Source organism: Lysinibacillus sp. NPDC058147, assembly GCF_042884205.1.
In the GTDB taxonomy this organism is placed as follows: domain Bacteria; phylum Bacillota; class Bacilli; order Bacillales_A; family Planococcaceae; genus Lysinibacillus.
Map to the genome: position 1 here is coordinate 438383 of NZ_JBHVUJ010000002.1, position 115343 is coordinate 553725.

A 115343-nucleotide genomic window follows, 5' to 3' on the forward strand; every position below is an offset into this window, starting at 1 on the left:
ACACCCATTACGTTCTTTTGCTTCTGCCAATAATTTCGGAAACTCCTTGTGTAAAAAACGACGATTTGGTAGTTGCGTTAACGTATCGTGATAAGCTAAATATAATAGGTCATTCTCACGTTCCTTACGATGCGTTATTTCACGAGATACCATCATAATTTGTGAAACTTTTTCGCGCTCTGGATCATGAACGACCGTTACGTTTCCTTCAGTCCAAACAGGCGTACCGTCCTTTGCCCTTAGCAGTAGCTCAAACTGTGTTTCCGTTTGACCTGAATAATTATTTAAAAACGTTTGCCAAGCATCCTTACTTTGTACATCCACGATGTTGCTGTAAAACTGACCTTGTAATTCTACATTTTCGTAACCTAAGAAAATCTTATAGGAAGGTGAAGCATAAATAATGATGCCATCTTCGTTTGTTATGACAATTAAATCATTTGTATTTTCTGTAATGAGACGGAATGTACGTTCAATATTTTTCAATTCTGTTAACATTCTTTTCTTGTCCGTAATATCATAGTTAATGGATAAATATTGTTCTGTCTCGCCAAATTCATTTTTTAATGGAACTAAAGATGCTTCTACCCAAAAATCAGCATGGAATTTTGTGCGATAGCACAACTCCCCTCGCCAAATTTTCCCCGCTTTAAGTGTTTTATTATTTAATTGTATTAAGTCCGTAGTATTGTTACGAGGCTCTATTAATTTATATGGTTGATCTATTAGCTCTTCCTCCGTAAAGCCAGTTGCATTTAAAAACAAATTATTAATCTCTAGAATTTTAGCATTACTATCCAATACTGCAATGTACGCTGCAGAATTTAGAGCAGCCTTAAAAACCTCTAAACCATGTGATTTTGAACGTAACTCTGCTTTTTGTTCAGTGAATTGTGTGCAATCCTGCATGAGAAGAAAAATAGCAAAAGAGTTATCCCCCTGCATAACAGGAGATAATGATACTAAATACGTGCGCTCTTTTTTATCCAGTGTATGAAGCTTGATGAGTTTTTCACCAATATTTTCGCCCATAGCTGCTCTTTGTAAATAATTTTGTATGTTTTCTACTTCATCTTCAGGAACAATTGGTAGATCGACGAATAATTGCTGTTTAACCGTTTCTGTATCTAATTCAAAGTCTTCCGTGAAGCTGGAGTTCACCTCATAAATAGACCCTTCAGCTGATAAGATGACCGTTGAGAAAAAAGCATGATCAAACATTGAGCGCAGAAATAAAAACTTATCTTCGATGCTACGATCATAGAGAATCTCTTTTGTTATAGCTAAAATATAGTCTTCTTTATTATATTTAATCGGCCGAACAGAAGTCTCATATTTACGAACTTCCGATTTATAATAGGCATAATCCACATAGTCAACTTGACCATGCTTCGTAATTGCTTGATTGTAATTTTCTTGAATTATAAAAAAATTGCGACTAGAGGTAATGGTAGAAAGCATTTTCCCAATCGCCTCATGCGATAACAGAGCTCGAGCTGCTTGATTTAAGCGAATATATTGAAAATCGTCTCCTACTTTTTTCATTAAAAAGACAAAATCTTTTCCTATAAACAAGTCATCAAATAAGTCTTCGCTTAAAAGATATTCCATGCTGTCACCCCCATAAGTCGTTATTGTTACTATTAAATAGAATTTTTATATAGTTTATGTTTATACAAAAAAATCAATACTACTATTATAACATAATTTCAATGAATCACTCTTCTCGATTCAGAAAAAATATATCCTTTATAGGATATATTTTGTTAATTTACCTCTTTTGAAGAAATAACATAATTCTAAAGAAACACTATCCAAATAATTTTACTTAAAAAATTGATATTTTAGACTTAAAGCTCCTAAATAAATTTACAAACAAAATTTAACTATCTATGCAATTATTTATTTTTCAGAATTTACTGACAAATAAATTTAATTTTTGTTTTAGCGAGTAAAATGATTGCATAAAGCAGTATGATTGTTATATTATATTAAAAAAACTAGCCTTTTTTCGGTATGGTCGAAAAATCAGTAAGACAGCGGGCGATTATGGATATCATAGTTTTAACGTCTAGTTCTTTGGGTTTTAATTCCAGTACGAATTTTAGTTTTCTTCTTTATGTTTTAAAGGAATTGTTTTAACTACCCTAGTAAAGGAGGCGTTTCGTATGCTTAAACATCGAGACCTACATGAATGTACAGAGCTTTATGAGCTATTATCACACCCTTCTGTCTTCCCATTTGTCCGTCAAAAAGCCACATCAGCTGATGAATATTGGTTTATGACAAAACAACTGATTGAAGAAGAAGCGAAGGGACTCGCTATTTCAAGGACAATTACTGATGATTGGGGTCAACCAATCGGCACCATAAGCATTCATGATGTGGAGGATGGTGCAGGCTTTTTAGGAACGTGGATTGGACTCCCTTATCAAGGGCAAGGTTATAACCAAAAGGCGAAAATGCTTTTTTTGAATGAACTTTTTTTTGACTATAACTTCCATACGGTATTTCTCCGTATTCGTGTTGAAAATATAAAATCACAGCGTGCAGCCTTAAAGCTACCCTATGTTATGAGTGCGAATGAAAGTCACCCAACATTATTAACACAGGTTAACAGCGGCGTGGCGCAATTTAATTTATATAAAATTCCAAAAGACTTGTTCTATCTTACAACAGCCAATCAAATGGCAGAAGGCGAAGAACAAGCAATGTAATCTAAAAAAAGCTATGTGTTCTGTCATGACAGGCACATAGCTTTTTTTCTAGCTTGGCTACATATTATTACTTGTGATTTAGTAAAAACATTCAGAAGGAAAAGCCTACTTCTTATATTGTAAAATCAATTTCGCCATTTCATCTGGCGTTTTCGGTCTTTGAGTTTTCTCCATAGTCGAAATCATTTCTGCTTTACGCTCTGTTAACACATGAACCGATTTTTTAAAGGATTCCTTCGTTAACTCTTCCTCTTGTAATACTTCCGCGTAACCCTGTCTTTTAAACAGGTTGGCATTTAATATTTGGTCACCACGACTTTTTTGTGCAGATAACGGCACTAATAACATAGGTTTGTGCAATGCTAAAAATTCAAAAATCGAGTTAGAGCCTGCACGTGAGACGATAAAGTCTGCCGCATGTAATAAATCCGGTAACTCTGTTGTCACGTATTCAAATTGCTTGTAACCAGGTGTAGATTCAAATGATTTGTCGTAATTTCCTTTACCGCACAAATGAATTATCTGAAACTGTTTGACAAGCTCTGGTAAATTTTGACGAAGCGCATCATTCAATACTACTGAACCTAGACTCCCCCCCATAACAAGAAGAACTGGTTTTAATGTTGTAAAGCTACATAATGATAACCCTTTCGCCCGATCTCCCATAAATAACTCTTGGCGAATAATGGAGCCGGTGCATGTTGCCTTTTCTTTTGGTAAGTGCTGCAATGTTTCTTCAAAAATTGTAAAGATGTGTGAAGCAAATGGTAGCGCAAGTTTATTGGCCAAGCCAGGCGTTACATCGGATTCATGAATGACTACTGGAACACCAGCAAGTTTTGCAGCCATGACAACAGGTACAGAAACAAAGCCACCCTTTGAAAAAATTACTTGGGGCTTTACTTTTTTGATAATACGAAAAGCCTGCATAATTCCAGCAAGCACTTTAAAAGGATCTGTAAAATTTTTCATTGAGAAATAACGACGCAATTTCCCACTTGAAATACCGTAAAACGGAACACTAGGAAACGCCTCGCCTATTAATTCTTTTTCAATGCCCTGTTCTGAGCCAATATAGTGGACATCATAACCTAGTTCTTGTAAAGACGGGAGTATCGCTTGATTGAGCGATACGTGACCAGCTGTCCCTCCACCGGTTAAAATGATTGTTTGTTGTTTCACATAAATTCTCCTATTCCTTAAAAGCATAGCCATCACTACTTTTTGTTTACAGTCTTTTATTTTACTATATGCGAACGAAAAGATATAGATGAAGCTTTTAATTTCTTTCAGCAGATGTTTTATGTAGCGAAAGCGAAGCGTCAGCTACAATTGTTTTATGTACCTAAAGCATGGCGACATGTACAGATGTCCGAACTCTTACTGAAAGAAATTAAACTTCCAACTTACCTCTTTTTTTATGCTATACTCATTATTTAAATATGTTAATGAAGGAAGATATACACTATGCATCAGACAACTACGTTAAAAGAAAAATATGCATTACTTTTAAAAATTATCGTACCCATTTTAGTTACACAAGTAGCGATTTATTTTATTTCTTTCTTCGATATTTTAATGTCGAGTCGATACGGTACTGCTGACCTAGCTGGCGTGTCAATCGGCTCCTCTATTTGGATGCCTATTTACACAGGTTTATCTGGCATTCTCCTTGCGATCACACCCATTGTCTCACAGAATGTTGGAGCTAAAAAAGAGTTGGCAGCAAAGAAGACTGTTCAACAAGGAATCTATGTGGCCATCTTACTATCGGCACTTATTTTCATTGTATTATTTGTCGGTATTGATTGGATTCTTGGCAATATGAATTTAGAAGCTTCTGTACATACTATTGCTAAATCTTATATCCATGCAATGTGTGCTGGTCTTATACCACTCTTTTTATTTTTTGTCATGCGCTGTTTTATTGATGCGCTTGGGCAAACTCGCGTCACTATGATTATCACATTACTTACAACGCCCATTAATATTGTATTGAATTATATTTTTATTTTTGGCAAGTTTGGAGCACCCGAGCTTGGCGGAATCGGTGCAGGCGTTGCAACAGCGATTACATACTGGCTTGTTTTCTTGATTACAGTTTGGATTATTGCAAAACGCGTACCCTTTGAACGCTTCCGTATGTTCCATGACTGGCCAAAATTAGAATGGCTTCGTTGGAAGGAAATTTTAATCATTGGTGTACCGATTGGAATATCTTTATTTGCAGAAACGAGTATCTTTTCTGCTGTCACGATGATGATGAGTAGCTTTAGTACAGAAATTATCGCAGCTCATCAAATAGCTATAAATTTCACCTCCCTGCTTTATATGGTGCCTCTTAGCATTTCTATGGGTGTTACGATATTAGTAGGTTTTGAAATAGGCGCTGGCCGTTTGCACGATGCCAAATTATATAGCTATTTATGTGTTGGAACCGCGATATTATTTAGCTTTATTTCAGCTTGTATCCTTTTTATCCTTCGAGAGCCGGTTGCCAATATGTATACGACTGATGGCAAAGTGCTGGAATATGCCAGTCATTTTTTAATATTCGCAGCTATATTCCAGCTATCTGATTCTATTCAAGCGCCTGTACAAGGAGCTTTGAGAGGTTACAAGGATGTTACCATGAGCTTTATTATGGCCATCATTTCATATTGGATTATCGGCTTACCTGTCGGATACGTACTGGCCATTTACACAGACTTCGGGCCATCTGGTTATTGGATTGGATTAGTGGCAGGTCTGACTACAGGTGCTATTACATTATTAATACGTTTAATTCTTGTTCAAAAAAGATATGCAAGAACGGCTAAAACAGCATTAGCAAACTAGACTTTGTTCTAGTTTGCTATTTTTCTTTTAATGAAGTAGCTATCCTCCAAACTGTATGAAGGGAAATTTTCTTTCTCCTAACATTCCCCCCTTTACTTACCTGTTTATAAATAAAACTGTCGACTCTGTAATATTGATGATAAATAATGTTATTGAGTGTTTGATTTTAATCATACTTGTTTAATATGTTGCACATATAATGTGAAATCAGATATTAATTAAACAAAGAACAAAACAAAATTTATATCATACCTAAAGTAAAAAATGTTGTTGACAAAAAATATAATTAGTATTACTATTATCTCAGATTCGAGATAATTAAATTCGAGATATATTTAATTTAGTGAAGCTGGTAGTTTTGTTGAAAATACCTAAATTAGTGTACAAATAGGATGCATAATTTAAACGGTAAAGTAGCTATTGTAACAGGTAGAGCAAGTGGATTAGGGTTAACTTTTATAAAAGTCTATTAACAAATGGAGCTAAAGTCGGCATTGCGGGTTATTCAGAAAAACGGCAGGATGTAGCTAACACATTAGGAGATGAAAGTAACATACATTTCATTAAAGTGGATGTTTCTAATAAACAACAAGTAAAAAGAGCTTTTGCACAAAAAGTTATTTGGTTCGGACAAGTAGATATTGTTGTGATTCCTAGCGACACGCCTATTCATTAGAAACAGCAAAGCGAAAACAAGGAAAAGGCGGATCTATTGTTAATACTCCCTCTATTCTTGCTTTAGATGGTGATTCTGATTCAATTTCTGATTCTACGGCAAAAGGTGGAGTTGGTAATTTAATACGCTCACTAAGGAGTAGCGTATTATATAGAAGGAATTCGTGTCAACGCTATAGCACCAGGGTATATTCATACGCCGCTTTTAGCTCAAATATATGTAGATAAAGTAAAAGCAAAGGAAGAAGTTCATCCAATCAGACGTCTTGATCACCAGATAAGATTGCCATCGTTGTATCATTTTTAGCGAGTGATGAAGCATCTTAATCATTGGGGCAACAATTCCAGTTGACGGTGGCTATACTGCAAAATAAAATTATGCGTCAACAAAGTCTAGTTTCAAGCTTCTACTATGAAATATAAAAAAAAGATGACCAATAAGCCTTTTACGACTTATTGGTCATCCCCCAATTCAATCAATCTATTATTATTTTTGAATAAATTGTTGTGTCCAGTAGTTACCTGATTTCACATAGCCAACACCAATATGCGTAAATTTATCATTTAAAATATTCGCACGGTGACCTGGTGAATCCATCCAAGCTTTTACTACTTCTTGAGGTGTACGTTGACCTTGTGCAATATTTTCTCCTGCACTCTTATACGTAATACCTAAAGCTTTCATACGATCAAATGGTGAACCGAATGTTGGGCTTGTATGTGAAAAATAGTTTTTAGATTGCATATCTTGTGATTTTTCACGAGCAGCTGCCATCAGCTTATCATCCGTTTTAAATGGTGCTAAGCCAGCTTTTGTACGTTCAGCATTCGTTAATTTTACTACCTCTTGTTCAAAAGCACTCACATCTGACGTAGTTGTTGATGGTGTAGACTGAGATGGTGCAGATGCTGTGTTATCTTTTTGAGTTGTTTGTGTTTTGTTATTTGTTGCTGGTGTATTGTTGTTAGTTTCTTGTGTATTGTTGTTTGCTGTTTGATTATTTTCTGGTACTTGTACTTCTTTTGATGGTGCTTGTGTTTGTGGTACATTTACATGCCACTTAATATTTGACCATTGGTTTGACCATTGATTATTTGACCATTTATGATAAGAAACTTTATTACAGTCTGAAGTTGTATTCCCCTCTGTAGTATTTGCTGCAGCGGAAGCCATTTGAATTGGAGCTGCTAATAAAAATGTTGCACAAATTGCAGTTAGTGTTTTTTTCATTTTTGCAATTCCTCCTTCTCTGCAACCAATCGTAAAGTACGATTTTAATAAATTTCTTACCAGCATCTGCTAACAGCACCATGAGCGAAACGGATTCGCATCAAACAGAGGGTTTTTTGCATTAATTTTTAGCAAGTTTCGCCAGCCTATGAAATACTTACGTTTTAAATAGGGTTGACACCTCTAAAAAACTATTAAATATTTTCAATATTCAAACAGATAGACACGCGAAATAATGTCTTAAATATCGAAATAAGATTCCTTCATTTTTACGAATCCATAAAAAAATCTGCCATGATATCTACTTTAAGTAAGACAATCGAAACAGAACTTTCGTGTTTTACTAGTAGGAATAGGCAGATTTTATATGTCTGTAGAGAAGCGTGAAATTTTTTATTTAAGGCCGATAACGTTTATGTTACTCACATCTTCACCAATAATAACGAGTTTTGCGGGCATTTTTACGTACTCTGGAAGCCATTGAACCATGCCATATGCATATTGAAACAGCATAGGGTTTTTCACACCTTCAATTGGCACATAGCCTTTCATTCGATACACAGTTTCAGGTAATGTACGTACCCAATCCTCAAATTGCTCCTGTGTAAAGTCAACGTCCTTAAATTCAACTAATCGGGAGCCTAGATGCATTGAAGCAATCGGTGCTTTCACAACATCTTGTTTATCCACCTGAGCTGTTGCCTTTAAATCTTCTAACAAACGTAACGGCACTCGCCCATTTGTAGTTTGCAAAATAAAAGCATGAGGATTAAAGCCTTGCAGTTCATAAACAACCTTTGCTTGCTCTGCCTCTGTTAATAAATCCGTTTTGTTAGCCAATAATAAATGTGCGTGACGGATTTGTTCCATAAATAAGGAACGCACTTGCGGAGTTAATGTTTCTCGATTTAGCCACAGCTTTGAGTCAGCAACCGTGACAATCCCTTTGACATTTAACTGTTCCGCAAATAACGGTGAATAAACAGCATCTAATGCTTCAACAGGATGTGCAGCACCGGTTGTTTCAATAATTAGGACGTCAAAGTCACTATCTAATAGAAGAGATTGAATTTGCGCCTCTGTTTTTTCGGCGCCGGAGCAGCAAATACAGCCCTCTAGCATTTCCTTTAGCGGGATATCCTTTTCCACAGCCTGTGAGTCAAACGGTAGCTTTCCAAGCTCATTCATAATGACAGCAGGCTTTAATTTTTTTTCCTTTAGTTGTCGAATAACATCTGTTAACATAGATGTTTTTCCGCTACCTAAAAACCCACTAAATAAGTATACGTCCTTCATAATTATTCCCTCCATAAAAAAAGCAGTCGCAAAAGGCCATTAAGACGCCTCCTGCGACAGCTACTTTGTTAGTTTGTAGTTTACTCAGTTTTTGCTGGTGTACCAGTAAGCAGTTCTTTTGCTTTTAACAATTGAGGATCTTCTGCTTTTAATTTAGCACGTATTGCTTCCATTAAAGCATACGTTGTATCGCCAGTTAAAACTCCGGTTTCTTCAAGATCATTTGCTGCTTGCAGTTTTTTCACTGCACGTTCTGTATATTGATCAAAAATACCGTTTGCTTTACCAGGCTCATATCCAAGAACCTCTAACATCTCTTGTGCCGCTTTTACTGAGTTAGACTGCACGCCATTTTTCATTTCCACAGATGGATCTAAGTATGGTAATGATGCATAAGGTGGGTATGACACTTTAACATCTGGAACAATCCCTTTTTCATGAATCCAGTTACCATCTGGTGTTAACCATTTACCTGTTGTGAATTTAAGGTTAGAGCCATCTTTTAATGATGTGACATTTTGAACTGTACCTTTACCAAACGATGTTTCTCCAACAATTTTAGCACCAACAGATTCTTTTAATGCACCAGCTAATATTTCAGAAGCTGAAGCACTGCCGCTATCGACTAGCACTGTCACTGGAACATTATATTTTTTACCAGCAATAGCTTTAGTAATTTTTGGCTCTTCATTTTTTTGTTGCACTTGTACAATCGCTTTACCTTCTGGAACAAATAAATTCGAAATTTCTACTGCAGCATCTAGGTAGCCACCAGGATTTTGACGAACATCAATTACGATGCCTTTCATGTTTTTACCTTCGTAATCTGCAAGAATCTTTTCGAATTCTTTTGCTGTATTTTCACTAAATGACGTTATTTGAATATGGGCAATATCCCCTTCAAGCATTTCACCGTAAACCGTTTCAACCGGAATTTCATCACGGACAATCGTCATATTAAGAGGTTCAGCATTTCCTCCTCGTTTCACGGTTAATTTTACAGACGTTCCCTTTTCACCGCGAATAAGCGCTACTGCTTCAGAAGCACTTAACCCTTGAATGCTTTTTCCATCCACAGTTAAGATAATATCTTTCGGTAATAGCCCTGCCTTTTCAGCAGGTGAGTTTTTAATAGGTGACACAACTGTAATAAAGCCGTTACGCTCTTGAATTTCCGCACCAATTCCTTGGAAGCTAGAAGACAATCCAGAGTTAAATTGATCTGCTTCTTCTTTCACCATAAAATCAGAATACGGATCACCTAAAGCGTCGAACATGCCGTTAATTGCGCCATCTACAACTTTTGCTTCATCGATATCTTTGTAATAGTTGTTTTTAAGCAAATCATAGGCTTCGTATAATTTTGAAAATTCCGTTCGTCCTGTCGGTACTTTCACTTCAACTGCTTTCTTATCTCCGAATGTTAAGGCAAATATCGTTAAGCCTGCAGTAATTAGGATTGTAAAGAACATCAGCATGATAAATTTAAACGGTTTCATTTGTATAAATTTACCTGCCGGTTTTACTTCAGCAGGGGGTGTTTGTTCTGGCTGCTGTTCTATACCGTCTTTCTTCTGTTCATCCATCTTGATTGTCACCACTCTCATATACACTAACTTGTTGTCACACTATTACCATCTTAACAGGTTATAGAGAAGACGAAAAGAAAAGACTGTTAAAATTTCTCGACAAATCTTGTCCTACAACAATCTTCATAAAATCCAGCATTTCTTAATCACTATGTTGTTAAACACATTATTCTATGTAGAATTTATTGCTTTAGATTTTGTAAAAGTAAAGGTGCCCTTGGAAGCACTTTCTAAAGGCACCTCTATTATCTGCTAAGTTGAAGGTATATAATGGTACTGCTTTTCTATTTTACTCGTTTCCTCGAAGCAGTCAACTAATATCCTCATAGAATATTAAAATTACATATTCTCTTATGCATCTTTAATATACGTAACTTGCGCCAATTTAGCATTTTTTATTTTCATCTCTGCATTTTTTGCTGCAATGATCCCTGTAAAAGTCCCTGTTTTAATACGATAATTAGCACCATCCTGTTCAATGTAAACAAGCCAGCCGAATGTTGTCTTCATCACCTGTGCTGCACTTTCTGCTGCATTAAAGGTACTATATGTTCCCGTTAAAATTCGATATTTTTGCGTTTCTACTGGAGGTACTTGGATATCCCCTGCCTTTTTTACCATGTCGATAAATTGTAACCAAGGTACTTTCCCAGCCCGAATATTACGAGGGCAATTTTTCCCACTAAAATAATTGTGTTGAACAATATTTTGAATTGTTATATTTTCATCTTTCATAATTTTTGCGATAAGACTCGCCGCATTTTGCACAGCTTTTAAATAATCTCCATCACTATTAACGCAAATTTCAACTTGAATCCCTTGACTATTACCAACATACGTCCCTGTTCCCCAGCACTCCCAAAAATGTTCAAATGATTGTACAGCTTCCTTATCATCTACTTCCCAATGCCAGCTAGCTTCCCTGCTGTTGCCATTGATCTGTAAACGGGCATGGGCGTCAGCATCAGCACCAATGTTCGTATTGTCGGTTTCATGAACGACAATATACTTTTTGGCATTATTTTTACCATTTGTTATATTGATTGCTTGTGCGGTTGATACTAGTTTTTGGCGAATTGTTACCATAGGTTTCCCCCCTTTCTTTTTGTCTTAATGTAAAAAGCGGGATGATTGAACTTTAATCATTCTATCTTAACTTTTGTAGTTCAAAGATAGATAATAAGTTCACTCTATATTATGAACCTTTTGTAACTTCTACTATGTTTTTATAAGCATTAATAACCACATATTCGCACTTGAAATTCACAAATATTTTTGAGTTAAAGCTGAGCAGTTTTTTAATTAAGTTCACTTAATTTTTTTATAACAGAATGTACTGTTAGCCTATGAAAAGTAAGAAACTGTCCCTTATAAATGACAGAAAAAACACCGTACGGAGTTGGTGACATTGCCATCAACTCTTCTCTACCTTTAAGATTAATAATTTCAACTGGTATATTTAATTTATTTGCACCAGCTATAATATTTTCTGTTGCAATATCAACATATGGACATTGGAACGAACGTAAAATCGTTAAAGTGTTAAATTTTTTTAATCTGTCGTCCCAATCATTCGGAAAATATGGATGTTCTTCTTCGTTGCTCAATTGATAGACAATCATATGGGGCAGTGTCGATAAGTTGAAAATCGTTTTTCAAAAAAATTTCTTTACTTGGCGCCCAAGACGTTTTTGAATTAGAAACAACAACGACATCTTTTTTGGCTTGCTTTTTGGCATCTTCTATACATTTATTGATTTATCTAGTACCGTAACCTTTCCCAACTTCACTCACCCATAAACAATGAATCACTAAATAACCATCAGCATGAACAACTCTCGAGGAATATTCCGCTTCTGTATATTCAATAAATCCTACTTGTTTTTTATTGTCGATTACTTGCACATATTTCAAGCCTTCTTCAAATCTATTGTTCAGTCATTTATTCTTATTTAAATATCCGTTTGATTTCTTCTTACTCCTAAGACAAAAGCCCCCAATAGTTCATTTTTCATTTCAACCATTTCAACTTTACACAATGCCAATCCCCCCTGTTTTATTATTATTGATTCTGAACGTAACGAATAGCTCCAAATGAAATACATTATAGAAAATAAAAAACCAGGCTATTTGCATATTAGCCTGGTCTTCACATAGAAAATATTTTTTTGTTATTCTTTAACTTCTGAGTTACACCACAAAGAATTAAAAAAACATTACGGATTATTATTTTTTTTGCCTTTTTCACTCTGCACTTCGAGTAATTCAGAAACTGTGACAAATCGATATCCTTGACTTTGAAGTTCAGGTATTATTTTTTCCATTGCTTGCACAGTTTGATGACGATTTCCGCCTCCATCATGAAAAAGAACGATATTTCCTTCTTTGACACCGTTTAACACAGTGTTAACAATTCTATTCGTACCTGGGCTTTTCCAATCTAATGTATCTAAATGCCATGACCACATAACAACTTTATACCCTTCTTTAGCAATCGCTTCAATCATTGCATCTGAATACTGTCCTTCAACAGGGCGAAATAAATTAGGCTTAAATCCTGTGATATTCTGAATGGTATCGTTTGTTTGATTGATCTCCTTTAGCAAATTCGGAACATTCGTCCTTAGGGGATGAGTAAATGTATGGTTTGCTAATTCATGGCCTTCCTTATACATTCTCGCTATTACCTCAGGATTTTTTTGTGCATTTTGACCAACAATAAAGAAAGTTGCTTTTGCATTATATTTGTCTAAAAGATCTAAAATCTGAGACGTGTACTTTTTATGTGGACCGTCATCAAAGGTAATAGCAACAATTTTTTCATCCGTTTTAATCTCCCAAACGATTTGTCCTGCTTCTTCATAATACTTTCTTCCTTTATGTTCATATTTTTCTGCGCCGACTTTTACATAAAAAAAGGAGACAGTTAATAGGCAAATGGGCAATAAAAACAGGAACTTTTTCAAATCTTCACTTCCTCAAATAAAATATTTAGTACCTTATTATTTGAGGAATGTTAAAAAAAATGCTCTTTTTTGATTTTTTGTTGCAGAATGTACTTTAGTGATAGCAACTAAGGTTTACAGTTATTTCGGGATTACTTTTATCACCGATTGATTTACGATTCATGTTACTTACTATTCAAAATTGCTTATTCTTTTATCAATTATGCCTCTGATAATTGCGTCACTGAGTTCCTCTATTTCAACGAATGTCTTTTGTAATGTTCGGACACTCACTGATAAGAAGTTAAAATCTGCTTTTTCAAATGATGTTCCATATGTTCAAGGTAGTCTTGGATAAGCCACTGTAAAGTCATTAGTTGATTATTTTCAAAGCCACATTGAATAACAAGCTTTTCATTGGGGATATTTTTAATAACATATATAATTTTATTTTTTTATTTAAGCTCACCCATAGATTCATGACTTCATCAAAAGGTAATTCTTGATACCCTTGAATTTTCACCCAATGCACTTAGTCATACGGAGTTAATACTAACGGTTCCTTTTCGTATTGTATTTTAATAAACCTTTCCAGATTATTAATGGCGGAGTCACATAAATGGCCTAATATCTCTTTTTTTGACCATTTTTGAGGCGCTGGTCGTTGTGAAATCTCTATTTCAGACATTTGACGAAACTCATCTGGTACTTTATTTATCCAAAAATGTAATTGATCTATAATACTTTGCACATTTTTCACATCCTAGGGGGATATTTGAAATTTGTTATTTATAAAAACTTAAATAATAGTCAATTAATTTAATGACTTCGTAAATTTTTTTATATTCTTTTTCTATTTTATAGGAAATAAACAATATAGCTACATTAAAACTTAAAACAGCAAGAGCAACTATTTGGACAAGTGAGATCCCAATCATCAGCTTAGTATTGATGGCTGCGGCAATTATTGTAATCAATGATAAGATTACACCACACAATGTAATATAAATTGGCTTAGATCTAATGATTTCATTTGCCTGCAATTTCAAAACATCTAATAAATATCGAATTTCTTTCAATTTATATTGTTGATCAAAAATCACAAAATATGACATATAAACATCGTTAGTTATATTTTCATTCAATATATTTTTATGAATTTTTCTCACTAAACGATCACAAAAATCTTTATCTAATGCTTTTTCAGGTATGAATAGTTCCTCTTTATTTTCAAAAACATTTGCGCCGGGATGCTTCAAACCCCTCATCCTCTCATACTTGTTTACCTGATTTAATGACCTTATTAAGAGTAGAAAACTCGTTTATAGTCAAAACATAGTCACCCAAATTTTTCAGATATTTTAATTATATGAAGGGATGGAAAGGTTGTATGTTATTTTAGGCAAAAATTTTATTGTAAGTTTAGTAACAGCGGGAAACATACATAAAGTTCCTTAGTAAAGTTGTCGATACACAGCTACTGCATCTGTAATATTGAATTGCTCTGTTCGTGAGTCACCTTTAGCACCTACTGTTACTAAAATATACTCCTCGCCATTAATCGTTGCTAGACTTGCTAAACATAAGCCTGCTTGCTCTGTGTAGCCAGTTTTGCCTCCAATTATTTCACTTCTCGATTTTTCACTAGCATTCAAACTCTTAAACATTCTACTCGTCATCGTCATCCCCTCTGGATGGAGATTCGTAGACTTTATTGAATATCTTTCAGCCGTATAAATATCCCTAAAGGTGTTATTTGTTAAAGCATATTGTAAAAGTATCGAAATATCTTTCACAGTCGTATAATGATCAGGATGATGGAGTCCAGTTGCATTCATAAAATGTGTGTTTTTCATCCCTAGCTGTTTAGCTTTTTCGTTCATTAACTTCACAAATTTACTCTCTGACCCAGTAATATAATCAGCTAAGCCAATAGAAGCATCCGCACCTGAAGGTAGCATTGAACCATAAAGTAAATCCTCTGCTGTTACCTCCTCATTAGGAAGAAAGCCTGCCATAGAAGCATTTTCTTCATATAAATTCTTGAATATACTTTTAGGAAGTAAAATCTTTTCCTGTAAACTTGGGATATTTTCAATTGCAACTAAAACCGTCATGATTTTCGTCAAAGAAGCAGGATAAATAATTTCATCGCTTCCTTTGTCTAATAAGATCTTATTTGTGTCTAAATTCACTAATATAGCATTTGAGCTATGTAAATTCACATCAAGATTTTCATCACTTTTCTTTGGCATTTCTAGCTGAGGATCATCAACTATTTCTAGCTTCGAATGAACTGGATCTTTTATATACATGTACGCCAGGAAAACAATAATCAGTAATATAAGGCTATAAAACCCTTTTCTTTTAAACATAAAAACAACTCCTTCTCTCTATGCCTCTATTGAAACATAAAAGAAGGAGCCTTTTTTTAATAATCTATTATAGAATTCTTAAGGTTTCTTAAGAAAGTGTTGGAAGCATAACAGTGAAAACTGTTTTTTCATCATTACTTGAAGCTGTTATCGTTCCTCCATGAGCATGGACTATTTCATTGGCAATTGCAAGACCAAGTCCCGCCCCACCTGATTGGGTCGATCTGGCAGAGTCTAAACGATAGAATTTTTCAAAAATCATCTTTAATTTTTGTGGCGGAATTGTTTTCCCTTTATTTGTAAACGAAATGAATATCTGGTCATTTTGATGGTGTGCGCTAATATGAATTATACTGTTTTCATCACTATATGCTATGGCATTTTTCAAAATATTATTAAAGACCCTCGCTAATTTGTTGGCATCTGCAAAAACTTTTATTTCTCCCTCGATATTCACATTTGCCTGTTGTCCTTTAAGGTCCAATAAGGGATAAAATTCATCTGCTAATTGCATTAACATATAATTTAAATTAATGGATTCTTTATCTAAAATAATGGACTGTAAGTTAAATCTAGTGATTTCAAAAAATTCATTAATCAACTGTTCTAGCCTATTTGATTTTTCCAGTGAAATCTTCACATATTTTTCTTTTTGTTCAACAGGCATATCCTTTGCCTCATCCAACAGACTTAAGTAACCAATCATAGAAGTCAGCGGTGTTTTAATATCATGGGCTAAGTAAACAACGAGATCATTTTTGCGCTGCTCAGCCTCCTGAGCATCCTTTGCCCGTTTTTCTAATTTATTTTTTGCATCATTTAATTTTTTCTCCATAAAATCTAATTCAGAAGGAAGACTTATTTCCTGATCTGATTCCTCTGAAAGCATATTAACACCTATGGCAATTTGGTTAAAATACTTCGTAAACTGAGAAAGTGCAAAATAAAAAATTACTAATAGCAAAATAATTAAGCCTACCGCTAACCAGAGTGACTTATTTTGTTGAAATAAAATTCCATAGGCTCTCTGTGCCGAATAATAGTCAAGCTGTAGCACGTTTTCACAAAACCGAATAAACCAATCAGCGAAAGGGGCTTGTAAGACGCCATCAATAAACACATAGCTTATGAAATAGCCAACCAACAATGCTATTACTAAAATCAGCAAAATTCGAAGCATTATAGTTCTTTTTAGTTTTCCAAAATCATTTTTCAATAGTATACCCCACTCCCCAGACAGTTTTTATGAATCTCGGGTTCTCTGCGGAATCTTTCATCTTTTCTCGTAAATGCCTAATGTGAACCATTACCGTATTGTTATTGCTATAATATTTCTCGCCCCATACTTCTTGAAATAATTCTTCAGAAGAAACGACACGCCCTCGATTTACACATAAAAACCACAAAATGGAGAACTCTGTAGGAGTAAGAAACAGTTGTTTTTCGTTTAACATACATTTTCGGGTCTTTTGCTCTAAAATTAAGCCTGAAAAATCAATAATCGGATCATTTTGTAATGTCCCCTGATGATTGTACTTTGTAGATCTGCGAATTTGAGCCTTAACCCTTGCAATAACCTCCAATGGACGGAATGGCTTTGTTATGTAGTCATCAGCCCCTAATGTAAGCCCCGTTATTTTATCTATTTCTTCTTCTTTCGCTGTTAACATAATTACCGGAAAATGATACTGTTCCCGAATTCTTCGGCAAATTTCAAAGCCATCGATATCAGGCATCATTACATCAAGAATAGCAAGATCCAATTTGATCGAGTGTATACACGTTAATGCTTCCTGAGCATCATAAAATTTATAAACATTAAAATTTTCATTTTTTAAATAAAGCTCTATTAAATCCGCAATTTCCTTTTCGTCATCTACTACTAGTATATTTATTTCCATGCTCATAACCACCCTTGTTCAAAACCTTGATTTAACAATATTTTTACAGGTTCTACTAATCACCCAACATCATATCATTCCGTTAAACTTACTGTCATGCAAAGTCTTATTATTTAAGAAAATCTAAATAATTACCCATAAAAAAACCACTCGTTTTTACAACGAAGTGGTCTAAAGAATTATTATGCCTAAAATACACCATTAGGTAGTTTCATTATCTTGCTTGATCATCATAATAGGCTTCATTAGCAGCCTTTTCATTAGTGCCCTTTAAATAAGCTAAAATCACATCTGGTCGTTTCAGTAACATCCAGTCTCCATAATGGTCAAATCGTCTACACGAAGTAATCATTCCATTTTTAATCGTGCCGTATTTTTTACCATGCTTCTTGCCCCATTGTTTTAAACGCTTAGCAAAATCAGCATCTTCTGCCATTAGCATCTTCTCGTTAAAACCGTTTATCGCCTGAAAGTCCTTTTTATAGCACCAAAAGATCCCTACAGAGATAAAACCATACTTAAACAGTATGGGAACAATTAGTAACATGGTAGAAACTACTATACCAAAGGACATTCTTTCAAAATTACCGTTCACGCCTCCTCCAATGAATTGATTGGAAGCTAAATGCTTTTCAACCTCTGATAGCATGTGTTCTGTCATTCGAGTATCAGCATCAATTGTAACGAGAATATCGCCTTTCGCTAACGCAGCTCCAGCATTTCTAATTTTGGATAAATTTTTATCGTTATTTTCCAATGTCACACAATTGTAGGACTGTGCAATTTCTTTCGTTTTATCCGTACAACGATTTAGCACAACAATAACTTCTACTTGATCTTTATAAGGTTGTGCAGACTTTGCAATTGACTCTAGACACCCACCAATATAATTTTCTTCGTTATGAGCAGGTATTATAATAGAAAATTTCACATCTCCATCAGGAACATCTTTTATAAATGGTGTGCTTTCCGACATATAAAATCTCCCCTTAATAAGTAGTCTCGTTATTTTAATTTAAGTATACATGTAAACGCTTACCTTAATTATTTTATTTTTGGATTTTTATGTCTATTCTGTAACAACATTTACACTGTAGTAAGATGAATTAAGTCCCACTATTCACATTTAAATTTTTGGACAAAAAAATAGAGTTGATTTGTGATTATCAACTCTTTCATCTTATTTGATTTAGGATTTTTATTCATTAGAACTTCTTTTATTTAATCTGCTTGAAATGAAAACCGCCGTTGAGAAAATAAATATTCCTGTACATAACCACATCGTAATTCCATTCCATTGACCGTTGAATATTGTAATATTTGTAAGGATAATAAATTGCATGACACAAGTTGCTATATAGTGCTAAGGGATAGTTCACGAAATCGCCTCCATTTCGAAGTCATCCATTTATTATATTATTCAACAAATACTTTAAAAATCCTATACACAAAGAACAAGAGTACTACAATGTTTTTTTGCAGTACTCTTAAATCAAATGGTCTTAGCTTCCAAATGCAAAAATAAGCTCTGTCTCACAAGCTATTTCTCCGTCAACTGTTGCTATACCACGGCCTTTACCAATGGCACCCTTTAAGCGTGTAATTTCCACTTCAAGACGCAGTTGATCACCAGGTTTAACTTGTTTTTTAAAGCGACAATTATCAATACCTGCCAGCAATCCAAGTCTCCCTTGATTACCTTCTTTTGTGAGCATAATAATTGCGCTTACTTGAGCTAATGCTTCAACGATTAACACACCTGGCATCACTGGATAATTAGGAAAATGTCCATTAAAAAATTCTTCGTTTATCGTTACATTTTTAATAGCAACCGCTCTTTTCCCCTCTTCTAATTCCAATACTCTATCCACTAATAGAAAAGGATAACGATGTAGTAAAACTTCTTGTATTTGTTGAATATCTAGCATTTAAATAACCTCCAAAAATATTATAACCTAATTCTATCATTAATTATTAGTAGTTGGTACTATTTTTATGTTTGAATTACGAAACCACATCCCCTTAGATGTGGATTGAATTAATATTGGAGTTTATTACTATAATTTAATAATATATATCGTTATACAAATATCACCGAAATATTTTCTGATTTTTAGAAATAGTTATTTTCACTCCTTTTCAGTATTTCATTATCGACAGGCATATAGGAGATAGCATATAATATTTTTTGCATTCATTAAGTGAATTTTATTATTCTCTTAAATGAATGTTTAGTTTATTAGAATAGGATGGGTAAATATGTTATCTTTTATTGCAATAGTTCTTCTTTTATTTTTAATTCCTGGTCCTGCTGTTATCATTACCATTACACAAACGCTGAAAGGTGGTAAAAAAAATGGTATTTTTACTGCACTAGGCATTGGACTTGGCGACTTAGTTCATACTTCAGCAGCTGTCTTAGGTTTATCAGCAATTTTAATGAAATCAGCCACTGCGTTTGAAGTAGTAAAATATATTGGTGTTGCATACCTTGTCTATTTAGGTATTCAAATGCTATTAACAAAACCGCAAAAAATAGAAAAACCAACTGTAGAACAAAGTCCAGCAAGTACTTCGTTCCGACAAGGTTTTTTAGCGGAAATTTTAAATCCAAAAACAGCATTATTTTTCTTGGCGTTTTTACCACAGTTTGTTCAACATAATGGCCAATCAATCACTGTTCAATTATTGATTTTAGGCATTACTTTTGTTGTGATGAGTGCTTTATATACTATTTTATTAGCTATTATTACAAGTTTTATTGGCGAAAAAATCTTTACGAAGACTTCAAACAATGGTTCACGTTTACTTGAAAAGGCTGTTGGTTTCGTTTATATCGGTCTAGGCGTTAAATTAGCACTTCAAACTCAAAGTAAATAATATATAATTTCTTAGGAGAACACGATAAAAACGTGTTCTCCTTTTATATTTCAAGAACAAGTCCCATTTCTACTCTTACTTCCCTTCTTTCAATATCTTTATTTGAATAACTCAATAGGTCACATCCAATAAGTTGAAACCCATGCTTTTTGTAAAATTGAATGGCAGGATAATTAGAAGTTTGTGTTTCTAAAACGATCGCCCTCACCCCTATTTCCGCCGCTCGCTTTTTGACCAAAGCCATGAATTTACTTCCAATTCCTTTATGTTGATGAGATTGATCAATATGAATATCATTAATTCTTAACACATTATGCCACTTTTCATGGCTGAAGCTAACAATGCCCGCTTCTTTGCCATTTAACTCTGCTATATAGCATTCAATATCCTCTATATGATCTTCGAAAATTTCTCCTTCTAAATACTTGTGAAACGGGGTGTCGAGATGTTTTAACGTAAATTCAATTGCCCATCCATTTTCTTGTTCTTTATAGGAAACATCATAATAATTATCAGAGCTGTATTGATAGATTATTTTTTTACCGTTAGGAAAGTGTTCTTTGTATATCCTTTTTATTTGAAACAATTTTAATCATCCTTTTCATAGTTCTTTAGATAATCTTAATGAACTTGGATATAACTGTAAACAAGTAAGAACTTATACGCCTAAAAAATTTTTTAGTTTTGTATAGACAATCCCCATATTATAAAATACTCTTATTATTCATTAATTAAAGAAGGTGTAACTAGATGTATGATATTACAATTATCGGTTCAGGTGTAAGTAGTGTTTTTTTAGCATATACCTTATCTCAAAGTAATCAGAAAATATTAATTCTTGAAAAGGGAAAATCAATAGAAGAGAGAAATTGTCCTTTAGATCGAGGAGAAACATGCAATTGTAATACATGTGAGAAATATTTTGGTTTTGCTGGTTTGGGTAAATCAGAAGGAAAGTTTAATTATTCAACTGAATTTGGCGGTGAGTTGGAGCAAAAAGTAGGCAGAGAGAATCTTCAACAATTAATGGATGAAGTTGACGAAATATTATGCCGTTTCGGTGGAGACTCTGTTATCAAATATTCCACAACTAATACAGAACTCTCAAAAAGAGCCCAATTATGTAACTTACATATGTTAACTACTGAGGTGAGACACCTAGGTACGTCACTTTCAACGGAAATTTTCCAACAAATTTATAAAGTTTTATCAAGCCAGATAGATATTCAATTTGAGGTAGATGTACAAGATATAATAAAAGATAATGATTCTTTTACTTTAATTACGAATAAAGGTACTATCCGGTCTCAGCAAGTAGTGTTCGCAACAGGCCGATCAGGAACAGATTGGTTAAATAATCAATGTGCTAGTCTTGGAGTTAAGCAAGGCAAAACTCGTTTAGATTTGGGTATTAGAGTTGAAATGGCAGAACAACAGTTACGTTCAATTTTGGAGGATACCTTTGAAACAAAACTTGCTTATGCACATGAAGATATCATTTCAACGACTTATTGCATGAACCCTAAAGGAAGAATCATTCGTAAATATCAAGAAGGTTTAGTTATGCCAGATGGTCAAAACTTTCGAGAGCAAGAGAATGGAACTTCTAACTTGAATTTTACTTTGTTCACTCCAACGTATTTTTCTACTCTTGAAGAGGCAAATACGTATGCGCATAAGGTTATCGGCGAAATAAATAAAGGGACAGATCGTATAGTAGTACAACGTTATGGAGATTTAAGGAAGGGACAGTCTACAACAAAAGAAAATATGTATAATAATAGAATTCAGCCTTCGTTAAAAGCTGACTTTGGGGATTTAACTAAAGAAATTCCATTACTATATATTCAAATCTTGCAGGGATTTTTAAACCATTTGGAAAAATTTATTGGTGAAGCCATTGATGAGGATACATTGCTTTATGGTATGGACGGAAAGTTTTATTCACCAACAATAGAAACTGATGAAAATTTCCAAACAAATATTCAAGGATTGTATGCAATTGGAGATTGTTCAGGAGTTACACATTCTTTATCACAAGCAGCAGCTAGTGGTATTTCCGTAGGTAAATATTTAGTTAGAAGTTGTTAGTTTTAAGGAATTTATTGCTTTTTGCAAATCAAAAAATTTGTTAAATACGATTTCAAATATTCAAAAACCCTTCAGATAAAACAATTCTGAAGGGTTTTATATTATTAAGGTTTTAGTTTATTTTACTCGTTGAAACATAGGATGACCTTCTTCAAATTGAATTAAATCCCATAAGTTTCCGTATAAATCTTTGAATACAGCAACAATACCATATGATTGTTCTTTTGGTTCTCTAACGAATTCAATTCCTTTTTCTATCATTTCATTATAGTCTCTCCAAAAGTCATCTGTCCCAAGGAATAGAAAAACTCTTCCTCCAGCTTGATTCCCAATAAAAGATGTTTGTTCTGGTTTTGAAGCCCTTGCAAGTAATATTGTAGTTCCAGACGAACCAGGTGGGGATACTACTACCCATCGTTTATCTTGTTCTGGTTGATACGTATCTTCAATTAACGTAAAATGAAGTTTTTTTGTGTAAAACTCAATAGCTTCATCATAATCTTGAACAACCAAAGCAATATGTACAACAGATTGTATCATTTTATTAACCCTTCTTTCTTTGATAAGCAAAAAGCCTTATACCCTATTTATTATGATGTTTATCTTTGTAAATCATTTCCGATATATCAACAATATCAGAAATGATTTGTTTTATAAATTTATTATTGTTTTTTATTGCACTAAACTCCCCTGTTAAAAAAAGGAGATGTAACAGCCTAATGATCTTCAAGTCACCCTAAGACCATTTTCTAATCATAAATAATTTTAATTATAACTATCACTAATCTATATTTCACTTAATGATTGAACTAATATAAAGTAAAGCAAAAGAGAAATACTGTGAAATACAAGGAGATGTAGTAGTTTGTCGCAACATTTATTTAAAATTATCATTCTTGCAATTGCTTCTGCAATTCAAGGAGTAGCTATGTCTATTTTCTTATTCCCTCATTACATCCCATCCGGTGGTGCTGCCGGAATAGGTGTTTTATTAAATTACGTGTGGGATGTGCCATATGCAACGAGCATTTGGATATTAAATGCAGTGATGGTAATCGCAGCCTTCAAGTGGCTCGGAACAAGCAACGCAGTGTGGACGATGTTTTGTGTCGGCTCAGCTGCATTCACTATCCATTTAATTTCTCCTCACATTCATCATCCTATTGGAAATGTATGGATCGATTTACTAATTGGAGCCTTTTTATTCGGTTTTAGCGTGGGTATATTATTTAAAATGGGGGCTTCTTCAGGAGGAATGGATATTTTAGCTCTTATTATATCATCTTTTATAAAGCGACCTCCCGGAGGCATATTATTTTGGATTAATAGTTTGATATTACTTGTTGCAGGTGTCGTGATCGATTGGAAAGTTATCATGTATGCCCTGATTTGCCAATGGTTTGGAACAAGGCTGATTGATATCATTGGAAAGGGAAACTTTTCTATACCTGTACTAAAGAAATATTCTGGTGCAAAAACTTTGAGATAATTGGCAAGTAATCTCTAAATCTTGGACATACTTATACTATTATAAAAACTGATACCCAGTTGGATAGTTAATGGCGTAGCTCTGGAATAAAGTTTGATTAAATTAACTTAATAAACCTTAATAAAAGAGCAAATAGATAAGCGTGTTTTGAAAAAAATTTGATCAAAACACGCTTTTTTACTGAATTGAAAACTGACTGTCTATTCCTCTAAACTGCTCTGTTAGCAGCATAAAAAAGCTGACTTAATGACAGCCATTAATCTTAGTATTACATAATCCATTATTTTGAATATCTTCATACCATTCCAGTGCTTTTAGTTCTCTATCTTTAACAAAATAATCTTTACCTTTTATGTACGATTGTTCCCCTATTTGTGCGGTTTTTATGTACAAGCTCATAGACCATTAGCCAAACAAAAGTCTATAAGCTTGATGATACCTATTTTATTTATTGTTTTGGTGTATTTGCGGTAAGTGGATTACTGTTTGCTACTAATTGTACTGGTGTCGTACCTTGCTGAGCAGACTGTGTCACTTGTTGTGCATCGTTCATCCCAAAGCGTTTCATTACACCAAAGAGTGCTGCTGCACCTATAATTCCCCATGCTAAAAATCTCACTGATGAAAGCCTCCTTTCTCTATATATTTTAAAACAGATTTAGTATTGGGAATCCCATACGGTTTATACTGTGTTAGCAAAGCGAGTTTTTATTAAATTTACATATTATTTATAAAATCACCAAAATATAGTAAAATGAAATGGTATGAAATTCGAATGGAGGTAGAGCATGAAAATAAAAATTGCAACTTTCGAAGAAATCCCACAAATAGAAATATTATATGAAGATCTGTTTTTAGAGATGTCAAAACTACAACCTACATACATTGCACCAGCAAGACAGGATGTAGCGTTTCTTCAAAACATAATTTCTGAAGAAAAATCAGACATTTTTGTTGCTGAATTAGATAACAACATCGCCGGTTTTTTACTAATTCAAGAATTAGCTACTCCCCCATATTCTTGTATCGTTCAACATAATTATGCATATATTATGGATGTAATTGTTGGAGGCCAATACCAGAGTAAAGGCATTGGCTCACTATTGCTACGAGAGGCAAAGAAATGGGCAGAGGAACGTAATTTAGATTACTTGGAGTTAAGTGTCTTAGCAGAAAATATTGGCGCTATTAACTTGTATGACAGACATGGATTTAATGAAACGAGCCGTACTATGCGATTAGAACTTTAAAGTATGTATGATATTAGAGCCTGCATTAAAAAAAGCAGGCTCTTTTTAATAGGTCGAATGTATAACCGCTAAACTCAATTAATAAAATCTTTCCACGTAAAATCAATACTTAAAATACCAATTGGAAGCTCGTTAGCTATATAGTTTTTTCCAACGGACACTGTTGGCTTGCGGAAACACACAAGATTTTTATAATGACCGAAGGCTCGGCAAATAGACGGACGTGCCGAATGAATTCCACACCGATCATTTATTTCGTCATAAAAAATACAGGTTCCATAAAGACTTTGTTGATTTTTTAAATCTAGGCTCATTTTTTTAGGCATTGCTTTGATTTTCTTTTTTATTTTCTTTAACTCTTGTTCTGTAATTGGAACTGGCCCACAACACATTCCTCTGCAACCTTTACAAGGTAAATCTTCCATCAAACAATCATCTCCTAGAAAAAGCAAGTGTATAATTCGTTTTTTGATTTTGATTCTCTAGTTCAATACCTCAATTAAGGCAAAAAAAAATAGAACTCTCCTGGCCAGGAGAATCCTATTTTACACTCAAAAATAATATTTGTAAATTATAGCATAAATAAATTATTTTGTCAATTAAAACACTTAAACAAAATCACCATTGTAAAAAATGACTTATATCATTTCTATTTTAATAAATGTATTCTTCACCATCTTCCGGCACGAATACTTGAGTTGTGATTCCTCTTTCATTAATAAAGTTTCTTAATTCTTCTCTTGATAACGTCCAATGATTGATCGCTTCCATATGACTCACGATAATTTTTGCGTTAGGAGCAGCTTTGTGAACTTCATAAATATCATCTCTCCCCATTATGAGAGAGCCTCCTTCTAAAAATTGATTGTCTCCCCCATTAACGACAATAATTTCAGGATGATTTTTTTCGAGTACTTCTTGAACCTCTTCATACCATACAGTATCGCCAGCGATATATAATTTTTCCTCATTCGGATGGTAAAAGACAACACCACATACTTGACCAGTTAATTTTAAAATTTCTCCCCTGCCGTGTTGTCCTTTTGTTTTGATGAGCTTTCTAAAAATAGCCGTATTACGATGAAGGAATTGGGTGAGAAGGTTCATTTGACAGACCAAGCTGCGTCATCGAGGGTGGCGAGACTTGAAGATAATGGGATTATTGAAAGCTATACTATTCATGTGAATCATAGAAAATTAGGAAGCAACATCCATGCTTTTATTAATATTTATACAAAAAGTCCGCACCATGAACCTTTTCTATCATTTATAAAAACGCAGCAACAATATATTGTTAATAACTTCAAAATCAGTGGAGATAGTTGTTATCTTCTTGAATGCAGATTCCCATCAAACGAAGTATTAGATCAATTTTTAGTCGATTTAAATAAACATGCAAACTATAAACTGTCTATTGTCATTAGTAAATAGTGAGATATCAGGCACTCTCCATGAATTGCCTGGTATCCTTCAAGTTCTTTCAATTTTCCACTTTTACTTAAAAGCTACCAAATAAATAACTTCCAATTTTTCATTCTTTGTTACAAAAGCAAAATTTAATTTCCGTTATATTCTACGTGTAATTGCGCAATCTAAACTGTAACTAAACAATAACGGAGGTTATAGCAATGAAGAAATTCTTATATATCGGAGCAATGGCAGCATTCCTACTAACTGCTTGTTCTTCTCATGACGAAGCTCCAGCTAGTGAACAAGCAGAAGCAAAAGAACAAACCGTTAATGCTGAGACAAAAGAAAATCTTGAGAAAAGTTTTCTTTATGAATCGGAAGAATCGTCTGCAAAGTGATTAAAGAGAACAGATAACTAATTTTGGTTATCTGTTCTTTATAGTGTAATTTCCAAATATCGTTTATAACCGCGATACGTCATGGTTAAACGTTTTTAGCCTTCTAAATCAGTCTTATCATGTGAAATTTGATCAATCATATGCGTAACTTATGCTCATTTGATGACTGTTCTAAACTTTATAACTGTAATAATGCTTCAGTAACTGCCCAGCTTTGGTGTACGTGGAACAAGCATTCAATTGCTTGCTTTGGTTCCATCCATTTTAAAAAGTGGTCAACTTCAGTTGGTTTACTTATTTGTAATATTTATATTCTTTTGTAGAATAAAAACATCTCTGGGCACACCCTATAAAATGACCTATTTCAACATCCATTCGCATTTCTTCAAGGGCTTCTCTTTTTAAACACTCTTCGTGTGTTTCATTTTTTTCAATTCCACCACCAGGAAGAAAAAATTTTCCATCATTTGTTTGAATAATCGCTATTTTTTCTTTCTAACTATTGAACATTACACAATAAACAGCAGGTCTCCATTTGTAATTTTTGCCTTCTACTTTTTCACCGAATGTGATAATTATTAATCCACCTCTGTCTCTTATTCGCTTAATTTGTTTTATCTTTCCTTATTAAACTAAATTGCTTCGATAATTAAAGAAAAAAATCCTGCAAAAACAGGACTTTAATCAAACAAACTTTTCCTTAATTTAGAAACGGCACCCCTTTTTTAAATAGAGGTGCCGCTGAATATGAATGTTCTTATTTTTCCATCAATTTTTTTCTTTCTTTTTAAGAACAACAAACGATATTGCTGTTCCTTGGTTTGGCATACTTGTGATGCGAAGTCCTTCACCGTAATGTTGTTTTAAGCGAAGATCTGTATTTAGCAATCCAATTCCAGTAGATGTTTTCGATTTTCTTTCAAGTAAACGTTCCATTGTCGCGTCATCGATTCCATTACCATCATCCGACACAATAATCTCAATGTATGTGTCGTAATCTACAATGCGAAGATGAATATTCCCGCCATTTTCACGAGGCAAAATACCATGTTTTAATGCATTTTCAATTAATGGCTGGATGGTCAGTGATGGTATCATGACATCTGTAGATACTTCCACATCCCACGTTACATTGATCCGCTCCCCAAAACGCTCTTTATGAATATATAAATAGGATCGAACAAGATTTAACTCGTCCTCAATTGGAACAAGTTCATCAATATTTTGGAATTTAAATGATTCCCTTAAAAAATCACTTAGAGCTTCAAGTAGCTTACTAGTACGCTCGATATCAATTTCACTTAGCGTGATAATGGCATTTAATGTATTGAATAGAAAATGTGGCTGTATTTGAGCCTGCAGCCAAGCCGCCTCCATTCGAAGCCTTTCTTGTGCAGATTGTTTAACATCGGTTAGTGCTTTTACTCTTGATCTTAACTCTAGAGCGTCCACAGGTTTTGTGACGTAATCATTAGCACCAGATAAAAATCCATTATTAATGTCTTGAGGCTGACTTCTTGCAGTAAGAAGTAACACGGGAAGTTCTGTTATTGAAAATTGCTGACGAATTGTACGTACTAATTCGTAGCCAGACATATTTGGCATCATGACGTCTGAAATGATCAAATCCCACTCTTGGGACATTAGTATTTCGAGTGCTTTACTACCACTTGTAACCGTTACTAAGTCGTACTTTTCTGTTGAAAGTAATGTTTCGATAACTCTTAAGTTAATTGGATCATCATCGACAACTAAAACTCGAGGGCGATTTGCTTCAAAAATCGAATGATTTTCTCCCTGATCATCGAAAGGGTTTATAGAAGTCTCTACTGTTGATCCTTCCTTCTCACTTGATAGCATTGCTACATTTTCTGTATCCTTTTCTTCATCATCTAAAGTAGATATTGGTAAGGTAAAAGTAAATTCAGAACCTTTCCCTACAATTGAATTTGCCTGTAATGTTCCCCCATGTAGTTCAACTAATCGTTTACAAATACTAAGTCCTAGCCCAAATCCGCCTTCAATCATTGCCTTACTAAGGGTACCCTGCTCATAAGGTTCAAATATACGTTGAATGGTGTCCGCATCTATACCAATACCAGTATCCGAAATGACTATTTCCGCCATACCATTTTTCACATGACCTGATATTGTCACTTCGCCTTCGTTCGTGTATTTCACCGCATTATGAAGAAGATTAAAAACAATTTGAATAACTCTATTTTCATCCGCAACTACTTTTGGAAAATTTTCTGGGATTTGATTAATTAGCTGAATTTGCTTTCCTTCTTTCATAACGTAGAGCATATCTAATACACCCGATACAATTGAGTGAATCGAAAAAGTATTAAGGTTTAATTTGGAGTTATTATCTTTTAAGCTCATAACATCTAATAAATCATTTAACATTAATGACATACGACGTCCTACAGAGAGTACTGTTTCTAAATCCTTAACACTTTTGTCACTAAGTACACGTTCTTCTCTTTCCAAAACAGCTTTTGAAATGTTAAGGATCCCATGAAGTGGATTTCTTAATTCATGAGACGTATTGGCGAGGAATTCATCCTTTAACTTATCAGTCTTTTGGAGCTTACTAGCAAGTTCTTTCGTTTCCGAATGGACTTTAGCATATCCTTTAAACCATAAGATAGCTAAACTAGCCACTGTTATAACAAGATCAAATGGATACATGATTACTTTGATTCCAAAAATGAGAAGTAGGCCATCCCAAATAAGATTATTACCAAATGCTAAAATGGCAAAAAGTAAAAAAATATTACTTTTAATCTCTTTAATAGATTTTCGTATTACTGTTAGATTCGTTATAACAATCGAGATCCCTAAAATCAAAATGTAAATGCCTTGATTGATTACTATATAGCGAGTAGGCAGTACAATGGTCAACAATAATGCTATACCACAGAAAATACTAAACAAGCAAATATATTTTCTCACATGTTGAGGTAACCAATATTTTATGCATTGAAGCAGCGAAAAGCCTATGCCGACCATAGAAAGATGAACTAATTTAAATGCCCAATCATAGTTAATCGGGAACCAATATGATAATAATTTGTCATCGCTTCCTAAAAGGTAATATATCATAGTGCTAAACGATAAAAGAGAAAAGTAAAGTAATCTTCTTTCTTCCATGTTTCCAACGAAAAATAAAATAATGGAATAGATAGCATGTAATAAAAAAACCACTGCTACTAGTTGTTGCATATTGATCGACAACTGAGTTTCCCGATTTAATATATCTTCTTTTCCAAATTTAATGGAGCGAACAATTCCACCGTCACGAGGGTCCTTATAGTTAGAAGCTTGAACAATAATTTCGATTTCTTTGTGACCATTTGCTTCAAAAGAAGCGGTATATGGAACATTCTTGGCAACTGTTTTTTCTTCTTTCTCTCCTATTACACCGGATTTTGCTAACCGCCTACCATTTACATATACTTCTGAGGAACTTCGAACACTCGGAACTCGAATACTGTAAGTTATATTGTCCTCTGGATTGACGAGTAATTTTAAGCGATACGAACCGTAACCATAAGGGCTTTTCTCTTCCTCTTGTAAAGATGAACTCCACCCTTTAGGAACCTGTATGTATTTAGCACTCTTCGTGGATTCTAAATGCTTTTCTTCACTAATCAACCAATTATAAGGATAGAACTCCCATTCTCCATCTAAGGTAATAGCATGACCATCATTAAAATCCCAATTTCTTAAATCAATTTGACCTTTTACGGCATGCGGTTGATCTGTATTATTAAATACCGCCAGCCATAAAATTCGTGAGCCTGTCAAAAAGATAATAAACAAGCTAATGATGAGAACAATTTTTCTCTTTTTCATTAAAAATAATTGTCAAAAGGTAGTTTGTGTTTTCTGTTTTTAACACAAGTTCCTTAGGCCAAACTACACCTCCTACGATATAATATCCTATCATGGTTACAATTACTTTTAAATCTAATTTTTAATCTAAAACCCAAATTTTACAATATTGCAATATTTAAGTTTTTAAAGGTATACTTTTAAAAATTTGAAATTTGGCTCATCATCAAAAGTTAAATTACTTGAAATACTTAACTTAGTATTTGTTGTACTAGCAAATGTAAAGATATTTTATACTTTTACTTCCTTATTTCGGGGTCGCTACTATCAGAGAGTTCTTTTCATTTTTATTGCAATATTTATTTTATAAGTTAGATGATTACCTTTCTCCTTTTAACAGCTTTACATATTATAGATTGTAGAAAGGAGGGAAGTAGTATGAGTTATTCAGGTAATGGTTACGGCTCAGGGTCAGCTTTTGCCCTAATTGTAGTACTATTCATTCTTTTGATTATTGTCGGAGCTACTTTCATTAGGTACTAAAAAACGTCACCGCTAACATCTCTGTGCTCATATTTTCACTAGAGTATTACTAACTTACCCCCCATACCTTCTAAATTAATACGTAAGGGTCACTTTCCTCCAGTGACCCTTTTTATTTTTGTTTTCTAATATATGATTTCCAGCTAGACAACTAAAAGAACATTTGATCAAAAAAGGCCAGGTTCTCAATTATTTGAGACCTGGACCTGCTGTGTTTATTTAACTCTGAATAAATCTTTAGCGTTTAATTAGTGAAAAAATATTAGTATCATACGGAACACCGCTTTGATGCATATAATTTTTTAATACACCTTCTTTTTCAAAACCTAACTTTGTTAATAGCTTGTTTGAAGCTTCATTTTCGGTAAAAACAATTGCTCCTATACGCATTAAATCCATCTCTTGAAAGCCAAATGAAATTACTCTATTAACGGCCTCTTTTGCATATCCTTTTCCCCAGTTCTCAGGGAAAAGCGCGTAGCTAATGTCCGCTCTTTTATGCTCAGTGGACCACTCTTGAAAACCAATAGTACCGATAATACATTCTTGCTCTTTTAAGGCGATTCCCCATTTTATACCACGTTTTTCATCATAATTCTTAGAAAAATTTTTAATTATTTGTTTAACCTGCTCTATACTTGTTAATGGATTTTGCCCATAATGGCGTAATACATCAGCATTTGAAAAGCAATTTAAAATATCTTGGGCGTCATGTTCAGTAAGTTCTCTTAACACTAATCGTTCAGTATCTAAAATAGGAAACATCTTCTTCACTCCACATCCAAATAATTGATATGTTTGATTCTATCTTAAAAGAATAAGATTTGCATTACTAATTTTTATATTCGGTGGCTGAAGCTTCATTATCATGATTTCATTTCTCTTTTGGCAATTTAAATTATAAGAAGTCATTTTTTAGAAATTGAAAAAGAACTTGCACTCATTTAAGTGAGTTCGGCGTTTAGACGGTATATTGGGAATGTAATGGTCTTTTCCAATCCACTTTTAACGAATTGTCATGACCAACTTACCGCTGAATCAATTTATTAATAATTCAGGGTTAAATCCCCATTCTTAAGGTAATTGCCCTAAATTCTTTATCTTTACAACATAATATAAAGATAAAACCGAAGTATCATGTGTTTGTGGTTATACTTTGTGTCAACTAGATAGTACCATATTCTCTGTTTTATCATTGTGTGCTAGTGCGCCCCTGAAGGCACCTCTTAAAATCGTAGCTTATCAGTCTCCAGTTTTTTAAAAAATCATACTACCTTTTCTTTCTATCTAATCAGAAAGGAGGAAAACTGTTTTGAGTTATCCTGCTTATGGAACAGGTACAAGTTTTGCCTTTGCTATTGTTTTATTCGTTCTTTTGATTATTGCCGGTCTTGGCTTGTTTTATTTATTAAGAACTTTAGTATGGAGCGGTGTGTAGTAATCTCCACATGCTCAAGATATAGTACTTGTCCTCATTTTGTAGTATATATGTTTGAATTTTTTTATTTTCACAGAGCATTGAAATGGGCCAACTGATCCTAGATAATATGTTTAGGCTCCATTCTAGGGCTTGCGTATACTAACGGAAGTCCTTTTTCATGTTTATATTTCGATTTCAATATTCAAGATACTTCATTAAATATTTAATTTCATTTTTCTGTTTACGCTTTTCATATTAAAATGTTTATAGAAATCAATTGCTTTCGTATTAAATTCCCAAACATTTAATTCGACTGAGTTAACTTTCTTTTCTTTTGCCCAAGTTATACAAGCATTGAATAACAACTTTCCAATTCCTTTTCTTTGTAGGTCTGCTCTTATACCAAAATCATGTACATAAGCATATTTTCGTTGAACAAGCGACTCAAAAGGAGGAGAAGCTTCAACACTTATGACTGCGAAACCCGCTACAATTCCATCTTCCTTCGCTATAAGAATGTCACTCTCTTCGTCGTCCAATAATTCTTGATAATAGGATTCGGGCATTACGGAATCGACACTTTTAAAAATACTTGGTTCCATCATTACATGCTCTTCATGTCCTTCTTTTACAATCTCATTTACTGCAAAATAATCTTCCTTTGTTGCGATAAAAATTTCGATTGGCACCATTTTAACCTCCTCATATAAATCGCCTATTTTTTACATTTTTTAAATATTAGAATATTCCCACCTTTATTATACAGACAAACAACAGGCTGTGGCATAATACAGCAATTTTGCATCATTTTCAAAGAACCTTAATATTCAAGAATTAACAAAAAGTAGGACAAATAAAGGTTATAAATTTTCGATAGTAAAATTCAATATGATTGTACAAGGGGATATGAAATTTTTAGCGAATTAATGTTATATTCACTATTCATAATTGGAGGTAGAATTTATGAATCCCATATTAAATCAAGTCGGAACAATTTTTATCCCTGTGAGTAATATTGAAAAATCACGTAATTGGTACAGTGACCTATTCGGGTTACAAGCAGATGGTGAGATATTATTTAGTCATTTATATATAATACCTATGAACGGAACGGGAATTGTATTAGATAGCAAGATTTATTCAGAGGAAAATATATTCAAAACCCCACCTTTTCATTTAAATACTACGAATATAGAGCAAGCATATGACTATATGAAGGGGAAGAATGTCGAATTAACAACAGATATTGAACATAATCAATGGTTTAATTTCAAAGATCCTGATGGAAACCATTTAATGGTTTGCAAATGTTAATCTTGTTATATGAATAAGTTATCTTATTTTAGTAAAGTGTTTAATTCTCTAGTCCCAATCATTCTGATTGGGACTTTTTCTCTGGCAAGTATTTATACTTCAATATTAATAATGTAACTCTGTATCATCAATTGTCATTTTCTACATATCGATCTGTAATCCATAAATGCATTTAACTTATTCCACCCTATTCTTGCATCAGGTACTTCCTAAAAGATAAACTTGCTACAACACAGTCAAACAGTCATTTTCAAATCCCCTTTCAACCATTATTACAAATATCCATACTTGAATGAATAACCAAAACTGAACAATTAATAATTTTAAACACAAAATTAACATTATTAATTTTTGTATTAAAGAAATTCAATTTTTGTTATTTACATTTTAAATTACTCGTTATATAATCAATTCAACAAAAAGGAAGGGATCTCATTATGGCTTATCAAGTAATCACAAATTGTCCTGTCTGCAGTAAAACATTAAAAATTACTAAGCTGCAGTGTTCTCATTGTCACACGACGATTGAAAATGAGTTCGAATTATCTAAACTTGCATCCTTATCAAAGGATCAGCTTCATTTTGTGGAAGTATTTTTAACATGCCGAGGTAATATCAAAGAAGTTGAAAAGGAACTAGGGATTTCGTATCCAACAGTTCGAGGCAAACTAACAGACATCATTTCAGCCCTTGGATATGTGCAGAAGAAGAAAAATGAAGTAGACGAGAAAAATGTTGTCACTATGTTGGAAAATGGCGAAATCACACCAGAAGAAGCGATTAAGCTCTTAAAAGAGGAATAAGGAGGAACTTATCATGAAAGAAGAAATTTCAAGAGTTTTAACAATGGTTCAAGAAGGAAAGATTGATGCAGATAAGGCTTCAGAACTGATTCAAGTATTAAAAGAGAAAGAAGAAGCAGGTAATAAGCTTACTGAAGAACCAACTAAATATTTAGATAAAACTTTAAAAATTCGTGTTGTATCAGCCGAAAATGATAACGTCACAGTCAATTTGCCTTTAAAACTTGTCAAGGTAGTATTAATGGCTGGACACAGCATTGCAGCGGGTATTCCTCAATCGGAGAAATACGTTAAAGATATAGACATTAACCTTATTATTGAAGCCATCGAAAACGAATTAGATGGTCAGATTGTTGATATTAAATCGGCAAACGGGGATACCGTTTCGGTTATCATTGAATAGTGATTAGCTTATGATGCATGTAAAAGTGAAAGCAAAAGACGTTCGGTTTACAATCCCAATTCCATATGCTTTTTTAAACATTGCTATTTCAATTTTGTCTTCGAAATTTTTACAACAACAGGTAAACAAATGGACAAAAGAGCAGTTCGAAAGAAAAAAACTGGACTTTACTTTTCCGCTAATAGACAAGAAAACGCTAAAGCCTATTGTCAAAGAACTAAGAAATTATAAGGGCATCGTGCTAGTAGATGTCAAAGCTAAGGACGGTACTGAAGTTAAGGTTAGATTATAGATTACGCCGACCACTGGACTGGCACCGAAGCTCAAATAAGCATAACCCCGTTCTATTTTTAGGACGGGGTTATGCTTATTTTTAAACATTTAAATTAACACCTTTACTTACCCACGACCAGCTTGGAATTCAGGATATAAAGTCATCCCGCCATCCGCAAATAGAGTCGTTCCTGTTACATAACTTGCCTGTGATGAAGCAAGCCATACTGCGACAGCGGCAATTTCTTCTGGCTTTCCGATATACCCCATCGGAACCATGCTTTCCACATCTGCACGTTTGGCTGGATCTGCAAATTTTTCAGCATTAATAGGTGTATTGATCGCTCCAGGTCCGATATTATTGACACGAATTCCCTTTGGAGCATATTCTAACGCTAATGTTTCTGTCATTAACTTAATGCCCCCTTTACTTGCAGCATAGTGCACGAATAAAGGCCAAGGAATTTTTTCATGAACACTAGACATATTTATAACTGTACCTTTAATATCATTTTCTACGTAATATTTAATGGCTTCTCGACTTCCTAAAAACGCACCCGTTAAATTTGTATTGATTACTCTATTCCAATCACTTAGCGGCATTTCATGTGAAGCTACTGGATTTTCTATCCCTGCATTATTAATCATGACATCAAGGGTCCCAAACTCTTTTACAGCTGTCTGAACGAGATTGATGACATCCGCTTCAACTGTAACATCACCTTGTACAGCTATGGCTTCCCCACCGGCTTTCTTAATTTCTTCCACTACAGCTTTTACATCTGCTTCATTTGAACGATAATTAATCACTACTTTCGCTTTTTCTGCTCCGAAGCGAATGCCCATTGCTTTACCTAGTCCCGTTGCAGCACCTGTAATCACAACAACTTTTCCTTCTAAATCTGGATACATACAAGACCCTCCTTTTTATCTTTTCGCAATTCCCAACATAATTCCAGCAGCTACGATAAAAACAATCCCAATGATAATTGCTATGAGTTGCTTTTTTGTTTTTTTCTCACCTAATATAAAAATTCCGCCTAAAGTGGAGATGATAATCCCCATTTGGGAAAGAGAGAAACTAGTTGCAACACCAACACGTGGCTGAGATATGAATAAAAACATGTTTCCGGCCGCCCAGATTAAACCTGGGATAATATTACGAAACGCATATTTATTAAACGGTTTATGCTTAAAGGTTAATAAAACCCCACCTATTACCATCCCGATTGCTTGTGGCAATAAAGCAGACCATCCACTAACATTGAATAAACGTATTACCACCACATATACTAAATAACCAAATGTTGAAACAAGTAAAATTAAAATTCCCTTTTTCAAATTGCTTCCGTGCTCTTCTTTTTTCTCTTCTGGATTTGGAAGAGATGTAAGAACGATACCAACAATGATACTAATTAGTGCAAGAATACCTAATATAACCGACATTGTTGTCGACCATTCATGGAACACAATTACGCCAAATAAAGTTGTGGATACTAATTGTAGCCCTGTCGAAATGGGCATCGTTTTGGAAACACCCATTAAATCAATACTTTTCAATTGGTTTACTTGTCCTAATGCCCAAAAGAGACCTGATACAATTCCGACTCCAATCACTATAGGTGATAACTCAGGCTTTACAAAAAAATAAATACCTATTGAGAAAATAAGTGCACCAAATGTTGTCCCAAGTACTTGACTATAGGGCCCGCCACCGAGCTTGACGTTAAATAATACTATACTTCCCCAAAAGAGAGCTGGTAATAATGCTAGGATAATGTCCATTACTTTAAACTTTTCACCTCTCTAAATACTTTATTTGATTCTGACTACTGTCACTCAATACAAAATATCCACAATACATTTTTATGATGCACCCAGGGAAATTTTTTATACTTTTAGGTTAAAAACATTTTTTGATTTTTTTATGTAGAACTTCACTTTCTTAATACAAAAAATAACCAAGACGGCAATTAAGCTATCTTGGTCTTTCATATTTTAAATCACCGATTGAAGGTGAACTATTTTTTATTTATAAATTCTTTTCTAAGACATTCCACTCTATAAAAAGAGTGATCTTATCATAATATATATTAAGCTAAATTTTTAGCTACACCGCCTTGAATTGTTACTAGGGTCACTTCTATATGGTGGCCCTTTTTTATTTCTAACAGTACGTTAAAATATTAATCATTTCCCAAAATTTCTATTTAGGTAATATTTGTTGGATAAATACCTTTCCCACTTTCTATAACGATACATATTATAGATGTAGAAAGGAGGAATTCTTTATGGGATGCTTCGGAAACTATAGCAATTACAACAATTGTTACTACGGAGGTTATAGCTATGGAGGTGGCAATAACGGATCAACATTTGTTCTAATTGTTGTTCTGTTCATTCTTTTAATTATTGTCGGCGCTACTTTCATAAATTAATCTTTATAAGAAAAACTCATTGGAGCTATTAGATTTTACACCAGTTCATTCAAGGTCACTTCGACAGAGTGACCTTTTTTAAGTAATGAGATAGTACACGCCCTTTAGAATATGGCCTTGCCCAGCCTCTTCAAACATCAAATGATCTTACCATAAACTAGTACCAACAATAATTTTTTCTTAATATCTTATTGTTTTTATTCATAAGTATTGTCGGCACTAGCTTCATGCTATTAATAAATAATACCAATACTACGCTTTGATGCTCATATCTAGGGAAAATTAAGATATCCCTACCTCCAAAAATTATAAGTTAAGGATCACTTTCCTCCAATGACCCTTTCTATTTAAGACTTTATAAACAATAGTCGCTTTTGGATATTGTAAATTTAATTAGTCATCTTTTTACACTTTTATTAGGTAAAGTACGCCATTTATTCCCAACTAAAATAATTATTTGTATGAACTGGAACGACCAACTTTTATTAAGTTATTGTCGTTTCTTTTTTAATAGGTATTTTAGTAATAGCGTGGGTTCGTTTGTTGGTGATGGTGGTGGTGCGGATGGCGATGATGGGTTGGATATGTTGTATGTGTTGGGTAGTAATGCATTGGGTAGTAATGGTGGTGGGTTGGATAATGATGGGTTGGATAGTGTTGAGTCGGATAAAAATGGGCTGGTGCAGTAACCGGGTAATATGGATGTCTCCCACCATGTTGTCCCCCATAACCATCATGCCCGTAATCGTATCGCATAATTTTTCCTCCTTTCGATTTCGATATAGGTTATGCTATAAAAGCATTGACAGTCTACGCAAATGCCTAGAGGCTAGTCATATTGCCCCCTCTTCACACCTACAAACCAAAGAACAATCACCATCCCAACTATTTTTCCTTTAGTCAATCTAAAACTTATAAATTGAGCAGGTTAATTACATTTTTTAAGTTTTTATAGTTCCTGGAATCGGAAATAAAGGAATTTAACATAACAACTTCGAATATTGAAGATGTACAAGTCATTGTAAAGAACATTTAGCAAACAAATCCAACTGACAAAATTGGGTATTTGATTTAGTAAAGGGGAGATTTTAATGAATATAGTGATCAAAAGAACCAATGAAATTGAGGCTCCTATTCTTTTAGAAATACAAAAAGAAGCATTTGAAGATGATTTAAGAAAGTATGAAGACCACGATACAAGTCCAGTAAATGAACCGGTTGAACGATTACTTCGAAAAATTGAGCTTTTTAAACATTATACCATATGGCACAATAATGAGATTATCGGGGGTATAGATGTGCGTGATTTAAAAGATAACAAATATCGATTAAACAGGATATTTATATCAAAAAAATATCAAAACAAAGGACTTGGTAGTCAGATAATGAAATTGGTAGAGGAAGAATTCCCTTCAGCAGTTGAATGGGTTTTAGATACACCACATTTAAACATTAGAAATCATCACTTCTACGAAAAAATGGGCTATAAGAAAATCGGTCAACATCAAATAAACGAAAAGCTTATTTTAATTGATTATACAAAGAAGATAAAGTAATAGATTGTTGCTGTTAAAACATAAAAACAGAGTTAATCTACAAAATGTGTAGAATCAGCTCTGTTTTTATATTGGATATTTCGTAATTCAAATATTTAAACTAAAGCACCCGTTCATACAATAAGAAAAAAGAATTGTCTAAAAAAGCTCAAGCCCTGTTAGTTTAAGAGAAGTTTTTCACAATCTTCACTATACTATTTGTTTAAATCTTTGATATCTCTAAAAACCTTACATACGTTACACCCAAAATTACTTACCAATGTTATAAGAGAATCTTGTTGTTTATCCTATGAACTATAAAACTTATCCCAGGATCGCAGCCTTCAAAGTGGTAATCAAACATGCCCTCTTCTTTTTGTCATGCCTTCCCCCCTACGGATAAAAGATTTGTAGAGTCACTGTATTTTTATAATTTGGGTATAATTCAAATAATTCAACCAATAACGGGAAATAGTTTGAAAGGAGGTATAAGGCAGTGGATAAAGTACGTTTACACTCTTCAAAATAAAATTTTGAGGAGGAAGTAAAATGACAATTGTATTTAAAGAAGAAAAGTATATTAATAAGAACGATTTAAAAGCACTATATGGGGATGTAGAATGGTACGCATATACAAAAGATTTAGACCAGTTACAGCAAGCATTGTTAAACTCTATCTATGTATTATCTACATTGGAAAATGATCAATTAATTGGTTTAACAAGAGTTGTAGGTGATGGTCTTACAATCCTTTATATACAGGATATTTTAGTATTGAATAGCCATCAAAATCGAGGCATCGCGACTGATATGATGAATCATATTTTAGAAAAATATAAAGATGTTCGTCAAAAAGTTCTTTTAACAGAAGAAGCCCCTGATGTCCGTCATTTTTATGAAAAGAATGGTTTTCAATCTTGTGACAAAGGAACACTTGTAGCTTTCGCAAAAATGAATTAATAGTGTGCAAATGTAAAACATTTCATCCAACGAAACAATAAACGAATTTTTGATATATCCTCTATTTTAGGACTTGAGTGTATGGATTCAACTCATACATCCAAGTCCTTTTTTTGCTTTTTCAGGATAGCCCCCATACTATTGTACATGGCTTTGTCATCAGTATTCATATTTTCTTACATCAAATATGTTGTCCTCAATGTCTGGATTCACGTTTGTTTAATTTTTCGGGGAATTTTAAATCCTAAAGCTATAGCTGCGCCTATACAGCTAGATAGACATCCAATTATTAAATAAATTGAAAGAGGTGATTCACCAATTAAAACAGAGGCTATACCTCCAATTACTGGAAATAAAGCTACCATGTACCCGCTTTTGGCAGCACCTATTCTTTCTACAAGCTTTAAATAAAATAGCCATGCTAGGAAAGATGCTATTAATGTTAAGTACAATAAAGCAGAGATATATGTAATTGATGTAGGAATGATGATCTTTTGTCCTTGTAACAACACAATGATTGACATTAAAATACTTCCTACTGCAAAACCAATAGCATTCGAATAGATAGGATCAATCTTTACTCTAGCATTCCTTGCAGAACTTACATCACCAATTGCTGTAAGTACTGTACCTAAAAGAGCAATCATTATGCCTTTTATAACAGCTATGCTAGAAAAATTACTTAAAGAAGGATAAATGAGAACACACACACCAAACACCCCTAGAAGTCCGCCTAATAAAACACGAGGATGTAGTTGTTCTTTTAAGAAAATACGAAGAGCTAGCGGCGTCAATATCACTTTTAATGAAAAGATTAATGTTACAATTGCTGCTGAGCTTAATATTGTTGCGTAATACAGGCATAAATAACTTAAAGCAAAGTTACATATACCAAACACAACGATAAATGGTATATCCTTCCTTGCAGGTGCCCCTTTTGGCTTAAGAAACAATACTAGAGCAATAAATAAAAATGCAGTAATAACTAGCCGATAAGTCAAGGATAATTCTAAGCTTACTGGCGTCCCTTGAATTTTCACTGCAATAAAATTAAGCCCCCACACTATTAAACAAAACACATACATTAGATTAGTCACTATATTTACTACCTTCTGTCGTTCTTTAATTAACGAAAAATCTAAGGAGAATAACCCGTAGTCAGGAAAGCATTCTCTCCTCTTGAAATCATCGCCTAATATATACTATCATTGCATATTAAATTTGTAAAAAAGTTTTTCCATTTCCTGCATCTAAAAGCCCTCGCTGGTCATTGTCTTTTTTGTTTAAATAAGCAAGACTACTTTTATAACTGTAATTTCATACTTATTGTTCTTAAACTAAATCCCAATTTTTCGTATAGCTTAAGAATTTTATGGCTTTAAATTTAATGAACGACATCGTTACCGGAAAGCGGTCCTTAGAAGAGGCTCGTCGTGCTGCAACTGAAATCGAAAAAGCTTTCCGTTTAAAAGGTAAATTTTCAGCATACACCACTGGATTTCTATTCCCCAAACAATATCATACCGCTGATCCCGATGTCAGCTCTTTTTAAGCAAGCCTAACAGCCCGGTGTTTACGTTATTACATTAGTATTGTTTATCTAGACTACCATTTCATTTCAGATTATTTTTATCTTTAAGCACAGCACATTATAGATTTTTTAAAAGCATCTACAGAATTATATATAATTCCGCTTTATTTTAAATAATTAAGACCACCCATCACGGAGTAATCTTTTTATAGTTTATTCAGGTAAGCTCAAGACATCGACAAATATCCTATCCGCATTTCAAACAACCATATAAAAAGCCCACTTATCAAATAAACGCACTGACCTAGAAAAGTGAGACAAATAAAAACACCTTTCGTTGAAAAATGGGTATAAGCATACCAAACAATCAACGGAGGTGTTTTTTCTATGGGAACAAGAGTAAGCTATCCAATAGAAATAAAAATGAAAGCAATTGAAATGAGATTAGCAGGAGTCCCGGTCAAACAGGTATTAGAAGAATTAAAGATTAAAAATAAAACACAATTGAAAACATGGATGTGTTGGTATCGCAAGGGAGAAATACATCGATTACACCAACCTGTGGGGAAACAGTACGCTTATGAAAAAGGGCCTGAACATGCATCAGAAGAAGCTCGTTTACAAGCTGAAAATCGTTATTTAAAACAACAAATTGAAGTGCTAAAAAAGTACGAAGAATTGGAAAGGAAGTGGTTGGACAAGTACTTGTAGAGGCTGTTGAAGAATTGAAGGGACAGATGCCTATTCAGACAATTTGTGAATTCCTAGGGGTTTCACGCGCTACCTATTATCGTTGGAAAAAAGAACAGGGGAAAATCTCTAAAAAAGAGTTGCGTGATCAAGCAATCGGAAAAGTTTGTGCAGCCCATCAATTTCGTTATGGTTATCGCAAAATCGCTACGTTTTTCTCAGGTATTAGCGAAAAGACAATCCAACGTGTGATGCAAAAATATAATTGGTCATGTCGTGTAAAAGTGAAGAAACAAAAACGTACAGGGCAGCCTGCACAAATAGCTGATAATAAATTGGCTCGAGATTTTCACGCAGACCAGCCCTTACAGAAGCTCGTAACAGATATTACTTACTTGCCTTTTGGACAATCTGTGTTGTATCTTTCAAGCATTATGGATTTGTTTAACGGTGAAATTATTGCGTATACAATTGGTCCTGTTCAAGATACGAACTTTGTCTTAGATACGCTTCATCAACTCCACCATCTTCCAGAAAGGGTTACCTTGCATAGCGATCAAGGCTCTGTATATACATCGTATGACTATCAAAAAGCAGTAAAAGAAAAAGAAATTACCATGAGCATGTCTCGTAAAGGCACGCCCGCAGATAATTCCCCAATCGAAACGTTTCACTCCTCGCTAAAGTCAGAAACGTTCTACCTTGACGGCATACACAGCACAACGAATGCATGTGTAAAACAAATCGTCGAAGATTATATTACTTATTATAACAATATCCGTATTCAAACGAAACTAAACAACCAGTCGCCCGTTAAATACCGGCAACTGGCTGTTTAAAAGGTGTTTTCTTACTGTCTCAAAAACGACAGTCAGTGCCTAAATAAGAAGGCTTTTTATAATGCATAGTCTATCACTTATCTCCAATTGACTTTAATAGATTTACTGGAAAATAGCTAACTTTCGAATCCGTTTCATTCTTTACATATTGATTAGTACCTAGCGATGAAAAAGCGCTTTCCTTTGAATACATCCTGTCATCATCAGCTAGAACGTATCCTTCTATTAGACTAAGTTGCACTCGTATATCCTCTGTTAACTCAGAACGCAAGTACAATTTCTTTTTTAAGGTTTGATTCCTAGTTCCTTACTTGCCATTCACCGGTTTCAGTAGATTTGCTGGAATGTAATTGAAATAATATCTATCGAGACCCACCTCTACATAGCCATCGATCTCAATCCCCGATAACTGGAAGATAGTTCCCTTCACCATTCTTGTATAACTTGGAGCCCCCTTCATCGGAGCACTTAAAAGTTCTGTATCTTCTGTTAATACATAAGAACCTTTATTTATCTTTTCGAAAATACGAACATCAGTGCCATCAATAATGGCGGTTTTAATTACAGGTCCTCCTTCAATATCTCCAGCACAATAATGGTAATTTAATTTGCCTTTCTCCATAGAAACTAAACTTGATTTCGGACCAGTACAAACCTCTTCTCGTTTTCCGACTATTAAAGGTTGACCATATGCGATGTCTTGATATTGGTAAGGAATTTTCACGCCCTGATGATTAATCATGACGTAGACTGGATTGTTATAAATAGATGTACGAATATCGATTGGTACTTCTTTGAACACTACCAAATCAGTCGCTTGTACGCGATATTGCCCCATCTGGTAGAATGTTTTACCATCATACTTTTCAATATCATACGTTCTAAAGAAGTTATTTCGCTTAACCACTAGCGAATCAAACGTTCCATCTGGATTTTTTTTATATACCTTGATGTCTTTTTTAAAAGTCATTTTTCCTGTTTGCCCTTTTACAACTTCTGCTCCATCATACATCACTTTCGCTTCTGATTTTGTTGGATATGCTACCGCTATTACTAATGTGGCTAGTAACATAATAAAAATAAACTTTTTCATTATTCTTCCCCTACTCAGCTTTATTTTAGAAAACATAATCACCTAGTATTATATACTGAAAATCCAATATTCTACCAATAAAAATATAATGATAAAAAAATCCAACAAAAGTAGAGAGTTTTTCCATAAAATAAATTCACTCATCAACCATTTAACCATTTAGAATGGTACAGGAAGTTCACTGTGCATTTTGTCATCTACAGTTAATGCAATCTAATGATTTTAAAAAAACGAACTTTTTAATTGGTAAATCGTCCAATTATTAGCAATAAAAATTTAAAAATAAAAGGAGAAATACATATGAAAAAACCTATAAAAAAAACTTGGATGATTGCTTCTGCACTTACAATAGGTATGGCTGTTCTGACACCACTTCAAGCAGGAGCTGCATCAGTAGATACAAAAGATAATAGTATTATTACTGTTCAACTTGAACAAAAAATTACAGGAACTATTAAAAACATCTACGATGATGGAATGAAACTCAAAGGAAAGGATGGTAAAAATTACTTTATCAGTTTCCACAAATTTTCTGATGAACAAATAGAAAAAATGAAATTAGTAGAAGGACAAGAGGTCTCTATAGAAGGTTATACTGCTGAGAGCTATTCCGACTTCTTCACTTTTGAAGTATTTAAAAAAGGCATACCTGAAGGGATAACAAAAGAAGATCTAACAAAATTAGAAAAATTGTTTAATGAAATGAAACACGTACAAAATGAAATTAAAAAAGGAGTGGAAAAACTAACAGATGAAGAGATAGAAAAGAAACGTGAGGAACTACAAAAAATTCACGAAGAAATATATACTATCACAAAGCCATATATATTAGCTAATTGGCAACCTCAAACATTTGAAGAATATATGGGAGATTACGGATTTAATAAAAAAAATATTATAATTAAAGAAAGCGATAACGCACAACTTAAACCTATTTATGAAGAATGGATAAAGCTTAAAAAAAGTGGTGACGAGGAAAAAGCTAACAAAATAATTGAAGAGTTTGATAAAATCCTTGAGCCTTATTTAGATGCGTTAAATCCACCGGAAACATTTGAAGAATTAATGGATAGCTTAAAGAAAGTCACAGAATTTTTTGATATCCCCACTGAAACTTTAGCCAAACTAAAAACTCTTCATGGGGATTTACAAAAAGCATTAAAAGAAAAAAATGATGAGTTGTATGATAAGTTACACGAAGAATTCTATGGACTCCTTAATCAGTTTGAAAAACCTCAAACATTTGAAGAATTCATGGCTGACTTTGAATTCAAAGTTAGTGAAACAGATAGCAAGAAATTAAAACAACTTTATGAAGAATACGAAGCACTTGATAAAAAGAGAGAACAAGAAAAAAGCGAAGAAACATGGGAAGCTTTTTACAATATTTTAGCCCCATATATTAAAGCAAATGAAGAAATTCTTATCTCTGCTTCTAAAATAACGATAAACGACCAAGACTATCTTCCACAACATTAACCAGTTTAAAATCGGGGTTATCCTAAAAGTTATTAGGGATTAACCCCTTTTTTATCTCCGGACAATATACCCTACTACACGAGGCACGACTACGGCGTTCTTCTTATCAACAGTTTTATTAACATCTTTGGAAGGTTGTTTAATTGGTTGTTCTATAAAATCATACATAGTCATTTGTTTTTGTTCTTCCATACCTTATATTCCCCTCTCTACCATTCCAACCAATTTTCTAAGTTTGGTCTGTTATTTATTTGTGTACGATCCTCACGTTCATTAAGCCAGTTATAAAACGGTATAGGTAGTTCTCTACTCACTGTTTCTTCTCTTTTATATATGATGATTTAATCGATTTATTACTCAAACCTCCACAGCCTTACTATATACTCATACAAATACAGCTCTTAATTTACTTGTAGCTGTTAGTACGCCATCTATCCATTGCAATTTTGAATAGTTAGTTTAGAGAAATTAACTTTGAACAATTTACTGAACGTTGGATGAATATGTATGTTATCATTTATCTTCCAACTATAACTTTGCTATATTATGATTCTTTACAGATAAAATTTTTCATTTAAAAGAATTGAAATACGGTTAAATGTAGGAGGAAACATGAATTATATAAAATCTTTACGCAAATATGTTGGAACAAATCCTATTATTGCACCAGGTTCGGCAATCATTGTTTTAAACAGAAAGAATGAAATACTATTGCAATTACGTTCAGATACAGATGATTAGGGGCTTCCAGGCGGTGGAGTGGAAATAGGAGATAGTTTTGAAGAAACTGCTCAAAAGGAGTTGTATGAGGAGACAGGATTAATTGCTCAAGAATTGAAATTAGTTGGATTAGCTTCAGGGAAAGAATTATATTACAAATTTCCACAGGGGGATGAAATTTATAACGCGACGGCAATTTTTAAAGCAACTGCTGTTAAAGGCATTATTAAGCAAAATGAGGAGAGTAAAGATTTGAAGTATTTCCCTTTAGAAAAACTTCCAAATTTAAATTATACAACATTGAAAATACTAGAAAAAGTTGGATATATTTCAATTGATTAGATACGACGGGCTATTATCAACATTTCGTTACAAAACAAAAAGCTAAACTACAATCTAGTGCTTGTGTATAAAATTACATACAGGCCCCTTTGTTATGCTTCCTCAATCACTTTTAAGCCCTCATGCATCACTCTGATGACTAATAGATTCAAGTAAGTGTATTATTAGATGATTCTGTATTAAATTAAAAAGCCCATTAGGCTCTGAGTTATTCAGTCACCTAACAGGCAATTTATATACAACTTTAAATGTTAGTCCCTTTGAAATTTATTCCAAACTTCAAATCCTTGATAAGACTATTCTTGAATTGCTGCTTCTAAAGCTACAACGATCATATCGTTGAATGTAGTTTGACGTTCTTCTGAAGTTGTTACTTCACCAGTTAGAATGTGGTCACTTACTGTTAAGATAGAAAGTGCTTTACGACCGTGTTTTGCAGCTAATGTGTAAAGTGCTGCTGATTCCATTTCTACAGCAAGTACGCCATATTGAGCTAATTTTTCGTTTTGATTTTCATCAGAATAGAACATATCCGCTGTAAAGATATTACCCACTTGTAAGTTTAAGCCAGCTTCTTTACCTGCATTGTATGCTTTTAATAGTAAATCAAAGTCTGAAATCGGTGCGAAATCGATAGCTCCGTTCCAAATGATTTGGTTCATACGTGTATCAGATGTTGCTGCTTGCGCTAAAATTACGTCACGAACTTTTACATCTTTTTGAATTGCACCACAAGTACCTACGCGGATTAATTTTTGAACATCATATTCTTGCATTAATTCTGTAGCGTAAATCGAGATTGAAGGCACACCCATACCAGTACCTTGTACAGAAATACGTTTACCTTTATACGTACCTGTATAACCAAACATATTACGAACTTCGTTATAGCAAGTAACATCTTCTAAAAACGTTTCAGCGATATACTTTGCGCGTAATGGATCTCCTGGAAGTAAAATTGTGTCAGCGATTTCGCCTTTTTTTGCATTAATATGAATACTCATACTGCAATCCCTCTTTTCTGTCAGTCTTCACTATAAATAATACTGTGTTTCTCATCTTTTCGCAATGCTAGACGTCTAGCAACTTTAAATAAATTATATTGTTTCAACTTATATCATGCTTGATCTACATATAATGCCCACAACTCATCAAAAACATCTATTTTTAAGTTGTCTGTGGCGTAAGATTCAACGTATGAAGAAAGCTCATCAAAGTCTGTGCTCTGCTTAGGAAAATTATGTTCATGGAACATTTCCTCTGCAAATCGCACCTTCGAGTCTGACCAATCCCCGCCTCTGAACATTAGTACATACAAATAAAAGCTCTTTTTCATTCTAGAAATCCCCTCTTTACTCTTCTGCTTTCCGCTAGTTTATCAAAAAATACCTTCCTCGTCACAAAAATATCTACTAAGTATTTTATCCTACTAATATCAACGGGACTATTTTGCGAATCCCTTAGACTTTCGTCATAGAAAAATAATATGCTATTTTATCTGAAAAATGAAAATTATTAGAAAAAATGATAGAAATGCCTAGAAAAATAAGGTAAAATTTAAATCGACTATTCAAAATAGGAAGGTGATGGCGATGAAAAACTCTCATAAATCCAAGAACTCTGTACAAAAACGCCGGTCTCTCTTTAAAACTAGCATTTCAAAAAAGAAAGCAAATGATTTAGAGATAGATAGGCATAATATCCCTCCTACTAAAGAAAAACGACAACGTTTTTACCATTTAATTCGAGGCAAAGTACTTATTATTTTCTCTCTCATTATTATTATTAATGGCACAATGGGTTTATTATCGTATAACAATATACAAAATCTGCAAAAACAAATGAAGGATTTTACTGAGAAAAACGTTCAGGAACAATTAACTGTCAACCAACTTGCGTACGATATTGCTAAGCTCACTAATTTAGAACAAGCCTATTTAATTACCGGGAATGGGAGCTTTGCTACTTCATATAATATGAAAATTGATTCCATCGATAAAAAAATAAATACCTTAGTAGCGCAGTTTACAAATAGAGAACTAGAATTAAGTCATATACAGGCGATCGATCAATATTATAAAAATTACCTTGAATACTCTAAGAAGGTCATGACAATGCGTGATGAACTTGGTCTCGAACAAGCTCGCAAACTCGTCATTGGTGGTACTGGAGAAACAATGAAAGTCTATATTGATAAAAATATTGAGTCCATTAATTCGGTGATGGATGATGCTAATAAAGCAAAATTAGATAAACTTAACAAGCAAGTTACACTATCAATTACTTCTTTCTTCTTCATTTCACTACTTGGATTTATTGCAATTATCATTTTTGGTTATATGTTATTTAAATCATTAAGAAACAATACTCAGGCTATTAACCATTCCATTCTCGACATAGCACAGGCTGGTGGCGATTTGACACGACGTGTTCAAGTTCGTAATCGTGATGAATTCTCAACTATTGCCGCTTCAACTAATACGCTTATTGATTCTATATCAAATCTGATTAAACGTGTCAGTAATCTGGCGGACCACGTTTCTAGCAGTAGCCAGGAGCTTATGTCATTAGCCGATGAAAATGCTCGGACAATACAAAATATTGCAGATGCTACAGCTGATATTGCGAGTGATAGCGAGAATACGATTTCTAGTATGACTAGCGCCCAACAAAAAATGAGTGATCTTGAGCATTCTGTACACCAGCTGAATGAGCAAGCAAATGCTGTTCAGCGTGCATCATTTGCTATGCAGCAAGCAGCCGATGAAGGTAGTCGCTCAGTTCAACAATCTTCATTAGTCATACAATCTATAGAAGAAACGATGGCCTCCACTACTAGTACAGTCGAAGCACTCGGTCGAAAATCCGCCGACATCACATCTATTATCGGCACGATTACTGCTATTTCAGAACAAACAAATTTACTTGCCTTAAATGCTGCGATTGAGGCAGCACGCGCTGGTGAGCATGGACGAGGCTTTGCCGTTGTCGCTGATGAAGTTCGAAAGCTAGCAGTACAATCGCAAACTGCCGCAAAAGAAGTAACATCCATTGTAACGTCCATTCAAGACGAAGTAACATCCATCATCTCTCAAAACTACGAGGGTGTATCGTCTGTTATTCGTGGCGTTGAAGTAACGAATGAAACAAACCAATCTTTAACCAATATTTTAACGCATACGAAAGAAACGACGACAATTATCGCGACTATGGTGGAGAAAATTGCTTTAACACTTGATTATAGCAATGCTGTAGCGAATGATTTTGTCCATGTTAATGCCTATGCTGAACAATCAGCTACCAACACAGTCACTTCTGCTGCTGCGGCAACTCAAGGATCTGCATCCATGCAGGAAATTAATGCTGCTGCCACAGAGCTTGCTCAACAAGCCGATAGTCTACGAAATCTTGTCAGTGAATTTAAAGTTTAAAGTGGCTCAAAATCGCTACTATTGTAGTTTATAAAATCGGTAAAAGGATGTTCATTAATAATGAAGCAAATACATGATTTAGCACCAAATGTTAATGGAAAAACAATAGATTAAGATTTGGAGAGGTCAATGTTAACTAATTTAAATCATTACTTAAAAGAATTAATGGTGCATATTCCTGAAGGAGAAATTCGTTTACGAGATTTTCGAAACGAGCAAAAATGGATTAGTTCAAACTATAAACTTGGCATGCCTGGTAAAAGAAATAATTTAAAGGAAGTTAAGTGGAATGTTGAAATACAGCCATTTTATCTTGCCAAATATACTGTGACAGAAGAACTTTTTGCGATGATTATGGGGAAGGATTTTCAAACAATAAACGATCAAAAACCAATTGTTAATGTTTCATGGATAGATGCAGTAAACTTTTGTAATTCATTGTCTGACGTTCTAGGCTATGACAAGTTTTATGATTGTGATCAGAAAAGTAAATCCGTTGTCTGCAATCATCGTTCTAAAGGTTTTCGATTACCGACAGATGCTGAATGGCAATATGCATGTAAAGCAAAATCAAATGGATATCGGTATGGCGAAATTGATGAAATTGCTTGGTATAAAGATAACTCCAACGAACGTGTACACAAAGTTGGAGAAAAAATGCCTAATGACTGGGGCTTATACGACATGATAGGAAATGTTTGGGAGTGGTGCTGGGACATATACGATGAAGAGCTATTTGGCAATTACCGAATAATTCGAGGAGGAAGTTGGGCTGAGGAAGAACGTAGATGTGGAGCTACCTGTCGCCGTAAGAGTATGCCCGATTTCTTTATTGATGATATCGGATTTAGAATTGCTCGTTCAATCATTTAATATTTCTATACAATTATGACGTTCTATCTAGCGAATTGATGGGGCTGTCGCTTTAATAGTCTTATCCTTCGCTTCGCCTGATCTTTCCGTCACTCGATTGTTCATCCGTCGTTTCGATAGCTCTTTCCATCTCTTCGACGTTTCTTTCCGTCGCTTTGATGGTCTTATCCGTCGCTTCGACTGATTTTTCCGTCACTTGATTGTTCATCCGTCGTTTCGATGGCTCTTTCCATCTCTTCGACGTTTCTTTCCGTCGCTTTGATGGTCTTATCCGTCGCTTCGACTGATTTTTCCGTCACTTGACTGTTCATCCGTCACTTCGTTAGCTCTTTCCGTCGCTCGATTCTTCATCCGTCGTTTCAAATGGTCTATCCGTCGCTACTTATACAATTAAATACCTTAAACCATAAAAAACTCCTAGCACGATCTATCCTGCTAGGAGTTGTTGTTATTTAAATAATGAAAGGTATTCTGCATAGCCTTCTTTTTCTAAATCTTCTTTTGGTACAAAGCGGAGTGCTGCGGAGTTAATACAATAGCGTAATCCTCCGAGTTCATTTGGTCCATCTGGGAAGACATGTCCTAAATGGGAATCAGCTTCTTTGCTTCGAACCTCTACGCGACGCATCCCGTGAGATGTATCGAAATGCTCTGCTACTTCTTCCTTTTCAATTGGCTTTGCAAATGCAGGCCAACCACAGCCTGAATCGAATTTATCTAATGAGCTAAATAACGGCTTCCCTGAAACGATATCTACATAAATACCCTCTTCAAAGTGCTTATCGAATTCATTGCGGAACGGTGGCTCTGTTCCATTTTCCTGTGTCACGTAATACTGCATTTCCGTTAACTCTTTTAAACGTTGTTCTTTATTCATTTTTCAGCCCCCAGTTTGTCTCCTGAAATGCTTTACGACCAGACCCGACTGCATAGCGCTCGTAGTGCATTGGATTTTTCTTATAATAATATTGATGGTAGTCTTCAGCTGGATAAAACGTACTCGCCGGTAAAATTTTCACTGCGATTGGTTTATCGAATTTACCTGATGCCTGTAAATCTGCCTTAGAACGTTCAGCCAAATCACGCTGCTCATCATTGTGGTAAAAAATCGCGGTTGTGTAGGACTCTCCACGATCAAAAAATTGTCCCCCAGCGTCAGTTGGATCAATTAATGTCCAAAATGTCGCGAGTAATTGCTCATAAGAATATAACTCATCATCAAACGTAATCTGTACCGCTTCAACATGCCCTGTCGTTTCAGAGCATACTTGTTCATATGTTGGATTGACAACATGGCCACCCGTATAGCCAGAAATTACTGATTCAATGCCAGGTGTTTCGTCAAAAGGCTTGACCATACACCAAAAACAACCACCTGCAAATGTTGCAAATTGTTTTGCCATTTATCTCACTCCTTATTCACCAGGAACAATAATTTCCAATAAAATCTTATCCTTTGGCAAGTCTAATTCCTTTGCTTTAACACGTGATCCTGAAGCAATGTTAATGCGCGATAAGTCAATATAGATTTCTGCCTTATTTGGATTGATGGAAATCCAAGAAGGGAAATCCACCGTGTCTCGCATAATTTTCATCGTTGTCTCAGGTGGAATATTTAACAGCCCAACATTCATCCCTGTCTGTTTTAATATAATATTCCCTTTCTCATCCACTATCGGATCGAAGTTCATTGAAATCTGGATTTCAGTGTAAAACACCTTTAATGTACTTGTTAATTGAATATCATCACCAATTGTAAAGTCCAACGGTAATGGTGATCCCGCATCCTTTAAATACTTCTTCGATATAGATTCCAATTCCTTCGTTGTTGTTTGGACAACGAGGACATTTCCTTTTACTTCATTTTCATCTTTTGAACTCTCCGCAAAATTTACTCCATCTACTGGTCTAGTTGCTAAAAAAACGACGAGGAGGATTGCAAAAAGCACTGTGCCCGCTAAGGCAAAAAATGCAAATTTCCATTTATTCATTTCGTCACTCCTCGAAGCCTATTTCCGTGTTAATCTTTTGTTCCATGTTACACTTCTCCATTGCTTTTAAAATTCGCTCTGTCATTTTATCATAGCCTTTTGCATTTGGATGGAAGAAATCCGTATGATAAACGAGCTCTTTATTTGAATCAAACAGGTCTTCCACTGATACATAGCATGCATTTGGATCTTTCTTGGCTATGTCCTCAATGACTTTATTCCACTCCGTAATAATCGTATCAAATTCATTCGCTTCATTTGTCACGATTGAGAATGGGTTATAAAAACCGATAAGTAATAAAGGCACTTCTGGATTTTTTGCACGTATGCCTTCAACAATTTTACTATAGCGTTTCTTATATGCCTTCAATTCCTTATCAAAAGCGTCACGTTTCAAATTAAACAGATCGTGTTTGACAACCTTCATGACATCATTTCCACCCATAGTAATTGAAATGAGCTGTGCTTTTTGCAACTCTTCATCATAATGCCCTTTTTCCACTAATTTTAATAGTTGATCACTACGTCTTCCTCTTTTTCCTCGATTATCGACTTCAACATCTGAGATCGAGGGCCAAGGAAGCAATGAATCTGCTAATCTTCCAACAAAACCGTCTTTACTATACTCATCACCAACACCGGCTGTTAAAGAATCTCCGAGTGCTAAGTATTGTAGTTGCTTTGCGTTTTTATCATCAATTTCCCGTAAATCCTCTGGTGATGGCTCAAAAAAATGTTCAAAAATTTGCGTCAATACATTCTTTGAGGTTTTTTCCTCATTTTCTGTTTGTTGCTCATCCTGTTTCAAATCTTGCTCCGTCCCTGCGTGCTCCCCATCTGGTTCTGCTTGCGGATTCGGTTCATCTATTGATATTGCACAACCACTTAGTACTAAGACGGTCAAACATGACAAAACTATCATGCGCCAAATACTCATTTGACCACCTTCCATCATTTGCTTACTTCTATTATAGAATAGTTCGTACTGCAATGAAAAGTGACTATACCTAGGTATTCCATAAAAAGTGTGAGCTAACCCTGATTATATATAAATAGGCATGCACTTTTCCACAATAAAAAAGCCACTACAATTATTTATGTAGTAGCTCTCATATATTATTCTGCAAAATAAATAAAACCGATTGCACCTGGACCAGTATGTGTTGAGATAATTGGTGAAGTAAAGGCAATTTCTACTTCATTAAAACCTGTTCCCTCGATTAATTCTTTTAAAGGTCCACCCATCGTTGTTAAACCCTCGGCGTGAGAAATCCCTACAGACTTGACTGTTTTTCCAGCAGTATCAGCTTGGAATTGCTTAAATAAGTAGTTCACAACCTGTTTATGGCTACGTACTTTGGATACGGGATTGTATGCGCCACCTTCTAAGTTTGCAATGACTTTTATGTTCAGCAAAGAACCGATAAAGCCAGTACCTTTCCCAATTCGTCCGCCTTTAATTAAATTTTCAAGTGTGTCGACAATAACATATAAATAAGTATTTTCGCGCACTTTCTCTAAACGCTCCACAATTTCCTCGACAGTAGCGCCTGTATCACGCATTTTAATGGCCTCACGTATTTGAATAGCTAAACCGATTGCAATAAAACGTGAATCGATCACAGTTACATCAGAGTCTGACATTTGCGCTGCCTGACGAGCTGATTCTACTGTTCCACTCATACTACCTGTCATATGAATTGAAATAATTTGATCTCCGTCTTTACCTAGCTCATCGTATAATTCTTTAAATTTCCCCGGTGCAGGCTGAGAGCTTTTCGGTAAATTTTTAGCATTTTTCATTAAACTTAAAAAAGGTTGTGGCTCTAAATCAATACCATCTATATAAGTTTTATCATCAATTTGAATTGTTAGAGGCACAATATGTATACCATGCTGTGCTACTTCTTCTTTTGTTAAATCACAAGTTGAGTCCGTTACTATATGAATTCGTCCCACTTCGACACATCCTTTTACTTCATTAAAATTTATTATATAGACTAATGAATCATTATGTAAACATGACATTTGTCATTAGGTTTCATATGTTTCAGTCCATTTTGTAACCGCTACCTTGGATACTATAGCGTTTTGTCGAATCCTTGTCTATTAAAGTCCTCAAAGCATTTCAACATTTATATGACACTTTTGATGTTGAAAACATGACAAATGTAAATACCAGGATGAAAATTATTGAGGTATAGTAAATATATGCACGAAAGGAGTGTTCGATATGATAGATTCTTTTGACTACAAAACATGGAAGGAAGAATTGTGGAATGCCGTTACACATGGCATTGGATTTATCGCAAGTATTCCCGCACTAGTTGTTCTTATTTTAGCAGCTGTACAAACCGGAAGTGCGCTCCAAATTACAACGTTTACTATTTTTGGTGCCTCTGTGATTATTTTATTTTTAATGTCGACGCTGTTACATAGTATGCCGGAAAAATATAAGCACTTTTTCGCCATTCTTGACCATTCTTCTATATATATTTTAATTGCAGGAACGTATACACCTTTCCTTTTAATTGCAATCGGTGGGACGCTAGGAATTACTTTATTATGTATTATTTGGTCACTTGCCATACTAGGCGTTATTTTTAAATGTTTTTTTATTAATCGATTTGAGAAACTTTCTTTAATTTTTTACATCGGTATGGGCTGGCTAATTATTTTTGCCATTAAGCCTGTCTATCTTTTCTTAGGTTTTCATGGGTTTGCCTTACTGTTAGCAGGTGGGCTTTTCTATACGATTGGAGCTCTCTTTTACGCCTGGCGTTCACTTCCCTACAATCATGCAATATGGCATCTATTTGTGTTAGCTGGTTGTGGATCGATGTATGTTTGTGTTTATTTTTACTTATAAAAATCAACAAAAAAATCGCTCTCTTAACAAAGGAGCGATTTTTTGTTATAGTGCCCTAACTTTTAATTGCCTCGTTAATGCTTTTATAGCACGCAACACTTCCTGTTTATTTTCTTCATTATTCATTTTATTTCTCGCATGAAGTAGAACGGGCCTAATCGATTCTACGGAACGTCCAAATTCGTACATCCATTCATAACGAGGTACCATCCACGTATGAAAATGATGTGTCGTATCTTCATTATAAAAATAATAAACGTACTCTATACCTAATACATCCCTTTGAGCCTTTCTGATTTTTGATAAAAGGTTTACATAATCTATTTTTTCCTCATCGTTAAGTTCGTCAAAGCATTTAATATGGCGCTTAGAAGCTAAGATGATTAATCCCTTTATCGGATAAGCAACATCTTGATGGGCATGAAAATAATCCGTTTCAATGACTACTCCACCATCTGGTCTAATGAGCCCACTCGTAATTGCACAGCTCAAACATTCAACTTCTACAGTTTCTCCATTTGATAAGGTTATTTTTCTCACAGATGTTCCCCTTTTGTTTGAATTTTGGAATTAAAAAAGCGTCCATTATAAGGTCAATTGTACAAATTCTTCAAAAGCTTCTTCTTCCTCGATAAACGGGTTATGATTAGAGTGTTCAAAAATCGTTAATGTTGCATTAGGAATAAAATCGGCAATTTCGATACCGAATTCAACAGGACATTGTGCGTCATGTCTACCTGAAAAGACGTAGGCTGGTATATGTATTGATTTCAATCGTTCGCGAATATCAAAGCTATTTACTTCTACTTTTCTAAAATAATCAAGATTTTTTCCTATTGTGCGACCACTATTCGGACGAGTTATTGCTACTTTTAGTTTTTCCTCAGAATGATAAGACATTAAAGCCCATTCATAACTTAACTTCTGACGTTCTTCTCGAACTGTATCCGGATTATTCAGTAAATCCATTATTTCAACTATGCGATTGAAATGTTTATTTTTAGCGCAATAAATACTATTTGGGTGACTTCCGTATTCTTTGCTTGCTGCTGTAGAACCAGCTACTATTTTTGTTAAAGATTGTGGTGATTCCACTGCGTATTGAAGTGCAAGCATCCCACCCGTTGAATGACCTGCAAAAGCCCATTTTTTAAGCTGTAATGCTTCTCGAATCGCTTCTAAATCTTTCACAATTTCTTTGAAGCTTAATTGCTCATCACTTTCTATATCTGCTGAATTCCCAGCACCTCTAACATTGATTAAGTACACTTTGTAATATTCGGTAAATGGATTCGCAAATAAATGACCTCGCTCATCAAAGCCCATGTAAAGATGTGTAATAGCTAATGGTTCACCTTCTCCACTTACAAAGTACTCAAATTGTCCTCTGCTTGTTTCAATAAAGTATTGTTTCCACATTGTTAATGACACTATTCAATCACTCCATTTCTAACTGAATACTGTTTTCTTACATTAAATATTCTACAATTATTTCCAAATACCTTTCATTACACAGAAAAAGCACGGTTATTCAATACCGTACTTTTTAGTTCTTATTTACTTTGTATTTTCCACGGTGTTACTTGTGTCTTCTTCTTTTGAGCAGGACATGCCCCAACAATTGTAAAGAACAAACCCGCAAAAAAACTGAGTGTGCGTGACACTATCAGTGAGGCGAAAAGATGACAATACTAGTATTCAAAGATTACAAAAAAACGTTAAAAAACCCTCTCCCATGCAAACAAATAAGAAAGGGCCTGGAATGATTAAACGTTTATTACTGTTTTTATCGTATTTTTTGTATCCTTTACATTCGCAAAGACTCACTATAGATAATCTATAGTGTAAAATATTAATATCACTCCAACTATACACATAATCCAGGATAAGGCAGAACTTGAACTGCTTGATATTTTATTCCGAAGATTAACTAAGGTAGGTTTTATCAACTTACCAAACAATTTATATCCTAAAAATATAAGCAGAGCGGGTAGAACCATAATAATATTGTATACTGCTATAATTGGAAGCCACTGATAATAAGGTATATCTATTGTAGTTAATAAACCAATAGCCGTAAAATAAGGAAAAGCCGTGCCTGCCTCAATGATAAAAGTCGTAATACCAATAATAATAATTGAGAATATGCTTTGAGTTTTAGGCTTTGGAATATTACTTTTCTTATTTGCGGGGATAAAGAAGCTAGTAATAAATAATATCACCCCTATTATGAAGATTCCCCAGCTAAATATTTTATTTTGAAAAATATTTGAGAATGATTCCATAATAAAATTTAGTCCTAACATCATGATGATACCTAATGAAAAATATAAAAGGACAACCGTAAATAGATATGTCAATAATCTAGATGTTAAATTTTTATTGTCTGTTAAAACCAGAAATAAAGTAACACCAATAATTGTAGGGCTTAATGTATCTAGAAGAGCTAAGCCACCCAAATAAATTAATATATCTGTTCCCATCTTTCCCTCCACATGAACAATTGTGTTCAAATACCTATGATTTATTACCGAGATAGTGTATATATGCCTTTTCCATAAAGTTAAGGACTTCTTGATCAATTGGATATAGGTTATATTTTTTTGATTCCTCAGGTGACATTCTAATGTCCCAAAGTTTATCTAAAAATGCATCTTCGTCATTAAAGTCTTCGCCTTTTTTTACATCCATTCTCTTAATGATATTTTGTATTCGTGTATTACTATAACTAAGGTGCATATATTTTTTTAATTGTCCTACTAAAGCAACCCACTCTAGAGAGTCTGGATCGCTACTAGCCATTTTTGGAAGTTTTCCTAGTACTTCTGTGTTTTTAATATTTAATTCATTTTGATTATATTTTAATACTTCTTTAGAATCCTTATTACTATATAGTTCCATAATTTTTTTAATCCTAAATTCTTCTCCATCAATAGCTATACCGTTTATTAGTTCCCTTAAACTATTATCTATCTTTGAAAAACGGTCCTTCTCACTTATAACATAAGATATTTGTTTCATTAGACTATTGGACCAATCCCATTCTTCGGACTCTAACATCATTTTGATCTCGCTTAATTGAAATCCTATAGTTTTTAAGAATTGTATTTGCTGAAGTTTTTTCAACTCATTGTTTGAGTATAATCGATGACCCCCTTCAGTTTTTGATACAGGTTTAAGAAGTCCTATTTTGTCATAATATCTCAAGGTTCTAACTGATACACCGCTCAGCTTTTTAAATTCGTTAATATGAAACAAGCTATTACCCTACTTTCTTATTCATTTGTATTATTAAAAAACATTGTTTTTAATACGTAACCAATTCCTAAGCCAATTAGCACCCCTGGAAAAGCATTATCAAAAAATAAACCTACTCCTGCTCCAATAATGACGCAAGCATAAATAATAATATCGTCTTTCTTCATTACAAGATTCTCCTTTAATTAGTTTTAAAGTAAAAGCTCTAATAACAGTATAAAAGATGACGTAAGGTCACTTTCAACTAATTTAAATATCTCACTGCATAAAATTTGGAATTGACCTTATTGACTCTTACTAAACTAAAGAGAATGGCTATATTTTCGGCTTTGGCAGTTTTAAACAATCTGAACAATTAGCTGTAGGTATTGAATAAGTTAAACATCAAATAACTACTTTTTACGTTTTGAGAGATACTTACGCATCATTTTTGTTTGCTCATGATTTAGATATTGCATTCTGGATTTAATACCAAAAAAAAAGCACCAGCAAGATGCCGATGCTTTAAATCTGTCAAATACTCTGTAATATTTATTATTGATTTGAACCAAAAACCTTTGTAAACGTTGGTAAATCAACAATCCTTTTAACGTTTTGAGAAATGATGTGTACACATTTACCGTCTAGACTTGATTATTTGCGTTCAAAAATCTCATATTGGAATGTGTAACCCTCTGGTGCTGTTTCTGGCTCCACTGAGGATACTTGTACAAAATCCTGCTCATAATTTGGGAAGTATGTATCCCCATTAAACGTATGATTGATTTTTGTAATATATAAACGATCCGCGATATCCATGGATAAACGGAAAATTTGCTCGCCACCAATAATCATAATTTCTGGGACATCTCCAGCAAGAGCGAGGGCACCCTCCAAACTTGTCACCACTTCAATCCCATCCGCCTGATAGTTTTCATCACGCGTAATTACAATATTGCGTCGACCAGGAAGCGGTCTACCGATAGATTCGAATGTTTTACGACCCATAATCATTGGTTTCCCCATCGTTTTCTCCTTAAAATATTTTAAATCCCCAGGCAAATGCCACGGCATGCCATTTTCATAGCCAATCACATAATTATTATCATGTGCCACAATTAAAGAAATCATATTGTCACGTACCTCCAAATACTTTCGTCCATTATATTATAAACATAATTTTACTTTACAATCAGATTATTTCTGCTTAGAAATTAATTTATTTTCTTTTTCGATATTAAATCCTAGTAATTTTATAAGAATAGTTTATAATAAATGTTATCAAAAGAAATTTAAAGGATTGATGTTGATGACAAAATTAAGAGATGAAGCGATCCGTTATATAAAAGCAAGTGAATCTTCTAAACAGTACTATGATTTAACACCACAAGAAGCGAGAGCCGTTCGAATAGTGCCAAAGTGGAAATCACCGAATAGCCCTCAACTTGCGGCAATTGAAAATAGAAAAATAACAGTTCGAGATGGTGCCCAAATTAATGTGCGCATTTATAGACCTGTTTTAGACGATAAACTTCCAGTCATTGTTTATTATCATGGAGGCGGTTGGGTTTTTGGAGATTGCGACTCTACGGATGCAGGCTGTCAGCTATTAGCAACAAAAGCCCAAGCAATCGTTGTTTCAGTTGATTATCGACTAGCGCCAGAATATCCATTCCCTACACCGCTCTACGATGCTTATGACAGTTTCGTGTGGGTTTACGAAAACATCGAAAATTTCGGTGGAGATGCAGCAAATCTTACTGTCGCTGGTGATAGCGCAGGCGGAAACTTAGCAACAGTTGTCGCCTACTTAGCTGCGACATTAAATGGACCAGCAATTAAAGCGCAGGCACTTATTTATCCTGTAGTCAATGTAGATTTTACAACGGCTTCTTACAATGCTTACGGCGAACACTACGGCTTAGACAAACAAGGAATGCAGTGGTTTGCAGGGCATTATACAGATAAAGAAAACTATATGAATCCACTTGTATCCCCACTTCAAATTGACGACTTAAGTGTTTTACCGAAAACGATCATTATAGCTGCAGAGGCAGATGTCCTTTACGACGAAGGTATTGCATATGCACAAAAGCTTACTGATGCCGGAGTGACTGTTGAGCATGTAAATATGACTGGTTTAATCCATAGTTACTTTAGTAAAATGAATTTTTTCGAACAAGCAACGATTGAAACAACTGAAAAAATTGCTAATTTCGTAAAATAAGTTTGTCTATCAGCATAAAATAGTGCGATAATAGAGCAAAATGTTTTTTTAAAGGATGACAACATGACACAAACTATTGCTTTACAAATTAACAATCCCTTTTCTAATCAATTAAAAAAAGGCTATCCGCTCATTTCAAAAGATGCAGTTGATGCACGCCACCTTCCTAAAGAAGAAGGTGCACTTCTAAGACTAACGGATAATCATAACCGTTTTATTGGCACCGGATACTATGGCTTACAAAACAAAGGTATTGGTTGGGTATTAACAAACGATGCGAACGAAAAAATAGACAAAGCCTTTTTTATGAAAAAATTTAAAAAGGCCATTCAAAATCGAGAAGCTTTTTTCAACGATCCCCATACAACAGCCTTTCGAATCTTTAATGGTGAAGGTGATGGCATCGGCGGTTTAACAATTGACTTTTTTGACGCTTACTATATGGTGAGCTGGTATAGCGCAGGCATTTATTCATTTAAAGAAATGGTCTATGAAGCACTAGCAGAGACAGTAGATTACAAAGCCGTTTATGAGAAAAAACGTTTCGATACTAAAGGACAGTATATGGAACAAGATGATTTCGTCATGGGAACACCTGGCGAATTTCCGATTATCGTAATGGAAAATAGTATGAAATACGCCGTCAATTTAAATGATGGAGCCATGACGGGAATTTTCCTCGATCAACGAGAAGTAAGACTTGCCATTCGTGAACGTTATGCAGAGGGTAAAAATATGCTAAATACGTTCTCCTACACGGGGGCATTTTCTGTCGCGGCGGCACTTGGTGGAGCAATAAAAACAACTAGTGTAGATGTTGCGAAGCGTAGTTTAGCTAAAACAATTGAGCAATTTAGCGTTAATAGCATCGACTATGAATCACAGGATATTAAAGTAATGGATGTCTTTAATTATTTTAAATATGCTCAGCGCCATAATTTAAAATTTGACCTTGTCGTTTTAGATCCACCAAGCTTTGCACGTACGAAAGAAAGAACATTCTCAACTGCGAAAGACTATCCTAAATTACTCGTAGATACAATCGCCATTACGGAGAAAAACGGTGTTATTGTTGCTTCAACGAACAATGCAAGCTTTGGGATGAAAAAGTTCAAAAGCTTTATTGACCAAGCATTTAAAGAAACTAAAACAGCCTATAAAATTGTTGAAGAATACAGCTTACCAAAGGATTTCCGTGCCCCACGCGAATATCCAGAATTCAATTACTTAAAAGTTGTTTTTATTAAAAAACTCAACTAAATGAACCGAGACAGAATCACCTCCAAGTGATTCTGTCTTTTTGTTTGGGAGAAATATTTAGATCCCCTCAATATATTGTTAGAATTTTCCGTTTACTATATAATATATTCATCTCATTCCTAAAATTTGGGATGTTTTTTAAAATTTTTTTACCATGTAAATTAGTTGATTGGAGCGCAGTGGCTCATCGGACTCCTCAAAGAAAGCGCACAGTCGGAACGGAATCAACCCTACGCTATGGTGAGTGTCATTTTAAAAAATATTGATAAATGGAGATGATTAAATGGGATATGTACGTGAAAAGTTAATGATTACTACAGAAAGACTCGTTCTTAGATTATTTCAAACATCTGATGCAGAAACGGTTACAAAGCTTTGCAATAACTATAATATTTTTAAAAGCACTATGAATCTACCTTATCCATATAGTTTAAATGACGCATTATCATGGATGGAACATCATTACGATCATTTTACGCAGGATATTTCGTACGAGTTTGCTGTTACTGATAAGGAAACTGGCGAATTATATGGAGCCATTGCATTATCGAATAATAAACATTTTAATCAAGGTGAAATAGCTTATTGGATTGGCGAGGAATATTGGGGAAAAGGCTATGCCACAGAGGCAGCACAATCGATTGTACAATTTGCTTTTGAAGAAAAGAAACTGCACAAAGTGTTTGCCCGATATTTTTCAACGAACCCTGCTTCAGGAAAAGTAATGGAGAAGATTGGCATGAAACAAGAAGGAATTTTAAAGGATCATATAATTAAAGACAGTAAATATGAAGATTTGGTATATTATGGAGTAATCAATGGATAGGCAAGTGTTTCCGACGATTTAGTTCATTCACCTTAATTAAAAGATTGTTGTTGTTAAAACATAAAACAGAGTTACTCTACAAAATGTGTAGAATCAACTCTGTTTTTTGGTTTGATATTTTGTATTTCGAATATGTAACTAAAGCACATGTTAGCAATTGAGAAATTAACTGAATATGTTACGTATGATTAAATTTCTTCATAAAAAATGACTATTTTATCAGGACATTCAAACGGATTCTCATGTATTTCACACTTGAAACTTGCATGAAAAGTCATATCCTCACAACAATGTTTTTTCATAATTTCATTTCCCCTTATTTAAAACATCACAAACGGTATCATTTACTATTAATTATATCGTCTTGGCATCCATCTAACGGGTCATCAATAAATAGCCAACCCTCATTATTAATACCTAATTTTCCACAGAATTCTTCCGCTTCTTCTAAAACTTCAAAACACATATCAGCAAAACAACTAGTATCTTGTATTGTATTATATAAAAACACGAATGTTTCATCGGGCGATTCATAAATCATTACTTTACATATGTCATCAATCTTTTCCTCAAGAACAGCATATTTCCTCATTATTTCACCTCTTTACTATTAATCCACTGATTCAACCTTATACAGTTAATTCTCTGCATTCCCTTAATACACTATCCTACTCCGTTAGCTCAATAAAAAAAAGAGTTGCCTATGCAACTTAATGATCTTCAAGTAAAGCACCCGTTAATTGAATAAGGAAAAATTAATTTATGTTATGGTATGCCCTTTCCCTGACTTTATATATTTTATTTGGTCTGAGTTAATAGCGGAAGTATCTCTTTAATAAAAGAACCGTTTTTAAACCCTTAATTCTTATACCAAACCCATTGTCAGACTCATAACCTCTTATATGGTATTTAATTCTTATTGGTGTGTTTTTTTGTAATACAATAGCTGAGAAATCCCACGGAAATACCTTTAATGTTTTTCTAATATCCATAGTTGTAGCTGGACTATGTAATATTGATATTTTATTTTCCTGTTCTTTATACACGACGGCATTATCCAAGATTTTAAAACGATAGTTATTAATTAAAGCGGCCACATCTTCTTCATAATATAGTTCTAAAAAAACAAGTTTATTTCCTTTATCTTTACAAAATTTATTGAGAACCTTAGCCTCATCTTCAATGTTTTCGATATAGATGTATGATAAATCATATCTTATGTCCAAATAAAACACTCACTTTTTTCTGTTATTTAACAAAAATATTACCATAATCTTAAGTAATTAACCTGCACCGTTAGTTCAATAAAGAAAAAAAGAGCTGCATATGCAACTCAATGATCTTCAAGTAAAGCACATCGTTAGTTTAAGTGTAATACTTCACAATTCCCTTCAGAGTGAACCCTTGCTACTTTATCAAGAAACTCTCCCCTATTTCATTAAATGTATGCTTAAAATCAAATGCAAAAGGAGTTGGACCATGCTGAATATAATAGTTGTATCTCTTAAATGCTTCCTCCCATGAGACATCCTTGACATTTTTTGTCCACCAAACTACATAAGAAAGGTGTTTCTCTGGATATTCCTCCATCCATTTGCTTCTATCTCGTAATGCTTGTATATGCTGTCCCGAATAGGTAAAGCGATATAAGGATTGAAGATTTCTCCATACTGTAAGAGTAAGAATAGGAGGACCATTTCCCTTTACGGTTTTTTCAGGGAAAGGGACTCCTTCAGGTGAAAATGCCTCTACAAGTCCTGATTTAGTTGCCTGACGATATACTTCATTTCCCACTTGATAAAATTCACGAGAGCTAGGGTGGTCATAGGGGTGGTTTAACCTACCAACAGTAAAGATTGAAACTAATGCCATAATCAGCCCTCCATCTATAGTCTTTTTATAGATATATTTCTAGTAAAAGTGTGAAATTCCTTCTTCAACTATCCTGCTCAGTTAGCTCATTAAGAAAAAAGAGCTGCACATGCAGCTCAATGATCTTCAAGAAAAACGTCTGTTAATTTAAGTGGAATTATTTACAAACTAATATCTTTGTTCATTATTGATTCTAGAAAAGAAAACTATTGATCTTCTTCATATTTTTCAAAAACCAAATCAATTGCTTTAATCTGGCCATATGACCCACTACTTTTAGGAATAGCAGCAACAAATCTCCAGCCTTCTTTACTATACTTATCAATTATTTCCCTATGACTATCCATTGTAAAAAAACCAGCAATCTTTGCTTCTACATACATATATTTATACATTTTTATACACCTCATATATTATTTGATTTCGCAAAATCAATAATGTTAATAAATAGTTATACGAACCTACAGAGTAAAAGTTTCTAACTGGTTCGTCCATTAACTTGCCCTTTGAATAAAGGACCATAATAAGAGTGTTTTTATACGTATTTATACTCAACTAAGTGGAAAGCTCCGAAAGGATTTTAATCAGAAGTATTTTATATTGCGCCCATTTATTAAAGTATAATCCTTCACAAACATTCTATTGTCAATTGGGGGACAGTTCATTTTAGCTAGCTGTTTCAATTAATATATTATATATCAATTCCTATGTTTTTACTCAGGTTTGCAATTGTAGAGTTCTCCTTATTCAACACATCACTCGTAATAATATTTATCGTATTAATTTCACTAAATGGACCTTCTAAGTAGGGAATAAGAATATACCTCTCATCGACTACTTTATTTATAAAGGTTTGCGAATCTGATGATTGATAAACAAAATCCTTCGATTTAATTTGAGTTTTATTATTAATTGTAAGTGTATCAACAGGGTAGAAAACTATATCTTTATCGGTTGTATTTTCAACTTTATAATATATTTCAATTAAATTTAATTCATCATTGAGATCTTTACCATGTTTCTCTTTGATTATTTTTACAGTTCTCTCAGGTAAATTTGTCCATTGTACAAATTTGATGGATTTAATAGTAAATTTAATAGCACCCATATCATAGGTTTTGTCTATCTGTTTAATATTAACTAATGTAGATTTAATATCATTAAGTATAGTATGCCACTGACCTACTTCTGTAAGTGGACCGTTTGTTGGTTCGCTATTTTTGACACTTAATTGAACCACCTCTGTTTTCCCTTTTTCTTCATTTAATTCCGTTTTTTCATTCATCGGGTTAGTCGGTTTATCTTCACGTGCATTTACTAAAGATATAGATGAGATAGCGATTAAAGTAGCAACGCCAAACGCAGACCAACGATAAGAGTTTTTGAATTTTTTTATCATAAGGATCCTCCTTTTCAAAGTTTTTTTATTTCTACTTAAGTTTGCTAAACTTGGTATTTGATAAAAATTTGAGTAGTGTTCTAAAAGACTAATAATAGTATGACCGTATGCAAGTTGCTCCTCTGAATTTATATATGTAAGAGCTAATGAATCACAGGCTAATTCCTGATCTTCTCTCATACATGAGTAGGCATACCAAAGAATAGGATTAAACCAATTTAGAATGAGTAAGCCATACATAAGCCAATTCACCCCAACATCTCTTCGTTTGATGTGGGCTAATTCGTGATGAAAAATGTATCGTAGCTGTTGCTCATTTAATACTTCCGAGTGAACACCTGACAATAACACCTTTGGCTTAATAAATCCGACCACAGTTGGACTTGAAATATTTCCAGCAAAAAGAAGCGGGATTTCCCGTTGAATAGACATAGAGTTTTTACAATTCTCAAAGATTGTGACAATCCTCTGATCTGTAATCAAAGGCTGTTTTTTTATTAAATGAAGTAAACGCCTATTTATAATGATAGTAGTAAAGCCCAAAATGATAACCCCAGTAAGCCAAATGTATATAAGAATTGTATAAAAAGAAAAAGTCTCATCATTTTGGTTTGCATTATTGCGACTTTGTTTTTTATTTTCCTCAGCTACTTGACTTGAACCAGTTGCAAAGGAATCTTCTTTAATAGCTAACTTTGAATTGTCTATATCTGTCGATTCTTTCATATGTTCTTTTGAAGAAGAAACAGTTGTATCAGCAGTCCCATTACTGTATGAAAAGATAGAGTAGATACTGTAGGTACTACTCAAAGACCATGGCAATAAAAGCCTTACAATTAATATCATCCAAAGTAGATATTGCCATCTTGGATTTAACTGATTTCTAAACAAAATTTTTACACATAAGATTAGAACAACTAGAATACTTGCCATAATTGAGGTTTCTATCACCCAATTAAAAAAGTGAGGTAGATAGACGTTTATAAACATATCCATCATTATTAGCTTTCCTTCCTCTGATTTTCCTCAGTTTTCTCATCCAGAATGCGCTTGAGTTCGTTAATATCTTCTGAAGACAACTTTTCTTCTTTTAAGAAGTTCACAAGAAGAGGTTTAAATGCTGCGCCATAGAAACGTTTAAGTAATGATTCTGTTTCTACTTGAAGATATTTATCTTGTGACACTAAAGGAAAATATGCATATATACGCCCTGTATCTTGATGGTAAGAAATGGCTTCTTTTTGAACTAATCGATTAATAAGTGTTCGAATTGTCTTCGGTTTCCAATCCGTTGTTGACTCTAATACTTTAATTACTTCATTTGCTGTTTGAGGGGATTTTGACCAAAGTACTTTCATAACTTCCAATTCAGCTTCGGATATCTTAGGTAATTCTTTCATAATATACAACTCACCTCCTGTATTACAAATGTAATCCATATACAAATATTACGTTTGTAATCAATAATTGTCAATGTTATTTTAATTTTTAAATAGATACTCACTATACGCTTTTGCATTAAAAGAACATAGCATTACACAAAGTATGTATCACAAAGGAAACTGTCGCGATATCGCAATAATGGAGAATTTCTATATCTTAAAATCAGAATTACAATGGAAGAGTTTTAAATGGAGCACTTCAAGCAAGAGATTGGACGTATATAGAATACTCACAAACAAATAAAGGCAAAATTAAAAGGTGTCTTATTATGAGCACACTTCACACTGAGCGACTGGAATATTACCATAAGTATTAAAAAATTAAAAAAATGTTCAAAAAGGAGAGCCTTTTTGAACATCTTTACTTTATTTCAATGGAATATCTAGTTCAATATTTTTTCCAATAGGATTGAAGAAATAGCTAATGTATAATTTTGCTTTGCCATCATAATTTTCAAAGTTCTCAGTCTCAAATAGGTACTGCTCATCATCTGAGAACGTGCTACCTTTATATTTTAACGTCGTGCCATCTGCTTTTACAGCATTATTTAAAAACGAATGTGCCCGTCTATCATCCCATTTTTTTGCAGCAAATGACACACTTTGCTGCGTTACAGAAATATCCCAATCCAAATATTCAGGCTTCGTGAGTACTTCTTTTTTGCCAAAATCAACTTCGATAAAATCCTCGCCCTTTGGAACGGCATGAACAGCTCCAATTAATATTTTGAGTGAATCTGAATCATGGAAATAATTACTTTGTAAATTAAACGTGAATTTGCCGTCGCGATTATCACCACCTAATGACAAGCCATATTTAATGCCTTCTCTTCGCTCCCCATTTTCCGTCTCGACCGCAATATCATCAAGCGCTAAAATTTGCATCGTATTCGCTTCATCTAATTCAATATCGATTGACGTTCTTAGTGGAGAACGGCGAATTTGTGTAATCGTAAATTTCTGACCACCGACGTCAACAATACGATTCGCAGTAATAATTTTTTCCTTTGCGATTTCGTTTTGTAGTGAAAACGGTATCGTAATTTCAATGTTCCCCTTATCTTTTTCATAAAAACGAAAAACCACTTTAAAATCCTTTGAAGTATAAGCGAAAGGCTCTGAAAAACTATAGTCTACTGAAGAAGAGAAGCGTGTTGGACTTGATTGATGATTTGTAAATGAAGCTCCGCCTTCAATTTCTTTGTCCCCTTGGAACAACTTAACTTCCTCCAAGTATAATTCCGACATATTAAATGTTGCATCGGCGTCATAGTAAAGTACTAATCCAGAATTATCTGCAATCACGCCTTGCACTGTAAGTGATAGACCATTTTTAGACTGCGTCGTATTAATTTCTTCATAGTATCCATTGTCCACAATATCTTTTATCCCTTTATCTCTTACAACCGCTAATACAATTTGTTGAAAGCCAGGAATTTTTGCAACATAGCTAGCAATCGTAGGAGAAATACGAATTGAAAATAAAAGGCTTAAGCAAAGCAAAAAGGCTATTGCAACCGGGACAATGCGCTTCTTTGCTCTTTTTTCTCGTTGAACTTTACGAAACATATCCATCCTAACTTGTTGAAGTTTCTCCTTTGGAACGTCAATCGGTAGTTTACTCATAGCCAGTCCTCCTTTTCTCCAGCGAAGTTTTTAAGCTTCTTTAATATGTGATGAAGCTTAGACTTTACAGTACCCTCCGGAATTTGATTTAGCTCGGCAATTTCTTTGTTTTTTAGTTGCTGAAAATATTTCATATAGACGAGTTGCTGCTCCGATAAGGATAAATGTTCCAATAAGCGCTCCATATCAGAGTAGATAACCCATTCAACTTGGTGATGTTCTTGTATTGAAATAGTTGGTTGACGTTTTCGCAAATGGTCTTTACAACAATTGATTAAGACGCGCACGAGCCATGTTCTGGCATATTCGTGTTGTTTGACGGTATGCATTTTTTTTAGTGCCTTGTAAACTAGGTCCTGCATCACGTCTAAAGCGTCTTGCTCATTTTTCAGATATGTAAAAGCCATGCGATATAAAATATCTTCATCCATTTCAATAAGTGAAAGTATCGCTTGATGATCCCCTCGAATAGCACGCTGCACGATTTCAAATTCCATCCTTTTCGCCTCCTTCCTCCATTAGACGGAGCGATGCTTCATTTCGTTCAAAAATTTTAAAATTATTTAGAAAACTATTTATGGAATTGCCTTTACTCTTTGCGTCAACGATGTTCCTTTGAAGATATAAGTTTTAATTCATTCCTCAACGAACATGCGCCGTTAATTGAAGGGCAACAATCTTTACAAAACAGCCTTTGTTAAACAAGGTATGTAAAAATAATAGGTGGCCAAAGCAGTATTTTCACTTCTTTGGCCACCTATATTTATTTTATAGATATTTCACAAACCAATCCCTAATATATTCTAGTCTATTGATTCTTAACGTTGGTTTTCCACTTCTAGAAAGTTCGTGATTGGATTCAGGGAAGCGAACAAATTTAGTTTCTTTTTTACGATGTTTTAAGGCAATAAATAATTGCTCTGCTTGTTCAATCGGACAGCGATAATCTTTTTCGCTGTGTAAAATTAACAGTGGCGTCTCCACATTGTCTACATATTTAAGTGGAGAATGATTCCATAGCTTCTCTATATCGTCAAGTCCCGCTTGGATTTGCCAGTCATTGAAGTAATAGCCGATATCACTTACTCCGTAAAAGCTAATCCAGTTCGAAATGCAACGTTGCGTAACAGCAGCTTTAAAGCGATTTGTATGACCGACAATCCAGTTTGTCATGAAGCCCCCATAGCTCCCACCTGTCACCCCGAGACGATTTTTGTCAATGAAATCATAATGCTCCAATGCATAATCAACAGCAGCCATTAGATCATTATAATCATTGCCTCCATAATCACCACGAACCGCATCAACAAATTTTTGACCGTAGCCATGACTTCCACGAGGATTCGTAAAGAGTACCGCATAACCTTGTGCAGCAAGGATTTGGAATTCGTTAAAATATGAGTTGGCATACATAGCGTGCGGTCCACCATGGATTTCAAGAATAAGTGGATACTTTTTCCCTTCCTCATAGCCAATAGGCTTCATCATCCAGCCGCTTACTTTCCAGCCATCTGCTCCTTCATATTCAATTGCTTCTGGAACTGATAATTCTCTAGACTTTAAAAATTCTTCGTTAACTTTCGTAAGTTGTTCCTTTTCACCAGTATTTAAATTTACGTAAAATAGATCGCCTGGATTTGTAGTCGTACTAATCGCGACTACTGCTTTATCATTTTTCTGATCAAGTGAAAAACCATAGACATACTGATCATCATTAATCGCTGGATATAATTCTCCAGATAGATTGCCAAAATAAATAGCTGTATTTCCGTGATCTGTCACTTGAAAGTAAAAGCTTTTATTATCCTCCAACCATTGCACACGCGGAGCAACGACACCTTGCAGGAAATCACCAACAACCAAATCACCGACAGGCGCGTCAAATTCACTCGTTACACATGTTGTATTGTTATTTTCTAAATCATGAATCCATAATTTTGCTTGTGTCGCATTTTCAAATTCTCGTTCGCTACCAACATAAGCTACGTATCGGCTATTCGGAGACCATGAAATTTGATGAAACATCCCTGTACCTTCTGTTAGCTTGCGACCATGTTTCGTCTCTAAATCCAATAAGTAAATATCATTTAAGAATGAAAAATCTAGATCCTCTGATAAGTCAGCTGTGTAAGAAAGATATTTTCCGTTTGGAGACCATGTACCAAGTTGTAAATTATGTTTACCTTCCGTAACTAGCTCTAATTCTCCAGATTCCAGATTGACGATTGCAATTTGAGAAAATTTCTCCATATCAATAAAACCGGCTGAATCTGATTTATATTTCATCTTTTCTATTTCAAGTGGTTTTAGTTCTTTGTCATCTTTCTTATCATTATCAGCTTTATCATAAATGCTTTCATTTTTACCTAACTTTACTGAGAATGCTATGTTCTTTCCACAAGGAGACCAAGTAGGCGATGTCGCCCCGTTTTTACAATTAGTGAGTTGTTTCGCTTCCCCACCTGCTTTAGAAAGCATAAAAATTTGTGGCTTGCCATGTCTCGTTGATACAAATGCGATTTTACTACCATCAGGAGACCATGCAGGTGCATTCGTTTTATCTTCACCAAATGTCCATTGCTGAGGCTTTTTTTCATGCAAGTTTATGTAAAATAAATTAGATACGTAGTCCTTTTTCTTCTCATCAATATGCGTCTCCACATACACAACTTCTGTTCCGTCAGGTGATATTTGTGGATCTGCCACTGATTTTAATAGATATAGATCTTCTGGTTTTATCCCTTGTTTCAATGTCATATTTTATTTCCCCTTTGTGTTGAAATTTCATTACTTAGTACAATATTTCGACGCCCTAAGTATTATTCCTTCTTTTAAGGAGAATTTGTTTTTTTATCCCAGAGAAGATTTTACAATAGCGAGAATACATCTTAAAAAACGTAGCTACTTCGCAATAATTACAAAGAGCTACGGATACGGATATAATTATTCCAAGAATGAATCTGGGATAAATGGTTGTGCGCCCATTTGAGTAACTACAAAAGCTGCAACTTTCGTAGCAAAAACGATCGAATTTCGAAGTGACTCTCTCCTGCAAAGCGCAACTGCCAAAGCTCCATTAAATGCATCTCCCGCACCAGTAGTATCTATCGCATCAACACTTAACGCTTGAACCCAGCCACTTTCTCCATGGTTCATATAAAAAGAACCTCTAGATCCAAGTGTAACGACTATCGTTCCGACTCCTTTATCTAACAATAACCTACATGCGGAGCGAATATCTTCTTTCGTTGTTGTTTCAATACCTGTCAACTGCGCAAGTTCTGTTTCATTCGGTGTTAAAAAAGTAATATTCTTCAATAAAGAATCTGGTAATTCATGAGATGGTGCTGGATTAAGGATGATGATTTTTCCATGTTGAGATGCGATATCTACTGCCTTTTCAACTGCATCAAGTGGTATTTCAAGCTGAAGAAGGAGTACATCGCTTGAAGTAATGATATCTGCTTCCTGTTCAATTTGTTTAGGAGTAACTAAAAAGTTTGCACCAGAAAACAAAATGATCGCATTATCACCGTCATCTGTCACTTGGATAATCGCTTGCCCAGTAGCTCCTTCCTTCCGAATCGAATCAACATTAACGCCTTTATTTTTTAAATTATTTATCGCTTGTTCCCCAAAATCATCTTTTCCTATTTTTCCAATTAAATAAACATTTGCTCCTAGCTGGCTTGCTGTTGCTGCCTGATTAGCACCTTTTCCACCGAAATGAACACTATTAGACGCACTGTGAAGTGTTTCACCTTTATTTACAATGTATGGAACACGGTAGACAAGATCTATATTAATGCTTCCGACTAATGAAATATCCATGCCAGCTATCACCCTTTCATCAATTATGCCTCGGCGTAATTGCGTCCGGAATCGGCTTTGCGCTTAGGCCTGCAAATGTTTTTTGTGCGTAAGCGTAGTGCTAACGAAGCGACAGCAACGTCTCTTTGTCTGTGCGAAAGCGACGCGACAGCAACACACTACCAATGCAGGTCAGTTAGCCGTTGCGATGATTTTAGGCTAACATCCTTAATAAACTCCTTTCCGATTCCGTGACATCCTCCTGAGGCTTTGGGCCAACAAGATGTTGGTCACTCAGTCGTTGCCACAGGACGTGGCGTTCTTAGACTGAGTTCCTCTATTTCAGCGGATGTTTGGACACCCGCCGAAAAGTAGCTTAAATCCGCTTTCATCTCATCACCTATCGAGGTGGGAGACTTCTGCTAAAAGAAGTTAAAATCTCTTTTCTTTAATACGGATAATAATTGGCCTTTTGTTAAAATACCTTTCTCCAAGCCCAATAAGTTGGCCATTCTAGCTACTGCAGGCGGTTTCAGCATACTTTCTTCTAATATCGCATGATTATAAAAAATATGTTCTGACACATCATCTGCAATAATTTTACGATTTGCCATTACAACAATTCGAGAGAAATAATCAGTTACAAATTCCATATCGTGCGTAATTGCTATAACAGTCTTTCCTTTTCCCTCCAATTCGTCTAACAACTTACTTAATAATTCTAATCCAATCCGATCCTGTCCAGCTGTCGGCTCATCTAAAATAATTACATCTGAATCCATTGCCAAAACGGAAGCAATAGTAACGAATTTACGTACAGAATATGGGAGGTTATAAGGATTTTCGTGAGAAACATTACTAATTCCGCATAATTCAATAGCCCAATCTGTTAGCATGGATACACGTTCTGAATCAAAACCCATATTTTTAGGTCCAAACTGTACTTCCAATTCCACATTATTATGGAAAATTTGATCGTCCGGGTTTTGAAATACATAGCCAACCTTTCGAGATACTTGAGCTGTCGTATAGTCTTTTGTATGCCAATTCCCAACATATACCTCACCTTCTGTTGGCTTTAAAAGACCGTTCATTAATTTTACTGCTGTGGTTTTTCCAGCACCATTTTGTCCAATAATAGCTAAGCGTTGGCCAGCAGGAACAGTAAGTGTCAAATTTTCTAATGCTTTTGTTCCATCGGGATAAGCGAAACTAACGTTTTTCAATTGTAGTTCAGTCATAAGCACGCTCCTCTACGCTTGCCCAACTTATGCTTTCCGACAATTCCTCATCGCGAATTGGAACATATTTTAATGTAACACCGTTTTTTTGTAAATTTAGAGCGACCTCGGTTACATGAGGATATTGAATGTTATATTCTCCATAGCGCGGGTCAGCAAAAACTTCTCGCGTTGGACCTTGTAATACAATTTCTCCATTGTTGAGGACTATTAGATTGTCTGCATATTCAGCAATTAAGTCCATTTTATGTTCGACTAGGATAATTGTTTTTCCCTGTTCTTTCATGAAACGAATGATATCAAATACATGCTCCGTTCCAATTGGATCTAACTGAGATGTTGGCTCGTCAATGACAAGAATATCGGGATTCATTACGATGATTGAAGCAAGTGCAACACGTTGACGTTGACCACCCGAAAGCCCCATCGGATGTTTTTCTCGTAAATGCTCGATTTGAATAAGCTTTAAAATTTCATTTACTCTATCTATAATTTCATCTTCTTCTACACCTAAATTTTCTAGCCCATACGCTACCTCATCAAAGACAGTATCTTTTACACCAGATACTTGGATGAAAGGATTTTGAAAGACATATCCAATTTTGGCACCTAATTGTCCTAATTGGTATTCTACTATTCTTTTATCATCGACCATAACGTCACCTTCAAGGTCTCCCTTATAAAAGTGCGGAATGAAACCTCGTATGATATTACAAAGGGTCGTTTTACCAGAACCATTATTGCCAATAATGGCTGTAAATTTCCCCTTTTCAATTGTAAAAGACACATTTTTTATATTCCAAACATCACTAACTGGATATCGATATGAGACATTTTTCATTTCAATGATAGAATTCATATGAGGACCCTCCATAACACCAATCCTATTAAAACAATAATGTAGACGAATGGTAGAATTCGATCAGCTGTACTTTTTGTCAGCTTATGCAAACTAGTCTTCTTTGTTGGAGCAGAAAACGCTCTCGATTCTAAAGTAATTGCTCGTTCTTCAGTACTTGATATTGACGATAATATAAGAGGAGTTAAGGTTGGGATAAATGCTTTCGCTCTCGTTAACAACGACCCTTCCGTTTCAACCCCACGTGTTTTTTGGGCATCCATAATTGTGTTCGCATGGCGTCGCATTTCTGGAATAATTTGCAATGTTGATAGAACAACATACGCTCCCATTGGTGGGAGACCTACGTCTTCTAGCGATTTTACAAAATCACGAACCTCTGTTAAACGGAAAAATAATATGAAAGCAGATCCCATCGTCAGAATACGAGAAGTAAGCGTTAATCCGTAATTCAAACCCTCTTCAGTCCACTTGAATATTCCCCATTGTCCCATCACATGATCACCTGGATAGAACAAGAGCTGCATGAAGAAAACGATGATTAATAAAAATAACAAAGCCTTCACGACAGTTCCCAAAAACTCTTTCGCAATGCCTGCAGCGATAGCTATGAGAAGTAAAATTGGAAAAACTAAAAATGAGAATTTAAACCCGGGAATAATAAGAACGGCAGTAGCTATAAGCAATGCAAAGAAGAATTTAGTCATTGGATGTAGCTGCTGAATGAATTTTTTCTGCAAGTCGAACCCTCCTCAGAAAAAGTAGATCTTTCCGCTCAGGCAGAACGGAAAGAGTTCAATTATCTGCTTTCACGTTTCATATATAAAGTCCCGTAATTCATTTTTGATAAATAGCGATCAGACATTTTTCTTACAATAAAGTAAACGATTAGAGCTGATACTACTTTGTCCGCAATTTCAAAAATAAAGGATGAGGCGAATACGGCACTCCAAATTTTTTGTCCTGAAGCAAGGAATGTAGCAGTAAGAATAGATCCTGTACCTCCAGTAGCTCCTCCAAAAACTAACACCGTAATTGGAGCAGAGACAATAACAGCAATGAATGTAATCACAATACCGGAAATAATCGTTTTAGGAATATTTTTAAACATTCCTCCTTTAGACAAGTATCCTACACCTAACCCAATCGCCACAGATGTAATGGCATACGGGAAATACGTAGGATTGAAAATACCATTTATAAGGTTTGTAATCAATCCAGCAAGTAAAGCAACCCAAGGACCAGCAACAACCCCGATCAAAATGGTTCCAATCGTATCAAGAAAAATAGGGAGCCTTAAAACGTTAGCAATTTGAAAACCGACAATATTCACTGCTACACCAATTGGAATAAGAAGCATAGACATCATATTAAAGTCATCTTTAAAACTACGTTTCATCTTGGTTTCCCACCTTTTTTAATTATTGACCGATTTGACGGCCCATTTTTGCAATCGCTTCCATAAATTGATTAACAAAAGCCTCACGATTTACCGAATGTAATACTTTTACATTATGCGGTTTTCCGGAACGGTGCATGTAATCTACAACAGTCGCACCAGCAGTATGGCGCCCTTCTGTTTCTACAGCTACAAAACAATCTTCCCCTTCAAAAAGTTCAGGTGTGACAACATATGACACAGCACAAAGATCATGCAAACGAAACTCATTTTCAAAATCAGTTTCTTGGAAATCATTATTTTTTGCATTTTGAATATAGAAGCGAAGCATTGCGCCAATTTTTTGTGATAAATCTGTCTCCATGCTTTCAATTTGATTTAACTCTTCCATATTGACATACGCTTTATGAGTAACATCGAGTCCGCTCATGATAATAGGAATTCCTGAACGAAAAACGATATCGGCTGCATGCGGATCAACATATACATTAAATTCTGCAAAAGGACTCATATTGCCAGCTACAGCTGCACCACCCATATACGAAATATAGCTGATTTTTTCTTTTACTTCTGGATGAGCAAGCAGCAATGCTCCGATATTTGTAAGTGGGCCCGTTGCGATTAATACGATTGGTTCCTCACTTTCAGTTAAAACATCTACTAAAGCATTAATGGCCGTTCTATCACTTTCAAGTAAATCCGGCTCCGGTAAAATGACTTCTCCTAACCCACTTTCCCCATGAACATCATCAGCAACCTCAAGTTTATGGAAGAAAGGAACATCCAATCCTCTTGCAATCTCAATATTTTGTTTCATGTAGCTTGTGAAGGCTCTAGCATTGTAGACCGTTTTATCTTGTGTTTGATTTCCTGGTTCGGTTGTAATTAACTTAATATCCAAATCCTCTCGAGAAAAAGCTAATAATAACGCCATTACATCGTCAATCCCCGGGTCACAATCAATAATTACTGGTATTTTCCCCATCAAATTCACTCCTCTAGTTAATCTATATTTCTTGTTGTTTATTATGATAAGCATAGATTTGGTGATGCACTACTTTCTCGTACTACCAGAGTTGGATTAAACATAACAGATGTCGTTTCGTTATTTTCTAGTTTTTGTATTAAAAGTTTTACAGCCTCCCGACCCATTAAATAAGTATCCTGACGAATTGTAGTTAGCTTAGGTATTAAAGCGGATACTAATGGAATATCGTCAAAGCCTACGATTGATAGATCAGTTGGTATATGAATACCTAACTCGTGAGCCATTCGGTAAACACCGAATGCCATTACATCATTAAAGGCAAAAATAGCTGTCACTTCTTTTTTCATAAGGAGATCTTTGGACTTTTGGTACGCCATTTCCATTTGAAAATTCCCTTCAATAATATGTGAAGGCAAAAGTTCAACACCTGATTCTGAAAGTGCTCTTTTGAAACCTTCTAAACGTTCATTAGACAAAGAAATAGACCTCGGTCCAATCATGCATGCTATCTTTTTATGTCCCAATTCTACTAAATGTTTTCCAGCTAAATATCCACCTTTATCATTATCTAAAAAGACACTGGAATGTTTTTTTTCATCCTTTCCCCTATCGACGAGCACAAAAGGAATTTTTGCACGTGATAATTGCTCTTCATCCGATGGCTCCAAATAATCTTTTGCCGAAAAAATAATACCATCTACTTGTTGTTCTTCTAATAGTCGTAAATATCGCTTTTCTTTATCAGATTGATCATCAGAATTACAGATGATTAAACTATATTCTCTTTCATTCGCTTCATCTTCCACCCCCCGACATAATTCAGGGAAATACGGATTCGAAATATTAGGAATAATTAATCCAAATATTTTTGATCGCTTCGTAACTAGACCACGAGCAAATTGGTTAGGCTGGAAATCGACCTCCTCCATTACTTTAAGTACCTTCTCACGTGTCTTTAGGGACATTCCCTCCTCTTTTTCATTCAACACTCGTGAAACAGTGGTAATGGAAACACCCGCTTTTTTCGCAATATCTTTAATAGTCCATCGTTTCATAACCTTCACCTACTATTACTATAAGATCATTCTTTAAGAAAACGTTTTACGAAAACGTTTTCTCAACTACCATATCATGACATAGTTAAATTGTCATTATTTTTTCAGAAAAATCCGAAAATTATAGTTATGAATCCATACAGTTGAAAGTGAAATGCCTACAGTTTATGATTGTAGGCATTTCATTAAAGCAGAACGAGATATTAATGATAAAACACTCCCCGCTATTATCATATGAAACGGGTCAGCTTACTCCCGAAAGCGTTCAGTCGGAACGAAAAACACGCTCCAGTTATGACAATGAGTATTAGATTAAGTCTTACTTTTTAACACTTCCCAATAATCAGCAGAGTTAGTTCTGCGATAAAATTTATAAAAAGGTTCCTTCGGACGAGCGTGTTCCTTATAGAGTTCAATGATTTGCCCTAAAAAATCTTCAATATGCTCCACTCCTACCCTTTTTGCAAACAGAGCTCCAGCTTGTGCATTCGCTCCCATTGGTACTGCCCCTAAATAGACATCAAAGCTTTCCTTTTGATAAACAAGCCCAATGTCATCATACACCGCATTATAACAGGCAGAGGCACAGCCATTGACGTTTAAGCGTAATCTTGTAGGGACTGTTATTCCTTCTATTGAATGATATAGCTGTTCAGTAATCGGTGCTGCCTCCATCTTATCACCATCACAAAAGTCACAAGCCTTCATCGACACAATCGGCCCTTGCTTTGCCACATACAGACCAGCCTCTTCTAACTCCTCAATAGTATTTGCTACATCTACTGTTGGAATAGATAATAATATGCTGTAAGAGGCTGAGTATTTGATTGCACCTATTTCCCCTACAACCTTCGCTATTGTTTGAAATTGTAAGGGAGTGTAATGCTTATTAATAATACCTGGGCTTATGGCAAGACGTGTAAAATCTCCATTACTGTTTAGCTTTTCAAAGGTTTTGTCCGGTATATTCGTACGGAATGCGTTCATAAATACTTCTCCTTATGAAAAAGGAGCTAGCAAAACGCTAGCCCAGATTTTTTTAGTTTTTAAAGCTATCAGGATAGAAGCCTTTTGCTAATACTTGAATGGCTTCTGCAGCACGAACTCCTTCTGACGCAGCAGAAAGCGGTAAGATTACAAATCGTTCATTTTTTACTGCTTCCGTTTCTTTTAAGGCTGGATCATTTTTTAAGAAATTTATTTTTTCTCCCGCCGTTGTTTCACCGTAATCAACGACAACAACAACTTCTGGATTTCGTTCTACTACATCCTCTTTAGATACCGTAGTCCAACCGGATTCAACATCACCAAAAATATTTTTACCGCCAGCCATCGTTACAAGCTCGTTCATAAAGTTTTGTCCAGCAGTAAAGACATCTTTATCACCACTATCAAACACTAATACGCGCAGTTCTTTCCCTTCTTGTGGTAATTTTGCACGTACTTCATCTACATCTTTTGTCATTTTCTCGATTAAAACTTCACCACGATCCTCAACGCGGAAAATTTTCGCTATATTTCGAATATCTGTGAAAATATCATCTAAAGTAGGTTTCGTCATATTTGAGGCAGTATGTAAATATGTGTGAATCCCTAATGCCTCAAGTTCTTCAGGTGTACCGACACCTTTCTCTCCAAAGGCACTTTTCCAACCACCGTATAAAAAGTCTGCCTCAGCATTAATAACCTGCTCCTTTGTGGGATACTGTTCAGCTAATACAGGTACTTTATCGTAGGCAGCTTGTAGAGGCTCATAAATTTTATCATCTAAGTATGCAGTCCCTACCATTGAATCTTCTAAACCTAAAGCCAACATAATTTCTGTTACGTGTTGATTTAAGCTAATCGCTTTTTTCGGTGCTTCTTTATATACTTGTGTTGTTCCATTATTTTCAATTGTTATTTCTGTCGTTGCAGCTTGTGATGGCTCTACCTTCTCACCTTTTGCTGCAGATTCTGGTTTGTCCTTTGCGTTACACGCGCCTAGTACAGCGATCAATGCTATTACAAAGACAAGCCATACGTGCTTCCATTTCTTCATGTCCTCTTCTCCTTTGTTGTTAAATATATAAAAAGAAATCATTAGACTTCTTTGCTCCCGAGTTAGGTTTCTAGAAAAGGGCATAAAAAAATCCCCTTGTTTCCAAGAGGTTAGCATAGCGAAAGAAAGGTTCTTCAACCGTTCACTATCTCCATCCTCGTGGTTTAAGTAAAAAATATATATTGGCAGGTATCCTGGCTTAGGTTCATCATCTATACGCCTTCCCATAGTGTTGCTACAGTGGCATCTCGTATAGACTCCCCATTTACAGTTGCGGGACAGCATCGGATTTGCACCGATTTCCCTTTTAAGCAAATGACAAAATCATTTGCACCAATACGTCGTTTTTATTTAATTGTAATTGATATCGAAAGATTAGCAGATTCACAATCTCCGAAAATATTAAAAAATTATAATCATAAATATATTAACACTATTCCGACATAAACACTAACGATTTTTAAACGAAATATTTTTCATTCCAATTCTGTTACAATGTTGATAAATGAATTAATAGAAACGAGGATTTTTTATGCATGTAACAATTGGAGTACTCGCACACGTAGATGCAGGAAAAACAACATTTTCTGAGCAGTTGCTTTTTCATACAAACAGTATTCAAGCCCGTGGACGAGTGGATCACCAGGATACATTTCTAGACAACCATGAACTGGAGCGTCAGCGGGGCATTACGATTTTTGCGGAGCAAGGTCGCATGACGATTGGAAACGATACATATACGTTAATTGATACACCTGGACACGTCGATTTCTCGCCGGAAATGGAACGTGCCATTCGGGTTATGGATTATGCCATTATAATTGTTAGTGCAGTTGAAGGACTACAAGGTCATACCGAAACAGTGTGGCAACTTTTACGCCAATATCACGTCCCAACCTTTTTCTTTATCAATAAAATTGACCGTGAAGGTGCAGATGTTGAAACCGTTATGGCACAGCTTCAAAAGGATTGCTCTGAGGATGTACTGTTCGTAGATGAACCGCTCCGCCCCGACTTTGTATCAACTCACATAATGGAGTGGATCGCTGAACGTGATGAACAGCTTCTGGATGCTTTTCTTAATGAGACATTGGATAGCTCTAGCTCCCTTACTCATTTACAAACAATGGTTAAACAGGAAAAGGCCTTTCTATGTTTTTCTGGCTCTGCCTTGAAAGATATTGGGATAAAAGAATTTCTAGCTCAGCTTCCCCTACTTACAGAAACAAATTTTCTTAATGATGCCCCGTTCCAAGGTGAGGTGTTTAAAATTCGTCATGATGGACATCAACGCTTAACTTTTTTAAAGGCATTGCAGGGCACATTGCATGTGAGAGATGAATTTTTCTTTGGAGATGCAACAGAAAAAGTGACTGAAATTCGCCTATACAATGGTAGCCGTTATGATACCGCTCAAGAAGTAGAAGCTGGAGAGATTTTCGCAGTTAAAGGGATTAGCGAGGGAAACATCGGAGATATCATTGGTTATTCAAGTAACCCGAAGCCCTATGAATTAGTACCGACTTTACAGGCAAAAGTACAATATGAAGGCGATCAACATATAAAGGAAGTATTAAAAATTTTCCGCACACTTGAAGCAGAAGAACCATCTTTACGTGTGCTGTGGCATGAAAAATTTCAAGAAATTCATGTACATATTATGGGTGTCATCCAACTCGAAGTTCTGATCGACGTGCTAAACAAACGCTTCTCGCTAGACATTTCATTTAGCGAACCACAGATTTTGTATATGGAAACAATCGCAACAATGGTGACGGGCTATGGTCATTTTGAGCCATTAAAGCATTATGCAGAAGTACATTTATTTATGGAGCCTAATACACGCGGTACTGGCAATACATTTGTCAATGCATGTCACGCGGATGATTTATCGGTCGGGCATCAACGACTCATTGAAAAACATTTATTCGAGCGCGATCATCATGGGCTGTTAACCGGATTCCCCGTGACAGATATTCGCTTCACTCTTTTAACGGGACGCGCACATATTAAACATACTGATGGTGGCGACTTCCGTGAGGCAACATTCCGAGCATTACGGCAAGGGCTAGAGCAAACAGAAAATGTATTACTAGAACCGTATTACCGCTTTAAACTAAAAGCCCCTAGTGATTTTATCGGCCGCATGATGACCGATATTCAACAAGCTGCTGGCACATTTGACGCGCCAATCTTAACTGAACATGATGCGATCTTAACCGGTCGAGCCCCCGTCGCAACATTTATGAGCTACAGTACAACTTTTGCCGCCTACACCAATGGTAAGGGCGTACTTTCTCTACAATTCGATGGTTATGATGTGTGTCACAATACAGAAGACATCATTGCGCAAATTGGCTACGATAAGAACGCCGATCCCGAATATACTTCTTCTAGTATTTTTTGTGCAAAAGGCAAGGGCTACTCCGTTCCATGGCAAGAGGCAGAAGCAGCTATGCATTGTATTGACTGAAATTATAAAAACAGGACATGAATTTATATCATTGTCCTGTTTTTTATGTTTCGTGGGTATTCTATTTCCTTTCGCGGTATTCGCCTTGCTTCCACGGGTATTCGACCTGCTTCCGCGGGTATTCCACCCCAATTCGAGGGTATTCATCTTCATCCCGCTCGAATATTTTTATAAAACTTGTACTGTTTTCTGTGCTTGTTTAAAAATGGGATATGAAGGCTCCACTACACTGTAATTATGAGAATTTGAGAAATCAATTAAAATCTTGCCCGGCCGGCTTCTCAAAAGTTGCAAATTATCAATTAATTCAAGCAATAGTTCATGACCGTTACCTCGTGGATGCCAGTTTAAATGATAATCATTAAGTTCCTTCACACCTTCTATAAATTGATGATACTCTCGCTCTACAAAATTAATCAGTCGTTTGTCTTTATGAGCTACCTGAGATAAATCCACTAAATATATTTCATAAAAACGCATTACGATCGAGCACAATAAATCATTGACCCGAGCAGCACTTAATATTGGCTTAGGAGCCTGAGAAAGTCGCTCTAAATTTGGTTTTGCACGAGTTGAATCAATGCGTGTAATTAAATGATAGTGCTCACCATTCACCTCATACACAATCGGATTTGTCGGCATATACATCATAAAACCATTTGTTTTTGTTTTAAGTTGATCTGTAATATCGGCCTTTGCAAAAAGATGTCCATTAATATTTTCATTTTGAATCCAAATAATATCTTTGTTATATAAAATTTGCTCAAATAATCGTTCATTACTAATAAGATTGCTAGCTATTAATTGATCAACAAGTGATTCTATAACCATTCTTGTTGTAGCTTTCTTAGTAACTTCAGTGCGTGGCTGCTTACAAATTTTCATATCTAAATCTAAATTCTGCGATTTTTGTGCTGTATATACATGAATATTCGTCATACTGCATCCTCTTTTCGTACATATTTTCAAAACGGAAGTCATCAGTAAAAAAAGGATTTCCTATTTAAGCGAGGAAATCCTTCAATTTATCTTTTTCGTTCATCATATAATGTCAAACAATGCCCGAATATGGGGAAATTAGCCTGATAGCCAATACCTTCATTTATTCTGGGCGTTTGACGTACAGTGACGAACAGAGCATTCTGTTTTGTCAACATGCCACCTCCTATTCCTCGTAGGGTTATGGTGTGTACTCATAATAGGCAGGTATCCTGACTTATGGTCATCGCTACTTTTCGCCTTCCCATCGTTAAACAGTGGTCTATGAAAAGTCACTCACATTTACAGTTGCGGGACAGTGTCGGATTTGCACCGACTTCCCTTTTAAGTAAATTGCACGCAATTTACACCTATTACTTCACGCTATTCAGTTGTCAAAGGAATCTAGTATACTCTACATTCCTTTTGGATTAATTAAAACCAATTGTATAGGAGTGTATTTCCAAAGTCAAATAACACAATATATTCCAGTTACTTATTCTTTTTCTTCATGTTATCTTCTTTCCTATAATGCGTAAATACTGCTAAATCACACGCATCTTCTAGTAAATAATTCTGTTACATTCGATTACGGACGAGCACGGACGAGCTTTATCACACTTACTTCACGAACATTGTAACGTAAATCACCGCCAACCTTAGTCGTAAAAATCACAACTCTTTTTCTCATAGCTATTACGATTGAGCTCACTTGTTCTTCCGTTAAATTATATGTTGCCCTAACATTGCGTTAAAATGTTTTCTTTATGCCACACTATAATTACTTCGCTTCATTGGATTCCATATGACCTCCAATTCCACCTAAAAATTCAAAACTAAAGATTTTTATAAAGGCGAAATGAAGGGGCTAAACTCCCCTACTATCTGTACACGAACAATATCCCGTTTTCGGACCTCTTTAATAATATTTAATGGAATAATAATCCTGTTTACCTTGTTAAGAATATAACGATAAAATATTATAGTGTCAGATTTTAATCTAGCTACAAGCAAATATTTAATAGATATACATAGGAAGTGAACAATTGTATTACTTTATACTCGTTTTAGGATTTTTATTTGTTATCATGTCAGTTATAGTTTTTATTTTTATGTATGTCGAGAAAGAATATCCGTTTTTAAATGTAGTTAAGACTGTTTTTGGATTTTTATTTGGTATTTTTTTGTTAGTAGTTACTCTACCAAGTCTAAAATATTTTATTCAAAAAGATTATGATGTTATTAGTGGGAATTGTACGATTGAAGTTTCTTCATCCGGGCGCTCTGCAGAAGCAACCTTTAACATGATTGATACCAATGAACAATATTACTTTTCGGAAATCCCTTCACTTGATGCTTATGGTAAGTCAATTCCTTACTATTGTAAGGTGACAGTTACAAAAGACCATATCTTTGAAATCGGTTATGAAATTTATGATGTTAAATCACGAAAATTAATATTAAAAAATGACTAGAGACGTTTGTAGCCGCCTCTAGTTTTATTTTGGTCAATGTTGCAACAAATACCGTTTTTCATTAACTGATTTAGTCTCTACTGTTGACGGGATTGTGTGCGTTTACTCGCGTTGTTCGGGCGGTAAAGTGGCGATTTGGTAGAGCTTGTTGCCAAAAGGAAATTTACGGTGAATACCCATAGGCAGGTATTCTTTCTAATGATCGTCACTACATTTCTCCTTACCACTTCCCAGAGAATCTTAATACAACTTCGGAGCTTTTCGTAATTTAGTTGCTTGTTCAAATGAAAATGCAAGTTTTATAAGTACATCTTCACTAAATGCAGTTCCTGCGAAAGTTATGCCAAACGGCCTCCCATTTTCCATATACCCTGCTGGGACGGCAATAGACGGATATCCAGCTTTCGCACTAATTGTCGAACCTATATAGGATGGAAAGATAATCGCATCTAAGTCATATTTTTTTAATGTATAGTCGATTCCTTGTTCTTGAGAAAAATACAAATCCTCTAGTTTTGCAATTAAATAGTCAGAATCTCTTAACGTGTTTGGTAAATTCTCTCTCGATTCTAATTTATCTTGCCCATATTTTAACGACTTTCCTTTTGATCGTTTATTGAATTGAATTAACTCAGAGATAGAATGCATAGGCATGTGGGAAGGCAGATTGACTAGGAAATTATTTAAACTATGCTTTAATTCGTATTGCATCACTCCCCATTTCCAGTCTCGATGAAAAGAAGGGATTTCAATGCCTTCAATAGTAACGGCTCCTTGCTCTTTTAAAATCTGAATTGCATTATGAAAAAGTGCTTCATCATATTCCCCTGAGTCATAATAAGCTTTTGAGGCATTATTATAAACACCAATTCTAGCGCCATTTAATCCTGTTGCATCTAAAAAAGGGGTGTAATCCTTATACAACCTTCTTTCACTTTTATATGTAGCGACGTCGTCTTGATCTACTCCTGTTAATACTCCCAATAAAATAGCTGCATCTGTTACTGTTCTAGCCATTGGCCCTGCTGTGTCTTGAGAGTATGTAAACGGAATAATGCCTTGTCGACTAATGAGCCCAATAGTCGGTTTTAAGCCGACTACTGAATTTTGAATTGCAGGACTTAAAATTGAGGCGTCTGTTTCAGTCCCAATTGATAAAACAGAAAAGTTCGATGCAACTGCTACTGCTGATCCTGAGCTAGATCCTCCCACAAAAAGTTCTGGATCACCATAAGGATTAAGTGTTTGTCCACCTCGAGAACTATAGCCTGCCCACATCGTACTCGACATACCGTTTGCTAATTCAGTCATATTTGTTTTCCCTAAAATAACTGCCCCTGCTTCACGGAGCTTTTTTACTAGAAATGCATCTTGCTTAGCTAAATAATTTTCCAGTGCTAGTACGCCTGCACTAGTATGCATAAAATCTTTCGTTTCGATATTGTCTTTTAAAACTACTGGAATTCCGTGTAGAGGCCCTCTAGCCCCTTTTGTTAGTCTTTCCTCATCTAATGCTTCAGCAATAAAGATTGCCTCAGGATTAATTTCAAGAATAGAATTAATTTTCTGTCCGCCTTGATCATACTTAGCAATTCTGTGTAAATAATACATAGTTAATTCTTTTGACGTTATATCACCTTGTACCATAGCTGTCTGAATATCGATTACTGACAATTCTTCTTTAAGAAAACTATTAAAATTTATGCCCATTCATGTTCCACTACCCTTCTTTATGAGATTTTCAATTGGAATTTAGGAGGTTATTATACTGTTGAAATGGAACCATCAATTTATTTAATACAGATAGCAAAAACATGAAAATGAATAATAAGTACTAAATGTAGGTTCTCTTCAAGAGTACGTTAGCGATTAGGAAATTACAAACATTTATTCCATTATAACTTAAAAAATAATATAAGTAGGTGAAACACTATTTCTTAAGCAACTGCGTTGAAGACTGAATTCCAAAAAAAATAGGCTACCTTTCGTTACGAGAATTCATAAGAAAGATAGTCTAATGAAGGTGATTTATGGGTGCACCGTTATGGCTATTTTAAAAAGCTATTCTTTACTACTGCCACGTAAAAAGAATTGTGAACTATTAATTGCTGTCCTTACGAATCGCAGGATCTAAAACCATAAGCAAAACAACAATACCTCCAAATATTGCTATTCCTAAAAATAGATTACTGATTGAAAAATGCACCAAAAGGGTTCCGGTTAACAATAAAGAAATTGGTTTACTTGATTCGAGTAATACACGCATCGTACTTTGCGATCTACCAAGCACTTCTCTAGGTACTTTAATCATAAATAAAGTTTGTAAGACAATACTTGCAGAAATACTTCCTAGACCTACAATAGATACTAATAGTGTTACTACCACAATATTGTCTACAAAAGCAAGGGCAGCAAATGCACCTAATAATAAAGTTAAACCCACTATCATTGGTATTATTTTTTTTGTTTTACTAAAGAAGTTTATAGCAATAGAGCCGATTAGTATGCCTATTGCGAAAGCTATCTGTACAATGGCTAACTCAGAGGCGTTTTTCACAAACATTGGGAATAGTATTGACACTGGAGCTAACATAAAATTAATTAATACTAAGTAAATTATCATGCCTCTTAATATAGGAACAGAAATAATTGTTTTTAGTCCTGTTTTTAAATCAACAGAAAAGTTCTTGATATTTAATTTTGTTTCAGATTTTTCTGTTAAGGATTTTTGCTTAATGAGAGCGATACATATCAAAGAAATAAAAAACGTTGCTGCGTTAAATATAAAGGCAGTTGAAAGGCTATAAACTATTAGAACTCCAGCTATAGCTGGCGCTAACAATCCAACTATTGTTTGAATTGTTGCAGAAAGGCTCTGAGCACGAGCCATCAAATGGTCTGGAACAATTTTTCTAATTGCAACTGTTTTGGCAGGAGAGAAAAAGGCATTAAATGAGGAAGTTATAATTGTTGCAACAATTAACATCCATGGACTTAAATAACTCCCGATTAATAGTAAAGCTATCAATAATATTACAAGTCCACGAAAAATATCTGCGATAAGCATGTATTTTTTTTGATTTCCTCTATCAACCAATACTCCAGCGAATATACCAAAAATTATAGTAGGTATAATCTCTGCTGCTAATACGAAAGACATTAGTATAGCAGAGCCTGTTAATACTTTCATGGTCCATATTAAGGTTAAAGCGTATACACCATCTCCTATTGCAGAAACAAGCTGACCAACTATTAACAAACTATAATTTTTAATCGCAAAAAGGGCTTTATAACTGTCTTTTTTTTCATCACAATCAACGATGTCTTTACTTAATTTTGATTCAAGGGCTGTTTTAGACATTAATTACCCCCTATAAAAATATTACTTTGTAACAATCATTATCTACCTAAAAGACTCAAGTTTTAGACGTATAATTTTAAAACATTTTAATTCACATCTTATGTTGTTTCTTCTAATTTTTTGTTCTTATAAACAATGCTTCGTGCCTCGTTAAAAATATGTTCACCAATCGGGCTTAATTTACCTGATTGGGAAATTACCGCCATACCTTGTTCTAACTGTTGTAATACTAGTTCTAGTCTTTCTGAAATACTTGCTACAGGATACATCTTGTATAGTCTCTCTAACCACATAGCTACTCGAGTAAATGCAAAAACACCATGAAATACTCCTTTCATTGGCCGAGGATCTTCACGCCATGGGGAGTTGAATTTCTCTGTATGTTCATTTAATACAACTGGATCAATTACAAAGAGTTGTTCTAATCTGGAATGGGCACATTCATGTACAATATTTTCGGTAACCCACAAAAAATCATTAGGATGATGAGACAGGAAAATAGCATCTGGGAGTAGATTTGCAGTAAAACCACCAAAAGCATCTGTATCCATAATTGCTATTAATTTGATATGGCTAGTTATCTCCTTATAATACTCTGGCCAAATTTCTGCTATTAATTCTAGACATGATTTATAATACAAGTGGTCATTCAAAGTAAAATCAATATTACTTATCAAATTATCTTCATTACTTTTTCTTACATTTAAAACTCTAAAATTATTTGTTAAGCATTTACTAATTAGAGGATCAGAAAAAGTAAGCGAAATGCCGTCTATTGTATTTATACTGTTTTTTTCAACAGAAAATTCTGAATTCTTTAAAAAAGAAGAACTAGATTTATTGATTAGAATTTCTGCAACAATTTCTGTACCTTTGCTAAAGGTAATTTTATTTTCATGGGTTGAAATAAAGTGAAAAGTATTTTTTTCTGGTGTTTTTATTACGTAGTTTAATCCTGGAATTTCAATTACACCATCAGAAGAACTTAGAATAGCTGTCTTTATTTCTATCCCATTTTTTGCACACGGTAAAATAAAGTAGCTAATGAATTTTTGAATATTTCCAGAAGTCATTAACTTGTTAATTAAGTCTGTTTCATCTAATTTATAACTCAAACCATTTGAAACATATGTTGTTAGATCGATAGCAAAATAGTTTAAACCAGGACTATAGATGGAAGTCAAAAAAGCTTGATTATTTAAACTTTCTTTCAAAATTGTCAGAACGTCTACTGAGACTTCACCGGATTTTTCTATTGCATTAAATATATTATTAATCCTTTGATAAAAAGGTCTTAAACTTAACTTATATATTTGATCATTCTCCATATGAGAAGGTTGTAAAAAAGTTAACATTTTCCTCACCTCAATTTTTAATTTTGAAACAATGCTACTGTAAATGTATATGGATCATCTTCAATTTCTTGATGTGAATCAATTTCAGCTTCAAGTTCACGAAGCTTAAGTATATATTCTTTTACTTTTGTTTTAGGAATTCTAGCTTTAACTAATGAAAACTCAGCTGGCGCTTGATCTGTAACTGCATTTACCATTCCGTTTTGTACTTCATCAATCATAAAATTAATCATTTTTATTTTTTCCATTTCATCCGAATTCTTACTACTTAATCGGATGCTAAAAGAATTAACATCAGCTTTATAAGCATTTTCTACAAAATCTTCTTTTGATTTAGTACAATCAACAAAAATCAAGTCATTTTTTTCCAACATTTGTATAATATAATTTACTTTCGCCAAAGGTATACCTGTTTGTTTTGAAACTTCTGTTGCTGTTTTTGAAACGTTAGACAAGATACTTAAAACTTCCATACCCCCAGCATGTAATATAGCATCAAGAAATTCCATTTTGTTATTTCCAAAATCCGCTGAATTTAACATAGTTTCACCTCTTTCTAAAGTAAGGATATTAATGACTCAGCATTTGTGCCTACTGCAGATAATGCCATATTAGATTCGTCACACATCTCATTAGCAATTTCACGCACATCTTCCTGAGTTATACTCATAAGCTCAAAGACTTCATTATCTACAAAAAAATCTTGATTGTATAATGCATATCTTCCTGTAGTATTAAGATGCCTAACAGAATCATTCGGAATTTGTAAAGTTGATGTAATACGCGAAGCTCGTGCACGCTCAAGCTCCTCAATAGTTACCCCCTTTTCCTGAATATCTTTAACTATCTCCATTACTACATTAAAACATTCATCTAATTTTTCCTTCTGACAATTAAGATCAATTGCCAAATAACCACCCAGTCCATAACTTAGTGAATAAGAATATATTGAATAAACAAGCTCTCTTTTTTCTCTAAGTTCTAAAAATAATCGTGATTTTAATCCATCGCCTAAAATGTCGGATAAAATTGCCATTGCATATTTTTTACGCGATCGAAAGGATGGGCCAACAAATGAAACGGTTAAATTAACTCTATCAGAATTCCCAATACCTGTAACACTAGGTGATACTTCAAGCATTGGTAGCGGGTTACTAACTTTATTATTTTTCCAAAAATCAAATTCTGTAGCTATTTTATTTATTATTTCATCTGGATCCACATCCCCTTGGATCACCATAAGTGTGTTACTTGGAGTATAGTATTTTTCAAATCTGCTCTCGATATCCTCTTTAGTAAATCTAGATATATTTTCTTGATTTCCTATAACGAATAAACCTAATGAACGCTCTCCCCATAATGTACGCTCTGAAAGCTCTGTTTTAACTTTAGATGAAGCAAAATATGTATCGGCTTCTTGCAAGATAATAGCTCTTTCATGTTTAATTCGTTCTTCAGGAACATCTCTGAATTTAACAATATTTGACAACGCTTTAATTATGTCGTTACCATAGATAGTTTGAGATGTAATACAACATCTTGTCATCTCTTTTCCAGTATAAGCTTCATATCTAGCACCATTATCCAATAAGTCTCCAACCATCTGCTTAGCTGTAACATTCATATTTTCATGACTAAAAGCCATGTGCTCTATAAAATGAGATATCCCATTATTATGAATAGTTTCATCTTTAGAGCCGTGATTTACAAACATGCCAACTGACAAATTTCGCGATTGTTTAGTTTTTCTAACTACAACCTTCATACAATTTTCAAGCATGGCTTTAGAAATGGACTCGTAATACAAGATACCCCTCCTATATAATGAATATTATTTGAATTCAAGAAAGGGAACTTGTTCCCTTTCTACGAACTCAAATATGTAGTACTTAAACGCTAACTGAGATAGAAACTACAATTCCTTGTTCTCCTGCCGCAATTTCATCAGTAGCTTTTTCAATTTCCTCAACTAATTGAGAATTGTTAATAATAACTTCACCATCATTATTAACTTTAAAAACATCTGGTGTTAACATAATTTGCTTTTTTTCTGCCATGGTCATTCACCTCCTTTCAATTAAATACGGCTTCTTTAGAAACATCCTTGCGCTTATTCTCATTCCATTCTTTTATTCTAATAAGCGAAGCTTTTTTAGGACTATAAATATTTGTATTCAAAACAATATTAATCAATTTTCCATCTTCCTCTAAAACAATTCCTTTATTTATAAAATCTAGAATTATACTATTTAAATCCTCAATAGTAACTGAATAGCCAGCGCTGATTACTTCTTTATGAACACGTGTTATAGTAGATATACCATCTAATGCAAGTAACATTTGACGTTGTTCATCTTTAAGTACATAAGTTTGAATATTATTTTTTCCTCTAAGATCCATGATTATTAACTGGTAGCTATTATCAACATAAAACAAATCGCTATATGGATGAATTTCTGTCCAATCTAATACAGCTCTTCTCATACTGACTGTATACTCTTCTGGATTACAAGGATTTGAATAGTCAAAATCAAAATGGTAAGCTAAATTGTCAAGTCCAGATTGATCTATCTGACTATAAATATATTTATATGGCCACATTGCTCTAACATTTGTTATTCCATTTTCTTTAGAGTTATTAAAATATGGACTAAATCGATCCAATCGAATCTTTGATACACCACCAGGAGGAGTTAAATGTTGGATTTTCTCAATAATTTTATGAATACTCTTATATTCCTCCTGGTTTTCTCCAGGAAAACCATACAATATATTCCATATCGGAAAAATACCATATTCTCTAGACCATTTTAAAAGTTGAATATTCTGTAACATCGAAATGCCTTTGTTCATAAGCTTTAATACCGATGTTTGCAAACTTTCTATTCCAGGTTGAATAGTTTTGAAATTTGCATCTCTAAAAAGTTCGATTTGACTTTTCTTTAGATTCGCCTTAGTCTCATAAAACATATCTAGATTGATATCTTCATCTTTTAATGATGGTAATAAACTTTTGAAATAGTTCATATCGATTATATTATCAACAGCAGTTGCTTTAGATGTATACTTCTTATACCTTTTACTTTGTAGCATTAATTCTTCTAAGACTCTCTCTGCAGATTTACTTCTAAAATTTAAATTCGTCCCATTTAGACCACAAAAAACACAATGGTGTTTTTGCCCCCACCAACACCCTCTTGATGATTCAAATAGAAAACGAGCATATTGTACTTGATCTTTATATCTATATGAAACAAACTGTTCAAAATAATCTGAATATTCAGGTATCGGCAATTGATCTAAATTCATTACTGACTGTGAACTTGGACGTTTTTTATTTTTCATAATATATTCTTTATCCTTTTGCAAAAAAACCCCATCTATATCATTAGGGATTAATCCGTTTTCATTCCATTCTGAGATAAAGTTAACAAATGAATAATCTCCTTCACCTGAGCAGATTGCATCGATAAACGAAAATTGTCTAAGAAGCTCCATCCCCATTGTTTCTTCACAATTCGCCCCACCAAACATAATAAATTTATCAGGATATTTTTCCTTTAATCTCTTAGCAAAGCTCAGTGATGCTACATTCTGTTCAAAAACGCTAGTAAAACCTATAATATTGTAATCATCCCAATCTATTTCTTCTAAACAAGAAAGAAGAAACCCTTCTACATAGGATCTAACAGTTCTAATTAATTCAAAATCTTCATTTTTGTTTTGCTTAAATTTAACTTTTGCTTCTTCAATGTATAAGTCTAATGTATCTTCACCAAATAATGACTCAGAAAAAACAATTTCTCCCGCTAATGCATTACTAGAAAATACACTTCCCTCAGAAATAGAATTATATGATTCTGTAGAAATTAATTCTGCAAACTTCAAATTTAAGTAGTGTATATCACAATTAATATTTTTTCTCTTTAATCCTGCTTTAAGTAAACTTAAACCGATTGATGGTCTATATATCGAAGCGAATGGCATGTTAATAAGTGCTACTTTCATAATATTCCTCCTATATATATCGAATTTTATGAGATTTATACTATAAATTATAATTTTCTTGATCTAAATAGTTATCGACTTCCACACATAATCATTTTAATGAACTACAATGAAATTCATTACACTTTACTTAATTACTAAATAAAATACATTTTATTCCACTAATGGTAAAATTATTATATATTCAGTATTTTTCATTTGCAATACTTATTTTAAGTAAAAAATAATTAAAATATTTTACGTAAACCTCTTCATCAGATATTACGAAGTTCTTGTTAAAAAAGCTTTTTGTTTCTCTATCAGCAGAAGAAATATGTAAATTGCATCCAATATATTCTATAATATGTAATTTTGTTGGTAAATATTCACGATTACTCACTAGTAATTATTTTTATCACTGTAGTCAAGTCATCATGGCATGCTGTGCGCTTAATTCTTTTTTTATTCTTGTTCTTCTATCAGAAGCTCTAAAGTACATCACTGGGAATAGGATCTGAAATGCTTCAAGTATTTTTAAATGTAAATACTTAGAAAACAAAAGAGAAGCTGTTGCTACTATCGCCGAAATAACGTTTATGATTTGCATGTATTTTTGATGATAAAAACGGATTTTTTCTGCTTTTTTAAATTTAATTTTGAAGCTACCTCAGACTCCCGCAGTCGGATAAGTCTGCATGCTAACTCAAAGCTCGGCATGTAGTTAACGTATAAACATAAATGTTAAACTGCCCCTCAAATATTAATCTAATGGCTAGTGTATGCATATCCGGCACTTCCGTTTGTTGCACACTCTCCAATTAATTACCAAATAATAAGCTGCTGTGCTACACTTTCTATACAGATAAAATTTTCAGTTAGTTTAGAAATGGGTGGGAATGGAATCATATGAAGAAGCTTAGAGGATTTTGGGGTATTACAATGTGCATATATGGCGTGTCTTTATATATCAAATATTTTCAAAAAGTCAGTGAAGGATGGAATATAACCCTTCATGTTTTATCAGGGAGTTTGTGTATTATAGGAATTTCATTGATTGTTCAAGCAATAAGAGTACATAAATAATCTGGCGCTACTATCTCAAGAAATTATCAGGTTGAGAGGTGAACGAAATTGAATACTATTAATATCGAATTTGGAACGCTAATGCTTTTTCTAATGGTGCTTGTTTTAATATTTAATATTTTTGGATTTGTCATTAGAAAGCTGTTAGGTGTCAAAAGAAAGAAATGGTTTTCTTATAATCACATTAACGAAAGGCATAAAAAACTAGATTGGTCTATAAGAATAATATTTTTGAGTTTATTTTTAATTAGTTCGTATTATATGATTGATAACGCTACATTCGGAATTCCTTGGTATTTCGAAACATGGTTTATCTTAATTGTTTTTTTAATAACAACTGAATTGTTACGAACATTTATGGAATGGAAATACGCGGAAAATAAAAGAGATTTTATTGCTACTTTCGTTGAAATGGTGTTTATGGTTAGCATAGTATTTTTGACGATAACAATGGATTTTTTCGGCTTATTTAATGTTTAATTTCGAAGTTATTAAACGATTTGGTAACATCGGTTTTGATATAAAATAACAAAGGCTATTTCGCAGAAAATTTATTCCTGCAAAATAGCCTTTGTTTAATGAGTAGTATATTTCTTCAATTATTGTCCACTAAATCTTTGCGTAAGCTTTTGTAAATTTTCAGCTTGTACACATAAGTCTTCCGACACTACCATGTTGACCGCCTGCATAGAAGCACTTTGCTCATCAACTGCCTGCAGAATGACCTCAGTATTATTAGATAATTTATCCATTCCGGTTGCGATTGTTGATACTAATTTTGTCACCTCATTCGAGCTACTTGAAAGCTCTTCTGCCGTTGCAGAAATATCCTCTAGCTGGTTCGTCATTTTACTAACATGCTGAGAGATCGTACCAAACGACTTTGTAGCCTCATCTATGACATAGACGCCTTGTTGAACGTTTTTCAAGTCCTCTTCGACAGCGGAAGCTACTTGTTTTGTATCACTTTCAATGCCAACTACCAGCTCGACAATTTGAATAGCCGAATGCTTAGATTGCTCTGCCAATTTCCGAACTTCCTCCGCTACAACGGCAAAGCCTTTACCATGCTCTCCAGCACGTACCGCTTCAATCGCTGCATTTAATGCAAGCAAATTCGTTTGATCCGTAATAGCCGTAATCATATCTGTCATAGATTTGATATCTGTCATTTTTCCAGATAATTGCTGCATTAATTCACTTGTTTTTTCAGTAGAAGTTGAAATGAATTCCATCTGATTTTTAGCCACGTGTAAAATTTCCGCACCGTTGCCTGCAATGTCATTTGCTTCTTTTGCATGATCAAATACATCTTGCGTTGCCACGGTAATACGTTCAATGCCATCAGCAGTTTCCTGCATAGCAATAGCACTTTCATTTGCAGATTGCGCTGCTTTCTTAAGGCCATCAGTCGTATTCTCCATTTGTGAATCAACTTCGTTAACTGCATTTGTAATTTCATTAGTACTTGCTGATAGCTCCTCAATGCTCGTAGATAAATCTGAAGAACTACTTGCAATATTTTGGGTCATCGTATGTAATTGTTCCTTCATCTCTAAAAATGCTTTAGCTAAGTCTGAAATCTCATCATTGGAATTAATTTCAATTGGAGAAGTACGCAAATCTCCATCAGCGATTGCTTGAGCGGATTCTGCTAATTGCCTAATAGGCTTAATAATTTTAAATTTCACATAGAAAATACAAGATAACGTAATTGTTATTCCCATTATTGTTAATAAAGTGGATAGCCATTCTAATGAAGTTAAATTTGCGAGGTCAATAATTAAAATGACACCCATCAGAACATTTAAAGTAGAAAAGCAAATTATACTTCTTTTCCGTAAACTCATACTAAATTCCCCCAACTATTATATTATTCCAATGTAGCTATTATAGTTTAATTCTCCTGAAATTCATAGAAAAAAGCCCAACTTTTGTAAGGATAAAGAAGTACAAAAGCACTTTGTATTAGGGAAAGCGCTTTTGCATTATCGAAAAACTATTGTGCGAAAAGTATGACTCTTTAGTGATTGATTTCCGTTAAGCGTAGCGTCAGCAAAATATAAGCGAAGAAAGCTGCCGCGGAATGAAAAACACACCTGAATCAAATTATACCTCGGCATAATTGCCCCCAGAATCGGCTTTGTACTGCGACCCGCTGGAAGAAGTTAAAGTGCCACAAAATTCACCGAGATTTCTTATGTTATTTTTGAACAACAAAAAAGCACTTTGCCTTAGACAAAGTGCTTCATAATAAATTATTTTAATTTCATAATACTTGATCCGGCAATACCAGGATGTGTCATCTCGTAAGGATCTAGAATTAAATCTAATTGTTCTTTCGTTAGTACGCCTTCTTCAATGCAAAGCTCACGAATTGAACGGCCAGATAAAATTGCTTCACGCGCAATTCGTGCAGCTACCTCATAGCCAATATGTGGGTTCACTGCTGTTAACACACCAACGCTTTTTTCCACATATTCTTTCATGCGGTCTTCGTTTGCTTCAATATCCTTCAAGCAATTTTGTGTAAATGCGCGGAACACATTATTCATAATGCTAATAGATTGAATTAAGTTAAAGACAAGTACAGGCTCCATAACGTTTAATTCTAATTGTCCTGCTTCAGATGCTAAAGAAATCGTATGGTCATTACCAATTACTTGGAATGCCACTTGGTTAAGAACCTCTGGCATAACAGGGTTTACTTTCCCTGGCATAATAGAAGATCCAGGTTGACGAGCTGGTAAAATGATTTCCCCTAATCCAGCACGTGGACCAGATGCCATTAAACGAAGGTCATTAGCGATTTTCGACATATTAATCATACAGATTTTTAATGCGCCTGATACTTCTGTATATGCATCAGTATTTTGTGTTGCATCCACCAGGTGTGTAGCGCCTTTAAGCGGTAGTCCTGAAATTTCGGCAAGATGAACATCAACTGATTGAATATAGTCAGGGAATGCATTTAATCCTGTACCAACAGCTGTTGCTCCCATATTTACATCATATAAATTTGGGCGAGTTTGGCGAATACGAGCAATATCACGAGTGATAACACGGCAATAAGCTTCAAATTCTTGCCCTAATCGAATCGGTACAGCGTCTTGTAAATGCGTACGACCCATTTTAATAACATGCGCGAATTGCTCCGCTTTTTGGTGGAACACCGCTTGCATGTTTTCCATTGTAAGAAGTAGTTCATCTATCAAATTCAACACAGCAATATGTATAGCTGTAGGGAAAGCATCGTTTGTTGATTGTGACATATTAACATGGCTGTTTGGGCTAATTGATTTATAGTCCCCTTTTTCTTTGCCTAAAATCTCTAAGGCACGGTTGGCGATAACCTCGTTGGCATTCATATTAATAGATGTGCCAGCACCGCCTTGGATTGGGTCAACGATAAATTCAGCATCCCACTCGCCATCAATAACTTCTTGTGAAGCCTCGACAATTGCATCTCCGATTTCTTTTGAAAGTAGGTGTACCTCCATATTACTCAAAGCAGCTGCTTTTTTTACAATACCCATTGCTTTAATAAGTGCAGGGTGAATTGAATAACCTGTAATCGGGAAATTTTCAGTTGCACGAAGCGTCTGAATTCCGTAATAAGCATTGCTTGGTAAGGCGCGTTCACCTAAAAAGTCTTTTTCTATACGTTGTGTGGACATAATTGTCGTCTCCTTTTATGTAATCCTCACACTTGATAGTAGCTAATTAATGCCGTATTGTAAACAGTCATTTGTCTGTAAAATGAAAATTTCCGCGAAAAGATATTATTAATCTCTAAAAACCGAGCGCTAATCTGAATCCTTTTACTTTAGTTAGCAGTTTTACTCGTTTTATGTAAGGGTTAAATGTAAAAATAAAGTGTAGAAACAGTAGTTCATCCCTCACTAATTATTAATCTTCACCAATCGGACTATTACAATGCGAGATAAATATTCCCAATTTTTTATTAAACTCAATAAAAAAGCTGAACTAGTTGTTTGTACTAGTTCAGCAAATTTTAAATAATGTGTAAGTACACTTCTACCATTTTATACGTTCCGTTCTAAATCATTATTTATTAGAAGAAACTGTAAAACGGTTGTTAACATGCTTTGGATTTTCAATTTCATCTAACATCGCAACGGCATAATCTGCATAGCTCACGTAGCTTTCTCCAGCAGCATTTACTAATAAATGATCTTCTCCTGTAGTATAGCTACCTGTACGTGGACCTTCTGAATCAAAGAAAGCAGATGGACTTAAAAATGTCCAAGTAATAGTTGATTGTTGTAAGTCATGTAAATTTTCACCTTGGTTTTTAGCTGTCGCGTAAAACATTTCTGGGAAATCTGGAGTATCCATTACGCGTACAGTTTTCACTGGGTCTACAAATAAACTACCCGCACCACCGACAACAAATAATTTTGTATTAATACCAGTGAAAATCTCAATTAAATGACGACCAGCTTTCACATGTAATTCCTCCTGACCAAAAGGAGCACCAAATGCATTTACGACTACGTCAAACCCTTTCACATCTTCCTGAGATAAATCAAATACACCCTTTTCAATTACAGGAATATTTGCTGTTACTTTTGAAGCCGAGCGTACAATTGCAGTTACTTCATGACCACGTTGCAGTGCTTCCCCTACAATTTTTTGTCCTGCTTTCCCTGTTGCACCAATTACTGCTATTTTCATATTAATAATTCCTCCTATTTTTAATGTAACCATTTTAGTTACAGGCTAGATACAAAAGACCGACTTCGTTGATGTTAACGAAGTTGATCTAGCACATCCTGTAAAGTTTGTGCTTGTAGTTGTTCTTCCATTGCATGCCAGACAGATGTATAAACACCCTCCAATGTTCGTTGGATTTTTCGACCCACCGTACATTCTGGATTTGGCTCATCATGAATCGCAAATAGCTGCTCCGGTCCATCAATCGCATGGTAAATAGCTAATAGCGTTAAATCTCTCGGCTCCGCTAATAGGTCGTAGCCTGCAATACCTGATTGCGATGTTAGCAAGCCCGCTTTTTTTAGCACACCGATCATTCGACGCACGACAACTGGATTTGTATTTACACTCCCTGCGATATACTCAGACGTCAGCTGACTTTTATCAGATGTTGTTGCAATGAGAGAAAGTATATGGATCGCTACCGAAAATCGACTGTTCACCATATGTATCACCACCTGTTGTAACCATTATAGTTACAGGTTTAAATAAAAGCAAACAAATTGCTCTATTTACACCTGTATTAATTTTTTCTAATGAAGGAGCAATATAAAATAACTATATTTTCTTCACGTAAATGACTAATTCTTGTCGTATTTCTCCATTTTCCTCATAAAAATCTAAATTATGAAATTCATACTTAAAATGGCCAACCGGAAACGTCACACTTTCACCCTGCACCGCTGCTAAAATGCCCGCTACATCATGTGACACCATTTGTAAAAGCTCTGTACCTGAAAACGCTTCTATAAAAATCACGTTCATTAAAAACACCTCCTCAGCTATTATAGCTTAGAATGCGCTTACATTTATAGTCTTTCTTTATAACGTTTCAAGCGAATCTCCTCAATGACTTGCATCATATTATGTATTTGCTCCTCTGTTAATTTACTAGAGATGTGTGGTAGCTCAGATCCCTCTTTTAATTGAGGAATACTCGCAAACAAATTTGTCCTTAAACGCTGCTCACGTTCTCTTCCATCTATTTGAAAAATCAATGATCTCCTCACATCATTCACCTCTAAATTTTTAATAAGACTTCCAAATTAAAACTTATATCGGTAAAAATTTCATATAATTTAACATCCTTCATTTAATTGCTGGAGAAATTCGGCTATAAATTAACCGATTTGGCTCTTTCTGTTGCTTTGGCAGTTATTTCCGCCGCTTTTGCTCCTCTAACCACGATTTTGGCGGGTCTATCCATCATTTTGACCTTTCTATCCACGATTCTGGCGGGGCTATCCATCATTTTGGCATTTCTATCCACGATTCTGGCGGGGCTATCCATCGCTTTGGCATTTCTATCCGTCACTCTGTCTTCTATCCTTCGCTTTGACTCTTCTTTCCATCGCTTCGGCATTTTTATCCGTCGCTCTGCTCTTTCTATCCGTCGCTCTGCCTTCTATCCTTCGCTTTGACTCTTCTTTCCATCGCTTCGGCATTTTTATCCGTCGATCTGCTGGTTCTTTCCGTCGCTCTGACATTTCTATCCGTCACTCTGCCTTCTATCCTTCGCTTTGATTCTTTTTTCCATCGCTTCGGCATTTTTATCCGTCGATCTGCTGGTTCTTTCCGTCGATCTGGCATTTCTATCCGTCACTCTGTCTTCTATCCTTCGCTTTTGACTCTTCTTTCCATCGCTTCGGCATTTTTATCCGTCGATCTGCTGGTTCTATCCGTCGCTCTGGCATTTCTATCCGTCACTCTGCCTTCTATCCTTCGCTTTGACTCTTCTTTCCATCGCTTCGGCATTTTTATCCGTCGATCTGCTCTTTCTATCCGTCGCTCTGCCTTCATCCTTCGCTTTGACTCTTCTTTCCATCGCTTCGGCATTTTTATCCGTCGCTCTGCTGGTTCTTTCCGTCGCTCTGACATTTCTATCCGTCACTCTGTCTTCTATCCTTCGCTTTGATTCTTTTTTCCATCGCTTCGGCATTTTTATCCGTCGCTCTGCTGGTTCTTTCCGTCGATCTGGCATTTCTATCCGTCACTCTGTCTTCTATCCTTCGCTTTGACTCTTCTTTCCGTCACTTCGGCATTTCTATCCGTCGCTTTGACTTTTCCTCTTCACTTTGCCGCTTGTATATCCATCGCTCCAGCCTTCTACCCAACACTTTGACAAGTCTATCCGTCGCACTTACAAATCTACCCGCCGCTTCGCTATTAGTTCGCTAAAAAACAGCAGCCAAGACGGCTGCTGTTTCAGTTTATACGGCAATTGGTGCTTTAATTGTTGGGTGTGGGTCATAGCCCTCAATAGATAGATCTTCGAGTTCTATGTCGAAGATTGACGTTTTATTTGGATTTATTTTTAAGGTTGGTAGGTCCTTAGGCTCGCGTGAAAGTTGTTCTTTTACTTGTTCCACGTGATTTACATATATATGAGCATCCCCAATGCTATGAATAAATTCGCCAACTTCTAAACCACATTCATGTGCAATTAAATGTGTCAGTAATGCATATGAGGCAATATTAAATGGACAGCCTAGTAATGTATCAAGGCTTCTTTGCATTAGTTGACAGCTCAGTTTACCATTTGCGACATAAAATTGGAACATCACATGACATGGAGGTAATGCAGCTTTACTGCCCTTTGCTCCAGCATTGATAACATCCTCTGGATTCCATGCATTGACAATAATGCGTCGTGAATCTGGATTGTGCTTGATTTGATGGATTACATCTTGTAATTGATCGATGCTTTCACCTGTTGATGTTGTCCAATTACGCCACTGCTTTCCATAAACATTCCCAAGCTCTCCGTATTTACGTGCAAATTCATCGTCTGTTAAAACACGCTCACAAAATGAAGCTAACTCTTTTTTATAGTCAGCATTGAAAGACTCGTCCACTAAACAACGACGACCAAAGTCTGTCATATCGGGACCTGTGTATTCATCAGACTCAACCCATTTTTTAAAAGCCCATTCATCCCAAATATGATTGTTGTTTTGCAGTAAATAACGAATATTTGTATCCCCTTTGATAAACCAAAGTAGCTCGCTAGCTACAAGTTTGAATGGTACACGTTTCGTCGTTAAAAGAGGAAAGCCTTTGCTTAAATCAAATCGCATTTGATAGCCAAATACACTATATGTACCTGTTCCTGTACGATCTTCCTTTTTAACGCCATTATCTAATATATGTTGTAGTAAATTTAAGTACGCGATTTCTGGATGCGCCATGTTAATAATCAGCCCCTTCAAGTATGCTGTTGACCATTATAACATCTAATAACTACATTGGGACGCCCAAAAATAAAAACAATATTTACATGTCAGAACCAAAGGGATTACTTTCCAGCTCTTTTGAGATTTCACTCTCAATTGTGACAAAAAACATTGGCAACAAAATAATATTAAATAAAATAGGTCCAATGATAAGTATGAGATCAATCCCTGGGGAGAAATAGAGACCAAATGCAGTCAGTAACCCTGACATGAAAAGAAAAACAATTTGAACTCCGATAATCATTAACGGAATGATTTGGTACAGATAGTTGAGCTTTCGGAACTGATGCATGTTTTCTGGATCTTCAATAACTCTCTTTTTTAAACGCCTCGATAAAATTATACAAGCAATAAGCTGCGCGATAATAAAGCTAAAATATATAATACTTTGTAGTACCATTTGCCCTTTCATAACCGTGCCATTAAAATGTCCTACCCGCTGCTGTAGAAGCTCGTTGACCTCTCCCTCATAAACATATTCTTGTTCACTAAAATATGTGGGCGGTGCCACAATGCCAAGAGTTGCCCAATCTTTTGAATTGTCTTTCCAGTCGATTAATTTGCTAGCCAAAATGCGTAATTGAATGGCATCATTTTCACCAAACATCCCTACTAAAAAAGTATATGGTATCGCTACTTTCATTTGACCATTTTGTTTTTCATTAATTAAATCTTTAATTGAAAAAGTGTACGCAACATCTGTCTGGTGGGCTTCATAACGAGCATCCCCGATCTTCCAATGACTTGCTAAGGAAGATTCAATATTTTTTTTCATTTCAACATACGGCGTATCTTTATGTAAATGCTTAGGAATCTTATAGACAAAATGATTGTCACCCCCAATAATGCAAATATCTACTTTCACCGCATCATTCTCATAATTCTTAGCGATTGTTGTCTTCGGGTACGACATGATGACGACTAGAAAAAAAAGGATTAGTGGGAATCCTTTCTTTTTCATGCAATGCTCCCCCTTTTCGTCACATATGCTAGATTTACACTATCATAGCCTATACCGAAAAAACTACTTCGTTATTCCGAAAAAGTAATAGTGGTTTTCCGAAACACCATATTTCGGTATTCCAAAATTACCAAAAATTATGGATAATATATAGGTACTTAAGATTGAAATGGGGCAATATTATCATGCAAATATATGTGAGAAAACTATGAGTAAATGGACATATAGTATTTTCATCACCTACCTACTCCTCGGTATTTATGTGCTTGTAATGGCAATACGAATTCCTTATATTTGTATTTTGGTAGACACAGCTAGCGGACAACCTATCATAGATGAATTTTATTATTCCGAATGGGCACAGCAAAATAATATTGAAAAAGGTGATCTTCTACTGACAGTTGATGGCGAGCCTGCAGAAGATGTTCGTTCAATCCAACTCGATTCTGCCGTTAGAAGTGCTAAAGAACTAACGTTTATGAAGACTGATGGTGATGTTCATTCTGTTACAGTTAAGCATAAAGATATTCCGGAAGAATTTTATTTACAAATTATTTTTCCAATGTTTTATTTTGTCTTATCTTTTGCAGTCGCTATCTTTTTATGGCGAAGAAATAAAGACAATCTATTAACTAGTCTACTAACATTATTTTTATTAACTTGTTCATTGGCTTATATAAGTACAGGAGCCTCTGTTAGAGGAAATCTAATTGGATCGTTAGTAATAACTATTGGTATCGTTTTATGTATAGTGCTTTTCATTCACTTTTTACAATTTTATTTCCGCTACTTACGTATAGAATGGCGATATATCAATACTAAATGGCTTTATTTACTATTACTAGTGATACCTTGCTGTAATTTCATTGAAATAGTTAATCCTGACTTCAGGTCGATTTCATCATTAATTAACTTAGGAATGTTTGCTGTACTAGTTCTATATGCCATCTATATTTTACTAACGAGTTATTTACAAACTAAACGGGCAAAAATACGTCTGATCACTATTGCGTTTATTACGCCTTTTCTGCCGTTTTTATTGTTTTTCGTCACACCTGAAATAGTAGGTCTAAATCCTATTTTACATTCTGAGGTAGCTGCATTATTTTTATTGTTTATTCCTTTTTCCTTTATTTTCATTCAAGTGAATGAACGATTATTCGATATTGAATATCAATTATCTCGTTTGCGTTATTATTCAACGCTAGCTTTTTTTAGTGCAATAATATTAACTACAGGCGTTACCATACTGTTTATAGACAATTTATCGATTATCAAAATTACAGGCGTCTATATTCTTGTATTTTTCGTCATCATTGCTAGCTTCTATATAAAAGAGCAGCTGGATTTTAAGTATCGAAAGATTATTTTTTCATCTACTGGCAACTATGTACATAATTTATATGCTGCCGTTAATCGTATGGGAAAGGCAAAAAATCAGCAAGAATTATTAGATCAATTCAAGTATGAAATAACAGAAAAGCTTGGTACTACAGCTTTTACGATTACTACAATAACGGAAGATGTGCCATTTACTCGTGGTGAAGTCAATATAGGAAATGAAAAGACTCACCTACTTTTACATGATACAGGTGAAGAAAAAATCATGTTAAACATTAGACATGTATTACAAAATGAAGAACTTCTTTGGTTAGAGTTACTTGCCCTTTATGTTTCAATGTTTATTGATAATTTAAAGCTTATTGAAGATTTAGTATGTGAAATAAGGCTTATGAAGGATAACAATGATACACAGCTACCTTGGCTCGATAAATTATTATGGAATATCATTGAAAAGGAAAAAAGTATTCTAGCACAGGAATTACATGACACTATTTTGCAAGAGCAACTTCATTTAGCGAGAGAGCTAGATGTACTTGCTAGCTCGGCTAATATAAAAAAAGAAAAGGTATTAGATATTCGAGAGCAATTGCTAAATGCATCGAAGGATTTACGAGAGTATTGTGAGAATCTAAGTCCACCATTACTAGACACATTTGGGCTACAAATTGCTTTAAAAAAGCTGACTCAAAAAGTGAAAATACGATCCGACTTTTTATTAAACACCCAAATAGAACGTGTCCAATTTCAAGATGTAACCTTACATTTAGTCGTCTATCGCCTTGTGCAGGAGCTTTTAAATAATGCTATTAAGCATGCTGAGGCAACCGAAGTTTCACTTAAACTTCAAGCGATAAATCGTGGTTTCATCCTCCAATACGATGATAATGGCATTGGCTGTAATATTGAAGATTTAATGCAATCTTCAGCTTCTATGGGCATTAACGGTATTCGAGAACGTGTCCGTGCTTTTAATGGAGACATCACAATAACTTCCAGTCATAATGAAGGAATGCATATATTTATTCAAATACAAGAGGACGTGGAATCATATGATTGATATTCTTATTGTAGATGACCATCCTGTCGTTTTAGATGGTACAAAAACTTTATTACAGGATTTAAAAGATGTTCGTATAGATACAGAGCAGGATAGTGCAGCTGTTCTGTCGAGAATGGATGCTCAAGCTTTTCAATTATTTTTAATCGATATTAATATGAAACCAATCAATGGCATCCAACTTTCAGAAATGATTAAGAAAAAGCAACCAGAAGCACTTATATTACTTTATACAGGTTATGAGCTTTCCGATTATTACGAGCTACTGATCGAGAGAAAGATTGATGGACTGTTATCAAAGCTTGCCACGAAAGAGCAAGTGATTCACACCATTCAAGCCGCACTAAGAGGCGAGATCTTACTTGCAGCTGATTTTTTAGATTTTGTACATCAGAGGACTAATCTACCGAATGTACAGCAAGATGTTTTACTAAGCGACAAGGAGCAAGAGATTTTACAACTTGTCGCACAAGGATGTACAAACAAAGCAATTGCTTCAGCTATTGGAGTCACACAGCGGACCGTTGAAAACTATTTATCCAAACTTTTTGTCAAACTAAACGTAGAATCACGTGCAGAGGCAGTAATTGTCGCTAAAGAGAAAGCATGGATTAATTAATGATATTTAAAATATGTAAATCTTTTCTTACTAAAATCGGAATATACTGGATAAATGTCTGAATCTGTTATATAATCAAAACAATAATTACATTACTTCATCTTATCAGTTAAAATCACGTATTCAAAAGTAATACGAGCTTTTGAATACGTGATTTTTTGCAAGTGATCGAAGGAATATGATTGTTCAATTTTTTTGGGAGGTTGTTCACATGACACAAGGTACAGTAAAATGGTTTAACGCAGAAAAAGGTTTTGGTTTTATCGCGGTAGAAGGTGGAAATGATGTATTTGTACATTTCTCTGCTATTCAATCAGATGGCTTTAAAACTCTAGAAGAAGGCCAAAAAGTAGAGTTTGGCGTTGAAGAAGGTAACCGCGGACCACAAGCAACTAATGTTGTAAAGCTGTAATTTTAGCTTTAGAATTAACAGTGCAAAATTCAAGAGACATCCAAATTGCGGATGTCTCTTTTTTAGTTAAAATATATTCAACCATTATGCGTAAGAATGTAAACCTGCAATGACTAGATTCACAAATACTTGATTAAACACGATAATTCCAAAACCAATAATCGCTAACCAAGCTGTCTTTTCCCCTTCCCAACCTTTAGCAAGTCGGAAGTGAAGGAAAGCGGCATAAAATAAAAATGTTATTAGCGCCCACACTTCCTTAGGATCCCAGCCCCAATACCTACTCCAAGCAATCTGTGCCCAAATCATAGCAAACAACAGACCTCCTAAAGCAAATAACGGGAAACCTATAACAACAGCGCGATATGAAATTTCATCCATTAATGCTGGCTGTACTCGGTTTGTTAATGGCTTTAATAAAACAATTAATCGTCTTCTTGCTATGAGTAAAATCACCGCATATAAAATCGTTCCAGCTATAAATGACCATATTATAGAATTCAATTTCTTCGCATCTATCTTATTAGTAATCTGTAAAACGCCAACCTGATCCCCACTAGATGTTACTGCATCTTTATTGACAATTAGCGGCTTCATTGTATAAACGGTTGTTTCTTCCTTGCCTAGCTTATTTTCAAATTGAACCTCGATTTTATCTGCTGTTAAGTTAAAATATGTACTCACACCGATAAAGCCAATCACAACAATTAAGCAATACAGAACAAATTCCAAGGCAACTGTACTAATCGAGAATTTAGAAACATCTAATGTTCTTAATAAATAAATAATACCTGTTGCGAACGAAATTGATAAAATAGCACTTGAAAATGCAACTGTCATCACATGAATCGTTAACCAATTGCTTTGCAGGGATGGAACAAGTGGTGAAACTGTTTTTGTAAAAACGCTTCCATAACCAAGAATAATTAATGACACAGGGATGGTAAACAGACCTACCACAATTTGCTTATATAAGAAATGAATGATCAAATAGCTACCAGTAAGCATAATGCCGAAGAACGTCATAAACTCATACATATTACTTACAGGTGCATGATCAACAACAATCCACCTTAATATGAAATACACTAGCTGTAAAGCAAAAGCAATATATGTAAGTAGAAGCCCGACTTTTCCAAACATCTTTCCTTTTGATTTAACTGCTAGCCCAATCGGTATAATGGCGATCAGTAGTAAAACAAATGCCAAGAACAATGAATTACTACTTAAACTTAATAATGATTCTTTACTCAATGTAACATCCTCCAATGTATTATTTAGGAAACTGCATAATTAATCCCAATAAAAATAACGCCATTCATTAAAATAAGTGCCATCATTTACCTCTAAAAAATTATATTTTTTCGAATTGTTACAATTTTATGGCTCAAAAAGACGTCCTCATGTCAAAAAACCATCTATATAATTATATAGATGGTGATTTACAAAAGTTGGCATGCCTCTATCTACATCTTACTAAAAATTGAAATAAAAGTCTATTTCTTTCAAGTTGGCTATGTGACAATAAGTATGCGCATATGTTACATAACGTTATGTAAGACAAGTGGAGGTTTACTATGAAACAAAATATTTATGATTATCCGGAATTTTTCCGTCAATATCAAAAGTTACGTCAAGGACCATACAACTACAACAATTTGCTTGAACAACCCGCGATAAAATCCTTACTTCCTAATTTATCTAATTTACAAATACTTGATATCGGCTGTGGTATGGGAGAATTCGCGTACTATTGTATTGAAAATAACGCACAGCACGTAACCGCTATTGATGTTTCAGAAAATATGTTGGCCATTGCTCAACGTGAACATGCTCATCCGCATATAGACTACTATTTGCAAGCAATAGAGGATTATCATGCAGCTCCTACCAGCTTTGACTGTATAACAAGCTCGCTTTCCTTGCATTATATAAAGGATTTTAATGCAGTAATTGGTAAAATTGCAAAAATGCTTCGTCCAGGTTGTATTTTTATTTTTTCTATAGAGCATCCGATTGTTACAGCTCGTCAAACACTGGAGGATAATTGGATGTATGATGACAGCGGCAATCGTAGCCATTACGCGATTGATAGTTACCATGATGAGGGATTACGTGAGCAAACTTGGTTTGTTGATGGTGTTGTTAAATATCATCGTAGCATTTCTACAATCACTAATACATTAATCGAACATGGCTTAAAGATTGAAAAAATGCTAGAGCCGCTTCCTGATTCAGAGGCAATTCAAAAACTGCCTTCCTTAGAAAAAGAACATCGTCGCCCCTCCTTTTTATTAATACGAGCGAGAAAGTAATCTAACATAGTCGCAAGACTCGCAGCAGCACTTCTCTGCGAGTCTTTTCTTGTCACTCCTTTAATTTACCACCTTTTTTTGCAAATTTAATTAGCTTTCATGAGCAATAGTACAAGTACAACTTTCCTAATCAAGTTTTTCTTTTTCAATTTTACTTATGTAATAACTCATCACTTTAATCTCACCTCTGAACCCTGTTGCCAGCCTCCCTTCATCGACGAATCCACATTTTTTATAAAGTGATTGTGCAGCAGTATTCGGTTCATTAACTCCTAACACAAGCTCATTGATATTTGGAAAATGCTCAAAAACAAAGTCCGGCAAAAGCTGTAATGCCGCCTTCGCATAGCCTTTTCCTTGTTCATAAAAGTCTGTCGAAAAGGCACGGATTAAAATCGCCTGTTCATTTGAGGAATATGGCTTAACCCCCTCTTTTTCATGTAACACAAAGAAGGTCACGAGCTTGTCTTCATTTAATACAAGAATAGCATGACGATTCTGGTCCTGCTTCACTAGGTCAATACTTGCTTTCGGAGACATCGTATAGCGAAGCTGCTCCTCTGTGATCGTGTATCGTTCAATTAAGTAATCATCTTTTTCTTCATAAAATTTTAATCTCATCGAAGCTCTCCCCTACATTTTTAGTCGTCGTAATCTTCTTTAAATCAATAAGCTGCTGTAGATATGCTTTAGTGCAATCATTTTATAGCTATCTGGGTCATGATCCTACTCGCCCATCTTGTTAAATTATCCACCGTACAATTAGCTAAAAAACGGCATACATTCAAAATATTAAAAATCTTCTATCAGTCAATAATAACCCAACATTTCCCTATTTGACATACCTGATTAAAATTTTTGTTTCTTCTAATTACCATAAAATGCTACTATAAAGATATCAAAACTAATGGATAGAACCGCCTAAATCGTGGATAGATTGATCAAAGTGATGGATAGAACCGCCTGCATCGTGGATAGATTGATCAAAGTGAAAGGAGTTGGGCATATGAGCGCAGAAATTGCAGTAGATGTTTTGTTTTACAACAAATAATCCAAGGGATGTAAACTCTAACTGCGGCCCTTGAACAAGGGAGAAAACAAATGGAAAATTACTTTAAAGAATTTCTTACAGGTCAATCTATTACTTTACAGCAAATGACTTCCTCCGACTTAGAAGCATTTGTAAAAATCGAAAGTGAAAAAAAGTCTTTGCTACTTGCCAACGACGAAATTCCCTTTCCAAATACCTTCGAGGATCATTCTTCATTCTTTCAAAGTATTAGTGGAAAAAAAGAGGAATTTATCTTCGGCATATTTGAAAAGTCGACTAATGAGCTTATCGGCTCCTGTGGTGTCTATGGCATCAACTGGCAAAATAGTACTTGCTTTGTAGGTATCTCAATTGGCGAACAATGGCATGGCAAAGGGCTTGGAACTGATGCTATGAAAACTCTTATTCATTTTATTTTTAATTATATTTCCATTAATAAAATTAAGCTTCAGGTTTTCAGCTTTAATAAAGGAGCTATTCGTTCCTATGAAAAATGTGGCTTTACAAAAGAAGGTACTTTACGAAATGAAATTTTCCGCTTCGGTCAATTCCATGATGTAGTTTTATTTGGACTTTTACGAGAAGATTGGACTCAAATAGGATAAGCAATTTTCCGCAGGTGGTGGCAATACTTCGGCTTTTTCGATAAATTGCAAAAGAATCTCGATAAATCATATAAAGTTCTCGATAAACTCACAATTTACGTCGATAAATTTGGGATTCTTCTCGATAAAATGAACCAAGGGGCTGTCAGCAGACAGCCCCTTCTTCTATTCTTCCCAAATTCTTCGAATATCACTTAATACGACATGCTTGAATGTTAGTTGATATACATCTGGCATTGAAAGTTTTTTCCAAAATGAGAAATCATACTGATCATCAAAATATTGCATCAATAAGACCATAATATTGCCATGTGTACCAATCACTATATTGTCATTTGGATGTGCAAGAATAATTTTTTGCAAGGCGGTAATAGCTCGTTCCCTCGCAGTTTCATTTGATTCTCCACCATCAAATGCGAAATTTGGTTGACTCCATACTTGATGAATGGCAGCGTCAAAATCAAGTAGATTTCCATTAGATAAAATTCTTTCTTTTAAAGAATCAATTGTATTTATCTGTAACTTATGTTCTTGAGCTATGCCCTCTACCGTCTGAATGGCTCTTTTATATGGACTTGAATATATCGTATTGATATTTTTATGTTCAAATAGTCTAGTAATACGATCCCTATAAAACCCCTTACTAGAAAGCGGGCGATTGTACTCATCAGCGTTATAGTGAGAATGCGCGTGTCTTACAAAATATATTACAGTCATTATAGTTCCCTCTATTTTTCTTCAGTTTTTGCCTTCTTTTCTTTTATATAATTGTATAGATCAACCTTCCATATAGCATCCTCTTTAAGTAAGCTATATGTCTTGCCGTAGTGGGACTTTCCGAAAATTATTTCTAATTGAACAATTGCTATGCTTTCAGTGCTAGAATCTTTATTCAAAGAAATACTATCGTAGTATCTGTACATTAAATAATTCTGTATATCCTCATCTAATAAATAATCTATATACTCTGCTATAAAGGTTTCTTTATCTGGAAGCTCATTATTATTGTAGGTAATTGTATAAAGTTTATCGAAATTATGCTCAAATACTAGATTCATCATAATTAACACCATTTCCTCTGGTGAAAAAGTCTTTAAACTATTAATATTCCCTTTGTTTAAGAAATCTTCATATACAACCCTTTTTTCCTCTGATAATTTCTCTAAATATGTAAAATCATAATGCTTATCAATAGTTGGAGGTGTTTGTTTTGATTCTTCCACGTGTTGAACGGAATGGTTAGTAACCGCTGTTGATCTTGAAGATTCTCCTGTTTTTGTTTTCACGTCTGAACATGCTATTAACATTAAACTAGAAACTATTATAACGCTTAATAATGCCCACCTTAACTTCAACACATAAACCTCCCCCTATCATATCATTTATGCCTCTGCATGATTGCGTCCAGAATCAGCTTTATGCTGAGATTTTAGGTTAACATCCTTTATGAACTTCTTTCCGATTCCGAGACCTCCGCCAGAGGCTTTAACTTCTTTCAGCAGATATTAATAGATTACAACTCTATTTATCCACCATTCCATTTATTTCGAAAATTATCAACATTATCAACCAAAATAAAATCTCCTCAATAAAAAACAACAAAGAAGTTTATTTGATAAATTGTGACAAGATACGAATTTCATTAAAATTTTCGTCAATGCCGACATAAAATTTTATAGTAAAAAAGATGCTAATCTATTAAATATCAATCTTCATGTTTTCTAAATTATAGCCAAAAAAAAACCCCAATATTCTTATATTTAGGGCAATAAAACATACAAATAATACAATAAAAGGTATTTTTGATAGGTCAAACTGTTCAATATTACTATTTTTTAATTTTCCTGCCATATAAGAATTAATATATTTTCCTATGACTAATTTACGAATTTCTCAACCTATACACAATGTGACATATTTTTCATTTTAGGTGAGATACAATGAAAAAGTTGAATCGAGGTCAATGTATTTCAAGAATATGAAGAAAAAATTTTAGGGGGAAAAGATTTTGGTTAATATATCGTTTAAACAATTCTTGAAGATGGAGATTGAAATCAAAAGGAAAGATATGTATAAAAAGGCTATGGATTTAGGTTTCACCCATCCTAGCGTGGTAGATTGTAGTCAAGAATTAGATGACCTACTAAATAAATATTCAAAAGCGATCAATAAAGCCAGCTGAAACGATTTTCGATGATTCTACTAGTTTAATCCTGTATTAGGTTCCGGTTATAAAATAGATAGCAATTTCCATTTGCTATTGTAAAGATACGTATAAATAACATAAAAATGGGATATCTTCTTTATGACAGGAAAAAGGAGGCCTAAAAATGCAGGTATTTTTATTATCATTGGTCGTTTCGAACTTTTTATTACAGCAGCCTCAAGATTCAGTAGAAAATACAGTACCGATTCTTTGCATACCTTCTGGAACAACATCTTATAAATATCCTAATAATCAATATCAGACATTTCGAACTGAGAATGATTTTTATCATCAATTAGAAAAGACAATCTATGAGGAGTATAACTATGCTACTTTA

General features: G+C 34.6%; 122 protein-coding genes, 3 pseudogenes and 2 riboswitches (2 of these 127 running past the window's edge). Of the genes and pseudogenes, 41 read left to right on the top strand and 84 right to left on the bottom strand.

Translation table 11 applies throughout. The annotated features are described in order from the left end of the window. Positions 1-1611, bottom strand: partial view of a diguanylate cyclase domain-containing protein gene (locus tag ACFVT8_RS07490; protein ID WP_387082984.1) — the 5' portion only. Its footprint begins 417 nt before the window's first position; the window shows 1611 of its 2028 coding nt (coding positions 1-1611); it begins with the start codon at positions 1609-1611; its stop codon lies beyond the left edge, outside the window. A gap of 557 nt (positions 1612-2168) precedes the next feature. Here ACFVT8_RS07490 and ACFVT8_RS07495 point away from each other — a divergent pair. Beyond that, the gene (locus ACFVT8_RS07495) at positions 2169-2717 is read left to right on the top strand and encodes a GNAT family N-acetyltransferase (protein WP_387082986.1); all 549 of its coding nucleotides are present in this window, start codon (positions 2169-2171) and stop codon (positions 2715-2717) included. A gap of 105 nt (positions 2718-2822) precedes the next feature. Here the strand turns inward: ACFVT8_RS07495 and ACFVT8_RS07500 are convergent, their stop codons facing one another. Further along, a complete protein-coding gene (locus tag ACFVT8_RS07500; RefSeq protein WP_387082987.1) occupies positions 2823-3899 on the bottom strand; it encodes an undecaprenyldiphospho-muramoylpentapeptide beta-N-acetylglucosaminyltransferase in 1077 nt (358 codons plus the stop codon). 285 nt (positions 3900-4184) lie between these two features. On the opposite strand from ACFVT8_RS07500, the gene ACFVT8_RS07505 reads away from it, so the two are divergent. The 3 genes from ACFVT8_RS07505 to ACFVT8_RS07515 all read left to right on the top strand — a co-directional run bounded on the left by ACFVT8_RS07505 (position 4185) and on the right by ACFVT8_RS07515 (position 6537). Continuing rightward, entirely contained in the window at positions 4185-5555 is a 1371-nt protein-coding gene (locus ACFVT8_RS07505) for an MATE family efflux transporter (RefSeq protein ID WP_387082989.1), read from the top strand. A 442-nt stretch (positions 5556-5997) separates the two neighbouring features. Beyond that, positions 5998-6231 carry an SDR family oxidoreductase gene (locus ACFVT8_RS07510; RefSeq protein WP_387083379.1) on the top strand — a complete coding sequence of 78 codons (234 nt, stop codon included), beginning with the start codon at positions 5998-6000 and terminating at the stop codon, positions 6229-6231. A gap of 159 nt (positions 6232-6390) precedes the next feature. Further along, positions 6391-6537 carry a hypothetical protein gene (locus ACFVT8_RS07515; RefSeq protein WP_387083380.1) on the top strand — a complete coding sequence of 49 codons (147 nt, stop codon included), beginning with the start codon at positions 6391-6393 and terminating at the stop codon, positions 6535-6537. 180 nt (positions 6538-6717) lie between these two features. Here ACFVT8_RS07515 and ACFVT8_RS07520 read toward each other — a convergent pair whose 3' ends face one another. The 13 genes and pseudogenes from ACFVT8_RS07520 to fabZ all read right to left on the bottom strand — a co-directional run bounded on the left by ACFVT8_RS07520 (position 6718) and on the right by fabZ (position 19495). Beyond that, positions 6718-7461, bottom strand: coding sequence for a CAP domain-containing protein (locus ACFVT8_RS07520; protein WP_387082990.1), 744 nt, complete (start codon positions 7459-7461; stop codon positions 6718-6720). Between the two features lie 393 nt (positions 7462-7854). Next, complete coding sequence (locus ACFVT8_RS07525) at positions 7855-8757, bottom strand: CobW family GTP-binding protein (protein ID WP_387082991.1); 903 nt, start codon at positions 8755-8757, stop codon at positions 7855-7857. Positions 8758-8837: 80 nt separating this feature from the next. After that, a complete protein-coding gene (locus tag ACFVT8_RS07530) occupies positions 8838-10343 on the bottom strand; it encodes a lmo1851 family serine protease (protein WP_387082993.1) in 1506 nt (501 codons plus the stop codon). Positions 10344-10697: 354 nt separating this feature from the next. Then, positions 10698-11432, bottom strand: coding sequence for a peptidoglycan recognition protein family protein (locus ACFVT8_RS07535; RefSeq protein WP_387082995.1), 735 nt, complete (start codon positions 11430-11432; stop codon positions 10698-10700). A 212-nt stretch (positions 11433-11644) separates the two neighbouring features. Continuing rightward, positions 11645-12370 (bottom strand): annotated as a pseudogene (locus ACFVT8_RS07540) (GNAT family N-acetyltransferase). A gap of 192 nt (positions 12371-12562) precedes the next feature. Continuing rightward, the gene (locus tag ACFVT8_RS07545) at positions 12563-13312 is read right to left on the bottom strand and encodes a polysaccharide deacetylase family protein (RefSeq protein ID WP_387082996.1); all 750 of its coding nucleotides are present in this window, start codon (positions 13310-13312) and stop codon (positions 12563-12565) included. Between the two features lie 511 nt (positions 13313-13823). After that, entirely contained in the window at positions 13824-14042 is a 219-nt protein-coding gene (locus ACFVT8_RS07550) for a hypothetical protein (protein ID WP_387082998.1), read from the bottom strand. Positions 14043-14076: 34 nt separating this feature from the next. Then, on the bottom strand, positions 14077-14550 hold the full coding sequence (locus tag ACFVT8_RS07555) for a hydroxymyristoyl-ACP dehydratase (RefSeq protein ID WP_387083000.1): 474 nt from the start codon (positions 14548-14550) through the stop codon (positions 14077-14079). A 195-nt stretch (positions 14551-14745) separates the two neighbouring features. Then, on the bottom strand, positions 14746-15666 hold the full coding sequence (locus ACFVT8_RS07560) for a D-alanyl-D-alanine carboxypeptidase family protein (RefSeq protein WP_387083001.1): 921 nt from the start codon (positions 15664-15666) through the stop codon (positions 14746-14748). A gap of 88 nt (positions 15667-15754) precedes the next feature. After that, positions 15755-16846, bottom strand: coding sequence for a vancomycin resistance histidine kinase VanS (gene vanS, locus ACFVT8_RS07565; protein ID WP_387083381.1), 1092 nt, complete (start codon positions 16844-16846; stop codon positions 15755-15757). Positions 16847-16871: 25 nt separating this feature from the next. Beyond that, positions 16872-17567 carry a VanR-ABDEGLN family response regulator transcription factor gene (gene vanR, locus ACFVT8_RS07570; RefSeq protein ID WP_387083003.1) on the bottom strand — a complete coding sequence of 232 codons (696 nt, stop codon included), beginning with the start codon at positions 17565-17567 and terminating at the stop codon, positions 16872-16874. A gap of 214 nt (positions 17568-17781) precedes the next feature. Then, a complete protein-coding gene (locus tag ACFVT8_RS07575) occupies positions 17782-18543 on the bottom strand; it encodes a glycosyltransferase (RefSeq protein ID WP_387083004.1) in 762 nt (253 codons plus the stop codon). A gap of 526 nt (positions 18544-19069) precedes the next feature. After that, a complete protein-coding gene (gene fabZ, locus ACFVT8_RS07580) occupies positions 19070-19495 on the bottom strand; it encodes a 3-hydroxyacyl-ACP dehydratase FabZ (RefSeq protein ID WP_387083005.1) in 426 nt (141 codons plus the stop codon). Positions 19496-19826: 331 nt separating this feature from the next. On the opposite strand from fabZ, the gene ACFVT8_RS07585 reads away from it, so the two are divergent. Next, the gene (locus ACFVT8_RS07585) at positions 19827-20447 is read left to right on the top strand and encodes a LysE family translocator (protein ID WP_387083006.1); all 621 of its coding nucleotides are present in this window, start codon (positions 19827-19829) and stop codon (positions 20445-20447) included. A 43-nt stretch (positions 20448-20490) separates the two neighbouring features. Here ACFVT8_RS07585 and ACFVT8_RS07590 read toward each other — a convergent pair whose 3' ends face one another. After that, complete coding sequence (locus ACFVT8_RS07590; RefSeq protein WP_387083008.1) at positions 20491-21033, bottom strand: GNAT family N-acetyltransferase; 543 nt, start codon at positions 21031-21033, stop codon at positions 20491-20493. A gap of 164 nt (positions 21034-21197) precedes the next feature. On the opposite strand from ACFVT8_RS07590, the gene ACFVT8_RS07595 reads away from it, so the two are divergent. After that, a complete protein-coding gene (locus ACFVT8_RS07595) occupies positions 21198-22538 on the top strand; it encodes an NAD(P)/FAD-dependent oxidoreductase (protein ID WP_387083010.1) in 1341 nt (446 codons plus the stop codon). A 117-nt stretch (positions 22539-22655) separates the two neighbouring features. Here the strand turns inward: ACFVT8_RS07595 and ACFVT8_RS07600 are convergent, their stop codons facing one another. Then, positions 22656-23078 carry a VOC family protein gene (locus ACFVT8_RS07600; RefSeq protein WP_387083012.1) on the bottom strand — a complete coding sequence of 141 codons (423 nt, stop codon included), beginning with the start codon at positions 23076-23078 and terminating at the stop codon, positions 22656-22658. A gap of 325 nt (positions 23079-23403) precedes the next feature. On the opposite strand from ACFVT8_RS07600, the gene ACFVT8_RS07605 reads away from it, so the two are divergent. Then, complete coding sequence (locus ACFVT8_RS07605; RefSeq protein ID WP_387083013.1) at positions 23404-24027, top strand: YitT family protein; 624 nt, start codon at positions 23404-23406, stop codon at positions 24025-24027. Between the two features lie 448 nt (positions 24028-24475). On the opposite strand, the gene ACFVT8_RS07610 is transcribed toward ACFVT8_RS07605, so the two are convergent. After that, a complete protein-coding gene (locus tag ACFVT8_RS07610) occupies positions 24476-24646 on the bottom strand; it encodes a hypothetical protein (protein WP_387083014.1) in 171 nt (56 codons plus the stop codon). A 169-nt stretch (positions 24647-24815) separates the two neighbouring features. On the opposite strand from ACFVT8_RS07610, the gene ACFVT8_RS07615 reads away from it, so the two are divergent. Beyond that, positions 24816-25277: a GNAT family N-acetyltransferase gene (locus tag ACFVT8_RS07615; RefSeq protein ID WP_387083015.1), complete on the top strand. Its 462-nt coding sequence runs from the start codon at positions 24816-24818 to the stop codon at positions 25275-25277. A 74-nt stretch (positions 25278-25351) separates the two neighbouring features. Here ACFVT8_RS07615 and ACFVT8_RS07620 read toward each other — a convergent pair whose 3' ends face one another. Together ACFVT8_RS07620 and ACFVT8_RS07625 are read right to left on the bottom strand one after the other, a co-directional pair. Next, on the bottom strand, positions 25352-25702 hold the full coding sequence (locus ACFVT8_RS07620) for a YkgJ family cysteine cluster protein (RefSeq protein ID WP_387083382.1): 351 nt from the start codon (positions 25700-25702) through the stop codon (positions 25352-25354). Between the two features lie 229 nt (positions 25703-25931). Further along, a pseudogene (locus tag ACFVT8_RS07625) lies at positions 25932-26336 on the bottom strand (MBL fold metallo-hydrolase); the annotation flags it as partial. Between the two features lie 21 nt (positions 26337-26357). On the opposite strand from ACFVT8_RS07625, the gene ACFVT8_RS07630 reads away from it, so the two are divergent. Continuing rightward, the gene (locus ACFVT8_RS07630; RefSeq protein ID WP_387083016.1) at positions 26358-26708 is read left to right on the top strand and encodes an Lrp/AsnC family transcriptional regulator; all 351 of its coding nucleotides are present in this window, start codon (positions 26358-26360) and stop codon (positions 26706-26708) included. Positions 26709-26905: 197 nt separating this feature from the next. Continuing rightward, a complete protein-coding gene (locus ACFVT8_RS07635; protein WP_387083017.1) occupies positions 26906-27085 on the top strand; it encodes a hypothetical protein in 180 nt (59 codons plus the stop codon). Positions 27086-27379: 294 nt separating this feature from the next. Here the strand turns inward: ACFVT8_RS07635 and ACFVT8_RS07640 are convergent, their stop codons facing one another. Both ACFVT8_RS07640 and ACFVT8_RS07645 read right to left on the bottom strand, forming a co-directional pair. Continuing rightward, a complete protein-coding gene (locus ACFVT8_RS07640) occupies positions 27380-27571 on the bottom strand; it encodes an NUDIX domain-containing protein (protein WP_387083383.1) in 192 nt (63 codons plus the stop codon). A gap of 282 nt (positions 27572-27853) precedes the next feature. Then, positions 27854-30946 (bottom strand): ATP-binding protein, encoded by a 3093-nt coding sequence (locus tag ACFVT8_RS07645; RefSeq protein WP_387083018.1) that lies wholly within the window; start codon positions 30944-30946, stop codon positions 27854-27856. 417 nt (positions 30947-31363) lie between these two features. Between ACFVT8_RS07645 and ACFVT8_RS07650 the strand changes: the two genes are divergently transcribed. Further along, positions 31364-31468: a YjcZ family sporulation protein gene (locus ACFVT8_RS07650; protein WP_387083019.1), complete on the top strand. Its 105-nt coding sequence runs from the start codon at positions 31364-31366 to the stop codon at positions 31466-31468. A 237-nt stretch (positions 31469-31705) separates the two neighbouring features. On the opposite strand, the gene ACFVT8_RS07655 is transcribed toward ACFVT8_RS07650, so the two are convergent. Next, positions 31706-32233, bottom strand: coding sequence for a GNAT family N-acetyltransferase (locus ACFVT8_RS07655; protein WP_387083020.1), 528 nt, complete (start codon positions 32231-32233; stop codon positions 31706-31708). Between the two features lie 547 nt (positions 32234-32780). Here ACFVT8_RS07655 and yjcZ point away from each other — a divergent pair. Continuing rightward, positions 32781-32906 carry a sporulation protein YjcZ gene (gene yjcZ, locus ACFVT8_RS07660; RefSeq protein WP_387083021.1) on the top strand — a complete coding sequence of 42 codons (126 nt, stop codon included), beginning with the start codon at positions 32781-32783 and terminating at the stop codon, positions 32904-32906. A gap of 197 nt (positions 32907-33103) precedes the next feature. Here the strand turns inward: yjcZ and ACFVT8_RS07665 are convergent, their stop codons facing one another. Continuing rightward, positions 33104-33580 (bottom strand): GNAT family N-acetyltransferase, encoded by a 477-nt coding sequence (locus tag ACFVT8_RS07665; protein WP_387083022.1) that lies wholly within the window; start codon positions 33578-33580, stop codon positions 33104-33106. 271 nt (positions 33581-33851) lie between these two features. Between ACFVT8_RS07665 and ACFVT8_RS07670 the strand changes: the two genes are divergently transcribed. The 4 genes from ACFVT8_RS07670 to ACFVT8_RS07685 all read left to right on the top strand — a co-directional run bounded on the left by ACFVT8_RS07670 (position 33852) and on the right by ACFVT8_RS07685 (position 35700). Beyond that, the gene (locus ACFVT8_RS07670; protein WP_387083023.1) at positions 33852-34202 is read left to right on the top strand and encodes a VOC family protein; all 351 of its coding nucleotides are present in this window, start codon (positions 33852-33854) and stop codon (positions 34200-34202) included. A gap of 437 nt (positions 34203-34639) precedes the next feature. Continuing rightward, a complete protein-coding gene (locus ACFVT8_RS07675) occupies positions 34640-35005 on the top strand; it encodes a DUF2089 domain-containing protein (RefSeq protein WP_387083024.1) in 366 nt (121 codons plus the stop codon). Positions 35006-35018: 13 nt separating this feature from the next. Then, positions 35019-35408 carry an SHOCT-like domain-containing protein gene (locus ACFVT8_RS07680; protein ID WP_387083025.1) on the top strand — a complete coding sequence of 130 codons (390 nt, stop codon included), beginning with the start codon at positions 35019-35021 and terminating at the stop codon, positions 35406-35408. Between the two features lie 10 nt (positions 35409-35418). Next, positions 35419-35700: a hypothetical protein gene (locus ACFVT8_RS07685; RefSeq protein ID WP_387083026.1), complete on the top strand. Its 282-nt coding sequence runs from the start codon at positions 35419-35421 to the stop codon at positions 35698-35700. A 107-nt stretch (positions 35701-35807) separates the two neighbouring features. Here ACFVT8_RS07685 and gdh read toward each other — a convergent pair whose 3' ends face one another. Both gdh and ACFVT8_RS07695 read right to left on the bottom strand, forming a co-directional pair. Further along, entirely contained in the window at positions 35808-36593 is a 786-nt protein-coding gene (gdh, locus tag ACFVT8_RS07690; protein WP_387083027.1) for a glucose 1-dehydrogenase, read from the bottom strand. A gap of 15 nt (positions 36594-36608) precedes the next feature. After that, complete coding sequence (locus ACFVT8_RS07695) at positions 36609-37466, bottom strand: RhaT/GlcU family sugar-proton symporter (RefSeq protein ID WP_387083028.1); 858 nt, start codon at positions 37464-37466, stop codon at positions 36609-36611. A gap of 506 nt (positions 37467-37972) precedes the next feature. Here ACFVT8_RS07695 and ACFVT8_RS07700 point away from each other — a divergent pair. Then, the gene (locus ACFVT8_RS07700) at positions 37973-38119 is read left to right on the top strand and encodes a YjcZ family sporulation protein (RefSeq protein ID WP_387083029.1); all 147 of its coding nucleotides are present in this window, start codon (positions 37973-37975) and stop codon (positions 38117-38119) included. 519 nt (positions 38120-38638) lie between these two features. Here the strand turns inward: ACFVT8_RS07700 and ACFVT8_RS07705 are convergent. After that, positions 38639-38875, bottom strand: a complete 237-nt coding sequence (locus tag ACFVT8_RS07705) for a hypothetical protein (RefSeq protein WP_387224245.1) — start codon at positions 38873-38875, stop codon at positions 38639-38641. Between the two features lie 335 nt (positions 38876-39210). Between ACFVT8_RS07705 and ACFVT8_RS07710 the strand changes: the two genes are divergently transcribed. After that, positions 39211-39675, top strand: a complete 465-nt coding sequence (locus tag ACFVT8_RS07710; protein WP_387083031.1) for a GNAT family N-acetyltransferase — start codon at positions 39211-39213, stop codon at positions 39673-39675. 528 nt (positions 39676-40203) lie between these two features. Beyond that, positions 40204-40614, top strand: a complete 411-nt coding sequence (locus ACFVT8_RS07715; protein ID WP_387083032.1) for a GNAT family N-acetyltransferase — start codon at positions 40204-40206, stop codon at positions 40612-40614. Positions 40615-40823: 209 nt separating this feature from the next. Here the strand turns inward: ACFVT8_RS07715 and ACFVT8_RS07720 are convergent, their stop codons facing one another. Beyond that, complete coding sequence (locus ACFVT8_RS07720) at positions 40824-41711, bottom strand: DMT family transporter (RefSeq protein ID WP_387083033.1); 888 nt, start codon at positions 41709-41711, stop codon at positions 40824-40826. A gap of 275 nt (positions 41712-41986) precedes the next feature. Between ACFVT8_RS07720 and ACFVT8_RS07725 the strand changes: the two genes are divergently transcribed. Both ACFVT8_RS07725 and ACFVT8_RS07730 read left to right on the top strand, forming a co-directional pair. Then, on the top strand, positions 41987-42166 hold the full coding sequence (locus tag ACFVT8_RS07725; RefSeq protein ID WP_387083034.1) for a hypothetical protein: 180 nt from the start codon (positions 41987-41989) through the stop codon (positions 42164-42166). Between the two features lie 366 nt (positions 42167-42532). Then, positions 42533-43674, top strand: a protein-coding gene (locus ACFVT8_RS07730) for an IS3 family transposase (RefSeq protein WP_387083035.1) whose coding sequence is annotated in 2 segments (ribosomal slippage) — positions 42533-42806 and positions 42806-43674 — 1143 coding nt in all. Because the reading frame shifts where the segments join, the coding sequence is not laid out codon by codon here. A 307-nt stretch (positions 43675-43981) separates the two neighbouring features. Here ACFVT8_RS07730 and ACFVT8_RS07735 read toward each other — a convergent pair. Next, complete coding sequence (locus ACFVT8_RS07735; protein ID WP_387083036.1) at positions 43982-44767, bottom strand: hypothetical protein; 786 nt, start codon at positions 44765-44767, stop codon at positions 43982-43984. A 300-nt stretch (positions 44768-45067) separates the two neighbouring features. On the opposite strand from ACFVT8_RS07735, the gene ACFVT8_RS07740 reads away from it, so the two are divergent. Beyond that, the gene (locus ACFVT8_RS07740; RefSeq protein ID WP_387083037.1) at positions 45068-46246 is read left to right on the top strand and encodes a hypothetical protein; all 1179 of its coding nucleotides are present in this window, start codon (positions 45068-45070) and stop codon (positions 46244-46246) included. A 51-nt stretch (positions 46247-46297) separates the two neighbouring features. On the opposite strand, the gene ACFVT8_RS07745 is transcribed toward ACFVT8_RS07740, so the two are convergent. Continuing rightward, positions 46298-46438, bottom strand: coding sequence for a hypothetical protein (locus ACFVT8_RS07745; protein ID WP_387083038.1), 141 nt, complete (start codon positions 46436-46438; stop codon positions 46298-46300). Positions 46439-46858: 420 nt separating this feature from the next. Between ACFVT8_RS07745 and ACFVT8_RS07750 the strand changes: the two are divergent. After that, a pseudogene (locus tag ACFVT8_RS07750) lies at positions 46859-47308 on the top strand (NUDIX hydrolase). Positions 47309-47604: 296 nt separating this feature from the next. On the opposite strand, the gene deoD reads toward ACFVT8_RS07750, so the two are convergent. Both deoD and ACFVT8_RS07760 read right to left on the bottom strand, forming a co-directional pair. Beyond that, complete coding sequence (gene deoD, locus ACFVT8_RS07755) at positions 47605-48312, bottom strand: purine-nucleoside phosphorylase (RefSeq protein ID WP_370078833.1); 708 nt, start codon at positions 48310-48312, stop codon at positions 47605-47607. A 113-nt stretch (positions 48313-48425) separates the two neighbouring features. Beyond that, positions 48426-48644, bottom strand: a complete 219-nt coding sequence (locus ACFVT8_RS07760) for a YozE family protein (protein ID WP_387083039.1) — start codon at positions 48642-48644, stop codon at positions 48426-48428. A 250-nt stretch (positions 48645-48894) separates the two neighbouring features. Between ACFVT8_RS07760 and ACFVT8_RS07765 the strand changes: the two genes are divergently transcribed. Together ACFVT8_RS07765 and ACFVT8_RS07770 are read left to right on the top strand one after the other, a co-directional pair. Further along, complete coding sequence (locus ACFVT8_RS07765) at positions 48895-50739, top strand: methyl-accepting chemotaxis protein (protein WP_387083040.1); 1845 nt, start codon at positions 48895-48897, stop codon at positions 50737-50739. A gap of 129 nt (positions 50740-50868) precedes the next feature. Further along, positions 50869-51612 (top strand): formylglycine-generating enzyme family protein, encoded by a 744-nt coding sequence (locus ACFVT8_RS07770; RefSeq protein WP_387083041.1) that lies wholly within the window; start codon positions 50869-50871, stop codon positions 51610-51612. A 164-nt stretch (positions 51613-51776) separates the two neighbouring features. Here ACFVT8_RS07770 and ACFVT8_RS07775 read toward each other — a convergent pair whose 3' ends face one another. From ACFVT8_RS07775 to ACFVT8_RS07800, 6 genes are all read right to left on the bottom strand, one after another. Next, positions 51777-51911 carry a hypothetical protein gene (locus tag ACFVT8_RS07775; protein ID WP_387083042.1) on the bottom strand — a complete coding sequence of 45 codons (135 nt, stop codon included), beginning with the start codon at positions 51909-51911 and terminating at the stop codon, positions 51777-51779. A 149-nt stretch (positions 51912-52060) separates the two neighbouring features. Then, positions 52061-52489 (bottom strand): peptide-methionine (R)-S-oxide reductase MsrB, encoded by a 429-nt coding sequence (msrB, locus tag ACFVT8_RS07780; RefSeq protein WP_387083043.1) that lies wholly within the window; start codon positions 52487-52489, stop codon positions 52061-52063. After that, entirely contained in the window at positions 52482-53015 is a 534-nt protein-coding gene (msrA, locus tag ACFVT8_RS07785; RefSeq protein WP_387083044.1) for a peptide-methionine (S)-S-oxide reductase MsrA, read from the bottom strand. Before msrA ends, msrB begins: the two co-directional genes overlap by 8 nt. Before the next feature lie 12 nt (positions 53016-53027). After that, positions 53028-53603: a YpmS family protein gene (locus ACFVT8_RS07790; protein WP_387083045.1), complete on the bottom strand. Its 576-nt coding sequence runs from the start codon at positions 53601-53603 to the stop codon at positions 53028-53030. Between the two features lie 4 nt (positions 53604-53607). Further along, entirely contained in the window at positions 53608-54558 is a 951-nt protein-coding gene (locus tag ACFVT8_RS07795) for a GDSL-type esterase/lipase family protein (RefSeq protein WP_387083046.1), read from the bottom strand. 161 nt (positions 54559-54719) lie between these two features. Then, complete coding sequence (locus ACFVT8_RS07800) at positions 54720-55562, bottom strand: DegV family protein (protein ID WP_387083047.1); 843 nt, start codon at positions 55560-55562, stop codon at positions 54720-54722. 274 nt (positions 55563-55836) lie between these two features. On the opposite strand from ACFVT8_RS07800, the gene trhA reads away from it, so the two are divergent. Continuing rightward, positions 55837-56472, top strand: coding sequence for a PAQR family membrane homeostasis protein TrhA (trhA, locus tag ACFVT8_RS07805; protein ID WP_387083048.1), 636 nt, complete (start codon positions 55837-55839; stop codon positions 56470-56472). Between the two features lie 45 nt (positions 56473-56517). Here trhA and ACFVT8_RS07810 read toward each other — a convergent pair whose 3' ends face one another. The 6 genes from ACFVT8_RS07810 to ACFVT8_RS07835 form a co-directional block, all read right to left on the bottom strand. Continuing rightward, positions 56518-57012 (bottom strand): HIT family protein, encoded by a 495-nt coding sequence (locus ACFVT8_RS07810; protein ID WP_387083049.1) that lies wholly within the window; start codon positions 57010-57012, stop codon positions 56518-56520. 45 nt (positions 57013-57057) lie between these two features. Beyond that, positions 57058-57891, bottom strand: a complete 834-nt coding sequence (locus ACFVT8_RS07815) for an alpha/beta fold hydrolase (protein WP_387083384.1) — start codon at positions 57889-57891, stop codon at positions 57058-57060. A gap of 407 nt (positions 57892-58298) precedes the next feature. Continuing rightward, complete coding sequence (locus ACFVT8_RS07820) at positions 58299-58955, bottom strand: GAP family protein (protein ID WP_387083050.1); 657 nt, start codon at positions 58953-58955, stop codon at positions 58299-58301. Between the two features lie 34 nt (positions 58956-58989). Then, a complete protein-coding gene (locus ACFVT8_RS07825) occupies positions 58990-59730 on the bottom strand; it encodes a MerR family transcriptional regulator (protein ID WP_387083051.1) in 741 nt (246 codons plus the stop codon). A gap of 17 nt (positions 59731-59747) precedes the next feature. Continuing rightward, complete coding sequence (locus ACFVT8_RS07830; RefSeq protein WP_387083052.1) at positions 59748-59897, bottom strand: hypothetical protein; 150 nt, start codon at positions 59895-59897, stop codon at positions 59748-59750. A gap of 466 nt (positions 59898-60363) precedes the next feature. Further along, the gene (locus tag ACFVT8_RS07835) at positions 60364-60840 is read right to left on the bottom strand and encodes a dihydrofolate reductase (RefSeq protein WP_387083053.1); all 477 of its coding nucleotides are present in this window, start codon (positions 60838-60840) and stop codon (positions 60364-60366) included. Between the two features lie 178 nt (positions 60841-61018). On the opposite strand from ACFVT8_RS07835, the gene ACFVT8_RS07840 reads away from it, so the two are divergent. The 3 genes from ACFVT8_RS07840 (at position 61019) to ACFVT8_RS07850 (ending at position 64022) form a co-directional block, all read left to right on the top strand. After that, positions 61019-61936 carry an alpha/beta hydrolase gene (locus ACFVT8_RS07840; RefSeq protein ID WP_387083054.1) on the top strand — a complete coding sequence of 306 codons (918 nt, stop codon included), beginning with the start codon at positions 61019-61021 and terminating at the stop codon, positions 61934-61936. 63 nt (positions 61937-61999) lie between these two features. Then, on the top strand, positions 62000-63196 hold the full coding sequence (locus ACFVT8_RS07845; RefSeq protein ID WP_387083055.1) for a class I SAM-dependent rRNA methyltransferase: 1197 nt from the start codon (positions 62000-62002) through the stop codon (positions 63194-63196). A gap of 283 nt (positions 63197-63479) precedes the next feature. Next, positions 63480-64022 (top strand): GNAT family N-acetyltransferase, encoded by a 543-nt coding sequence (locus tag ACFVT8_RS07850; protein WP_387083056.1) that lies wholly within the window; start codon positions 63480-63482, stop codon positions 64020-64022. A gap of 188 nt (positions 64023-64210) precedes the next feature. Here the strand turns inward: ACFVT8_RS07850 and ACFVT8_RS07855 are convergent, their stop codons facing one another. From ACFVT8_RS07855 to ACFVT8_RS07945, 19 genes are all read right to left on the bottom strand, one after another. Next, a complete protein-coding gene (locus tag ACFVT8_RS07855) occupies positions 64211-64324 on the bottom strand; it encodes a DUF6980 family protein (protein WP_387083057.1) in 114 nt (37 codons plus the stop codon). A gap of 38 nt (positions 64325-64362) precedes the next feature. Then, entirely contained in the window at positions 64363-64614 is a 252-nt protein-coding gene (locus tag ACFVT8_RS07860) for a hypothetical protein (RefSeq protein WP_387083058.1), read from the bottom strand. A gap of 220 nt (positions 64615-64834) precedes the next feature. After that, positions 64835-65248, bottom strand: coding sequence for a hypothetical protein (locus ACFVT8_RS07865; protein WP_387083059.1), 414 nt, complete (start codon positions 65246-65248; stop codon positions 64835-64837). Between the two features lie 181 nt (positions 65249-65429). Further along, entirely contained in the window at positions 65430-65894 is a 465-nt protein-coding gene (locus tag ACFVT8_RS07870; protein WP_387083060.1) for a DUF3291 domain-containing protein, read from the bottom strand. A 206-nt stretch (positions 65895-66100) separates the two neighbouring features. Continuing rightward, positions 66101-66289: a DUF4177 domain-containing protein gene (locus ACFVT8_RS07875; RefSeq protein WP_387083061.1), complete on the bottom strand. Its 189-nt coding sequence runs from the start codon at positions 66287-66289 to the stop codon at positions 66101-66103. A 296-nt stretch (positions 66290-66585) separates the two neighbouring features. Further along, positions 66586-68292: a M56 family metallopeptidase gene (locus ACFVT8_RS07880; protein ID WP_387083062.1), complete on the bottom strand. Its 1707-nt coding sequence runs from the start codon at positions 68290-68292 to the stop codon at positions 66586-66588. A 2-nt stretch (positions 68293-68294) separates the two neighbouring features. Beyond that, complete coding sequence (locus ACFVT8_RS07885; RefSeq protein WP_370082373.1) at positions 68295-68696, bottom strand: BlaI/MecI/CopY family transcriptional regulator; 402 nt, start codon at positions 68694-68696, stop codon at positions 68295-68297. Between the two features lie 405 nt (positions 68697-69101). After that, entirely contained in the window at positions 69102-70361 is a 1260-nt protein-coding gene (locus ACFVT8_RS07890) for a DUF4179 domain-containing protein (RefSeq protein ID WP_387083063.1), read from the bottom strand. After that, on the bottom strand, positions 70358-70858 hold the full coding sequence (locus ACFVT8_RS07895) for a sigma-70 family RNA polymerase sigma factor (protein ID WP_387083064.1): 501 nt from the start codon (positions 70856-70858) through the stop codon (positions 70358-70360). Before ACFVT8_RS07895 ends, ACFVT8_RS07890 begins: the two co-directional genes overlap by 4 nt. 271 nt (positions 70859-71129) lie before the next feature. Further along, the gene (locus tag ACFVT8_RS07900) at positions 71130-73118 is read right to left on the bottom strand and encodes a S9 family peptidase (RefSeq protein WP_387083065.1); all 1989 of its coding nucleotides are present in this window, start codon (positions 73116-73118) and stop codon (positions 71130-71132) included. A 186-nt stretch (positions 73119-73304) separates the two neighbouring features. Then, a complete protein-coding gene (rbsK, locus tag ACFVT8_RS07905; RefSeq protein WP_387083066.1) occupies positions 73305-74192 on the bottom strand; it encodes a ribokinase in 888 nt (295 codons plus the stop codon). A gap of 401 nt (positions 74193-74593) precedes the next feature. Further along, a complete protein-coding gene (locus ACFVT8_RS07910) occupies positions 74594-75412 on the bottom strand; it encodes an energy-coupling factor ABC transporter ATP-binding protein (protein WP_387083067.1) in 819 nt (272 codons plus the stop codon). Further along, the gene (locus tag ACFVT8_RS07915; RefSeq protein ID WP_387083068.1) at positions 75405-76271 is read right to left on the bottom strand and encodes an energy-coupling factor ABC transporter ATP-binding protein; all 867 of its coding nucleotides are present in this window, start codon (positions 76269-76271) and stop codon (positions 75405-75407) included. Before ACFVT8_RS07915 ends, ACFVT8_RS07910 begins: the two co-directional genes overlap by 8 nt. Continuing rightward, complete coding sequence (locus tag ACFVT8_RS07920; RefSeq protein ID WP_387083069.1) at positions 76268-77011, bottom strand: energy-coupling factor transporter transmembrane component T family protein; 744 nt, start codon at positions 77009-77011, stop codon at positions 76268-76270. The genes ACFVT8_RS07915 and ACFVT8_RS07920 overlap by 4 nt, the downstream gene beginning before the upstream one ends. Positions 77012-77070: 59 nt before the next feature. Next, complete coding sequence (locus tag ACFVT8_RS07925) at positions 77071-77670, bottom strand: ECF transporter S component (protein WP_387083070.1); 600 nt, start codon at positions 77668-77670, stop codon at positions 77071-77073. Positions 77671-77692: 22 nt separating this feature from the next. Then, the gene (locus tag ACFVT8_RS07930) at positions 77693-78655 is read right to left on the bottom strand and encodes a nucleoside hydrolase (RefSeq protein ID WP_387083071.1); all 963 of its coding nucleotides are present in this window, start codon (positions 78653-78655) and stop codon (positions 77693-77695) included. A gap of 41 nt (positions 78656-78696) precedes the next feature. After that, complete coding sequence (locus ACFVT8_RS07935) at positions 78697-79713, bottom strand: LacI family DNA-binding transcriptional regulator (RefSeq protein WP_387083072.1); 1017 nt, start codon at positions 79711-79713, stop codon at positions 78697-78699. Between the two features lie 312 nt (positions 79714-80025). Continuing rightward, positions 80026-80700 (bottom strand): precorrin-3B methylase, encoded by a 675-nt coding sequence (locus ACFVT8_RS07940; protein WP_387083073.1) that lies wholly within the window; start codon positions 80698-80700, stop codon positions 80026-80028. A gap of 52 nt (positions 80701-80752) precedes the next feature. Next, a complete protein-coding gene (locus ACFVT8_RS07945; protein WP_387083074.1) occupies positions 80753-81754 on the bottom strand; it encodes an ABC transporter substrate-binding protein in 1002 nt (333 codons plus the stop codon). A 167-nt stretch (positions 81755-81921) separates the two neighbouring features. After that, a riboswitch (cobalamin riboswitch) is annotated at positions 81922-82107 on the bottom strand. Between the two features lie 179 nt (positions 82108-82286). Here ACFVT8_RS07945 and ACFVT8_RS07950 point away from each other — a divergent pair. Further along, positions 82287-84227: a GTP-binding protein gene (locus ACFVT8_RS07950; RefSeq protein ID WP_387083075.1), complete on the top strand. Its 1941-nt coding sequence runs from the start codon at positions 82287-82289 to the stop codon at positions 84225-84227. A 168-nt stretch (positions 84228-84395) separates the two neighbouring features. Here ACFVT8_RS07950 and ACFVT8_RS07955 read toward each other — a convergent pair whose 3' ends face one another. Continuing rightward, on the bottom strand, positions 84396-85166 hold the full coding sequence (locus ACFVT8_RS07955; protein WP_387083076.1) for a hypothetical protein: 771 nt from the start codon (positions 85164-85166) through the stop codon (positions 84396-84398). Between the two features lie 245 nt (positions 85167-85411). Then, positions 85412-85595: riboswitch (cobalamin riboswitch) on the bottom strand. Positions 85596-85794: 199 nt separating this feature from the next. Continuing rightward, positions 85795-85917 carry a hypothetical protein gene (locus ACFVT8_RS07960; protein WP_387083077.1) on the bottom strand — a complete coding sequence of 41 codons (123 nt, stop codon included), beginning with the start codon at positions 85915-85917 and terminating at the stop codon, positions 85795-85797. A 334-nt stretch (positions 85918-86251) separates the two neighbouring features. Between ACFVT8_RS07960 and ACFVT8_RS07965 the strand changes: the two genes are divergently transcribed. Beyond that, positions 86252-86680 carry a hypothetical protein gene (locus tag ACFVT8_RS07965; protein ID WP_387083078.1) on the top strand — a complete coding sequence of 143 codons (429 nt, stop codon included), beginning with the start codon at positions 86252-86254 and terminating at the stop codon, positions 86678-86680. Positions 86681-86920: 240 nt separating this feature from the next. On the opposite strand, the gene ACFVT8_RS07970 is transcribed toward ACFVT8_RS07965, so the two are convergent. From ACFVT8_RS07970 to ACFVT8_RS08000, 7 genes are all read right to left on the bottom strand, one after another. Continuing rightward, the gene (locus ACFVT8_RS07970; protein WP_387083079.1) at positions 86921-88390 is read right to left on the bottom strand and encodes an amidase family protein; all 1470 of its coding nucleotides are present in this window, start codon (positions 88388-88390) and stop codon (positions 86921-86923) included. Positions 88391-88781: 391 nt separating this feature from the next. After that, positions 88782-90041 (bottom strand): MFS transporter, encoded by a 1260-nt coding sequence (locus ACFVT8_RS07975; protein ID WP_387083080.1) that lies wholly within the window; start codon positions 90039-90041, stop codon positions 88782-88784. A 98-nt stretch (positions 90042-90139) separates the two neighbouring features. Next, on the bottom strand, positions 90140-91396 hold the full coding sequence (locus ACFVT8_RS07980; RefSeq protein WP_387083081.1) for an aKG-HExxH-type peptide beta-hydroxylase: 1257 nt from the start codon (positions 91394-91396) through the stop codon (positions 90140-90142). Between the two features lie 17 nt (positions 91397-91413). Continuing rightward, a complete protein-coding gene (locus ACFVT8_RS07985) occupies positions 91414-91938 on the bottom strand; it encodes a hypothetical protein (RefSeq protein ID WP_387083082.1) in 525 nt (174 codons plus the stop codon). A gap of 14 nt (positions 91939-91952) precedes the next feature. After that, entirely contained in the window at positions 91953-93203 is a 1251-nt protein-coding gene (locus tag ACFVT8_RS07990) for a M16 family metallopeptidase (RefSeq protein ID WP_387083083.1), read from the bottom strand. An 82-nt stretch (positions 93204-93285) separates the two neighbouring features. Further along, positions 93286-93453 carry a hypothetical protein gene (locus ACFVT8_RS07995; protein ID WP_387083084.1) on the bottom strand — a complete coding sequence of 56 codons (168 nt, stop codon included), beginning with the start codon at positions 93451-93453 and terminating at the stop codon, positions 93286-93288. 16 nt (positions 93454-93469) lie between these two features. Next, complete coding sequence (locus ACFVT8_RS08000; RefSeq protein ID WP_387083085.1) at positions 93470-95404, bottom strand: RiPP maturation radical SAM C-methyltransferase; 1935 nt, start codon at positions 95402-95404, stop codon at positions 93470-93472. Between the two features lie 1110 nt (positions 95405-96514). Between ACFVT8_RS08000 and ACFVT8_RS08005 the strand changes: the two genes are divergently transcribed. Beyond that, positions 96515-96946 (top strand): DUF4181 domain-containing protein, encoded by a 432-nt coding sequence (locus tag ACFVT8_RS08005; RefSeq protein ID WP_387083086.1) that lies wholly within the window; start codon positions 96515-96517, stop codon positions 96944-96946. A 119-nt stretch (positions 96947-97065) separates the two neighbouring features. Here the strand turns inward: ACFVT8_RS08005 and ACFVT8_RS08010 are convergent, their stop codons facing one another. The 6 genes from ACFVT8_RS08010 to ACFVT8_RS08035 form a co-directional block, all read right to left on the bottom strand. Then, positions 97066-98316, bottom strand: a complete 1251-nt coding sequence (locus ACFVT8_RS08010) for a methyl-accepting chemotaxis protein (RefSeq protein WP_387083087.1) — start codon at positions 98314-98316, stop codon at positions 97066-97068. 408 nt (positions 98317-98724) lie between these two features. Next, a complete protein-coding gene (aspA, locus tag ACFVT8_RS08015; protein ID WP_387083088.1) occupies positions 98725-100143 on the bottom strand; it encodes an aspartate ammonia-lyase in 1419 nt (472 codons plus the stop codon). A 391-nt stretch (positions 100144-100534) separates the two neighbouring features. Next, on the bottom strand, positions 100535-101164 hold the full coding sequence (locus ACFVT8_RS08020) for an NAD(P)-dependent oxidoreductase (RefSeq protein WP_387083089.1): 630 nt from the start codon (positions 101162-101164) through the stop codon (positions 100535-100537). Between the two features lie 74 nt (positions 101165-101238). Beyond that, a complete protein-coding gene (locus ACFVT8_RS08025) occupies positions 101239-101649 on the bottom strand; it encodes an Rrf2 family transcriptional regulator (protein ID WP_387083090.1) in 411 nt (136 codons plus the stop codon). Positions 101650-101761: 112 nt separating this feature from the next. Next, the gene (locus ACFVT8_RS08030; protein WP_387083091.1) at positions 101762-101968 is read right to left on the bottom strand and encodes a thymidylate synthase; all 207 of its coding nucleotides are present in this window, start codon (positions 101966-101968) and stop codon (positions 101762-101764) included. Between the two features lie 44 nt (positions 101969-102012). Beyond that, positions 102013-102213, bottom strand: a complete 201-nt coding sequence (locus tag ACFVT8_RS08035; RefSeq protein WP_387083092.1) for a hypothetical protein — start codon at positions 102211-102213, stop codon at positions 102013-102015. A gap of 87 nt (positions 102214-102300) precedes the next feature. Between ACFVT8_RS08035 and ACFVT8_RS08040 the strand changes: the two genes are divergently transcribed. Both ACFVT8_RS08040 and ACFVT8_RS08045 read left to right on the top strand, forming a co-directional pair. Then, on the top strand, positions 102301-102624 hold the full coding sequence (locus ACFVT8_RS08040; RefSeq protein WP_387083093.1) for a hypothetical protein: 324 nt from the start codon (positions 102301-102303) through the stop codon (positions 102622-102624). After that, on the top strand, positions 102621-103118 hold the full coding sequence (locus tag ACFVT8_RS08045; RefSeq protein ID WP_387083094.1) for a hypothetical protein: 498 nt from the start codon (positions 102621-102623) through the stop codon (positions 103116-103118). Before ACFVT8_RS08040 ends, ACFVT8_RS08045 begins: the two co-directional genes overlap by 4 nt. A 295-nt stretch (positions 103119-103413) precedes the next feature. Here ACFVT8_RS08045 and ACFVT8_RS08050 read toward each other — a convergent pair whose 3' ends face one another. Together ACFVT8_RS08050 and ACFVT8_RS08055 are read right to left on the bottom strand one after the other, a co-directional pair. Next, a complete protein-coding gene (locus ACFVT8_RS08050) occupies positions 103414-104391 on the bottom strand; it encodes a thymidylate synthase (RefSeq protein ID WP_387083095.1) in 978 nt (325 codons plus the stop codon). 85 nt (positions 104392-104476) lie between these two features. Then, positions 104477-105397 carry a hypothetical protein gene (locus ACFVT8_RS08055; protein WP_387083096.1) on the bottom strand — a complete coding sequence of 307 codons (921 nt, stop codon included), beginning with the start codon at positions 105395-105397 and terminating at the stop codon, positions 104477-104479. 208 nt (positions 105398-105605) lie between these two features. On the opposite strand from ACFVT8_RS08055, the gene ACFVT8_RS08060 reads away from it, so the two are divergent. From ACFVT8_RS08060 to ACFVT8_RS08070, 3 genes are all read left to right on the top strand, one after another. Next, the gene (locus ACFVT8_RS08060) at positions 105606-107798 is read left to right on the top strand and encodes an ATP-binding protein (protein WP_387083097.1); all 2193 of its coding nucleotides are present in this window, start codon (positions 105606-105608) and stop codon (positions 107796-107798) included. Then, positions 107791-108417: a response regulator gene (locus tag ACFVT8_RS08065; RefSeq protein ID WP_387083098.1), complete on the top strand. Its 627-nt coding sequence runs from the start codon at positions 107791-107793 to the stop codon at positions 108415-108417. The genes ACFVT8_RS08060 and ACFVT8_RS08065 overlap by 8 nt, the downstream gene beginning before the upstream one ends. Positions 108418-108628: 211 nt before the next feature. Further along, entirely contained in the window at positions 108629-108829 is a 201-nt protein-coding gene (locus ACFVT8_RS08070; RefSeq protein WP_155590998.1) for a cold-shock protein, read from the top strand. 84 nt (positions 108830-108913) lie between these two features. Here the strand turns inward: ACFVT8_RS08070 and ccsB are convergent, their stop codons facing one another. Beyond that, positions 108914-110083, bottom strand: coding sequence for a c-type cytochrome biogenesis protein CcsB (gene ccsB / locus ACFVT8_RS08075; RefSeq protein ID WP_387083099.1), 1170 nt, complete (start codon positions 110081-110083; stop codon positions 108914-108916). A gap of 323 nt (positions 110084-110406) precedes the next feature. Between ccsB and ACFVT8_RS08080 the strand changes: the two genes are divergently transcribed. Then, positions 110407-111144, top strand: coding sequence for a class I SAM-dependent methyltransferase (locus tag ACFVT8_RS08080; RefSeq protein ID WP_387083100.1), 738 nt, complete (start codon positions 110407-110409; stop codon positions 111142-111144). Positions 111145-111270: 126 nt separating this feature from the next. Here the strand turns inward: ACFVT8_RS08080 and ACFVT8_RS08085 are convergent, their stop codons facing one another. Continuing rightward, positions 111271-111765, bottom strand: a complete 495-nt coding sequence (locus ACFVT8_RS08085; RefSeq protein WP_387083101.1) for a GNAT family N-acetyltransferase — start codon at positions 111763-111765, stop codon at positions 111271-111273. Positions 111766-112245: 480 nt separating this feature from the next. Here ACFVT8_RS08085 and ACFVT8_RS08090 point away from each other — a divergent pair, with 480 nt between their 5' ends. Continuing rightward, positions 112246-112800, top strand: a complete 555-nt coding sequence (locus ACFVT8_RS08090) for a GNAT family N-acetyltransferase (protein WP_387083102.1) — start codon at positions 112246-112248, stop codon at positions 112798-112800. A gap of 165 nt (positions 112801-112965) precedes the next feature. Here ACFVT8_RS08090 and ACFVT8_RS08095 read toward each other — a convergent pair whose 3' ends face one another. Further along, on the bottom strand, positions 112966-113517 hold the full coding sequence (locus tag ACFVT8_RS08095; RefSeq protein WP_387083103.1) for a histidine phosphatase family protein: 552 nt from the start codon (positions 113515-113517) through the stop codon (positions 112966-112968). Between the two features lie 11 nt (positions 113518-113528). After that, positions 113529-114155 (bottom strand): hypothetical protein, encoded by a 627-nt coding sequence (locus tag ACFVT8_RS08100; protein ID WP_387083104.1) that lies wholly within the window; start codon positions 114153-114155, stop codon positions 113529-113531. Between the two features lie 653 nt (positions 114156-114808). Here ACFVT8_RS08100 and ACFVT8_RS08105 point away from each other — a divergent pair. Together ACFVT8_RS08105 and ACFVT8_RS08110 are read left to right on the top strand one after the other, a co-directional pair. Then, positions 114809-114982: an aspartyl-phosphate phosphatase Spo0E family protein gene (locus ACFVT8_RS08105; RefSeq protein ID WP_387083105.1), complete on the top strand. Its 174-nt coding sequence runs from the start codon at positions 114809-114811 to the stop codon at positions 114980-114982. 148 nt (positions 114983-115130) lie between these two features. Then, positions 115131-115343 carry the beginning of a hypothetical protein gene (locus ACFVT8_RS08110; protein ID WP_387083106.1) on the top strand. The gene runs 252 nt beyond the window's last position, so 213 of the gene's 465 nt are visible here — the first part of the coding sequence; the start codon lies at positions 115131-115133; the stop codon falls past the right edge of the window.

Bases quoted from the DNA above. Each gene is read 5' to 3' on its own strand.
- ACFVT8_RS07910 (WP_387083067.1), bottom strand. From the start codon at position 75,412: ATGACTGAACTACAATTGAAAAACGTTAGTTTCGCTTATCCCGATGGA.
- ACFVT8_RS07635 (WP_387083017.1), top strand. From the start codon at position 26,906: ATGAAGAAATTCTTATATATCGGAGCAATGGCAGCATTCCTACTAACT.
- aspA (WP_387083088.1), bottom strand. From the start codon at position 100,143: ATGTCCACACAACGTATAGAAAAAGACTTTTTAGGTGAACGCGCCTTA.
- ACFVT8_RS07715 (WP_387083032.1), top strand. From the start codon at position 40,204: ATGACAATTGTATTTAAAGAAGAAAAGTATATTAATAAGAACGATTTA.
- deoD (WP_370078833.1), bottom strand. From the start codon at position 48,312: ATGAGTATTCATATTAATGCAAAAAAAGGCGAAATCGCTGACACAATT.
- ACFVT8_RS07745 (WP_387083038.1), bottom strand. From the start codon at position 46,438: ATGGAAGAACAAAAACAAATGACTATGTATGATTTTATAGAACAACCA.
- ACFVT8_RS07575 (WP_387083004.1), bottom strand. From the start codon at position 18,543: ATGTCGGAAAGCACACCATTTATAAAAGATGTTCCTGATGGAGATGTG.
- ACFVT8_RS07665 (WP_387083022.1), bottom strand. From the start codon at position 33,580: ATGGTGCCAATCGAAATTTTTATCGCAACAAAGGAAGATTATTTTGCA.
- gdh (WP_387083027.1), bottom strand. From the start codon at position 36,593: ATGTATCCAGATTTAGAAGGAAAAGTTGTTGTGATTACAGGTGCTGCA.
- ACFVT8_RS07740 (WP_387083037.1), top strand. From the start codon at position 45,068: ATGAAAAAACCTATAAAAAAAACTTGGATGATTGCTTCTGCACTTACA.
- ACFVT8_RS07595 (WP_387083010.1), top strand. From the start codon at position 21,198: ATGTATGATATTACAATTATCGGTTCAGGTGTAAGTAGTGTTTTTTTA.
- ACFVT8_RS08025 (WP_387083090.1), bottom strand. From the start codon at position 101,649: ATGGTGAACAGTCGATTTTCGGTAGCGATCCATATACTTTCTCTCATT.
- ACFVT8_RS07860 (WP_387083058.1), bottom strand. From the start codon at position 64,614: ATGAGGAAATATGCTGTTCTTGAGGAAAAGATTGATGACATATGTAAA.
- ACFVT8_RS07705 (WP_387224245.1), bottom strand. From the start codon at position 38,875: ATGCGATACGATTACGGGCATGATGGTTATGGGGGACAACATGGTGGG.
- ACFVT8_RS07945 (WP_387083074.1), bottom strand. From the start codon at position 81,754: ATGAAGAAATGGAAGCACGTATGGCTTGTCTTTGTAATAGCATTGATC.
- vanR (WP_387083003.1), bottom strand. From the start codon at position 17,567: ATGGAAATAAATATACTAGTAGTAGATGACGAAAAGGAAATTGCGGAT.
- ACFVT8_RS07645 (WP_387083018.1), bottom strand. From the start codon at position 30,946: ATGAAAAAGAGAAAAATTGTTCTCATCATTAGCTTGTTTATTATCTTT.
- ACFVT8_RS07670 (WP_387083023.1), top strand. From the start codon at position 33,852: ATGAATCCCATATTAAATCAAGTCGGAACAATTTTTATCCCTGTGAGT.
- ACFVT8_RS07850 (WP_387083056.1), top strand. From the start codon at position 63,480: ATGGGATATGTACGTGAAAAGTTAATGATTACTACAGAAAGACTCGTT.
- ACFVT8_RS07975 (WP_387083080.1), bottom strand. From the start codon at position 90,041: ATGTCTAAAACAGCCCTTGAATCAAAATTAAGTAAAGACATCGTTGAT.
- rbsK (WP_387083066.1), bottom strand. From the start codon at position 74,192: ATGGATATTTCATTAGTCGGAAGCATTAATATAGATCTTGTCTACCGT.
- ACFVT8_RS08065 (WP_387083098.1), top strand. From the start codon at position 107,791: ATGATTGATATTCTTATTGTAGATGACCATCCTGTCGTTTTAGATGGT.
- ACFVT8_RS07835 (WP_387083053.1), bottom strand. From the start codon at position 60,840: ATGATTTCTTTAATTGTGGCACATGATAATAATTATGTGATTGGCTAT.
- ACFVT8_RS07950 (WP_387083075.1), top strand. From the start codon at position 82,287: ATGCATGTAACAATTGGAGTACTCGCACACGTAGATGCAGGAAAAACA.
- msrA (WP_387083044.1), bottom strand. From the start codon at position 53,015: ATGGCAAAACAATTTGCAACATTTGCAGGTGGTTGTTTTTGGTGTATG.
- ACFVT8_RS08090 (WP_387083102.1), top strand. From the start codon at position 112,246: ATGGAAAATTACTTTAAAGAATTTCTTACAGGTCAATCTATTACTTTA.
- ACFVT8_RS07655 (WP_387083020.1), bottom strand. From the start codon at position 32,233: ATGTTTCCTATTTTAGATACTGAACGATTAGTGTTAAGAGAACTTACT.
- ACFVT8_RS07680 (WP_387083025.1), top strand. From the start codon at position 35,019: ATGAAAGAAGAAATTTCAAGAGTTTTAACAATGGTTCAAGAAGGAAAG.
- ACFVT8_RS08080 (WP_387083100.1), top strand. From the start codon at position 110,407: ATGAAACAAAATATTTATGATTATCCGGAATTTTTCCGTCAATATCAA.
- ACFVT8_RS07630 (WP_387083016.1), top strand. From the start codon at position 26,358: ATGAAGGAATTGGGTGAGAAGGTTCATTTGACAGACCAAGCTGCGTCA.
- ACFVT8_RS07830 (WP_387083052.1), bottom strand. From the start codon at position 59,897: ATGAAGAAAGACGATATTATTATTTATGCTTGCGTCATTATTGGAGCA.
- ACFVT8_RS07585 (WP_387083006.1), top strand. From the start codon at position 19,827: ATGTTATCTTTTATTGCAATAGTTCTTCTTTTATTTTTAATTCCTGGT.
- ACFVT8_RS07900 (WP_387083065.1), bottom strand. From the start codon at position 73,118: ATGACATTGAAACAAGGGATAAAACCAGAAGATCTATATCTATTAAAA.
- ACFVT8_RS07970 (WP_387083079.1), bottom strand. From the start codon at position 88,390: ATGGGCATAAATTTTAATAGTTTTCTTAAAGAAGAATTGTCAGTAATC.
- ACFVT8_RS07505 (WP_387082989.1), top strand. From the start codon at position 4,185: ATGCATCAGACAACTACGTTAAAAGAAAAATATGCATTACTTTTAAAA.
- ACFVT8_RS08020 (WP_387083089.1), bottom strand. From the start codon at position 101,164: ATGAAAATAGCAGTAATTGGTGCAACAGGGAAAGCAGGACAAAAAATT.
- ACFVT8_RS08055 (WP_387083096.1), bottom strand. From the start codon at position 105,397: ATGAAAAAGAAAGGATTCCCACTAATCCTTTTTTTTCTAGTCGTCATC.
- ACFVT8_RS08000 (WP_387083085.1), bottom strand. From the start codon at position 95,404: ATGAAAGTAGCACTTATTAACATGCCATTCGCTTCGATATATAGACCA.
- ACFVT8_RS07650 (WP_387083019.1), top strand. From the start codon at position 31,364: ATGAGTTATTCAGGTAATGGTTACGGCTCAGGGTCAGCTTTTGCCCTA.
- ACFVT8_RS07870 (WP_387083060.1), bottom strand. From the start codon at position 65,894: ATGGCATTAGTTTCAATCTTTACTGTTGGTAGGTTAAACCACCCCTAT.
- ACFVT8_RS07880 (WP_387083062.1), bottom strand. From the start codon at position 68,292: ATGATGGATATGTTTATAAACGTCTATCTACCTCACTTTTTTAATTGG.
- ACFVT8_RS07980 (WP_387083081.1), bottom strand. From the start codon at position 91,396: ATGTTAACTTTTTTACAACCTTCTCATATGGAGAATGATCAAATATAT.
- ACFVT8_RS08050 (WP_387083095.1), bottom strand. From the start codon at position 104,391: ATGGCGCATCCAGAAATCGCGTACTTAAATTTACTACAACATATATTA.
- ACFVT8_RS07985 (WP_387083082.1), bottom strand. From the start codon at position 91,938: ATGTTAAATTCAGCGGATTTTGGAAATAACAAAATGGAATTTCTTGAT.
- ACFVT8_RS07615 (WP_387083015.1), top strand. From the start codon at position 24,816: ATGAAAATAAAAATTGCAACTTTCGAAGAAATCCCACAAATAGAAATA.
- msrB (WP_387083043.1), bottom strand. From the start codon at position 52,489: ATGAATAAAGAACAACGTTTAAAAGAGTTAACGGAAATGCAGTATTAC.
- ACFVT8_RS07675 (WP_387083024.1), top strand. From the start codon at position 34,640: ATGGCTTATCAAGTAATCACAAATTGTCCTGTCTGCAGTAAAACATTA.
- ACFVT8_RS07940 (WP_387083073.1), bottom strand. From the start codon at position 80,700: ATGAACGCATTCCGTACGAATATACCGGACAAAACCTTTGAAAAGCTA.
- ACFVT8_RS07530 (WP_387082993.1), bottom strand. From the start codon at position 10,343: ATGGATGAACAGAAGAAAGACGGTATAGAACAGCAGCCAGAACAAACA.
- ACFVT8_RS07760 (WP_387083039.1), bottom strand. From the start codon at position 48,644: ATGAAAAAGAGCTTTTATTTGTATGTACTAATGTTCAGAGGCGGGGAT.
- ACFVT8_RS07520 (WP_387082990.1), bottom strand. From the start codon at position 7,461: ATGAAAAAAACACTAACTGCAATTTGTGCAACATTTTTATTAGCAGCT.
- ACFVT8_RS07795 (WP_387083046.1), bottom strand. From the start codon at position 54,558: ATGATGGAAGGTGGTCAAATGAGTATTTGGCGCATGATAGTTTTGTCA.
- ACFVT8_RS07535 (WP_387082995.1), bottom strand. From the start codon at position 11,432: ATGGTAACAATTCGCCAAAAACTAGTATCAACCGCACAAGCAATCAAT.
- ACFVT8_RS07695 (WP_387083028.1), bottom strand. From the start codon at position 37,466: ATGGACATTATCCTAGCATTATTACCAGCTCTCTTTTGGGGAAGTATA.
- ACFVT8_RS07820 (WP_387083050.1), bottom strand. From the start codon at position 58,955: ATGGGAACAGATATATTAATTTATTTGGGTGGCTTAGCTCTTCTAGAT.
- ACFVT8_RS07935 (WP_387083072.1), bottom strand. From the start codon at position 79,713: ATGAAACGATGGACTATTAAAGATATTGCGAAAAAAGCGGGTGTTTCC.
- ACFVT8_RS08070 (WP_155590998.1), top strand. From the start codon at position 108,629: ATGACACAAGGTACAGTAAAATGGTTTAACGCAGAAAAAGGTTTTGGT.
- ACFVT8_RS07525 (WP_387082991.1), bottom strand. From the start codon at position 8,757: ATGAAGGACGTATACTTATTTAGTGGGTTTTTAGGTAGCGGAAAAACA.
- ACFVT8_RS07495 (WP_387082986.1), top strand. From the start codon at position 2,169: ATGCTTAAACATCGAGACCTACATGAATGTACAGAGCTTTATGAGCTA.
- ACFVT8_RS08095 (WP_387083103.1), bottom strand. From the start codon at position 113,517: ATGACTGTAATATATTTTGTAAGACACGCGCATTCTCACTATAACGCT.
- ACFVT8_RS07840 (WP_387083054.1), top strand. From the start codon at position 61,019: ATGACAAAATTAAGAGATGAAGCGATCCGTTATATAAAAGCAAGTGAA.
- ACFVT8_RS07600 (WP_387083012.1), bottom strand. From the start codon at position 23,078: ATGATACAATCTGTTGTACATATTGCTTTGGTTGTTCAAGATTATGAT.
- ACFVT8_RS07855 (WP_387083057.1), bottom strand. From the start codon at position 64,324: ATGAAAAAACATTGTTGTGAGGATATGACTTTTCATGCAAGTTTCAAG.
- ACFVT8_RS08085 (WP_387083101.1), bottom strand. From the start codon at position 111,765: ATGAGATTAAAATTTTATGAAGAAAAAGATGATTACTTAATTGAACGA.
- ACFVT8_RS07925 (WP_387083070.1), bottom strand. From the start codon at position 77,670: ATGAAACGTAGTTTTAAAGATGACTTTAATATGATGTCTATGCTTCTT.
- ACFVT8_RS07685 (WP_387083026.1), top strand. From the start codon at position 35,419: ATGATGCATGTAAAAGTGAAAGCAAAAGACGTTCGGTTTACAATCCCA.
- trhA (WP_387083048.1), top strand. From the start codon at position 55,837: ATGATAGATTCTTTTGACTACAAAACATGGAAGGAAGAATTGTGGAAT.
- ACFVT8_RS07770 (WP_387083041.1), top strand. From the start codon at position 50,869: ATGTTAACTAATTTAAATCATTACTTAAAAGAATTAATGGTGCATATT.
- ACFVT8_RS07995 (WP_387083084.1), bottom strand. From the start codon at position 93,453: ATGGCAGAAAAAAAGCAAATTATGTTAACACCAGATGTTTTTAAAGTT.
- ACFVT8_RS08060 (WP_387083097.1), top strand. From the start codon at position 105,606: ATGAGTAAATGGACATATAGTATTTTCATCACCTACCTACTCCTCGGT.
- ACFVT8_RS07735 (WP_387083036.1), bottom strand. From the start codon at position 44,767: ATGAAAAAGTTTATTTTTATTATGTTACTAGCCACATTAGTAATAGCG.
- ACFVT8_RS07790 (WP_387083045.1), bottom strand. From the start codon at position 53,603: ATGAATAAATGGAAATTTGCATTTTTTGCCTTAGCGGGCACAGTGCTT.
- ACFVT8_RS07725 (WP_387083034.1), top strand. From the start codon at position 41,987: ATGGCTTTAAATTTAATGAACGACATCGTTACCGGAAAGCGGTCCTTA.
- ACFVT8_RS07875 (WP_387083061.1), bottom strand. From the start codon at position 66,289: ATGTATAAATATATGTATGTAGAAGCAAAGATTGCTGGTTTTTTTACA.
- ACFVT8_RS07815 (WP_387083384.1), bottom strand. From the start codon at position 57,891: ATGTGGAAACAATACTTTATTGAAACAAGCAGAGGACAATTTGAGTAC.
- ACFVT8_RS07890 (WP_387083063.1), bottom strand. From the start codon at position 70,361: ATGAGTAAACTACCGATTGACGTTCCAAAGGAGAAACTTCAACAAGTT.
- fabZ (WP_387083005.1), bottom strand. From the start codon at position 19,495: ATGCTAGATATTCAACAAATACAAGAAGTTTTACTACATCGTTATCCT.
- ACFVT8_RS07930 (WP_387083071.1), bottom strand. From the start codon at position 78,655: ATGGGGAAAATACCAGTAATTATTGATTGTGACCCGGGGATTGACGAT.
- ACFVT8_RS07710 (WP_387083031.1), top strand. From the start codon at position 39,211: ATGAATATAGTGATCAAAAGAACCAATGAAATTGAGGCTCCTATTCTT.
- ACFVT8_RS07895 (WP_387083064.1), bottom strand. From the start codon at position 70,858: ATGGAATTTGAAATCGTGCAGCGTGCTATTCGAGGGGATCATCAAGCG.
- ACFVT8_RS07915 (WP_387083068.1), bottom strand. From the start codon at position 76,271: ATGAATTCTATCATTGAAATGAAAAATGTCTCATATCGATATCCAGTT.
- ACFVT8_RS07845 (WP_387083055.1), top strand. From the start codon at position 62,000: ATGACACAAACTATTGCTTTACAAATTAACAATCCCTTTTCTAATCAA.
- ACFVT8_RS08030 (WP_387083091.1), bottom strand. From the start codon at position 101,968: ATGAACGTGATTTTTATAGAAGCGTTTTCAGGTACAGAGCTTTTACAA.
- ACFVT8_RS07620 (WP_387083382.1), bottom strand. From the start codon at position 25,702: ATGGAAGATTTACCTTGTAAAGGTTGCAGAGGAATGTGTTGTGGGCCA.
- ACFVT8_RS07560 (WP_387083001.1), bottom strand. From the start codon at position 15,666: ATGTTTAAAAGAAAAGGGTTTTATAGCCTTATATTACTGATTATTGTT.
- ACFVT8_RS07700 (WP_387083029.1), top strand. From the start codon at position 37,973: ATGGGATGCTTCGGAAACTATAGCAATTACAACAATTGTTACTACGGA.
- ACFVT8_RS07955 (WP_387083076.1), bottom strand. From the start codon at position 85,166: ATGACGAATATTCATGTATATACAGCACAAAAATCGCAGAATTTAGAT.
- vanS (WP_387083381.1), bottom strand. From the start codon at position 16,846: ATGCTTCGAATTTTGCTGATTTTAGTAATAGCATTGTTGGTTGGCTAT.
- ACFVT8_RS07765 (WP_387083040.1), top strand. From the start codon at position 48,895: ATGGCGATGAAAAACTCTCATAAATCCAAGAACTCTGTACAAAAACGC.
- ACFVT8_RS08010 (WP_387083087.1), bottom strand. From the start codon at position 98,316: ATGAGTTTACGGAAAAGAAGTATAATTTGCTTTTCTACTTTAAATGTT.